At 71.8% G+C, this 112,180-nt stretch carries 111 protein-coding genes and 1 tRNA gene (2 of these 112 cut by a window edge); 47 read left to right on the top strand and 65 right to left on the bottom strand.

What is annotated here, in order from left to right:
* On the top strand, positions 1-507 hold the 3' end of the coding sequence (locus AB0M80_RS26780; RefSeq protein ID WP_364570264.1) for an ABC transporter ATP-binding protein. It extends 1,272 nt beyond the left edge of the window; 507 of the gene's 1,779 nt are visible here — the last part of the coding sequence; its start codon lies beyond the left edge, outside the window; its stop codon occupies positions 505-507.
* 9 nt (positions 508-516) lie between these two features.
* Positions 517-996 carry a MarR family transcriptional regulator gene (locus AB0M80_RS26785; protein ID WP_364570267.1) on the top strand — a complete coding sequence of 160 codons (480 nt, stop codon included), beginning with the start codon at positions 517-519 and terminating at the stop codon, positions 994-996.
* Positions 997-1,270: 274 nt separating this feature from the next.
* Here the strand turns inward: AB0M80_RS26785 and AB0M80_RS26790 are convergent, their stop codons facing one another.
* Both AB0M80_RS26790 and AB0M80_RS26795 read right to left on the bottom strand, forming a co-directional pair.
* Positions 1,271-2,152: a Ku protein gene (locus tag AB0M80_RS26790; RefSeq protein WP_364570270.1), complete on the bottom strand. Its 882-nt coding sequence runs from the start codon at positions 2,150-2,152 to the stop codon at positions 1,271-1,273.
* A 53-nt stretch (positions 2,153-2,205) separates the two neighbouring features.
* Positions 2,206-2,568, bottom strand: a complete 363-nt coding sequence (locus tag AB0M80_RS26795; RefSeq protein WP_364570273.1) for a hypothetical protein — start codon at positions 2,566-2,568, stop codon at positions 2,206-2,208.
* A 120-nt stretch (positions 2,569-2,688) separates the two neighbouring features.
* Here AB0M80_RS26795 and AB0M80_RS26800 point away from each other — a divergent pair, with 120 nt between their 5' ends.
* From AB0M80_RS26800 to AB0M80_RS26810, 3 genes are all read left to right on the top strand, one after another.
* Positions 2,689-3,336, top strand: a complete 648-nt coding sequence (locus AB0M80_RS26800) for a TetR/AcrR family transcriptional regulator (RefSeq protein ID WP_364570276.1) — start codon at positions 2,689-2,691, stop codon at positions 3,334-3,336.
* Complete coding sequence (locus AB0M80_RS26805; RefSeq protein WP_364570279.1) at positions 3,300-4,052, top strand: glucose 1-dehydrogenase; 753 nt, start codon at positions 3,300-3,302, stop codon at positions 4,050-4,052. Before AB0M80_RS26800 ends, AB0M80_RS26805 begins: the two co-directional genes overlap by 37 nt.
* 509 nt (positions 4,053-4,561) lie before the next feature.
* Positions 4,562-5,866: a GGDEF domain-containing protein gene (locus tag AB0M80_RS26810; protein WP_364570282.1), complete on the top strand. Its 1,305-nt coding sequence runs from the start codon at positions 4,562-4,564 to the stop codon at positions 5,864-5,866.
* On the opposite strand, the gene AB0M80_RS26815 is transcribed toward AB0M80_RS26810, so the two are convergent.
* From AB0M80_RS26815 to AB0M80_RS26830, 4 genes are all read right to left on the bottom strand, one after another.
* Positions 5,863-7,557, bottom strand: a complete 1,695-nt coding sequence (locus tag AB0M80_RS26815) for a DUF262 domain-containing HNH endonuclease family protein (RefSeq protein WP_364570285.1) — start codon at positions 7,555-7,557, stop codon at positions 5,863-5,865. The genes AB0M80_RS26810 and AB0M80_RS26815 overlap by 4 nt on opposite strands.
* A gap of 90 nt (positions 7,558-7,647) precedes the next feature.
* Entirely contained in the window at positions 7,648-9,963 is a 2,316-nt protein-coding gene (locus AB0M80_RS26820) for a [protein-PII] uridylyltransferase (RefSeq protein WP_364570287.1), read from the bottom strand.
* A gap of 10 nt (positions 9,964-9,973) precedes the next feature.
* Entirely contained in the window at positions 9,974-10,312 is a 339-nt protein-coding gene (locus tag AB0M80_RS26825; protein WP_091306756.1) for a P-II family nitrogen regulator, read from the bottom strand.
* Positions 10,309-11,697 (bottom strand): ammonium transporter, encoded by a 1,389-nt coding sequence (locus tag AB0M80_RS26830; protein ID WP_364570289.1) that lies wholly within the window; start codon positions 11,695-11,697, stop codon positions 10,309-10,311. The genes AB0M80_RS26825 and AB0M80_RS26830 overlap by 4 nt, the downstream gene beginning before the upstream one ends.
* A gap of 173 nt (positions 11,698-11,870) precedes the next feature.
* On the opposite strand from AB0M80_RS26830, the gene AB0M80_RS26835 reads away from it, so the two are divergent.
* Both AB0M80_RS26835 and AB0M80_RS26840 read left to right on the top strand, forming a co-directional pair.
* Positions 11,871-12,719, top strand: coding sequence for a putative RNA methyltransferase (locus AB0M80_RS26835; RefSeq protein ID WP_364570291.1), 849 nt, complete (start codon positions 11,871-11,873; stop codon positions 12,717-12,719).
* 18 nt (positions 12,720-12,737) lie between these two features.
* The gene (locus AB0M80_RS26840; protein WP_364570292.1) at positions 12,738-13,364 is read left to right on the top strand and encodes a (2Fe-2S)-binding protein; all 627 of its coding nucleotides are present in this window, start codon (positions 12,738-12,740) and stop codon (positions 13,362-13,364) included.
* Here AB0M80_RS26840 and AB0M80_RS26845 read toward each other — a convergent pair.
* Positions 13,361-14,215 (bottom strand): sigma-70 family RNA polymerase sigma factor, encoded by an 855-nt coding sequence (locus AB0M80_RS26845; protein ID WP_364570294.1) that lies wholly within the window; start codon positions 14,213-14,215, stop codon positions 13,361-13,363. The two genes, AB0M80_RS26840 and AB0M80_RS26845, sit on opposite strands and share 4 nt — an antisense overlap.
* An 83-nt stretch (positions 14,216-14,298) precedes the next feature.
* Positions 14,299-15,225 (bottom strand): LysR family transcriptional regulator, encoded by a 927-nt coding sequence (locus AB0M80_RS26850; RefSeq protein WP_364570609.1) that lies wholly within the window; start codon positions 15,223-15,225, stop codon positions 14,299-14,301.
* A 70-nt stretch (positions 15,226-15,295) separates the two neighbouring features.
* Between AB0M80_RS26850 and AB0M80_RS26855 the strand changes: the two genes are divergently transcribed.
* The gene (locus tag AB0M80_RS26855; protein WP_364570296.1) at positions 15,296-16,147 is read left to right on the top strand and encodes an SDR family NAD(P)-dependent oxidoreductase; all 852 of its coding nucleotides are present in this window, start codon (positions 15,296-15,298) and stop codon (positions 16,145-16,147) included.
* Positions 16,148-16,150: 3 nt separating this feature from the next.
* Here the strand turns inward: AB0M80_RS26855 and AB0M80_RS26860 are convergent, their stop codons facing one another.
* Positions 16,151-16,588 (bottom strand): VOC family protein, encoded by a 438-nt coding sequence (locus tag AB0M80_RS26860; RefSeq protein ID WP_364570297.1) that lies wholly within the window; start codon positions 16,586-16,588, stop codon positions 16,151-16,153.
* Between the two features lie 75 nt (positions 16,589-16,663).
* Between AB0M80_RS26860 and AB0M80_RS26865 the strand changes: the two genes are divergently transcribed.
* From AB0M80_RS26865 to AB0M80_RS26875, 3 genes are all read left to right on the top strand, one after another.
* Positions 16,664-17,950, top strand: coding sequence for an O-acetylhomoserine aminocarboxypropyltransferase/cysteine synthase family protein (locus AB0M80_RS26865; RefSeq protein ID WP_364570298.1), 1,287 nt, complete (start codon positions 16,664-16,666; stop codon positions 17,948-17,950).
* Positions 17,947-18,423 (top strand): CoA-binding protein, encoded by a 477-nt coding sequence (locus AB0M80_RS26870; RefSeq protein WP_364570301.1) that lies wholly within the window; start codon positions 17,947-17,949, stop codon positions 18,421-18,423. Before AB0M80_RS26865 ends, AB0M80_RS26870 begins: the two co-directional genes overlap by 4 nt.
* Positions 18,424-18,592: 169 nt before the next feature.
* Entirely contained in the window at positions 18,593-18,766 is a 174-nt protein-coding gene (locus AB0M80_RS26875) for a hypothetical protein (protein WP_364570304.1), read from the top strand.
* On the opposite strand, the gene alc is transcribed toward AB0M80_RS26875, so the two are convergent.
* Both alc and allB read right to left on the bottom strand, forming a co-directional pair.
* A complete protein-coding gene (alc, locus tag AB0M80_RS26880; protein WP_364570307.1) occupies positions 18,763-19,776 on the bottom strand; it encodes an allantoicase in 1,014 nt (337 codons plus the stop codon). The genes AB0M80_RS26875 and alc overlap by 4 nt on opposite strands.
* A gap of 1 nt (position 19,777) precedes the next feature.
* Positions 19,778-21,106, bottom strand: a complete 1,329-nt coding sequence (allB, locus tag AB0M80_RS26885) for an allantoinase AllB (RefSeq protein ID WP_364570310.1) — start codon at positions 21,104-21,106, stop codon at positions 19,778-19,780.
* Positions 21,107-21,235: 129 nt separating this feature from the next.
* On the opposite strand from allB, the gene AB0M80_RS26890 reads away from it, so the two are divergent.
* From AB0M80_RS26890 to AB0M80_RS26915, 6 genes are all read left to right on the top strand, one after another.
* Complete coding sequence (locus AB0M80_RS26890; protein ID WP_364570313.1) at positions 21,236-21,712, top strand: helix-turn-helix domain-containing protein; 477 nt, start codon at positions 21,236-21,238, stop codon at positions 21,710-21,712.
* 79 nt (positions 21,713-21,791) lie between these two features.
* On the top strand, positions 21,792-22,250 hold the full coding sequence (gene uraD / locus AB0M80_RS26895; RefSeq protein ID WP_364570316.1) for a 2-oxo-4-hydroxy-4-carboxy-5-ureidoimidazoline decarboxylase: 459 nt from the start codon (positions 21,792-21,794) through the stop codon (positions 22,248-22,250).
* Positions 22,247-22,564: a hydroxyisourate hydrolase gene (gene uraH, locus AB0M80_RS26900; RefSeq protein WP_364570319.1), complete on the top strand. Its 318-nt coding sequence runs from the start codon at positions 22,247-22,249 to the stop codon at positions 22,562-22,564. The genes uraD and uraH overlap by 4 nt, the downstream gene beginning before the upstream one ends.
* A gap of 2 nt (positions 22,565-22,566) precedes the next feature.
* Positions 22,567-23,448, top strand: a complete 882-nt coding sequence (gene pucL / locus AB0M80_RS26905; protein ID WP_364570322.1) for a factor-independent urate hydroxylase — start codon at positions 22,567-22,569, stop codon at positions 23,446-23,448.
* 52 nt (positions 23,449-23,500) lie between these two features.
* Complete coding sequence (locus AB0M80_RS26910) at positions 23,501-24,061, top strand: TetR/AcrR family transcriptional regulator (RefSeq protein WP_364570612.1); 561 nt, start codon at positions 23,501-23,503, stop codon at positions 24,059-24,061.
* A 113-nt stretch (positions 24,062-24,174) separates the two neighbouring features.
* The gene (locus AB0M80_RS26915) at positions 24,175-25,761 is read left to right on the top strand and encodes a ricin-type beta-trefoil lectin domain protein (RefSeq protein ID WP_364570325.1); all 1,587 of its coding nucleotides are present in this window, start codon (positions 24,175-24,177) and stop codon (positions 25,759-25,761) included.
* On the opposite strand, the gene pucD is transcribed toward AB0M80_RS26915, so the two are convergent.
* Genes pucD through AB0M80_RS26935 form a run of 4 tightly spaced genes read right to left on the bottom strand, consistent with a single transcriptional unit; the run spans position 25,748 to position 30,688 of the window.
* On the bottom strand, positions 25,748-28,018 hold the full coding sequence (pucD, locus tag AB0M80_RS26920; protein ID WP_364570327.1) for a xanthine dehydrogenase subunit D: 2,271 nt from the start codon (positions 28,016-28,018) through the stop codon (positions 25,748-25,750). The two genes, AB0M80_RS26915 and pucD, sit on opposite strands and share 14 nt — an antisense overlap.
* Complete coding sequence (locus tag AB0M80_RS26925) at positions 28,015-29,355, bottom strand: 8-oxoguanine deaminase (protein WP_364570330.1); 1,341 nt, start codon at positions 29,353-29,355, stop codon at positions 28,015-28,017. The genes pucD and AB0M80_RS26925 overlap by 4 nt, the downstream gene beginning before the upstream one ends.
* On the bottom strand, positions 29,352-29,834 hold the full coding sequence (locus tag AB0M80_RS26930) for a (2Fe-2S)-binding protein (RefSeq protein ID WP_364570333.1): 483 nt from the start codon (positions 29,832-29,834) through the stop codon (positions 29,352-29,354). Before AB0M80_RS26930 ends, AB0M80_RS26925 begins: the two co-directional genes overlap by 4 nt.
* The gene (locus AB0M80_RS26935; protein WP_364570336.1) at positions 29,825-30,688 is read right to left on the bottom strand and encodes a xanthine dehydrogenase family protein subunit M; all 864 of its coding nucleotides are present in this window, start codon (positions 30,686-30,688) and stop codon (positions 29,825-29,827) included. The genes AB0M80_RS26930 and AB0M80_RS26935 overlap by 10 nt, the downstream gene beginning before the upstream one ends.
* Positions 30,689-30,809: 121 nt before the next feature.
* Here AB0M80_RS26935 and AB0M80_RS26940 point away from each other — a divergent pair, with 121 nt between their 5' ends.
* Complete coding sequence (locus AB0M80_RS26940; RefSeq protein ID WP_364570339.1) at positions 30,810-32,150, top strand: PucR family transcriptional regulator ligand-binding domain-containing protein; 1,341 nt, start codon at positions 30,810-30,812, stop codon at positions 32,148-32,150.
* A gap of 4 nt (positions 32,151-32,154) precedes the next feature.
* A complete protein-coding gene (locus tag AB0M80_RS26945; RefSeq protein WP_364570342.1) occupies positions 32,155-32,643 on the top strand; it encodes a MarR family transcriptional regulator in 489 nt (162 codons plus the stop codon).
* Here AB0M80_RS26945 and AB0M80_RS26950 read toward each other — a convergent pair.
* Positions 32,640-32,972, bottom strand: coding sequence for a DoxX family protein (locus AB0M80_RS26950; RefSeq protein WP_364570345.1), 333 nt, complete (start codon positions 32,970-32,972; stop codon positions 32,640-32,642). The two genes, AB0M80_RS26945 and AB0M80_RS26950, sit on opposite strands and share 4 nt — an antisense overlap.
* Before the next feature lie 75 nt (positions 32,973-33,047).
* On the opposite strand from AB0M80_RS26950, the gene AB0M80_RS26955 reads away from it, so the two are divergent.
* Positions 33,048-34,280, top strand: coding sequence for a DUF2786 domain-containing protein (locus AB0M80_RS26955; protein ID WP_364570348.1), 1,233 nt, complete (start codon positions 33,048-33,050; stop codon positions 34,278-34,280).
* 10 nt (positions 34,281-34,290) lie between these two features.
* Here AB0M80_RS26955 and AB0M80_RS26960 read toward each other — a convergent pair whose 3' ends face one another.
* Both AB0M80_RS26960 and aceB read right to left on the bottom strand, forming a co-directional pair.
* Positions 34,291-35,478, bottom strand: coding sequence for an aldolase (locus AB0M80_RS26960; RefSeq protein WP_364570351.1), 1,188 nt, complete (start codon positions 35,476-35,478; stop codon positions 34,291-34,293).
* Positions 35,478-37,064, bottom strand: a complete 1,587-nt coding sequence (gene aceB, locus AB0M80_RS26965) for a malate synthase A (protein ID WP_364570354.1) — start codon at positions 37,062-37,064, stop codon at positions 35,478-35,480. The genes AB0M80_RS26960 and aceB overlap by 1 nt, the downstream gene beginning before the upstream one ends.
* A 112-nt stretch (positions 37,065-37,176) precedes the next feature.
* Between aceB and AB0M80_RS26970 the strand changes: the two genes are divergently transcribed.
* Both AB0M80_RS26970 and AB0M80_RS26975 read left to right on the top strand, forming a co-directional pair.
* Positions 37,177-37,953: an IclR family transcriptional regulator gene (locus tag AB0M80_RS26970; RefSeq protein ID WP_364570355.1), complete on the top strand. Its 777-nt coding sequence runs from the start codon at positions 37,177-37,179 to the stop codon at positions 37,951-37,953.
* Between the two features lie 26 nt (positions 37,954-37,979).
* Positions 37,980-38,348: a hypothetical protein gene (locus tag AB0M80_RS26975; protein ID WP_364570358.1), complete on the top strand. Its 369-nt coding sequence runs from the start codon at positions 37,980-37,982 to the stop codon at positions 38,346-38,348.
* Positions 38,349-38,352: 4 nt separating this feature from the next.
* Here the strand turns inward: AB0M80_RS26975 and AB0M80_RS26980 are convergent, their stop codons facing one another.
* Positions 38,353-38,853 (bottom strand): GNAT family protein, encoded by a 501-nt coding sequence (locus AB0M80_RS26980; RefSeq protein WP_364570361.1) that lies wholly within the window; start codon positions 38,851-38,853, stop codon positions 38,353-38,355.
* A gap of 146 nt (positions 38,854-38,999) precedes the next feature.
* Here AB0M80_RS26980 and AB0M80_RS26985 point away from each other — a divergent pair, with 146 nt between their 5' ends.
* A complete protein-coding gene (locus AB0M80_RS26985) occupies positions 39,000-39,461 on the top strand; it encodes a hypothetical protein (protein WP_364570364.1) in 462 nt (153 codons plus the stop codon).
* On the opposite strand, the gene ftsY is transcribed toward AB0M80_RS26985, so the two are convergent.
* Positions 39,458-40,741 carry a signal recognition particle-docking protein FtsY gene (ftsY, locus tag AB0M80_RS26990; RefSeq protein ID WP_364570367.1) on the bottom strand — a complete coding sequence of 428 codons (1,284 nt, stop codon included), beginning with the start codon at positions 40,739-40,741 and terminating at the stop codon, positions 39,458-39,460. The genes AB0M80_RS26985 and ftsY overlap by 4 nt on opposite strands.
* A gap of 140 nt (positions 40,742-40,881) precedes the next feature.
* Here ftsY and AB0M80_RS26995 point away from each other — a divergent pair, with 140 nt between their 5' ends.
* From AB0M80_RS26995 to AB0M80_RS27010, 4 genes are all read left to right on the top strand, one after another.
* Complete coding sequence (locus tag AB0M80_RS26995) at positions 40,882-42,099, top strand: anhydro-N-acetylmuramic acid kinase (protein ID WP_364570370.1); 1,218 nt, start codon at positions 40,882-40,884, stop codon at positions 42,097-42,099.
* A 15-nt stretch (positions 42,100-42,114) separates the two neighbouring features.
* Positions 42,115-43,680 (top strand): sodium:solute symporter, encoded by a 1,566-nt coding sequence (locus AB0M80_RS27000; RefSeq protein ID WP_364570373.1) that lies wholly within the window; start codon positions 42,115-42,117, stop codon positions 43,678-43,680.
* A gap of 86 nt (positions 43,681-43,766) precedes the next feature.
* Positions 43,767-44,267 (top strand): DUF3455 domain-containing protein, encoded by a 501-nt coding sequence (locus AB0M80_RS27005; RefSeq protein ID WP_364570376.1) that lies wholly within the window; start codon positions 43,767-43,769, stop codon positions 44,265-44,267.
* A gap of 62 nt (positions 44,268-44,329) precedes the next feature.
* Positions 44,330-44,554: a hypothetical protein gene (locus tag AB0M80_RS27010; RefSeq protein ID WP_364570379.1), complete on the top strand. Its 225-nt coding sequence runs from the start codon at positions 44,330-44,332 to the stop codon at positions 44,552-44,554.
* A 4-nt stretch (positions 44,555-44,558) separates the two neighbouring features.
* On the opposite strand, the gene smc is transcribed toward AB0M80_RS27010, so the two are convergent.
* Both smc and AB0M80_RS27020 read right to left on the bottom strand, forming a co-directional pair.
* Positions 44,559-48,161, bottom strand: coding sequence for a chromosome segregation protein SMC (gene smc / locus AB0M80_RS27015; RefSeq protein ID WP_364570382.1), 3,603 nt, complete (start codon positions 48,159-48,161; stop codon positions 44,559-44,561).
* Between the two features lie 166 nt (positions 48,162-48,327).
* Positions 48,328-48,615: an acylphosphatase gene (locus tag AB0M80_RS27020; protein ID WP_364570385.1), complete on the bottom strand. Its 288-nt coding sequence runs from the start codon at positions 48,613-48,615 to the stop codon at positions 48,328-48,330.
* Between the two features lie 191 nt (positions 48,616-48,806).
* Here AB0M80_RS27020 and AB0M80_RS27025 point away from each other — a divergent pair, with 191 nt between their 5' ends.
* A complete protein-coding gene (locus tag AB0M80_RS27025) occupies positions 48,807-49,427 on the top strand; it encodes a hypothetical protein (protein WP_364570388.1) in 621 nt (206 codons plus the stop codon).
* Between the two features lie 18 nt (positions 49,428-49,445).
* Here the strand turns inward: AB0M80_RS27025 and AB0M80_RS27030 are convergent, their stop codons facing one another.
* The 7 genes from AB0M80_RS27030 to kdpF are packed head-to-tail and all read right to left on the bottom strand — an operon-like array spanning position 49,446 to position 57,400.
* Complete coding sequence (locus tag AB0M80_RS27030; protein ID WP_364570391.1) at positions 49,446-49,712, bottom strand: hypothetical protein; 267 nt, start codon at positions 49,710-49,712, stop codon at positions 49,446-49,448.
* A 30-nt stretch (positions 49,713-49,742) separates the two neighbouring features.
* Entirely contained in the window at positions 49,743-50,441 is a 699-nt protein-coding gene (locus AB0M80_RS27035; RefSeq protein WP_364570394.1) for a response regulator, read from the bottom strand.
* Positions 50,438-52,993 (bottom strand): DUF4118 domain-containing protein, encoded by a 2,556-nt coding sequence (locus AB0M80_RS27040; RefSeq protein ID WP_364570397.1) that lies wholly within the window; start codon positions 52,991-52,993, stop codon positions 50,438-50,440. Before AB0M80_RS27040 ends, AB0M80_RS27035 begins: the two co-directional genes overlap by 4 nt.
* Positions 52,994-52,997: 4 nt before the next feature.
* Entirely contained in the window at positions 52,998-53,588 is a 591-nt protein-coding gene (locus AB0M80_RS27045; protein ID WP_364570399.1) for a potassium-transporting ATPase subunit C, read from the bottom strand.
* A 4-nt stretch (positions 53,589-53,592) separates the two neighbouring features.
* Positions 53,593-55,641 carry a potassium-transporting ATPase subunit KdpB gene (gene kdpB, locus AB0M80_RS27050; RefSeq protein WP_364570402.1) on the bottom strand — a complete coding sequence of 683 codons (2,049 nt, stop codon included), beginning with the start codon at positions 55,639-55,641 and terminating at the stop codon, positions 53,593-53,595.
* Positions 55,638-57,299: a potassium-transporting ATPase subunit KdpA gene (gene kdpA / locus AB0M80_RS27055; RefSeq protein WP_364570404.1), complete on the bottom strand. Its 1,662-nt coding sequence runs from the start codon at positions 57,297-57,299 to the stop codon at positions 55,638-55,640. Before kdpA ends, kdpB begins: the two co-directional genes overlap by 4 nt.
* Positions 57,299-57,400, bottom strand: coding sequence for a K(+)-transporting ATPase subunit F (gene kdpF / locus AB0M80_RS27060; RefSeq protein WP_364570407.1), 102 nt, complete (start codon positions 57,398-57,400; stop codon positions 57,299-57,301). Before kdpF ends, kdpA begins: the two co-directional genes overlap by 1 nt.
* A gap of 402 nt (positions 57,401-57,802) precedes the next feature.
* On the opposite strand from kdpF, the gene asnB reads away from it, so the two are divergent.
* Entirely contained in the window at positions 57,803-59,644 is a 1,842-nt protein-coding gene (gene asnB, locus AB0M80_RS27065) for an asparagine synthase (glutamine-hydrolyzing) (RefSeq protein ID WP_364570410.1), read from the top strand.
* Between the two features lie 31 nt (positions 59,645-59,675).
* On the opposite strand, the gene AB0M80_RS27070 is transcribed toward asnB, so the two are convergent.
* Positions 59,676-60,530, bottom strand: a complete 855-nt coding sequence (locus AB0M80_RS27070; protein ID WP_364570413.1) for a LysR family transcriptional regulator — start codon at positions 60,528-60,530, stop codon at positions 59,676-59,678.
* Between the two features lie 70 nt (positions 60,531-60,600).
* Between AB0M80_RS27070 and AB0M80_RS27075 the strand changes: the two genes are divergently transcribed.
* The gene (locus tag AB0M80_RS27075) at positions 60,601-60,933 is read left to right on the top strand and encodes a nuclear transport factor 2 family protein (protein WP_364570416.1); all 333 of its coding nucleotides are present in this window, start codon (positions 60,601-60,603) and stop codon (positions 60,931-60,933) included.
* Here AB0M80_RS27075 and AB0M80_RS27080 read toward each other — a convergent pair.
* The 3 genes from AB0M80_RS27080 to AB0M80_RS27090 form a co-directional block, all read right to left on the bottom strand.
* Positions 60,923-61,399, bottom strand: a complete 477-nt coding sequence (locus AB0M80_RS27080) for a GNAT family N-acetyltransferase (protein WP_364570419.1) — start codon at positions 61,397-61,399, stop codon at positions 60,923-60,925. The two genes, AB0M80_RS27075 and AB0M80_RS27080, sit on opposite strands and share 11 nt — an antisense overlap.
* A 112-nt stretch (positions 61,400-61,511) precedes the next feature.
* Complete coding sequence (locus AB0M80_RS27085; RefSeq protein WP_364570422.1) at positions 61,512-62,513, bottom strand: Gfo/Idh/MocA family oxidoreductase; 1,002 nt, start codon at positions 62,511-62,513, stop codon at positions 61,512-61,514.
* Complete coding sequence (locus tag AB0M80_RS27090) at positions 62,510-63,529, bottom strand: LacI family DNA-binding transcriptional regulator (RefSeq protein WP_364570425.1); 1,020 nt, start codon at positions 63,527-63,529, stop codon at positions 62,510-62,512. The genes AB0M80_RS27085 and AB0M80_RS27090 overlap by 4 nt, the downstream gene beginning before the upstream one ends.
* Before the next feature lie 114 nt (positions 63,530-63,643).
* Here AB0M80_RS27090 and AB0M80_RS27095 point away from each other — a divergent pair, with 114 nt between their 5' ends.
* From AB0M80_RS27095 to iolD, 8 genes are all read left to right on the top strand, one after another.
* Positions 63,644-64,522 (top strand): TIM barrel protein, encoded by an 879-nt coding sequence (locus AB0M80_RS27095; protein ID WP_364570428.1) that lies wholly within the window; start codon positions 63,644-63,646, stop codon positions 64,520-64,522.
* A 24-nt stretch (positions 64,523-64,546) separates the two neighbouring features.
* Positions 64,547-65,542 (top strand): sugar ABC transporter substrate-binding protein, encoded by a 996-nt coding sequence (locus AB0M80_RS27100; protein WP_364570431.1) that lies wholly within the window; start codon positions 64,547-64,549, stop codon positions 65,540-65,542.
* A gap of 77 nt (positions 65,543-65,619) precedes the next feature.
* Entirely contained in the window at positions 65,620-66,651 is a 1,032-nt protein-coding gene (locus tag AB0M80_RS27105) for an ABC transporter permease (RefSeq protein WP_364570615.1), read from the top strand.
* The gene (locus tag AB0M80_RS27110; protein WP_364570434.1) at positions 66,648-67,427 is read left to right on the top strand and encodes an ATP-binding cassette domain-containing protein; all 780 of its coding nucleotides are present in this window, start codon (positions 66,648-66,650) and stop codon (positions 67,425-67,427) included. Before AB0M80_RS27105 ends, AB0M80_RS27110 begins: the two co-directional genes overlap by 4 nt.
* A 34-nt stretch (positions 67,428-67,461) precedes the next feature.
* Positions 67,462-68,391, top strand: a complete 930-nt coding sequence (gene iolC / locus AB0M80_RS27115) for a 5-dehydro-2-deoxygluconokinase (protein WP_364570437.1) — start codon at positions 67,462-67,464, stop codon at positions 68,389-68,391.
* On the top strand, positions 68,388-69,317 hold the full coding sequence (locus AB0M80_RS27120) for an aldolase (RefSeq protein ID WP_364570439.1): 930 nt from the start codon (positions 68,388-68,390) through the stop codon (positions 69,315-69,317). The genes iolC and AB0M80_RS27120 overlap by 4 nt, the downstream gene beginning before the upstream one ends.
* Positions 69,314-70,204, top strand: a complete 891-nt coding sequence (gene iolB, locus AB0M80_RS27125) for a 5-deoxy-glucuronate isomerase (protein WP_364570441.1) — start codon at positions 69,314-69,316, stop codon at positions 70,202-70,204. The genes AB0M80_RS27120 and iolB overlap by 4 nt, the downstream gene beginning before the upstream one ends.
* A 71-nt stretch (positions 70,205-70,275) precedes the next feature.
* On the top strand, positions 70,276-72,105 hold the full coding sequence (gene iolD, locus AB0M80_RS27130) for a 3D-(3,5/4)-trihydroxycyclohexane-1,2-dione acylhydrolase (decyclizing) (RefSeq protein WP_364570618.1): 1,830 nt from the start codon (positions 70,276-70,278) through the stop codon (positions 72,103-72,105).
* A gap of 104 nt (positions 72,106-72,209) precedes the next feature.
* Here the strand turns inward: iolD and AB0M80_RS27135 are convergent, their stop codons facing one another.
* The 3 genes from AB0M80_RS27135 to AB0M80_RS27145 are packed head-to-tail and all read right to left on the bottom strand — an operon-like array spanning position 72,210 to position 75,954.
* The gene (locus AB0M80_RS27135) at positions 72,210-73,154 is read right to left on the bottom strand and encodes a hypothetical protein (RefSeq protein ID WP_364570444.1); all 945 of its coding nucleotides are present in this window, start codon (positions 73,152-73,154) and stop codon (positions 72,210-72,212) included.
* Positions 73,151-74,383 (bottom strand): MFS transporter, encoded by a 1,233-nt coding sequence (locus tag AB0M80_RS27140; protein WP_364570447.1) that lies wholly within the window; start codon positions 74,381-74,383, stop codon positions 73,151-73,153. Before AB0M80_RS27140 ends, AB0M80_RS27135 begins: the two co-directional genes overlap by 4 nt.
* Positions 74,384-74,394: 11 nt before the next feature.
* Complete coding sequence (locus AB0M80_RS27145; RefSeq protein WP_364570621.1) at positions 74,395-75,954, bottom strand: discoidin domain-containing protein; 1,560 nt, start codon at positions 75,952-75,954, stop codon at positions 74,395-74,397.
* 442 nt (positions 75,955-76,396) lie between these two features.
* Here AB0M80_RS27145 and rox point away from each other — a divergent pair, with 442 nt between their 5' ends.
* The gene (gene rox / locus AB0M80_RS27150) at positions 76,397-77,824 is read left to right on the top strand and encodes a rifampin monooxygenase (protein ID WP_364570450.1); all 1,428 of its coding nucleotides are present in this window, start codon (positions 76,397-76,399) and stop codon (positions 77,822-77,824) included.
* Positions 77,825-77,910: 86 nt separating this feature from the next.
* On the opposite strand, the gene AB0M80_RS27155 is transcribed toward rox, so the two are convergent.
* The 20 genes from AB0M80_RS27155 to AB0M80_RS27250 form a co-directional block, all read right to left on the bottom strand.
* On the bottom strand, positions 77,911-78,978 hold the full coding sequence (locus AB0M80_RS27155) for an NAD(P)-binding domain-containing protein (RefSeq protein WP_364570452.1): 1,068 nt from the start codon (positions 78,976-78,978) through the stop codon (positions 77,911-77,913).
* A gap of 44 nt (positions 78,979-79,022) precedes the next feature.
* A complete protein-coding gene (locus tag AB0M80_RS27160) occupies positions 79,023-80,246 on the bottom strand; it encodes a GGDEF domain-containing protein (RefSeq protein ID WP_364570624.1) in 1,224 nt (407 codons plus the stop codon).
* Between the two features lie 300 nt (positions 80,247-80,546).
* Positions 80,547-81,374 (bottom strand): SRPBCC domain-containing protein, encoded by an 828-nt coding sequence (locus tag AB0M80_RS27165; protein ID WP_364570455.1) that lies wholly within the window; start codon positions 81,372-81,374, stop codon positions 80,547-80,549.
* Between the two features lie 100 nt (positions 81,375-81,474).
* Positions 81,475-82,329, bottom strand: coding sequence for a xanthine dehydrogenase family protein subunit M (locus tag AB0M80_RS27170; RefSeq protein ID WP_364570458.1), 855 nt, complete (start codon positions 82,327-82,329; stop codon positions 81,475-81,477).
* Complete coding sequence (locus AB0M80_RS27175; protein ID WP_364570461.1) at positions 82,326-84,767, bottom strand: molybdopterin cofactor-binding domain-containing protein; 2,442 nt, start codon at positions 84,765-84,767, stop codon at positions 82,326-82,328. The genes AB0M80_RS27170 and AB0M80_RS27175 overlap by 4 nt, the downstream gene beginning before the upstream one ends.
* A complete protein-coding gene (locus AB0M80_RS27180) occupies positions 84,767-85,291 on the bottom strand; it encodes a (2Fe-2S)-binding protein (protein ID WP_364570464.1) in 525 nt (174 codons plus the stop codon). Before AB0M80_RS27180 ends, AB0M80_RS27175 begins: the two co-directional genes overlap by 1 nt.
* A gap of 193 nt (positions 85,292-85,484) precedes the next feature.
* Positions 85,485-86,597 (bottom strand): XdhC/CoxI family protein, encoded by a 1,113-nt coding sequence (locus tag AB0M80_RS27185; protein ID WP_364570467.1) that lies wholly within the window; start codon positions 86,595-86,597, stop codon positions 85,485-85,487.
* Positions 86,590-87,702, bottom strand: coding sequence for a VWA domain-containing protein (locus tag AB0M80_RS27190; RefSeq protein ID WP_364570470.1), 1,113 nt, complete (start codon positions 87,700-87,702; stop codon positions 86,590-86,592). The genes AB0M80_RS27185 and AB0M80_RS27190 overlap by 8 nt, the downstream gene beginning before the upstream one ends.
* 37 nt (positions 87,703-87,739) lie before the next feature.
* Positions 87,740-87,874 (bottom strand) — tRNA-OTHER (locus AB0M80_RS27195).
* Positions 87,875-88,185: 311 nt separating this feature from the next.
* Positions 88,186-89,976, bottom strand: coding sequence for a hypothetical protein (locus tag AB0M80_RS27200; protein WP_364570472.1), 1,791 nt, complete (start codon positions 89,974-89,976; stop codon positions 88,186-88,188).
* 23 nt (positions 89,977-89,999) lie between these two features.
* Complete coding sequence (locus AB0M80_RS27205) at positions 90,000-90,869, bottom strand: MoxR family ATPase (RefSeq protein ID WP_364570475.1); 870 nt, start codon at positions 90,867-90,869, stop codon at positions 90,000-90,002.
* 28 nt (positions 90,870-90,897) lie between these two features.
* The gene (locus tag AB0M80_RS27210; protein ID WP_364570478.1) at positions 90,898-91,509 is read right to left on the bottom strand and encodes a nucleotidyltransferase family protein; all 612 of its coding nucleotides are present in this window, start codon (positions 91,507-91,509) and stop codon (positions 90,898-90,900) included.
* Between the two features lie 37 nt (positions 91,510-91,546).
* On the bottom strand, positions 91,547-92,380 hold the full coding sequence (locus tag AB0M80_RS27215) for an IclR family transcriptional regulator C-terminal domain-containing protein (RefSeq protein ID WP_364570481.1): 834 nt from the start codon (positions 92,378-92,380) through the stop codon (positions 91,547-91,549).
* Between the two features lie 10 nt (positions 92,381-92,390).
* The gene (gene pcaC / locus AB0M80_RS27220) at positions 92,391-92,792 is read right to left on the bottom strand and encodes a 4-carboxymuconolactone decarboxylase (RefSeq protein ID WP_364570484.1); all 402 of its coding nucleotides are present in this window, start codon (positions 92,790-92,792) and stop codon (positions 92,391-92,393) included.
* Positions 92,789-93,565 carry a 3-oxoadipate enol-lactonase gene (gene pcaD, locus AB0M80_RS27225; RefSeq protein WP_364570486.1) on the bottom strand — a complete coding sequence of 259 codons (777 nt, stop codon included), beginning with the start codon at positions 93,563-93,565 and terminating at the stop codon, positions 92,789-92,791. The genes pcaC and pcaD overlap by 4 nt, the downstream gene beginning before the upstream one ends.
* Positions 93,566-93,570: 5 nt before the next feature.
* The gene (gene pcaG, locus AB0M80_RS27230) at positions 93,571-94,125 is read right to left on the bottom strand and encodes a protocatechuate 3,4-dioxygenase subunit alpha (protein ID WP_364570489.1); all 555 of its coding nucleotides are present in this window, start codon (positions 94,123-94,125) and stop codon (positions 93,571-93,573) included.
* Positions 94,125-94,859, bottom strand: coding sequence for a protocatechuate 3,4-dioxygenase subunit beta (gene pcaH / locus AB0M80_RS27235; RefSeq protein ID WP_364570492.1), 735 nt, complete (start codon positions 94,857-94,859; stop codon positions 94,125-94,127). Before pcaH ends, pcaG begins: the two co-directional genes overlap by 1 nt.
* A 157-nt stretch (positions 94,860-95,016) precedes the next feature.
* A complete protein-coding gene (locus tag AB0M80_RS27240; RefSeq protein ID WP_364570494.1) occupies positions 95,017-96,198 on the bottom strand; it encodes a thiolase family protein in 1,182 nt (393 codons plus the stop codon).
* Entirely contained in the window at positions 96,195-96,953 is a 759-nt protein-coding gene (locus tag AB0M80_RS27245; RefSeq protein WP_364570497.1) for a CoA-transferase subunit beta, read from the bottom strand. Before AB0M80_RS27245 ends, AB0M80_RS27240 begins: the two co-directional genes overlap by 4 nt.
* Entirely contained in the window at positions 96,950-97,759 is an 810-nt protein-coding gene (locus tag AB0M80_RS27250; protein ID WP_364570499.1) for a CoA-transferase, read from the bottom strand. The genes AB0M80_RS27245 and AB0M80_RS27250 overlap by 4 nt, the downstream gene beginning before the upstream one ends.
* A gap of 170 nt (positions 97,760-97,929) precedes the next feature.
* Here AB0M80_RS27250 and AB0M80_RS27255 point away from each other — a divergent pair, with 170 nt between their 5' ends.
* From AB0M80_RS27255 to AB0M80_RS27265, 3 genes are read left to right on the top strand one after another with little or no spacing between them, the layout of a single operon-like run.
* Entirely contained in the window at positions 97,930-100,044 is a 2,115-nt protein-coding gene (locus AB0M80_RS27255) for an alpha-galactosidase (RefSeq protein WP_364570502.1), read from the top strand.
* Between the two features lie 9 nt (positions 100,045-100,053).
* Positions 100,054-100,998 (top strand): D-glycerate dehydrogenase, encoded by a 945-nt coding sequence (locus tag AB0M80_RS27260; protein WP_364570505.1) that lies wholly within the window; start codon positions 100,054-100,056, stop codon positions 100,996-100,998.
* The gene (locus tag AB0M80_RS27265; RefSeq protein ID WP_364570508.1) at positions 100,995-102,119 is read left to right on the top strand and encodes a glycerate kinase; all 1,125 of its coding nucleotides are present in this window, start codon (positions 100,995-100,997) and stop codon (positions 102,117-102,119) included. The genes AB0M80_RS27260 and AB0M80_RS27265 overlap by 4 nt, the downstream gene beginning before the upstream one ends.
* A 94-nt stretch (positions 102,120-102,213) precedes the next feature.
* Here the strand turns inward: AB0M80_RS27265 and AB0M80_RS27270 are convergent, their stop codons facing one another.
* Both AB0M80_RS27270 and AB0M80_RS27275 read right to left on the bottom strand, forming a co-directional pair.
* On the bottom strand, positions 102,214-102,507 hold the full coding sequence (locus AB0M80_RS27270) for an iron-sulfur cluster biosynthesis family protein (protein WP_364570511.1): 294 nt from the start codon (positions 102,505-102,507) through the stop codon (positions 102,214-102,216).
* 81 nt (positions 102,508-102,588) lie between these two features.
* Positions 102,589-102,999 (bottom strand): hypothetical protein, encoded by a 411-nt coding sequence (locus AB0M80_RS27275; protein WP_364570513.1) that lies wholly within the window; start codon positions 102,997-102,999, stop codon positions 102,589-102,591.
* 149 nt (positions 103,000-103,148) lie between these two features.
* Here AB0M80_RS27275 and AB0M80_RS27280 point away from each other — a divergent pair, with 149 nt between their 5' ends.
* From AB0M80_RS27280 to shbA, 4 genes are all read left to right on the top strand, one after another.
* Complete coding sequence (locus AB0M80_RS27280) at positions 103,149-103,628, top strand: GtrA family protein (RefSeq protein ID WP_364570516.1); 480 nt, start codon at positions 103,149-103,151, stop codon at positions 103,626-103,628.
* Between the two features lie 11 nt (positions 103,629-103,639).
* Entirely contained in the window at positions 103,640-103,993 is a 354-nt protein-coding gene (locus AB0M80_RS27285; protein ID WP_364570519.1) for a DUF202 domain-containing protein, read from the top strand.
* A 172-nt stretch (positions 103,994-104,165) separates the two neighbouring features.
* Complete coding sequence (locus tag AB0M80_RS27290) at positions 104,166-104,462, top strand: DUF202 domain-containing protein (protein WP_364570522.1); 297 nt, start codon at positions 104,166-104,168, stop codon at positions 104,460-104,462.
* Between the two features lie 322 nt (positions 104,463-104,784).
* Positions 104,785-105,375, top strand: a complete 591-nt coding sequence (gene shbA, locus AB0M80_RS27295; protein ID WP_364570525.1) for an RNA polymerase sigma factor ShbA — start codon at positions 104,785-104,787, stop codon at positions 105,373-105,375.
* Between the two features lie 34 nt (positions 105,376-105,409).
* Here shbA and AB0M80_RS27300 read toward each other — a convergent pair whose 3' ends face one another.
* The 3 genes from AB0M80_RS27300 to AB0M80_RS27310 are packed head-to-tail and all read right to left on the bottom strand — an operon-like array spanning position 105,410 to position 107,537.
* A complete protein-coding gene (locus tag AB0M80_RS27300; RefSeq protein WP_364570527.1) occupies positions 105,410-106,261 on the bottom strand; it encodes an amidohydrolase family protein in 852 nt (283 codons plus the stop codon).
* Positions 106,258-107,220, bottom strand: a complete 963-nt coding sequence (locus tag AB0M80_RS27305) for an aldo/keto reductase (protein ID WP_364570530.1) — start codon at positions 107,218-107,220, stop codon at positions 106,258-106,260. Before AB0M80_RS27305 ends, AB0M80_RS27300 begins: the two co-directional genes overlap by 4 nt.
* Before the next feature lie 5 nt (positions 107,221-107,225).
* Positions 107,226-107,537: an L-rhamnose mutarotase gene (locus tag AB0M80_RS27310; protein WP_364570533.1), complete on the bottom strand. Its 312-nt coding sequence runs from the start codon at positions 107,535-107,537 to the stop codon at positions 107,226-107,228.
* Positions 107,538-107,687: 150 nt separating this feature from the next.
* Here AB0M80_RS27310 and AB0M80_RS27315 point away from each other — a divergent pair, with 150 nt between their 5' ends.
* On the top strand, positions 107,688-108,410 hold the full coding sequence (locus tag AB0M80_RS27315) for a FadR/GntR family transcriptional regulator (protein ID WP_364570536.1): 723 nt from the start codon (positions 107,688-107,690) through the stop codon (positions 108,408-108,410).
* A 57-nt stretch (positions 108,411-108,467) separates the two neighbouring features.
* On the opposite strand, the gene AB0M80_RS27320 is transcribed toward AB0M80_RS27315, so the two are convergent.
* The 4 genes from AB0M80_RS27320 to AB0M80_RS27335 all read right to left on the bottom strand — a co-directional run.
* Positions 108,468-109,481, bottom strand: a complete 1,014-nt coding sequence (locus AB0M80_RS27320; RefSeq protein ID WP_364570539.1) for an ABC transporter permease — start codon at positions 109,479-109,481, stop codon at positions 108,468-108,470.
* Positions 109,478-111,001: a sugar ABC transporter ATP-binding protein gene (locus AB0M80_RS27325; protein WP_364570542.1), complete on the bottom strand. Its 1,524-nt coding sequence runs from the start codon at positions 110,999-111,001 to the stop codon at positions 109,478-109,480. The genes AB0M80_RS27320 and AB0M80_RS27325 overlap by 4 nt, the downstream gene beginning before the upstream one ends.
* On the bottom strand, positions 110,998-112,029 hold the full coding sequence (locus AB0M80_RS27330; RefSeq protein WP_364570627.1) for a sugar ABC transporter substrate-binding protein: 1,032 nt from the start codon (positions 112,027-112,029) through the stop codon (positions 110,998-111,000). Before AB0M80_RS27330 ends, AB0M80_RS27325 begins: the two co-directional genes overlap by 4 nt.
* Before the next feature lie 62 nt (positions 112,030-112,091).
* Positions 112,092-112,180, bottom strand: partial view of an SDR family oxidoreductase gene (locus AB0M80_RS27335; protein WP_364570545.1) — the 3' end only. The gene runs 667 nt beyond the window's last position; 89 of the gene's 756 nt are visible here — the last part of the coding sequence; its start codon lies off the right edge, out of view; the stop codon is at positions 112,092-112,094.

Below are 112,180 nucleotides of genomic sequence, written 5' to 3' on the forward strand. Positions count from 1 at the left end.
CTCGCGTCGCTGGCCGCCGGGGTCGGGATGGTGTCGCAGGAGACCTACCTGTTCCACGACACCGTGCGGGAGAACCTGCGCTTCGCCCAGCCCGACGCGACGGACGACGAGATCGAGCGGGCGGCGAAGGCCGCGCACATCCACGACACGCTGGCCGGGCTGCCCGAGGGGTACGACACGGTCGTCGGCCAGCGCGGCTACCGCTTCTCCGGCGGCGAGAAGCAGCGGATGGCGATCGCCCGGATCCTGCTGCGCAACCCGCCGGTGCTCATCCTCGACGAGGCGACCAGCGCGCTCGACACCCGCACCGAACGCTCGGTGCAGGCCGAGCTCGACCGGCTCGCCGCGGGCCGCACGACGCTGACGATCGCGCACCGGCTGTCCACTGTGGAGCACGCGGACCAGATCGCGGTGCTGCACGAAGGCCGGATCGTGGAACGCGGAACGCACGACGAGCTGCTGACGCGCGATGGGCGTTATGCCCGGCTGGTACGGGGGACCACCTAATGTGGGGCCATGCACACCGAACCGGCCCGGACTCTCGACGAGACCGCCTCGCGGATCACCGCGGACGCCGAGCTCGCCGAGCTGTCCAGGCGGGTGCGCGAAGGCGTCGGACGGCTGAACTGGCGGATGCGTGCCGAGGCGGACCAGGGCAGCCCGGGGCCGGCGGTGCTCGCGGTGCTGAGCCGGCTCTACCGGGCGGGCACGCAGACGCCGACCGAGCTGGCCGAGGCGGAACGGCTGCAACCGCAGTCGCTCACCCGGATCCTGGCGGCGCTCACCATCCGCGGGCTGATCGAGCGGGAGCCGGATCCCGACGACGGGCGCCGCTCGCGAATCAGCATCAACGCGGACGGTTTGGCCGTGCTGCGCGAGTACAGCGCCCAACGCGAACGCTGGCTGGCCGCGGCGCTCGAATCGACGCTGTCGCCGACCGAGCGTCAGCTGCTCCGGCTGGCCGCCGACCTGCTGCTCCGGGTCGCGGACGCCTGAAAGCTGCCGTGGAGACCCCTCGATCTCTCCACGGCAGCCTTCGGACACCCCCTTGCCCGCGCCGCCTCCCCGCGGTGCGGGACGAGCTCCGGAACGGGCCGCTCCTCCTCCGGCCCGCCCCGGAACCCTGGCGCCAGGACGGCTCACCTCCCCAGGGGCCGTCCGGACTTCCCCCCTCGCCAGCGATCCGGTATCCGCTGACAGAACGAAGTCTGCCGCGCCGGGGGCCGCCGGTTCAGTGTGAGAACCCTCAATTACCCATGGGTAGTAATACTCAGCCGGACGTCTTCGTGCCTCCACGGCTGCGGGTCGCGGCCCGCTTCGCCGTCGTACGCGCCTTCGCGGCCCTCGACGCGGCCGCCTTGGCCTTCGTGACGGCCGCGTTGCGCACGTCCTCCGCTTCGGCGGCGCTCTCCTGCAACGCCGCCAGCAGCCGGGTGACACCCTCGGCCTGTTCGGCAGCCGTCGGCTGGACGACCTCGGCGCCGTCGATCTTCGCCTGGACCAACGCGTGGAAGGCTTCGCGGTAACGGTCAGGGTACCGGCCGGGGTCGAACTCGCCGGTCAGCTCCTCGACCAGGTTCACCGCGCGCCGCAGCTCGCCGGGCCGGATGTCGACGTCGGCGTGCTGGAACGGGAAGTCGGGGCTGCGCACCTCGTCCGGCCACCGCATCGTTTCGAGCACGATGACCTGGTCGCGCACGCGCAGTGCGCCGAGCGTCTCGCGGCGGCGCAGCGCGACCGTGACCAGCGCGAGCCGGCCCGACTGCTGGAGCGCCTCGCTGAACAGCACGTACGGCTTCGTGCCCGCCGGCTCGGGTTCGAGGTAATAGCTCTTCGCGAACCAGAGGGAATCGACGTCGGCGAGCGGGGCGAAGCCGCGGATGGCGATCGTGCGGCCCGGCATCGGGAGCGACGCCAGCTCGTGGTCGGAGAGCAGGACGACGTCGCCGCCGGGAACGGGGTAGCCGCGAACCATCTCTTCGGGCGGCACCTCGGCGCCGTCGACTTCGCACACGCGCTTGACCCGGACGCGGCCCCCGTCGGGCTCGTGCACCTGGTGCAGCGGGATCTCCCGCTCCTCGGTGGCGCTGTACGCCCTCACCGGAATGGCGTAACTACCGAACCCGATCGTGCCCGTCCACACTGCGCGCATCCGTGCCACCTCCGCAGCTCCCAGGCTAGACAGCGGCCGCGGCGGATCGACAGCTACAAACGGGTGTCAGGCGCGACGGATTCGCTCACACATTCGAACGAGGACGTGACCTCGTCGAGCGCCTCCGCCGAACAGCGGGAGGCGATGGCGGCCGCACGGAGGACCTCGGTGACGATCTCGACGTCCAGCGGCGGGGCCGCGGCCAGCGCGTTCGAACCGCCTTCGACGCGGGCGGCGAGGCCGGCGAGCGCGTGGGAGATGGCCTCCTGGCCGGCGACCAGGTGGGCGACGACGTCGGTGAGTTCGGCCGTCGTGGCACCCGGGCCGCCGCAGCGCAGACCGGCGGCGAGCTCCTCGGCGCAGGAGCGCAGGTGGGTGGCGACGACGGTCGGCGGCAGCGTCAGCCGATCTTGCATCACTCACCCCTCGGGCCGGTCAGAGCAGCCATAGTGCCACCGCACGCGCCGTCACCGGACGCGACACACCGCCGTCCGCATATTTGACCGATCGTTCTCGATGCGGCTAGGGTTTCGATCATGTCCCGGGTCAAGGAGTTCGACGTCGACGAAGCGTGCGACGGCGCACTCACGCTCTTCCGGCGCCAGGGTTACGAGGCGACGTCGGTCAGCGACCTCGTCACGCACCTCGGGGTCGCCAAGGCCAGCCTGTACGCCACCTTCGGCACGAAGCACGACCTCTACGTGACGGCGTTGAAGCGCTACGCGGAACGGACCGACGCGCGGGTGATGGCCCAGTTGTCGGAGCCGGGCTCCGGCGTGGCCGCCGTGCGCCGGCTGTTCGACGGCTATGCGGCGGAAATCCTCGGCGACGAAACGAGAATGGGCTGCTTCGTCGTCAACGCGGCGATCGAGCTGCTCCCCCGCGACCCCGAAGTCGCCCGGCTGGTGGAACGCAGCTGGGACACCCTCGAGGTCGCCCTCACCATGGCACTGGAACGCGCCAGAGCCCAGGGCGAACTCCCCGGCGGCAGCGACCCGGCGACGCTGGCGCGGTTCCTGCTCACCGTGCTTCAAGGGCTGCGCGTCCTGGGCAAGGGCACCGATGCGGCGGGCCGCGTGGACGCGGCCGTCTCCCAGGCCATGCGCATCCTCATTCAAGAATCATCAGACCAGAAAGAAGGCACACGATGGGGGCACGTTTCGCAGGCAAGGTCGTCCTGGTGACGGGCGGCGGCTCGGGCATCGGGCGGGCGACGGCGCGGGCGTTCGCGGCCGAAGGCGCGACCGTGGTCGTCGCCGGGCGCGACGAGCAGCGGCTCGCGTCGGCGGTGGGGGAAATCGGCGGGGACGCGAGCGCGGTGACCGTCGACGTGACCGACTCCGCGGACGTGGCGCGGATGGTGGAGACGGTCGTCGCGCGGCACGGCGGGCTCGACGTCGCGTTCAACAACGCGGGCATCCTCGGGTCGCCGGCGGCGGCCGCGGACCTCGGCGAGGAGGACTTCGACGCGGTGCTCGGCACGAACGTCACCGGGACGTGGCTGTGCCTGAAGCACGAGGTCGCGCACATGCGGGCGCACGGCGGCGGGGCGATCGTCAACATGGCGTCGAACATCGGCGCGCACGGCAGGCTGCCGCGCATGGCGGCCTACGCGGCGTCGAAAGCCGCGGTGAGCGCGCTGACCAGGACGGCGGCGCGCGACCACATCGCCGATGGCGTCCGCATCAACGCGGTCAGCCCGGGTGCGACCGACACGGACATGTCCCGGCGCCCCGGCGAGACGGACGCCGACCGCGCCGCGCGGCTGAAAGACGCGATCCCGCTGGGCCGGGTGGGCGCCACCGCCGAGGTGGCCGCCGCGGTGCTGTGGCTGGCTTCGGACGAAGCCGCCTTCACCGTGGGGCACGACCTGGTGGTCGACGGCGGCGCGACCGCCTGAGCGGTCCCACCCGGACCCGCGGACGTTCACGACTCACGGTTACGCATGGTGACGTTCCCCTCTCCTGCTGGGTTACTGGGACGGACGAGGTGCGGGTGGGTTCAGGACTCGCGGTTACGCACGGCGGCTCTCCTTCCGGGCGCGGGGACGGCAGACATCGGCTCAGGACTCGCGATTACGCACAGCAGCCCTCCTTCCGGACGCAGGAACGGCAGACATCGGCTCAGGACTCGCGATTACGCACAGCAGCCCTCCTTCCAGGCGTGACGACAGAATCGCGGCGGCTCAGGACTCGCGGTTGCGCATGACGGCCTCCCTCCGGCGGTTCGAGCGGGACATCGGGCTGACATCGGGCTCGGGGGCTTCGGGGCCTCAGGATTCGCGGTTGCGCATGACGGCGGCCTCCCTTCACTGCTCCGATCGTGTGGCAATCATCGATCGCGGCCGTCCGGTGTGGTGGGGTGAACGCGGATCGTCGGATCACCCAGGGGAGTTGCACCGCCTTGAGTATGGACGGCGCCCGTCCGGCCGAACCCCGCGCGGGCCGGATCCGTGGGGTGCTTTCGCCTGCTCACTGGACCCTCTGGCGGCAGCGCGGGTCGCTGATCTTCTACTGCTTTCTCGTCGAGTCGGTCGCGCTCGTCGCCACCGTCTGGACGGCCTGGGCGGTGCCCGTGCGGGCCTGGGACCTGGCCGTCTTCGGCGTCCTCGCCGGGCTCGGTGTGCTGCAGGCCGAGCTGGGCCGGCAGATCGAGCGCGTCCGGCGGCTGATGTCGGACACCCCGCACATCAACCTGACGTCGGTCTGGACGTTCGCCGGGGTGCTGCTTCTCCCGCCCGCGCTGGGCGCCGCCCTCGTCGCCGTCCTGTACGTGCACCTCGCGACGCGCAGCCTGGCGCGGATCAAGCGCGTCCCGCCGTTCCGGACCACGCTGAACGCGACGCTGGTCGTCGTCACCTGCTACTCGGCCGACTTCGTGCTCGCGCGGCTCGGGGTCGGCGACATGTCCGCCGCGCTGACGGCGGGCTGGCGCGGTGTCCTCGCGATCGCGCTCGCGGCGGTGACGTACTTCCTGGTCGCGGCGATCACGATCGTCCCGGCGCTGACGATCACGACACGCTCGGTGAAGGCGTTCTTCGGCGGCCTCGGCGACAACCTCCTCGAAGTCGCGACGCTCTGCCTGGGCATGCTCACGGCGCTGACGTTGGCGACGCTGCCCGCGCTCGCCGCCGCGATCGTGCCGCCGTTGCTGGTGCTGCACCGGGCGGTGCTGATCAAACAGCTGGAGATCGCCGCGACGACCGACGAAAAGACGGGCCTGTTCAACACGACCGGGTGGCACCTGCTCGCCTCGCGCGAACTGGCCAGGGCGCAGCGCCACACGCGGAGCACGTTCGGCGTGCTGATGATCGACCTGGACCACTTCAAGCTGATCAACGACCGGCACGGTCACCTGGCGGGCGACAAGGTGCTGCGCGCGATCGCCTCGACGATCAAGAGCGCGGTCCGCGACTACGACTCGGTCGGCCGGTTCGGCGGCGAGGAGTTCGTCGTCCTCCTCCCGGACATCGGCCCGGCGGCGGTCCTGGCGGTGGCCGAGCGCATCCGGTCGGCGATCGAGGCGCTGAAGGTCGAGTACGAGGACGGCAGCCAGGTCCGGGTGATCGCGAACCTGTCGGCGTCCATCGGCGTGGCGACCTACCCGGACGGCGGAACGGCCGTCGACCGCCTGCTGCAGGCCGCGGACAAGGCCCTGTACCGGGCCAAGGACGCGGGCCGCAACCGGGTGGTCGACGGCACGGCGCCCGCCTAGGAGGCCGCCGCTTCCAGCCGCCAGAGGTCGCTGAGCACCTTCAGCTGGATCCCTTGGCGCTCCTCCAGCACTGCCGGGGTCCAGACGTCGCTCGCGAGTACCTGGGAAGTCAGCACGAACGGCGGCCAGCTCGTCTTCTCGAAGTACTTGGTCTTTTTCACCTCGAACTCGAAATTGCTCGCCTGGGAGTTCTTCCTCTTCGAGAGCAGGACCAGGTTCGCGAGGCGATGCACCCAGTAGGCCCGCTCCTGTGCGGTGAACGCAGTGGTCCACCCACTGCCGACGGCAGGGTTTTGCGGCAAAACGTGTTCCACGCTGATCAACGGGTAGTGGTCGTAGCTCGTCCCGCCGTCCGACAAGGCGGAGTCCAAACGCTCCAACACGTAAAGGCGGACCCGCAGGACGGTGTAGACCTCGGCGTCCAGTTTGCCGAGGGTCTCAGTCTGCTCCGCCGCGGACAGCTGGAGCGGCGACTCAGCCGAGTAGAGATCGCGACCGTGCTCCATCCAGTCGAGAACGCGCCCGTAGCGTTCGACCCGCCGGGTGATGTCCACGCGACGGATGAGCATGCTCGCGGCGAGCCTCTCGAGATCGCCGAGAAAGCGGAGAAGGATCGCGGAATCGGCGGTCGGACGGCTGAAGCAGCTGATCGCCGGCGGGATCCAGTCGGTGTTGTCCAGCTGGTTCAGCCAGCCGAGCAACCGGTTGATCGCTTCGGCATCCGGTCCGCCGACGTAACTTGCCCGCGTGACCACCTCGAACGCGTTGGAAAACGGTACTAGCACATCGTCGATGAACGTCTTGCTGTCCGGGACCCTCTGCAAGACGGAAGTCCGGAATTCCTTGAGGATCGACCCCCGCGCTTTCGTCTTCGCGTACACCATCCGGATGTGTGAAAAGAGGTCACCGAATGCGTTGCGTCCGAGGTCATTCTCCTCCTTCACCCATCTGTTCGTGTAGGCGTCCTGGTCGATATCCGGGATCGTGCCGATAATCTCCGATTTCAAGATGTCGGTGTGAGTGAGGTCCAAGCCACGCTCGTTCAGCACCGTGAAGATCCGGTAGGCGGACTCGAAGTCGGCGGTCGACACGACTACGAGATAGGTGTGCTGGTCGATGAACGAGACGAGGCGCTCGCGTTCCGTCGTCTCCAGGTCATTCACCTGGGCTTTGAGCAGTAGCGCGTTTTCGACCAGCCGTAGTCGGCTGTCAGGAGTTACGTCTGCGAGGGAAGGAAGCAGTCCGATTCCCGACGGCTCTTGGATGTACTTCTCGAAGAACCACTGGTCTTCGTCCCGAAGCCGGAGGCGCGGCTGATCAGCGGTCTGCTTGATCGGGTCGCCCTTCTGGAAGATACGGGTCTCGAGAGACGCTGCGAACCCCGGGGAGACGCAGTCGCGGAGAACGCTGATCAGCACCGTCAAGGTGGTGAGGCGCTGTTGCCCGTCGATGACGGCGGCAGGCGCCGCCTTCTCGTCCTTGACCAGGACGATGCTGCCGAGGAAGTAAGGATCGGCCTCGGTGAGCGAATCCTTGGCGCGGGAGGCGGCCAGGAGGTCGTCGAACATCTCCCCCGCCTGCTCCGTCGTCCACGCGTACGGTCGCTGATAACGAGGGATCGTGAAGTGGTAGGCATCGGTGAAGATCTCGCCGACGGTGTGCTCCGCTGCTTGGATTTTGGTCCCGGCCATGCGAGAGATCTCGGTGAAAGGCCGGCCGCCGTTACAGGAGTTACCGCATTGTTCGAAGCTGCGGAGACCCCGCAGCTTCGAACAACGGGCCTAGGAGGCCGCCGCCAGGACGGCCTGCTCCACCTCGCGCCGCCACCCCGGCTCGATGCGGCCGCTGCGGGGCGTCACCGCGAACGAGTCCACCACCGCGCCGCCCAGGGTCGATGCCTTGGCCCAGCGGACCTCCGCGTTGCAGCGGCGCAGCGCGCCCGCCACCCGGAACAGCAGGCCGATCCGGTCGGCCGCGCGCAGCTCCAGGACCACCGTGTCGGGGCCGGTCGTCTCGTCGTCGAACCAGACGATCTTCGGCGCCACCGTGGGCGCCGCCGGTGAGCCGTAGTCGCGTTCCTTCGCCGCCAGGCGCTGGGTGAGCGGCAACGTTCCCGCGACCGCCCGGGCGAACTGCTCGCGCAGCAGCGTCGGGTCCGGCAGCGAGCCGAACTTCGGTGAGGCCGTGAACACCCCCGCGCGGCCGCCGTCGTGGCCGCGCAGGACCGCCGAGTGCACTTCCAGGGAGTTCAGCGCCAGTACGCCGGCCGCCGGGGCCAGCAGTTCCGCGCGGGCCGGCACGGCCAGCAGGACCGTGACCACCTTGCCGTGCGAGGTGATGCGGATCTCGCCGTTGCCCGACGCCACCGCTGCCGCGATGAGCTCGCGCTGTTCGGCGTCCATCGGCTCCGGCGCGGTGAACCCCTTGCCGTGCAACACTTCCTCACAGCCGGACACGAGCTCGGCCAGCAGCCGCGCCTTCCAGTCCGTCCAGACGCCGGGGCCGGTGGCCAGCGAGTCGGCCTGGGTGAGGGCGTGCAGCAGCTCGATCAGGACCAGGTCGCTGTCCAGCGTCTTCACCACCCGCGCCACCGTGGCCGGTTCGCTGATGTCGCGCCGCGTCGCCGTGTGCGGCAGCAGCAGGTGGTGGCGGACCATCGCCGACACCTTCGCGGCGTCGGCCGGGGCGAGGCCCAGCCGGGTCGCGACCTGGGCGGAGATCTTGGCGCCCAGCTCCGAGTGGTCGGCGTCGCGGCCCTTGCCGATGTCGTGCAGCAAGGCGCCGATCAGCAGCAGGTCCGGGCGCGACACCGTGGTGGTCAGCTTGGCCGCCTCGACGCAGGTGCGCACGAGGTGCCGGTCGACCGTCCACTGGTGCACCGGCGAGCGCGGCGGCAGGTCGCGGACCGCGCCCCACTCCGGGAACAGCCGGGACCACAGGCCGGTCCGGTCGAGCGACTCGACCGCGTCGACCAGGCCTTCGCCCGCGCCCAGCAGTTCCACCAGCGCGTTCAGCGCCTCGGCCGGCCACGGCGCGCGCAGCTCCGGCGCCGACTCGGCCAGCGCCTTGAGCGTGCCGAGCGCGATCGGCTTGCCGGTGCGCGCCGACGCGGCGGCGACCCGCAGCAGCAGCGCCGGGTCCTTCGCCGGGACGGCGTCGCGGGCCAGCGCGACTTCGTTCCCGTGCAGGACCACGTTTTCGGCCAGCGGCGTCCGCGAAGGACGCCGTCCGAACCGGGTCTTCGGTGGCTCCACAGTGGACCGGAGTGCGACGTCCAGCGCGTACGCGATCGTCCGGCCCGCGCCGGAAAGCTTGCGGGCCAGGGTGAACCGGTCGCCGAAGCCGAGCTCGGCGGCGACCAGCTCGGCCTCCGGCGCGGACAGGACGTCCCGTTCGCGCCGGATCTCGCGCCGCAGCTCGGTGCGGACGTCGAGCAGGAGCCCCTTCGCTTCCAGGAGTTCCTCACCCGGCCGCGCGGTGAGCTGCGCCGCCGCCAGCGCTTCCAGGACGGCGAAGTCCCGCAGCCCGCCCCGGCCGTGCTTGAGGTCCGGTTCGGCGGACTGCGCGATCTCCCCGCTGCGGGCCCAGCGCTGCCGGACCGACGCCGTCATGTCGGGGATCTGCTTGCGCGCGGTGCGCCGCCACTGGTCCCGCGCCGCGGAAACCAGCCGGCCGGTCAGCTCGGCGTCCCCGGCGAGGTGCCGGGCGTCGAGCAGACCCATGGCCGTGCGAAGGTCCTCCGAAGCGACCTTCAGCGCCTCACCGGGTGTCCGGACCGAGTGGTCGAGCCCGATTTTGGCGTCCCACAAGGGATACCAGAGCGCGTCCGCGATCTCGCCGACGCCGCTGTTGCCGTTGTGCACCAGCAGCAGGTCGAGATCGGAGAACGGCACCAGCTCCCGGCGGCCGAGCCCGCCCACGGCGACCAGCGCGACACCCGGTTCCGCGGTGTCGACGCCGGCCGCCGAGGCTCCCCTGCCCAGCCAGAACTCGTAGAGGTCGACCAGGGCCGCCCGCAGTGCGGACGCCCCCAGCCTCCCGTGCCTGCCCTCGAGCAAGCGCTCGGTGGCCTTGACCAGTTCGCCCCCGTCGGCCATCCCAGACGCCTTATAGAGCGTCCGTGCCGCGCTCGCCGGTCCGTACCCGGATGACGGTCTCCACGGGCGTCACCCACAGCTTGCCGTCGCCGATCTTGCCGGTGTGCGCGGCCGTGGTGATGGCCTCGAGGACCTTCTCCACGTTGGTGTCGTCGGTGACGACCTCGACCTTCAGCTTGGCCACGAAGTCCACCGAGTACTCGGCGCCGCGGTAGACCTCGGTGTGGCCCTTCTGCCGCCCGTAGCCCTGGACCTCGCTGACCGTCATGCCCAGCACGCCCAGCTGCTCCAGCGCGGAGCGGACGTCGTCCAGCGTGAACGGCTTGACAATCGCCGTGATGAGCTTCATGCCTTGCTCTCCTCGAGTTTCGCGTTGCCGGTGGCGGACTTGACCGGGATCGTCGTCGGCTGGCCGATGCCGCCGCTGGACCCGGTGAAGTCATACGCGCTCTCCGCGTGCTGGGCCTCGTCGATGCCGGTGATCTCGTCTTCGGTGCTGACGCGGAAGCCGCCGGCCTTCTTGATCACGAAGCCGATGATGAAGGACAGCACGAAGGAGTACGCGAGCACCGCACCGGCGGCCGCGGCCTGGCGACCCAGCTGGGTGAACCCACCGCCGTAGAACAGGCCGTCCGCACCGAGCGCGTTGACGCTCGTGGTGCCGAAGAAGCCGATCAGCAGGGTGCCGACGATGCCGCCGACCAGGTGGACGCCGACGACGTCGAGGGAGTCGTCGAAGCCGAACTTGAACTTGAGCGAGATGGCCAGCGCGCAGAGGACACCGGCGATGAGGCCGATCGCGATGGCCCCGAGCGGGCTGACGAACCCGCACGCCGGGGTGACGGCGACCAGGCCGGCGACCGCGCCGGAAGCCGCGCCGAGGGTGGTCGGCTTACCGAACTTGAGCTGCTCGACCACCAGCCAGCCGAGGACCGCGGCGGCGGTGGCGACGGTGGTGTTGGTGAACGCGACGGCGGCGAGGTCGTTGGCGGCCAGCGCCGAACCGGCGTTGAAGCCGTACCAGCCGAACCACAGCAGCGAGGCACCGAGCAAGACGAACGGCACGTTGTGCGGCCGGCCGGTGTCCTTCGGCCAGCCCTTGCGCTTGCCGAGCACGATCGCCAGCGCCAGGCCCGCGGCACCGGCGTTGATGTGGACCGCGGTGCCACCGGCGAAGTCGAGCGCCTTGAGGTTGTTGGCGATCCAGCCGCCGACCGAGTTCTCGCCGATGAAGCCGTTGAAGGAGAATACCCAGTGCGCGACCGGGAAGTACACGACCGTCACCCAGACGACGACGAACAGCGTCCAGCCCCAGAACTTCGCGCGGTCCGCGATGGCGCCGGAGATCAGCGCGGGCGTGATGATCGCGAACATCAGCTGGAACATCACGAACGCGAGGACGGGCAGGCCGTCCGAACCGGGCCAGGCGACCGCCGGCGTCGTGTCGGTGGCGGCGACCGCGAACCCGGCGAGCTTGCCGAAGGTGTTCTCGAGGCCGGCGAAGTGGAAGTTACCGAGCAATCCGCCGAAGGCGTCGTCGCCGAAGGACATCGTGAACCCGTAGAGGGCCCACAGCACCCCCACGACGGCCAGCGCGATGAAGTTCATCATCAGCATGTTCAGGACGCTCTTCGCGCGGACCATGCCGCCATAGAAGAACGCCAGTCCTGGGGTCATGAGCATGACCAGCGCGGCGCTGGCCAATACCCATGCGGTGTCTCCTGCGTTCAGCACATCGTCCTCCCGTGCCCTGGGTTGGTGCGATGGCAGTTTTGGCGCGCGGTGTTTCACGGGGCGGCTCGCGAGGTTTCGCCCGCGTGAACTGTCCGCGCCCGGTTGTTACGGCCAGGTTTCCCAGGACCGGTGGTGGAGTGTCCGGTTGCGAAACGTCGTGGTCGAATACCCCCATGACACCGGCCGACCACGGGAATGACCCACTGCCACCTCCGGTGGTCGCAGCGCTGCGATGTTCGGTGTGCGGTAACCCGATCGGGGCAGCCGGGCGCACGCTGCGTTGCGGGAACCACCACTCTTTCGATCTAGCACGCCAGGGTTACGTCAACCTGTTGCACGCGCGAATCCCGGCCGGAACGGCGGACACCGCGCCGATGGTCGCGGCGCGCGCGGACTTCCTGGCGTCGGGCGCCTACGGACCGCTGGCGGATGAACTGGCCCGCGTGTGCGCGGAAGCCGACGGCCTGGTCATCGACGCGGGCGCGGGCACGGGGTACTACCTCGCGCGGGTGCTCGAAGCAGCGGACGCTTTCGGCCTCGCGCTGGACGTCTCGGCGGTCGCGCTGCGGCGGGCGGCGCGGGCCCACCCGCGGCTGGGCGCGGCGGTGTGGAACCTGTGGGAGCCGTGGCCGGTGGGCGACGAGGTGGCGTCGGTCGTGCTGAACGTCTTCGCGCCGCGCAACGGGCCGGAGTTCCACCGCGTGCTGCGTCCCGGTGGCCTGCTGGTCGTGGCCGCTCCGGCCCCGGACCACCTGCGCGAGCTGGGCGACCTGGTCCTGGCCGTCGACGAGCGCAAGGACGAGCGCCTCGACAGCACCCTCGGCGCGTACTTCACGCGCACGGACCGCACGGAAGTCCGGCGCGAGGTGGAGCTGACGCCGCGGCAGGTACGCCAAGCGGTCGAGATGGGCCCGGCGGCGTTCCACCTGGACCGCGGCGGGCGCCGGGAGCGCCTCGACGCGCTTCACGAACCGCAGGTCGTCACGGTGTCGTTCACGGTCTCCACCTACCGGCGGCGCTGAGTCTGGAAGGCTGGGGCGGTGAAGCCCGACTGGACCGCCCCCGCGACCCGGCTCGCGGACGCGGAGTGGGTGCGGGCCCGCATCGGCGGCGCGGCGAAGCTGTACGGCTGCGCGCGGCCGGAGGTGCTCGGCACCATCTGGTGGTACTCGCTGTCGTCGGTGCTGGTGGCGCCGGCGATCGACGGCCTGGTCGCCGGGGCACCCGCGGATCCGTCGCTGGACGCCGTGGAACTCGACCTCCTCGCCGACGGGCGGTTCCTCGGGGCGCGGTCCACCCGTCCGCTCGACGGCGGCCTCCCCGAGCTGGGCGCCGCACTCGCCACCGCCCTCGGCACCGCCATCACCACCATCGCCACCGTCAGCGGGGCCCGGGAGCGCGCGCTCGGCGCGATCGCCACCGACTCGATCGGCAACCGCCTGCTCTGGACCCCGGATCCGGAGCGGGCGATGGCGCTCGCCGAACCCTTGGTCGCCGCGATCGGCCTGGGGCTGCCGAAGCCGCGTTTCGTGCGCGTCGGCCGGAACCCCGCCGTACGACGTGCTTCGTGCTGCCTGATCTACGAAGCCGGCAACCCCAAGTGCGCGAGCTGCCCGCGTCAGACGCCCGCCGAGCGCGGAGCTCGCCTTCGCGCCGCCCTGGGCTAGAGAACCGCCAGCTCCAACGCGGCGAGCCGCTCCGGGTCGGCGATCACGTCGATGCCCGTGATCCGGTCGGCGTCGACGCGGAACGCCAGGACGACCGCCAGCCGCCCGTCGCGCACCATGAGCAGGCCGGGAGCGCCGTCGACCAGGGCGAGCTCGCTGGCGCGGGCCCGTTCGGACGCCAGCACCGCACCCCGGCGGACGCTCTCGACGCCGCGCAGCACGATCGGCGCCGGGGTCGGGCCGGCGAACCGGTCGGCGTGCAGCACCACGTCCGGGTCCAGCAGCGCGAGCAGCGCTTCGAAGTCGCCGCCGCGGGACGCCGCCAGGAAGGCTTCGACGACCTTGCGCCGCCGGGGCAGGTCCGCGTCCGCCGCGGCACCGCCCTTCACCCGGCGGCGGGCGCGGCTCGCGAGCTGCCGGGTGGCGGCCGGGGTCTTGCCGATCACCGGCGCGATCTCGTCGAACGGCACCGCGAACATGTCGTGCAGCACGAACGCCACCCGCTCGGCCGGCCCCAGCGCGTCGAGGACCACCAGCAGCGCCAGCCCGACCGAGTCGGCCAGTTCCGCCTCCTGCCCGGGGTCGCGGCGGTCGTCGTCCGGCTCCGGCTGCCCGTCCAGGGGCTCCTCGCGGTGGTTGCGGCGCGTGCGCAGCAGGGACAGGCACACCCGGGCGACCACGGTCGTCAGCCAGGCGGGGATGTTGCCGATCTCGCCGGCGCCGGTGCGGTGGAACCGCAGCCACGCCTCCTGGACGGCGTCGTCGGCTTCGGCCGCCGAGCCCAGCATCCGGTAGGCGACCGCCCGCAGCCGCGGCCGCTCCCGTTCGAACCGCTCGGTCAGTGCGTCCACCGTGTCCTGTTCCTTCCGCCCGCCAGTCGTAGGAGTAGACCCCGTGGCGGCAGGCGATGTGACCGGAACGGAAGTGATCTGGGTCATCCCGGCGGATCCGGCACGGCCGCGGCCGCCCGGCGCAGGGCTCCGGCCAGCAGCGCCGCGGGTTCGGCCACCGGCCCCGGGAGCCGGGCCAGCACCACCCGCCGCCGCTCCGACGGGCCACCGCGCACCGCCAGCACCCGCACGCCCGGCGGAACCGCCCCGGCCAGCGAAGCGGGCAACGTCGTCACCCCGCAGCCCGCGGCGACCAGGTTCAGCTTGGCCAGCCAGTCGCGGGCGGTGTGGGCGATCTCGGGCCGCTCGTCGAGCCCGGGCCACACCCCCATCAGCGTGGCTTCCCCCGCCGACGGCCCGGCGATCCAGCGCTGTCCGCGCAGGTCCGCGACGTCGGCCACGCCGGCACCGGCCAGCGGGTGCCCCGCGGGCACCGCGAGGCAGAGGCTGCGCTCGGCGAGCGTCTCCAGCCGCAGCGCCGGCGTCTCGGCGTCCGGTGGCCGGAACGGCGGGGCCGAGCCGAGCACGGCCAGGTCGACCGTGCCCGCGCGCAGCGCCCGGACGAGGACCGGCGTCGTACCTTCCCGGGTGACGACGGTAACCGCGGGGTGTGTGCGCCGCAGCTCGGCGACGGCGCCCGGCACCAGCACCGCGCCCGCGCTGGGGAACCAGCCCAAGCGCACCGTCCCGGCGTCGGCGGGCAGCCCGGCCAGTTCGCGCCCGGCGGCGTCGATCTCGCCGAGCACCGCGATCGCCCGCCGGAGCACGACGTTCCCGGCCGGGGTGAGGCGCACGCCGTCGGGCCGCCGGTCCAGCACCGGCGTGCCGGCCACCCGTTCGAGTGACGCGATCTGCCGCGACACCGCGGACTGCGTGTAGCCCAGCGCCGCGGCGGCCGCGGTGAGGGTGCCACGTTCGGCGACCTCGCGGAACACGCGCAGGGCGACCAGGGAGACAGCACCGAAGTCCATGAGGTTCACGCATACCAGGGTTGCCGTATTCTCGCTTTTCGCATGAGCACGGTGGACCTAGCGTGCAGGTATGACCCGCATCGCCGTGGTGACCGGGGCCAACCAAGGCCTCGGCTTCGCCCTCGTCCGCGGCCTCGCCGCCCGGCTCGCTCCCGAAGACCTCGTCCTGCTCACCGGCCGCGACGCCGGGCGGGTGGCCGACGCCGCCGCCCGCGTCACCGCCGACCCGGCGACGCGCAGCCGGATCGAGGGCCGGGTCCTCGACGTCTCCGACTTCGCTGCCGTCGCTCGCTTCGCCGAGCCGGTCGACATCGTGCTGTCCAACGCCATCGGCCCGCTCGACCCCGGCCGCTCGCAGGCCGAGCAGGCCGACGTCTTCCTCGACGTCGCGAACGGCGGCACCCACGCCGTGCTCCGGTCGTTCGGGCCGGTCCTGCGCCCGGGTGGCCGGCTGCTCGTCGTCGCCAGCTCGCTGGGCACCCTGGGCCACCTGCCCGAGCCGCTGCGGCCGCGCTTCGACGGCGTCTCGCTGGACGACGTCGAAAAGGCCGTCGAGGACTGGCGCTCGGCGATCCACGACGGCACTGCGCGGGAGCAGGGCTGGCCGGACTGGATCAACGTGCCGTCGAAGGTCGCGCAGGTCGCGGCGGTGCGCGCGGTGGCGGCCGGCCGCCGGGCCGCCGACCTCGCCGACGGCACCCTGGTGGCGGCGGTCTGCCCGGGCCTGGTCGACACGCGCGCGTCACGCCCCTGGTTCAGCGACTTCAGCCAGGCCCAGACCCCGGACGAGGCGGCGCGGGCGGTGCTGGACCTGGTGTTCGCGGACCTGAACCCGGCGACCTACGGCGAGCTGGTCCGGTTCGGGCAGGTCCTGCCCTGGACCGGCGGCAGCCCGAGCCGCCACGAGGGCTTGCTCCGCTGACGCTCAGAGCACGCAGAATTCGTTGCCCTCCGGATCGGCCATCACGACGTGGTCGGGGCGGCCGTCCAGGGCGTACTCCCGGCTCACCGTGGCGCCCGCGGCGGTGAGCCGGGCGACCGCTTCGGCGACCCGCTCCCAGCGCGTCTCCCACGGCACCTCGCGGCCGCCCCCGGCCTGGACGTCCAGGTGGAGGCGGTTCTTCGCGACCTTCGGCTCGGGGACCTTGAGGAAGCTCAGGCTCGGCAGGACGCCTTCCGGATCGCTCAGGTAGGCGCCGTCGTCCCATTCGTCCTCGGGCACGCCGTGCTGGCTGAACCACGCCTCCCAGCTCGCGAACCCCGCCGGGGGCGGCCGTTCGATGTAGCCGAGGGCGACCGCCCAGAACCTCGCCAGCGCGCGGGGATCCGCGCAGTCGATCGTCACGCTCCACCGCACCGTCACGGACTGGAGCGTAGCCGCGCCCACGCCCCGGGAGACGTGGCCAATCGGTGGATGGTGCGGTTACCGTGAGCTCCGATGAGTGAACGCAGCTGGGGCTTCCGCACCCGCGCCCTGCACGCGGGCGGTACGCCCGATCCCGCGACCGGGGCGCGAGCCGTGCCGATCTACCAGACCACGAGCTTCGTCTTCGAAGACGCCGCCGATGCCGCGAACCTCTTCGCGCTGCAGAAGTACGGCAACATCTACAGCCGGATCGGGAACCCGACCGTGGCCGCGTTCGAGGAGCGGATCGCCAGTCTCGAAGGCGCCATCGGGGGCGTCGCCGCCGCCAGCGGGCAGGCCGCCGAGTTCCTCACCTTCAGCGCGCTCACCGAAGCCGGCGATCACATCGTGTCGGCGAGCGGTCTCTACGGCGGCACCGTCACCCAGCTCACCGGCACGCTTCGCCGCTTCGGCGTCGAGACGACCTTCGTCAGCGGCGGCATCGACGACTACGCCGCCGCCATCACCGACCGGACCCGGCTGCTCTACACCGAGGTGATCGGCAACCCCGGCGGGGGCATCGCCGACCTCGCCGCGCTCGCGGACCTCGCGCACGCGCACGACCTCCCCCTGGTCGTCGACGCGACGCTGGCGACGCCGTACCTGTGCCGCCCGATCGAGCACGGCGCCGACATCGTGCTGCACTCGGCGACGAAGTTCCTCGGCGGCCACGGGACGACGCTCGGCGGGATCGTCGTCGAGTCCGGGAAGTTCGACTGGGGCAACGGCAAGTTCCCGCGGATGACCGAGCCCGTCGACAGCTACGGCGGCCTGAAGTACTGGGAGAACTTCGGCGAGTACGCGTTCTGCACCCGGCTGCGCGCGGAGCAGCTGCGGGACATCGGCGCGGTCCTGTCGCCCCACTCGGCTTTCCTGTTGCTGCAAGGGGTCGAGACGCTCCCCCAGCGGATGGACGCGCACGTGGCGAACGCCCGCGCGGTCGCCGAGCACCTCGAGGCGGACCCGCGCGTGGCCTGGGTGTCCTACGCCGGGCTGCCCGCGCACCCGCACCACGACCTGGCTCAGCGGTACCTGCCGGCCGGACCGGGCGCGGTGTTCTCCTTCGGCATCGACGGCGGCCGGGCGGCCGGCGAGAGGTTCGTCGAATCGGTGGAACTGCTGTCGCACCTGGCGAACGTCGGGGACGCGCGGACGCTCGTCATCCACCCGGCGTCGACCACGCACGCGCAGCTGTCGGAGGAGCAGCTCGCCGCCGCGGGGGTCGGGCCCGACCTGATCCGGCTGTCGGTCGGGCTGGAGGACGTCGACGACATCCTGTGGGACATCGACCAGGCGCTGGGCAAGGCGGTGGCGGGATGACGCACGACGTCGGAGCCGTCGAGCGGCGCGCGATCCTGCACCGGACGAAGTCGGTGACGCTGGTCGGCGCGTCCGCCAACCCGGCGCGGCCCAGCTACTTCGTCGCGACCTACCTGCTCTCGTCGACGCGCTACGAGGTCAACCTCGTCAACCCGCGCGTGGACACGCTGTTCGGGAAGCCGGTGTACGCCTCGCTCGAGGACGTCCCGGGCGAACCGGACCTGGTCAGCGTGTTCCGCAAGCACGACGACCTGCCCCAGGTCGCCGAGGAAGTGATCGACGCCGGCGCGCGGACGCTGTGGCTGCAGCTCGGGTTGTGGCACGAACCGGTGGCCGACCGGGCGCGCGAGGCCGGACTGGACGTGGTGATGAACCGGTGCGTGAAGATCGAGCACGCGCGCTTCGCCGGCGGGCTGCACCTCGCCGGGTTCAACACCGGCGTGATCAGCTCGCGGCGGCAGTCGGCACCCTAGTCACGGGAACGCTCTCGGGACGCTGACCAGCGTGAACGGCGGCAAAGGCGGGCGGTCGGCAGCACTTCAGCAAGGCCTGGACGCGCTGCGGGAGTCCGCCGGTCCGACCGAGCGCTCGAACCCGGGGAGCGCGCGGAGGTCCGAGGCGGGGCCGTGAGAGGCTGGCGGCATGGCCAAGCCGACCCCGCTGCAGTTCCGGAACATCCTCGTCGCCGTCCTCGCGGCCGCGGGCTTCGTCTGGAGCTTCGTGGCCGGCCTGCCGTGGTGGGTGAGCGCGATCGTCGGCTGCGCTTGCGTCCTGTCGCTGGCCTCGGCCTACCTCAACCGCCCCGGTGCGAGCTAACGCGTCTTCGCGAACCGCGCCTTGAGGTTCGCCCGGCCCGCTTCGGTGAGCCGGCCGAACAGCCTCAGCCGGGCCAGGCCGCCGTCCGGGTAGATGTCCAGCCGGGCCTCCGTGATCTCCGGGCCCTCCTCCAGGGCGAAGCGGTGGCGGGTGTCCGGCTGCAACCGGGTCTTCGGCAGCAACTCGGCCCACTCGCCGTACGTGGCGCGGCCGCTGATCGAGGCCCAGCCCGGCGCGTTGCCCTTCAGGTTGCTCGTGTCCAGCTCCGCGAACCGGACGATGCCCGCGCCCGCCAGGCGGAGCGTCACCCAGTCGTTGCCGTCGTCGCGGCGGCGGGCCGTCTCCCAGCCCTCCGCCTGGTGCGCCGCCAGGCCCGGCGAAAGAATGTTGTTCGGCGAGGAATAGAACCGGTTGCTGCACCCGGTGACGATCGCGCCGTTTTCCAGCGCCGCCAGGTCGAGCGCGTCCAGGTCCAGCAGCGCCGGGTCCGGGATCGGGGCGCCGTGCACGCGCAGGCGCGCCACGCCGCCGTCCGGGTGCTGCGTCAACCGGACGTGCGTGTAGCGCCGCGAGCCGTTGACCGCGTAGAAGTTCTCGGTGTGGCCCGCCGCCGGGGCGCGGTCGACCAGCACGTCCCAGTCCGCTTCGGACACCTCCGCCGCCGGTGGGTAGCCCGGGAGCGACGTCGCCTCGACCGAGACGAACGGCGGGTAGTTGCCCTTGAAGAACGCCGTGTCGACGATGACGCCGGTGATCGTGCCGGCCAGGCCGAGCCGCAGGATCGCCTGGTCGTCGCCCGGTTCGCGGTGGCGGCGGGTCTCCCAGCCGTCGTAGACCTGGCCCTTCGGCCCGAACGTCTCCGCGCGGTGCGCCGGCACCCAGGGGTTGACCAGGTTCTCCTTCTCGGCGAACAGCTCGTCGCTCGCCCACATCACCGTCCCGCCGAAGCGGCGGGACGCGAGGTCGGGCAGTTCTGTCCACTCCGGACGGTCGGACAAGGCGGCCTCCATTTCAGCAGTTCCCCCGGGTCAGCAACGCGCCGCGCGGCTCGTCGCCGGTGATTTCGGTGCCCCGCAGCCAGGTCGAGCGCACGACGCCGGCGAGCGGACGCCGGTCGTAGGCGCTGACCGGGTTGCGGTGCTTCAGTTTCGCGACGTCGACCACGAAGGCCTCGTCCGGCGCGAACACGCAGAAGTCGGCGTCGTGGCCGACCGCCAGCCGGCCCTTGCGGCGCATCCCGGCCTGTGCGGCCGGGCGCTCGGCCATCCAGCGGACGACGTCGGTGAGCGCGAACCCGCGCTGCCGCGCCTGCGTCCAGATCGCCGGGAGCCCCAGCTGCAAGCTGGAAATCCCACCCCAGGCCGCGCCGAAATCGCCGCTGTCGAAGCGTTTCAGCTCCGGCGTGCACGGTGAGTGGTCGCTGACGACGCAGTCGATCACGCCGTCGGCGAGCCCCTGCCAGAGCAGCTCGCGGTTGGCCGCCTCCCGGATCGGCGGGCAGCACTTGAACTGCGTCGCGCCGTCGCGGATTTCCTCGGCGACGAAGCTGAGGTAGTGCGGGCAGGTCTCCGCCGACAGGGCCACGCCGTCGCGCCGCGCCGAAGCGATCAGCGGGAGAGCGTCCGAAGAGGACAGGTGCAGGATGTGCGCCCGCGCGGAGTGGCGGCGGGCCGCTTCGATGACGTGGGAGATCGCGAGGTTCTCCGCCTGCCGCGGCCGCGAGCGCAGAAAGTCGACATAGCGACCTCCGTGTGGCTCGGGCGCTTCGCCGATCTCGTGCGCGTCCTCGGCGTGGACGATCATCAGCGCGCCGAAGGAACTCAGCTCCCGCAACGCTTCGTCGAGCCCGGCCGGGTCGAGCGGCGGGAACTCGTCGACGCCGGAGTGCAGCAGGAAGCACTTGAAGCCGAACACGCCGGCTTCGTGCAGGCCTCGCAGATCGGCGACGTTCCCGGGGATCGCGCCGCCCCAGAAGCCGACGTCGACGTGCACCCGGCCGGTCGCCGCCTTGCGCTTGACTTCCAGGGCCGCGACGTCGACCGTCGGCGGCAGGCTGTTCAGCGGCATGTCCACGATCGTGGTCACCCCGCCCGCCGCGGCCGCGCGGGTCGCCGTCTCGAAGCCCTCCCACTCGGCGCGGCCGGGGTCGTTGACGTGGACGTGCGTGTCGACCAGCCCCGGCAGCAGCACGACGTCGTCCCCGAGGTCGAGGACGCGGTCCCCGCTCAGCAGGGCACCGCCGGGTTCGACCGCGACGATCCGCCCGCCTTCGACCCCGACGGTCGCCGGGACCTCGCCCTCGGACGTCACGGCCCGGGCGGCGCGCACCACAAGATCCATCCGAAAGCCCTTCGCCGGGAGGATGATCACCGCCGATTTCACAGAACGGAAAGGCGGTTTCGCACAACGACAGTAACCACGGCGCGCGCCGCTCGTCAACGACGGACGCCGCACGTTACGGTCATCTTCGTGCGGCTTGAAGCGGAGTTCACCAGCGAACCGTTCCACGGCGAGGGTTCGCCGCCCGAACACGCCGTCGCCGCTCGCGACGCCGCCACGGAAGCCGGACTGGACACCGAGTTCGGCCCGCTCGGCACCCTCGCCCGCGGCGAGGCGGAGGACTTGCTCGAAGCCCTTCCGGCGATCGCGAAGGCCGCCTTGGCGGGCGGCGCCACCCGGGTCACGCTGCAACTGCGCCGGGCCGACGATCCGGGGAGCCCGCCGGTCGTCGAACTCAACGACGCGCTGGCCCGGCTCATCGCCGATGTCGAGCGGGAACTGGGCGCCGAACTGGGCGAACTCGACCGGGCGGGCAAGCAGCGCGCGGTGCGGCTGCTGCGCGAACGCGGCGCCTTCGGCCTGCGGAAATCCGTCTCGTCGGTGGCCGACGCGCTGGGGGTCACGCGGTTCACCGTCTACAACTACCTCAACCGGGAAGCGGACTGACCAGCGCGTTCAACAAAATGTTGACGGAACTCCGGCGCCGACGTACGGTCAGCGGGACGCCACCCGCGAGGAGTTTCCCGTGCTGCTCACCGACTTCAACTCCGCCGACGCCGGCGAAGTCCGTCCGGTATTGACCGCCTGCCTCGCCGTCCCCCGCTGGGTGGACACGATCCTCGGCCACCGGCCCTACGAAGACCTCGACGCGCTGCGGGCCGCCGCCGACCTGCCGCTGAGCAGTGAAGAAATCCGCCAGGCGATGGCCGCGCACCCCCGGATCGGGGAAAAGCCGGCGAGCGGCTGGGCGCGCTCCGAACAGTCCGGTGTGGACAATGCGGACGCGTTCGCCGCGGCGAACGCCGAGTACGAAGCCAAGTTCGGCCACGTCTACCTCGTCTGCGCGAGCGGCCGCAGCGGCGAAGAACTGCTGAAGATCCTGCGCGAGCGGCTGGACAACGACCCCGCGACCGAATTGGCCGTCGCCGGGCGCGAGCTGCTGAAGATCGCCGAACTGCGACTGGCCAAGGCGGTGACCGCGTGAGCCTCGTGACCACCCACGTCCTCGACACGGCCAAGGGACGCCCGGCGGCCGGGATCGCCGTCCGGTTCGAAACCGCCGACGGGACGCCGATCGCCGACGGCCGCACCGACGCCGACGGCCGCATCCGCGACCTCGGTCCGGAAACCCTGGCCCCGGGCGGCTACCGCCTGGTCTTCGACACCGGTGCCTACCTGGGCCCGGACGCCTTCTTCCCCGAGGTCGCGCTGACCTTCCGGATCGCCGACGGGACCGCGCACCACCACGTGCCGCTCCTGCTCAGCCCGTTCGCCTATTCGACCTACCGAGGGAGCTGACCGTGGCCATCACCCTGGGCCCCAACCAGTACGGCAAGGCGGAGGTCCGCCTGGTGACGGTGCGCCGCGAAGGCTCCGTGCACCACCTGAAGGACCTCACCGTGTCGACGTCGCTGCGCGGCGAGCTGGCCGCAACGCACCTGACCGGCGACAACGCCGGGGTGCTGGCGACCGACACGCAGAAGAACACCGTGTACGCCTTCGCGAAGGAGGCGCCGGTCGGCGAGATCGAGGACTTCGGCCTGCGCCTGGCCCGGCACTTCGTCGGCACGCAGGACAACATCACCGGCGCGCGGATCAAGATCGACGAGCACGGCTGGGACCGGATCCCGGTCGGCGGCGAGCCGCACGACCACGCGTTCAGCCGTGCCGGCGACGAGCGGCGCACCACGGCCGTGACGATCGGGGACGGCCGCGCGTGGGTCGTGTCCGGCATCGACGGCCTGACCCTGCTCAAGTCGACCGGTTCCGAATTCCACGGTTTCCCCCGCGACCAGTACACGACCCTCGCCGAGACCGGCGACCGGATCCTCGCGACCGCCGTCACGGCGCGGTGGCGTTACCAGGGCGAGGACGTCGACTGGGCGCGCAGCCACGGCGAGATCCGGCGGCTGATGCTGGAGACGTTCGCGACGAAGCACAGCCTTTCGCTGCAGCAGACGCTGTACGCGATGGGCTCGGCGGTGCTGGAAGCGCGGCCGGAGGTCGCGGAGGTCCGGCTGTCGCTGCCGAACAAGCACCACTTCCTGGTGGACCTGAGCCCGTTCGGGCTGAAGAACGACAACGAGGTGTTCTACGCCGCGGACCGGCCGTACGGGCTGATCGAAGGCACGATCCTGCGCGACGACGCCGAGGACCCGGGTCCGGCCTGGGACATCCATTGAGTTGATAGAACGCTCTATCATCGAGGGGGTGACAGGGACCAAGGACCGCATCATGGCCGCCGGCGCCGAGCTGTTCCGGCGCAACGGCTACGCCGGCACCGGGCTGAAGCAGATCGTGTCGGAGGCGAGCGCGCCCTTCGGGTCGCTCTACCACTTCTTCCCCGGCGGGAAGGAGCAGCTCGGCGAAGAGGTCATCCGCAGCTCGGGGCTGGCCTACATCGAGCTGTTCGACCTCTTCATCGCGCCGGCCGCAGACCTCGTCAGCGGCATCGAGGCCTTCTTCGCCGCCGGGATCGCCACCCTCGAAGCCACCGATTACGTCGAGGGCTGCCCGATCGCGACCGTCGCCCTCGAGGTCGCCGCCACCAACGAACCCCTCCGGAAAGCCACCGCCGACGTCTTCACCGCCTGGATCGACGCCGGCACCGAGAAGTTCGCGCGATTCGGCCTTGAACGGGCCGCCGCCCGGACCCTGACCATCACCGCCGTCAACAACCTCGAGGGCGCGTTCGTCCTCTGCCGCTCGCTGCGGGACACCGAAGCCATGGCCGTCGCGGGGGCCGCGACCGTCGACGTGGCACGGCGGCTCCTCCAGGAGAGCACACAACTTTAGTCGGGAATCCAACACAAGTCACCAAAATGGCGCTTGACCGCGCAGCAAGCGACACGGATGCTGCGCATTGGTCTAGTCCTCCTGCCTCACACCGTCGTCCGGTTGGAGCCGCCATGCGCCGAGTCCTCGCCGTCCTCGCCACCGCAGTCGCCGCAGCCGCCGCCATCGGCATCACGAGCCCGCCCGCCGGCGCCCTCGAAAACGGCCTCGCCCGCACCCCGCCGATGGGCTGGAACACCTGGAACACCTTCGAGTGCAACATCAACGAAACCCTCGTCAAGCAGACCACCGATCTGATGGTCAGCTCCGGGATGCGCGACCGCGGCTACACCTACGTCAACCTCGACGACTGCTGGATGACCCGGTCGCGCGACGCGGCCGGCAACCTCGTCGCCGATCCCGCGAAGTTCCCGAGCGGCCTCAAGGCGCTCGGCGACTACATCCACGCCCGCGGCATGAAGTTCGGCATCTACGAGAGCGCCGGCACGATGACGTGCCAGAGCTACCCCGGCAGCCTCGGCCACGAACAGGCCGACGCGAACCTCTTCGCGAGCTGGGGCGTCGACTACCTGAAGTACGACAACTGCTTCAACAACGGCAGCAACACCCAGCAGGACTACATCCGGCGCTACTCCGCGATGCGCGACGCCCTGAAGGCCACCGCCCGCCCGATCGTCTACAGCATCTGCGAATGGGGCGACTTCGCTCCCGCGACCTGGGCCCCGGACGTCGGCAACCTGTGGCGCACCACCGGCGACATCACCAACAACTGGGGCAGCATCGACTCGATCTACCGCCAGAACGTCGGGCTCGCCTCCGCCGCGAAGCCGGGCGCCTGGAACGACCCGGACATGCTCGAGGTCGGCGACGGCATGGACTTCCAGGAGGACCGCGCGCACTTCACGCTGTGGGCGGCGATGGCCGCGCCGCTGATCGCGGGCGCCGACCTGCGCACGGCGAGCGTCGCGACGTTCTCGACCTACCTCAACGGTGACGTCATCGCCGTCGACCAGGACCCGCTCGGCAAGCAGGCCCGGCGCATCGCGACCGGCAACGGCCTGGACGTCCTCGCGAAACCCCTCCAGGACGGCGACGTCGCCGTGGTGCTGTTCAACGAGAACAGCACCACGAAGACCATCTCGACGACGGCCGCCGCGGCCGGGCTGCCCGCCGCCGGGAGCTACCGGCTGACCAACCTGTGGTCGAAGGAACTCACCACGAGCACCGGCGCGATCAGCGCGAGCGTCCCGTCGCACAGCACGGTGATCTACCGGGTCAAGGCGAACTCGTCCGGCACCAGCATCGGCACCACCCAGGCGGTGCAGGGCGCGTCGTCGTCGAGGTGCCTCGACATCAGCGGCACCGCGACGGCCGGTGCCAAGGCCGACATCCTGGACTGCGACGGCCGCGTCAACCAGGCCTGGACGTTCACCGGTGCCGGTGAGCTCAAGGCCGCCGGCCTCTGCCTGGACGCCAGCGGCGGCACCAGCGCGGCCGGCACGAAGCTCGTCGCCTGGACCTGCCACGGCGGCGCGAACCAGAAGTTCAAGCTCGAGGCCGACGGGTCGATCACGCAGGCCGGCCTGTGCGTCGACGTCACCGGCGGCGACAAGCCCGCCGGCAACGTCAACGGCACCCCGCTCGAACTGTGGAACTGCAACGACGACGCGAACCAGAACTGGTCCCTCAAGTCCCGGTGAGGTGCTCCGGCCGCACCGGGACGCGCGGGAGCGGGAGCCCGGTCGCGGCGCGGATCGCGGCCACGATGGCGGGCGTCGACGAGATCGTCGGCGGCTCGCCGACCCCGCGCAGCCCGTACGGCGCGTGCGGGTCCGGGCGTTCGAGGACGTCGATGGTCATCGGCGGCACGTCCAGCACCGTCGGGATGAGGTAGTCGGTGAAGGAGGGGTTCCGGATCTTCCCACCGGAGGTCTGGATCTCCTCCATCACCGCGAGCCCGAGGCCCTGCGCCGAGCCGCCCTGGATCTGGCCCAGCACGGCTTGGGGGTTCAGGGCCTTGCCGACGTCCTGGGCGCAGTCCAAGGCGACCACCTTGACCAGGCCGAGTTCGGTGTCGACGTCGACGACCGCCCGGTGTGCGGCGAACGCGTACTGCACGTGCGCGGTGCCTTGACCGGTTTCCGGATCGATCGGGGTGGTCGGCCGGTGCCGCCACTCCACGGTCTCGTCGTAGCTCTCGTCGCCGAGGACGTCCACGAGGTCGGCGAGCACCCGGCCGTCGCCCGCGACGAGCTTGCCGCCGACCACCCGGACGTCGCCGCCGAACCGGGTGGACGCGTGCTCCAGCAGCCGGGCCCGCACCGCCGCGCACGCGGCCTGCACGGCCCCGCCGGTGACGTAGGTCTGGCGCGACGCCGACGTCGAGCCGCCGTTGCCGATCGAGGTGTCCATCGGCAGGACCGTCACCTGGTCGACGCCGAGTTCGGTCCGCACGATCTGCTGCATGATCGTCACCAGGCCCTGGCCGACCTCGCAGGCCGCGGTGTGCACGGTCGCGGCCGGTTCCCCGCCGACCAGCTGCAGGCGCACGCGGGCCGTCGAGTAGTCGTCGAAGCCTTCGGAGAAGCAGACGTTCTTGATCCCGACGGCGTACCCGACGCCGCGGACGACGCCCTCGCCGTGCGTCGTGTTCGACACCCCGCCCGGCATGTGCCGCAGGTCGAACGGCCGGTCCGGGGGCATCGGCATGGCCCGCACGCGCTCCAGGAGCTCGGCGACCGGCGCTTCCGCGTCGACGACCTGGCCGGTCGGCATCAGGTCGCCCTCGCTCATCGCGTTGCGGACGCGGATCTCCACCGGGTCGAGGCCGCAGGCGGCGGCCAGCTTGTCCATCTGGGATTCGTAGCCGAACGCGGCCTGCACCGCACCGAACCCGCGCATCGCCCCGCACGGCGGGTTGTTGGTGTACACGCCCCAGCAGTCCACCGACACACTGTCCACTGTGTACGGTCCGACGCCGAGCGTCCCGGCGTTCGCGACCACCGCCCCGGTCGAGGACGCGTACGCGCCGCCGTCCAGGTAGAGCCGCGTCTTCACGTACACCAGGTGCCCGTCGCGCGTGGCGCCGTGCTCGTAGTACATCTTCGCCGGGTGGCGGTGGACGTGGCCGTAGAAGGACTCTTCGCGGTTGTAGACCATCTTCACCGGCTTGCCGGTGTGCAACGCCAGCAGGCACGCGTGCACCTGCATCGACAGGTCTTCGCGGCCGCCGAACGCACCGCCGACGCCACCGAGGGTCAGCCGCACCTTCTCGACCGGCAACCCCAGAGCGGCGACGATCTGCTGCTGGTCGACGTGCAGCCACTGCGTCGCGACGTACAGGTCGACGCCGCCTTCGGTGTCCGGCACGGCGAGCCCGGACTCCGGGCCGAGGAAGGCCTGGTCCTGCATGCCGACCTCGTAGACACCGGAGACGACGACGTCGGCGGTGACGTCCTGCGGGCCGCGGCGGATCTTCACGTGCCGGACGACGTTGCCGCCTTCGTGCAGCGAACGGCCTTCGCCCGCGACGGCTGCTTCGGAGTCCGTCACCGGCTCCAGTTCTTCGTAGGAAACGACGATCCGCTTCATCGCCCGGCGCGCGGTTTCCGGGTGGTCGGCGGCGACCAGCGCCACCGGCTCGCCCTGGTACCGCACGACGTCGGGCGCGAGCACCGGCTGGTCGGCGTGTTCGAGGCCGTAGCGGTTGACGCCGGGGACGTCCTCGTGCGTCAGCACCGCGTGGACACCGGGCACGGCCAGGGCTTCCGCGATGTCGATGCCGGTGATCCGGGCGTACGGGTGCGGGCTGCGCAGCGTCGCGCCCCACAGCATGTCCTCGTGCCACAGGTCGGAGGAGTAGGCGAACTCGCCGCGGACCTTCACCGTGCCGTCGGGACGCCGGGCTGAAGCGCCGACGCCGTTCGTGGTCCGGGCGGTGGTGACCGAAGTGGTCATCGACCCTCCCTCAACCGGGCGCTCGCGGAGGCCAGCTCGCGGGCGATCGCGGACTCGTCGGCTTCGCGCAGGGCGCCGTCCTCGACGACGGCCTTGCCGCCGACGAACAGCCGGCGCAGCGGCGGGGTGGTGCCGAGGACCAGCGCCGCGACCGGATCGGTGATGCCCGCGTGGTTGAGCCCGGTCAGGTCCCAGACGGCGAGGTCGGCGAGCTTGCCGGGTTCGAGCGAGCCGAGGTCGTCGGCCCGGCCCAGGCAGCGAGCGCCGCCCATCGTGCCCATCCAGAGCGCTTCGCGCGTGGTCAGCCCGCGTGGCCCGCTGCGCTGGCGGGCCTGCAGCAGTGCCTGGTGCAGCTCTTCGGCGAGGCCGCCGGACTCGCTGGACGCGGCGCCGTCGACACCGAGGCCGACGGCCACCCCGGCGTCCAGCAGGTCGCGGACCGGTGCGATGCCGCTGCCGAGGCGGCCGTTGGACGTCGGGCAGTGCGCCGAGCCGGTACCGGTGGCGCCGAAGCGGCGGATCGCCTCGGGCGCCAGGTGGACGGTGTGCGCGAGCCAGACGTCGCCGGCGAGCCAGCCGAGCTTGTCGGCGTACTCGGCGGGCGTGCACCCGACCTCGGCGAGGCACTGCTGCTCCTCGTCGAGGGTCTCGGCGAGGTGGGTGTGCAGCCGGACGCCCTTGCGGCGGGCCAGCTCGGCCGCGCCCGACATCAGCCGCTCGGTGACCGAGAACGGCGAGCACGGGCCGACGGCGATCTGCAGGTGGGCGCCCGGCGAGTCGTCGTGGAAGCGACCGATCGCCGCTTCGGTGCCGGTCAGGGCGTCCTCGGTGGACTCGACCAGGTTGTCCGGCGGCAGACCGCCGTCGGACTCGCCGCGGTCCATCGACCCGCGCACGACGTGCAGCCGGACGCCGATCCGCTGACGGGCCGCGGCCAGCGCCGCGACCTGGTCACCGCCGTCGCGCGGGAAGACGTAGTGGTGGTCGGCGACGGTGGTGCAGCCGGTCAGCGCCAGCCGCGCCATCCCGGCGGTGCCGGCGGCGTGGGTGATTTCGTCGTCGAGGCGGCCCCAGACCGGGTAGAGCGCGACCAGCCACTCGAAGAGCGTGTGGTCGGCGGCCATCCCGCGGGTGGCCCACTGGTACAGGTGGTGGTGGGTGTTGATCAGGCCGGGCGTGACCAGGCAGCCTTCGGCTTCGACGCGTTCGTCGAACTCGCCCGTGTACACGCCTTCGCCGACCTCGGCGATCCGGTCGTTCTCGACGACGACGTGCCCGCTCGCGTACTCCTCACCGGTGACGGTGGCGATCGCGGCGTTCGCGATGAGCGTCCTCACGCGACTGTGTCCTTTCCGAGAGTCCCTTTCGCCGCCGCGCGCACCGCGTCGAGGATCTTCTCGTAGCCGGTGCAGCGGCAGAGGTTGCCGGCCAGTGCTTCGCGGATCTCCTCGTCGCTCGGATCCGGGACGCGGTTCAGCAGGTCGTGCGCGGCGACGACCAGGCCGGGCGTGCAGAACCCGCACTGCACCGCTCCGTAGTCCACAAAGGACTGCTGGACCGGGTCGAGGGTGTCGCCGTCGGCCAGGCCCTCGACCGTGCGCACCGCGCGGCCCTCGGCCTGCCCGGCCGCGACCAGGCAGGCGCACACCGGGACGTCGTCGAGGTAGACCGTGCAGGAGCCGCATTCGCCCTGCTCACAGGCGTTCTTCGAGCCCGGCAGGCCCAGCCGCTCGCGCAACACGTAGAGCAGGCTTTCCCCTTCCCAGACGTCGTCCGCCTGCCGCGGCTGCCCGTTGATCGTGACATTCAGGCGCATGCGCGCTCTCCCGTCCGGTGTTCGTCCCAGGCCCAAGTCAACGTACGCCGCGCTAGTACCCCCAACGCGTGCTTCCGATACGCGGCGCTGCCCCGGACGTCGTCGATCGGGGACGCCGCTTCGGCCACCAGGTCGCCGAAGCGGCGTTTCAGCGAGTCCGGCAGCGGCTCCGGTGACGTCCACGGCAGCTCGGCGGCCAGGAAGTCTTCGGCGGCACGGGCGCGGCGCGGGGTCGGGGCCGCGGAGCCGATCGCGGCACCCACCCGGCCGTCGCGCAGCGCCAGCGCGAAGGAGCACACCGCGATGACCATGGCGTTGCGCGTGCCGACCTTGGCGAACTGCTGCGGCCCGGCGTGCGCGGGCAGGTGGACGGCGGTGATCAGCTCGTCCGGCTCGAGGGCGTGCCGCTTCACGCCGACGTAGAACTCCTCCGCCGCCAGGAGGCGGGTCCCCCGGACGGAGGCCACCTCGACCCGCGCGTCCAGGGCGAGCAGCACCGGGTGGGTGTCGCCGGCGGGCGAGGCGGCGCCGAGGTTGCCGCCGACCGTGCCGCGGTTGCGGATCTGCGGCGACCCGACCGTGCGCGAGGCCATGGCCAGCGCGGGGACCGCTTCACCCAGCTCGGTGATGACACGGCTGTAGGGCACGCCGGCGCCGAGCCGGACCATGCCGTCCGATGTGGACCACTCCGTCAGCTCGGGGACCCGGGTCAGGTCGATCAGGGCTTCGGGGCGGCGGTGGTCGAAGTTCAGCTCGACCATGACGTCGGTGCCACCGGCGATCGGCACCGCACCGGGCCGCTCGGCTTTGTCCGCGAGAGCCTCGGCGAGCGTCGTGGGACGCAGGAACTCCACTGGCTGCTCCTTCGTGGGGCGATAGACCAGTAGACGACGGACCGGGGGTGGGCGGCAACGGCACCGAGCATGAAACGCACAGGAGCGAACCCCGGCACGTTTGTGCTTTCCTACAAGCCTGATGACGACCGTGAGAACTCTGCTCGACCTGCCGGGGCTGCGGCTGCGGCCGCGGGCCGGGAACGACCTGCTCGACCGGCCGGTGACGCGCATCTACGTCACGGAGCTGTCCGACCCCGGACGGTACCTGTCGGCCGGTGAGCTGGTGCTTTCCGGCCTGCTCTGGTGGCGCTCGCCGGGGGACGCCGAGCCGTTCGTGGCCGCGCTCGCCCGGTCGGGCGCGGCGGCGCTGGCCGCGTCCGGCGCCGACTCGGGCGGGATCCCGGACGACGTCGTCGACGCCTGCGTCCGGCACCGGATCCCGCTGCTGGAGGTGCCCGCCGACCTCTCGTTCTCGGTGATCACCGAGCAGGTGGTGCTGGCGCTGGCGGCCGCGTCCGACAGCGCACGCAAACGTTTGCAGGCGGCCGCGGGGGCCCCGGTCGAGACGCTCGTGGAGCGCGCGTCGACGGAACTCGGGCTGCCCTGCTGGGTGCTGTCCGGGCTGGGCCGGGTGGTCGCCGGGACGGCGCCGCTGCCGATGCCGGCCGACGACGTCGTCCGCCGGTACGCGGCGCGCGAGGCCGGGCCGCTGACGGTGCTCCCGGTCGAAGGGCGGCACGCGGTGCCGTGGCTGATCGCCGTCGGCGGGCCGCTGAGCACCGCGCAGGCCGAGCTGGCTGAGGAGGTCGCCGGGCTCGTCGGCGTCACGCGAGCGCGAGCCCCGCGGCCGGAACCCGAACTGCCCGAAGACGTGTGCGTGGTCGCGCTGCGGACCGAAGGCAGCGACGAGAGCCGGGAACTTCTCCAGGAGTTGCTGCCGGACGGAGTCGTCCTCGAGTCCGCCGGGGACACGTCGTACGCGGCGATCGGGCGGTGGCCGGAATCCGCGGCCGGGTCGCTGTCCATTGTGGAACCGCTGCTCCGGGCGAAGCGGATTCTCGGCGGCGTAAGCGAGTCCGGCCCGCGCGAGGAGGCCATCGAGACAGCGCGGTACGCCCTGAGGGTGGCGGCACGGCACGCCGGGCGCGTCGCGGTGGTGCCGGCCGGCGAGGTCGGCGTGCACCAGCTGCTGCTGGCCGGCGCGCCGGACGGGCTGCGCGCGGCGCTGCGGCGCCGGGTGCTCGGACCGCTGCTGGCCTACGACGCCGAGCAGCACACCGACCTGGTGCACACGGTCCGGGTGTTCCTGGAGTGCTCGGGCTCGCCGACGCGCGCGGCGAAGGCCCTGCACGTCCACGTCAACACGCTGCGCTACCGCATCGGCCGGGCGGGCGAGCTGCTCGGCGCCGACCTGACCGAGTTCACCGACCAGCTCGACGTCTACCTCGCGTTGCGCGCCGGCGACCAGGCCGGAGGATGAGGGCGTGGACCCCGAAATCACTTCGGCCCGGCAGGCGGCGGACGACGCCCGCGTGCAGGCCTTCGGGCGGCTGCAGGGCGCCGCGAACCGGCTCGGCTACCTGCTCGGCCGGGCGCTGGAGCGCGAATGCGGGATCACGCACCTGATGTACGAGGTGCTGCTGATCGTGGGCCGCACGGGCTCCGGCGGGCTGACGATGCGTTCGATCGCCCAGGAGCAGGTGCTCACGACCGGCGGCGCGACCCGGCTGGTCGACCGGATGGAGGCGCTCGGCCTGGTGACCCGCACGGCCTCCCCGAGCGACCGGCGGGGCCGGCTGGTGCGGCTGACGCCGCTCGGCGAGGAGACGACCGTGCGGGCCAGCCGGCTGCACGTGGAGAACATCGAGCAGTTCTTCTTCCGGCCGCTGCCCGAGGGGCACCGCGAACGGTTCGCCGAAGACCTGCGGACGTTGAGCCACTTCGCGCGCGACGCCCTTCCCCGGCTGCGTTAGACCGCGAGCAGCGACGCCACCGCCAGCCCGAGGAAGGCGAGCGGCGCCGCGCCGGTCGCGAACTTGCCGGCGCGGACGTGCGCGATGATCGCCCCGGCGAAGAACAGGACGAGCCCGGCCGCCGCGGCCAGGCCGATCGGCCGGACACCCAGCAGACCGAGCAGCAGCCCCGCGGCGCCGGCCAGCTTCAGCGTGCCCAGCAGGGGCAGCCAGCTCGGCGGGACGTCGACGGCGGCCGAAGTGGCGAGGACGAACGGGGCTTTGACCAGGTCGGCGAAGCCGATACCGGCGTTCAGCGCGATCGTGGTGAGGAGGATGGCGGTGTTCATACCCGGTCGACGGGCCCGCCGTCCGGAAGGTGACCACCGCTGCGGCACACTCGAGAGCCGGAGGAGGTGATCGACATGGGCAAGCAGAAGCGCGCGCCGCGTCCGGCTCACGTCGACGAGCGGCCGGCGACCGCCGAGGGCTTCGCCGACGCGATGCTCGCCGCCGCCTACGACACCGCGCGGGGCGTTCCCGGCGCCGCTGGGAAGGGCGCGAGCCGGCTCGCGCCGGACTTCGACCTGCCCGCCGAACTGGCCCACGGCGCGGAGCTGGCCGGGCAGCGGCTGATCGGCCGGGCCTGCCGGGGCGGCTGGCTGCCCGAGGACCTCCACCAGGCGATCCGGCGCCGCGTCGACGAGTTCGCCGGCTCCTACGTGCTCGACACGCTCGCCGCCTACGCCGGGCAGTTCGCGCCCGCGGCCGTGCACCCGGAATGGCGGGACCAGCTCGGCGAAGCAGGCGCCGTCCGCTGGTGGGCGAAGTCCGGACCGCACCTGCCGCAGTGGGCGGCGAAACACATCCTCACGCCGGCCGAAGCGGTGACGGCGGTGATCGAAGCACTGGCTCTGCTGACGACCCTGCCGGAGATCACCACCGTCCTCCCGGCGCCGGGGACCGTGCTCCGGCCACGTCCGGCGGGGCACCACGCCGTCGACGAAAAGAAGCTGAGCCGGGTCCGCGCGCTGCTGGCGAAGGCCGAGTCGAGCTCCTTCCCGGAGGAGGCCGAGACCCTTTCGGCGAAGGCGCAGGAGCTGATGACCCGCCACGCGCTCGACCGGGTGCTGGTCGAGGCCGGCGCGGCGGTGCCGGACGCACCGGCCGCTCGCCGGCTCTGGCTGGACACGCCGTACCTCGACGCGAAGTCGCTGCTGGTCCACGTGGTCGCGAAGGCGAACCGCTGCCCAGCCGTCTTCGACCCGCGCTGGGGCTTCGCCACCGTCGTCGGCGACGAAGCCGACCTGGACTCCGTCGCGCTGCTGACGACGTCCCTGCTCGTCCAGGCCACGCGCGCCATGATCGCCGGCGGCCAGGCCGACCGCGGGCGCCGGTCCCGGGAGTTCCGGCAGTCCTTCCTCGTCTCCTACGCCACCCGGATCGGCGAGCGGCTCGAAAAGGCGGCGGAGACGACGCTCGCCGAGTCACCCGACCAGGCGAACCTGCTGCCGGTGCTGGCTTCGCACGAGAAGAAAGTGGCGACGACCTTCGCGACGCTCTTCCCGGAGGTGGTGACCAAGTCGGTGACCGTCCGCAGCCACGACGGCTGGGGTGCGGGCCGGGCCGCCGCCGACCGCGCCCGGCTGCCCGGCTGACGGCCGCGGCTCAGGCGAGCCGCTGCGCGTACTTCTCCAGCTCCGGCCGTCCGAATCCCGCCTCGCCCTCGTCCAGCGCCCCGCAGTCCAGGCCCCGCAGCAGGTACACCGCCAGCGCCTGCGCCGTCGCCGGCTCGTCCAGGACACCTCCGGCCGTCTTGTCCGCGTACGCGCGCAACCGCTCCACCGCCGCCGGGAAGCCTTCGCGGTAGAACTTGTACGTCGCCGCGAAGCGGGTCGGCAGCTGGTGGGGGTGCAGGTCCCAGCCCTGGTAGAAGCCCCGCTCCAACGACCGGCGGACCAGCCGGAGGTGTTCGGCCCACGCCGCGGGCAGCGCGTCGCCGACCGGGAGGCGGTTCGTCGAGCCGTCCGAGAGGCGGACGCCGGTGCCCGCCGCCGCGACCTGCATCAGGCCCTTGGCCAGGTCGGCCGCCGGGTGCTCCATGCTCTGGTACGCCGCCGCGATGCCGAGACCCGCGCTGTAGTCGTACGTCCCGTAGTGCAGCCCCGAGCAGCGGCCCGAAGCGGCTTGCAGGATCCGCGCCACCGCGAGCGTGCCATCGAGATCCACAATGGACTGTGCCGTCTCGATCTGGACCTCGAACCGCAGCGCGCCCGGCGCGAGCCCGTAGGCGGATTCCAAGCGCTCCAGCACTTCCGCGGCCACCGCGACCTGCTCGACCGCCGTCACCTTCGGCAGCGTGACGACGAACCCGGGCGGCAGCGGACCGTGGTCCAGCAAGCCCGTGAGGAACAGGTCCAGGGTGCGGATGCCGCGCCGGCGCGTCGCCGCCTCGAAGCTCTTGAAGCGGATGCCGGTGAACGGGGTCCCGCCGGTCGTCGCCAGGGTCTGCCCGGCCGCCAGCGCGGCGGCGTCCTCGACGTCGTCCGGCACCCGGCCGTAGCCGTCCTCGAAGTCGATCCGGAGGTCTTCGATCGGCTCGGTGAGCAGCTTGGCGCGCACGCGTTCGTACACGTCGGCGTCGACGCCGAGGAGTTCTCCGTGCTCGATGAAGACCCGCATCGCCTGCTTGCCCCAGTCGGCCACCAGGCGCGTCTTGTACCGCGACGCCGGGACGTACACCGTGTGCACGGGCTGCCGTCCCGGCCGCTCCCCCGGGTACGACGCCGCGACGCGCGCGTCGGCCGCAGCCAGGCGCGCGTCGGCGGCGTCGTAGACGTCCTCGGGCAGCCGCACTACTTGATCCGCTCGTAGGCGGGCAGCGTCAGGAAGTCCGGGAACTCGTCGGCCAGCGCGACCTGCTCGAACAGCTCCACGGCCGGCTCCAGCTGCTCCGGCTTGAGCTCGGCCGCCAGCTCGCCGCGGACGTCCGCCAGCACGCCGCGCACCAGCGCCGCCGTCACGACGTCCCCGCTGTCCAACGTGGTCCCGTTCTGGACCCACTGCCAGATCTGGGAGCGCGAGATTTCGGCGGTGGCGGCGTCCTCCATCAGGTTGTGGATGGCCGCCGCGCCGTTGCCGCCCAGCCAGGACGCGATGTAGCGGACGCCGACGTCCACCGCGGCGCGCAGGCCGGCCGCCGTCGCGCCACCCGGCGTCGAAGCGACGTCGAGCAGCTGGTCGGCGGTGGCAGAGAGATCCCAGTCCTCGTCGCGCCTGCGCTCGAGCTGGTTCGGCTTGTCGCCGAGGACCTTGTCGAACTCCTCCTTGCACAGCTCGACCATGCCCGGGTGCGCGACCCAGGAGCCGTCGAAGCCGTCGCCGGCCTCGCGCGACTTGTCCGCGTGGACCTTCTCGAAGGCGCCCTTGTTGACCTCGGGGTCCTTGCTCGGGATGAACGCGGCCATGCCGCCGATCGCGAACGCGCCGCGCTTGTGGCAGGTGCGCACCAGCAGCTCGGTGTAGGCGCGCATGAACGGCGCGGTCATGGTGACGGAGTTGCGGTCCGGCAGCACGAACTTCTCACCCGCGTCGCGGAAGTACTTGATGACGCTGAACAGGTAGTCCCAGCGGCCGGCGTTGAGGCCCGACGCGTGCTCGCGCAGCTCGTAGAGGATCTCTTCCATCTCGAACGCGGCCGGGATGGTCTCGATCAGCACGGTCGCGCGGACGGTGCCGTGCTCGATGCCGAGGGTCTTCTCGGCGTGGGTGAAGACGTCGTTCCAGAGCCGCGCTTCGAGGTGGCTCTCCATCTTCGGCAGGTAGTAGTACGGGCCCTTGCCGCGCTCGATCAGCTCCGCCGCGTTGTGGAAGAAGTGCAGGCCGAAGTCGACGAGCGCGCCGACGCCCTCGCGGCCACCGAAAGTCAGGTGGCTCTCGGGCAGGTGCCAGCCGCGCGGCCGGACCACGATCGTCGCGTGCTCGACGTCGTCCTTCAGCGCGTAGCTCTTGCCGCCGCTCTCCAGCGTGATCGTCTCGCGGACGGCGTCGTAGAGGTTGACCTGGCCGGACACCACGTTCGCCCAGTGCGGGGTGTTGGCGTCCTCGAGGTCGGCGAGCCAGACCTTGGCGCCGGAGTTGAGCGCGTTGATGGTCATCTTGCGGTCGGTCGGCCCGGTGATCTCGACGCGGCGGTCCCGCAGCGCGGCCGGCGCGCCGGCGACCTGCCAGTCGCCTTCGCGGATCTCCTTGGTCTCCGGCAGGAAGTCGAGCCTGCCGGTGGTCCGGGCCTGCTCACGACGCTTGCCGCGCGCTTGGAGCAGCTCGTCGCGGCGGCCGGCGAAGGCGTCGTGCAGGCCGGCGAGGAAGGCGAGCGCCTCCGGCGTGAGGATCTCGTCGCCGCGTTCGACCGGGTCGCCCAGCACCTGGACTTCAGAAGACATGGGGAAACACCTCGAGGGTTCGGATCTTTGGATAACGGCCCTACGGTTTTCTACCAGCCGGACTATAGTTTCTGCATAGCGGAAGCTCAACGCCGACGTAAGGAGGGCCACCGTGCCGGCGGAGAAGAACGGTCGCGACGGCGGCGTCCAGTCCCTGCAGCGCGCCTTCGAGCTGCTGGAACACCTCGCGGACACCGGCGGCGAAGCCAGCCTGTCCGAGCTGGCGACGCTGTCCGGGCTGCCGATGCCGACGATCCACCGGCTCATCCGCACCCTGGTCGACCTCGGGTACGTCCGGCAGAACACGAACCGCCGCTACGCGCTGGGCGCCCGGCTGATCCGGCTCGGCGAGAACGCGAGCATGCAGTTCGGCGCGTGGGCGCGGCCGTTGCTGGCGGAGCTGGTCGAGGAGGTCGGCGAGACGGCGAACCTGGCGGTCCTGGAGCGCGACGAAGTCGTGTACGTGGCCCAGGTGCCGTCGAAGCATTCGATGCGCATGTTCACCGAGGTCGGGCGACGGCTGTTGCCGCACGGGACCGGCGTGGGCAAGGCGATGCTGGCGCACCTGCCGCCCTCCGAGGTGCGTGAACTGCTCGGCCGCACCGGAATGCCGGCCTACACCGAGCACACGTTCACCGACCCGGACGCGCTGGCGGCCGAACTCTCCCGCATCTCCGCCCAGGGTTTCGCACTGGACGAAGCGGAGCAGGAGCTGGGGGTGCGGTGCGTCGCGGTGGCGGTGCCGGGTGCGCCGGTGCCGGCGGCGGTGTCGGTGTCGGGCCCGTCGGGGCGGCTGACCGCCGAGGCGGTGGCGCACATCGCCCCGGCGGTACAGCGGGTGGCGGACGCCCTGGGCGCGAGCCTCTCCCGGGCGCCCCTATCAGTGTGACTAAGGGTGATAGTAAACTACTGAAAGTGACCACCAGTGCTCTCGCCTCGTCCGGCGCCGGTAAAGTAAGCACCATGGCCAGCCTCGAAGATCTCGAAGCCCGCGTGACCGCGTTGGAGGAACAGGTGCGTCAGTCTCGGCAGGACGCCACAGCGGCTCGCGTACTCGCCGGTGCGGCGGACCGCGACGTCTCCGAGTTCAAACAGCTCCTGAACGCCTTGGTCAGGACCACGGGCGCCCTGCGCGAGACCCAAGTCGAAGACCACCGGGACATCGCGACCCTCAAGACCGAGGTCACCGATCTCAAGGCTGAGATGCGCAGCGGGTTCACCAAGGTGAACATCGGCATGGAGCGGATGACTCAGCTCATCCAGCAGGTCATCGACAAAGACTGATCACTCAGGTCAGCTCCCCCGCCAGCAGGTCCATCAGCAGCCCGTCGTGCCAGGTGCCGTCCGGGCCGCGCTCGTAATCCCGCAGCACGCCCACCGGCCTGAATCCCACTTTCGTGTAGGCCCGGATCGCGGCTTCGTTCGCCGCCGCCGGGTCGATCGTCAACCGGTGGTGGCCCTGGGCGAACAGGTGGCGGGCCAGTGCGCGGATCGCGTCCGTGCCGACGCCGCGGCCGTGGAAGCCCGGGTGCACCGCGATGTCGATGCCCGCGTGGCGGTACTGCGGATCCGGCTCCTCGGCACCTTGGATGAACCCGACGACGGATCCGTCCAGCTCGATCAGGTAGACGGAACGGCCCTCTTCGACCTCGTACAGGCCTTCGGCCTCCTGCTCCGGGTCGCCCCACCAGCGGGCGACCTCCGGGGTGGCCAGGATTTCGCGCACCCGGGCGCGATCCGCTGCGCCGATCGGGCGCAGCCGCACCCGATCTCCGTGAATGGCGGTCATGATGGTTCCTCTCTCGTAGCGAACGACGGCTTCGGGGCGTCTGTTACGAGGAGGGGCACGAGCGGACGTGCGTCAACCGGGCATGCCCGGATTCTGCGCCGGCGCCCACCCGCCCGTCATCCGAATATCGCCGGAGGGACGAGCCGATGGATTCGCACACCGGCGCCTTGGCCTGGCTCGCGCAGGGCGCCGCTTCGAAACTGGTCGACCGCGCGCTCGACGGGCTGCCGCTGTTCCCCGCTTGGCCGCGCCCGGGCAGCGGACCCTCGGGGACCGTCGAGATCAGCGTGCGGTACCACTGCGCCACGAAGGTCCGCACGCCGGTGATCCTCACGCTGCAGGAGGACGGCAGCCGCACGGGGACGGCGTTCTCGATCGTCCTCGGGCACACCACCCGCGTGGCCCTGCCGGGTGGCCGCTACTTCGGCGCGGCCATGGTCGTCGACCCGCTCCGGCGCGAAGTCCTGCAGGGCATCGGCTGGTCCCGGCTGACGGTCGCCGCGCACCGCACCTCACCGCTGGTCATCCCGGCCCAGCGCGCCTCGGCGCCGGTGATGCTGCAGCTGGGTCTGCGGAAAACCGACGGGACGCCGCTGTTCCGCGTCTAGCCCAGCAGGGCGTCCACGAAGGCACCCGGCTCGAACGGCGCCAGGTCGTCCCGGCCTTCGCCGAGGCCGACCAGCTTCACCGGAACCCCCAGCTCGCGCTGGACCTGGAACACGATGCCGCCCTTCGCGGTGCCGTCCAGCTTCGTCAGCACGATACCCGTCACGTCGATGACCTCGGCGAACACGCGGGCCTGCATGAGCCCGTTCTGGCCCGTCGTCGCGTCGAGGACCAGCAGCACCTCGTCGACCTTCGCCTGCTTCTCGACGACGCGCTTGACCTTGCCCAGCTCGTCCATCAGGCCCGTCTTCGTGTGGAGGCGGCCCGCCGTGTCGATCAGGACCGCGTCCACGCCCGTGTCCACGCCGCGCTTGACCGCGTCGAACGCCACCGCCGCCGGGTCCGCGCCTTCCTTGCCGCGGACGACCTCCGCGCCCACGCGCTCGCCCCACGTCTGCAGCTGGTCGGCCGCCGCCGCGCGGAACGTGTCCGCCGCGCCCAGCAGCACCGTCCCGCCCTGCGCCACGAGGACCCGGGCGAGCTTGCCCGTGGTCGTCGTCTTGCCGGTGCCGTTGACCCCCGCCACCAGCACCACGGCGGGCTGCTTCTTGCCGTCGACCATGTGCGGCAGCGCGCGGACCGCGCGGTGGCTGTCGGTGGACAGCTGCGCCGTGAGGACTTCGTGCAGCACTTCGCGCGCCTCGGCCGAGGACCGCACCGCGCGCCGGGAGAGCTCGTCGCGCAGCCGCTCGACGATCTGGTTCGTGGTGGCCGCGCCCAGGTCGGCCATCAGCAGCGTGTCCTCGACGTCCTGCCAGGAGTCCTCGTCGAGGTCGCCGGCCCCGAGCAGGCCCAGCAGGCTCGTGCCGAACACCGAGCGCGACTTCACCAGCCGGCCGCGCAGCCGCTCCAGGCGGCCGGTCGCGGGGTCGATCTCCTCGGTGACGGGCTCGGGTTCTTCGGCCTCGGGCAGCTTGACGTCGCGGACCGTGCGCTGCGGCGAGTCGCGCGGCACCGCCGCGTCGTCGCCCACCGCCGGCTGGCCGTCGACCTCCGGCCGGTCCTCGACCGGGTGCTCGACCTCGGGCGCTTCCGCCGCGCCGCCGGGGGCGAGCGCGATGCCCCCGCTGGCCGCGTACGAACCGCCCTTCGGTTTCTCCTCGACCTGACGCTGGGCGTCCAGGCTGATCCGCCGCCTGCGGGCGATCAGCAGGCCGGTCACCAGCAGGGCGACCAGCACGACGACGGCGACGACTACGAACAGAAACCAGGTGCTCGACACGGGCCCCATCCTTTCATCCGCGCTCCCCGGCCCCGGACACCCCGTCCACCCAGGCAATTCGTCACAACCTGGGTCCCGATTGGGCCAAGACTTCACCACGTGGGTTGCATCACACGGGAGGCTCCACTAAACCCCTCCGGATGGGGATGCGCACCAGCCACGGCTTCCGGGTGGTCGGCCTGATTTCGGGCACGTCGATCGACGGTATCGACGTGGCCGCCGCCGACCTGCACGCCGAAGACGACACGGTCGTGCTGACCCCGCTCGGCGAGCTCGACGTCCCTTACCCGGAACCGCTGCGTGAAGGCCTGCTCGCCGCGCTGCCGCCGAACCCGTGCACCGCCGGCGAGCTGACGCGGCTGGACACCGGCGTCGGCCGGGCGTTCGCCGACGCGGCCCGGCGCGGGGCCGCGGAACTCGCCGGCGGCTCCGCGGACCTCGTCGCGTCGCTGGGCCAGACGGTGTTCCACTGGGTCGAGGGCGGCACGGTGCGCGGCACCCTCCAGCTCGGCCAGCCCGCCTGGATCGCCGAACGCACCGGGCTGCCGGTGTGCGCCGATCTGCGGGCCCGCGACGTCGCCGCGGGCGGCCACGGCGCGCCCCTGGCCAGCACGCTCGACCAGCTGTGGCTGCGCGGCCTCGCCGAGGACACCGGCCACCCGGTCGCCGCGCTGAACCTCGGCGGCATCGCGAACATCACCGTCGTCGCCGCGGGTGAACCGGTGATCGCCTACGACACCGGGCCCGCCAACGCCCTGCTCGACCTCGCGGCCCACCGTGTCACGGGACGGCGCAGCGACGTCGACGGCCGGCTCGCGCTCGCCGGCTCGGTGCGCGGGGACTTGCTCGTCCGGCTGCTCGCGGACCCGTACTTCGCCGCCTCGCCGCCGAAGTCCACCGGCAAGGAGCACTTCAACGCGGCCTACCTCGACACGGCCACCGCCGGTCTCGAGCCGATCGAGCCCGCCGACCTGCTCGCGACGCTGACCGAGCTGACCGCCGTCACCGTGGCCGACCAGTGCCGCCGCCACGGCGTCACGACCGTCATCGCCTCCGGTGGCGGCGTGGCGAACCCGGCGCTGATGACGGCGCTGGCCCGGAACCTGCCGGCAGTGCCCAATACGGTGCTCAAGACCAGCGACGACCTCGGGCTGCCCGGTGCCGGCAAGGAGGCGTACCTGACGGCGTTGCTGGGCTGGCTCACCTGGTGCGGCGTGCCCGGTACGGTGCCGTCGGCGACCGGCGCCCGGGGGCCGCGCCTGCTCGGCGCGCTGGTCCCGGGCGCCGGCCCACTGACCCTTCCCGCCCCACTGGGGGGCGCCGTGACGCGGTTGCGAGTCGCGGTGAAGGCCGGATGACAGTAGGAGTAATCCATGCGCGGTGTTGACCTCGCCATCATCGTGATCTACCTGGCGGCGATGCCGCTGATAGGCGTGCTCGTCGGCCGGAAGCAACGGTCGGCGGCCGACTACTTCGTCGGCGAGCGCAGCCTCCCGTGGGGTGCGGTGATGCTGTCGGTGGTGGCCACGGAGACCTCGACGCTCACCGTGATCAGCACGCCCGGGCTGGTTTTCGGCAACGCGTTCCTGTTCCTGCAGCTGGCCTTCGGCTACATCATCGGCCGCACGGTCGCCGCGTTCGTCCTGCTGCCGCGGTACTTCCGGGGCAACCTCGTCAGCGCCTACGCGTTCCTCGGCAAGCGGTTCGGCTCCGGGCTGCAGGGCACCGCGTCGGTGACGTTCGTGATCACGCGGCTGCTCGCCGAAGGCGTGCGCCTCTTCGCCGGCGCGATCCCGATCAAGGTGATCCTGGGGCACTACGGCGTCCACGTGGACTACTGGGTGATCGTCGTCATCCTCACCGGGCTGACGCTGATCTACGCCTACATCGGCGGCATCAAGGCGGTCGTCTGGGTCGACGTCATCCAGCTGTCGCTGTACCTGGGCGGCGCCGCGGTGGCCGCGATCGTGCTGCTGAACAAGCTGCCGGCCGACTGGGCCGCGCAGGCGTCCGCGGACGGCAAGTTCATGCTCTTCGACTTCACGAAGAACCTGCTGACCAGCCCGTACGCGTTCGTCACGGCGGTGCTCGGCGGCGCGGCGCTGTCGATGGCCTCGCACGGCGCCGACCAGCTCATCGCGCAGCGGCTGCTGGCCACGCGGAGCCTGCGCGACGGCCAGAAGGCGCTCATCGGCAGCGGGATCATCGTCACCGTGCAGTTCGCACTGTTCCTGCTGGTCGGGGCGATGCTGTGGGTGTTCAACGGGCGCAAGCCGGTCGCGCAGCTCGGCCTGCAGAGCCCGGACGACGTGTTCTCGCGGTTCATCATCGACGACCTGCCGGTCGGCGTGTCGGGCCTGCTCATCGCCGGGGTGCTCGCCTCGACGATGGGCGCGCTCGCCTCGGCGCTCAACGCGCTTTCGACGTCCACCGTGGCCGACCTCTACCAGCGGTTCACCAAGCGCGCGCCGGAGGACTCGAAGATGCTGCGGCACGGCCGCATGTGGACCCTGATCTGGGCCGTCGTGTTCGCGGTGTTCGCTTCGCTGTTCTCCACCACGAAGAACTCGGTGATCGAGCTCGGCCTGGCCATCACCGGCTACACCTACGGCGCGCTGCTGGGGTCGTTCCTGCTCGGCCTGCTGGTCAAGAAGGCGCGGCAGGTGGACGCGATCATCGCGTTCGTCGTCACGGTCGTGGTGATGGCGTTCGTCATCCTCGGGGTGAAGTTCAGCGCGAAGACCGGCGGCCTGATCGGCGTCGACTTCAGCAAGGCGGCCGGGGACAAGGTCGCGCTCGCCTACCCGTGGTACACGCTGATGGGCGTGGTGATCACGCTGGTCGTCGGTGGCCTGCTGGCGCTGCGGCACCGCACGCCGGACCCGAAGGCGGCCGAGGCCGAAGCCACCGGCGAGCCGGAAAAAGAGGTCGCCGCCTGATCCTTTTGAACCGTTCCCGGCGGGCGCCCGTGTCGGTTTGCGGGAGCCCGCCGAGAAGCGGCGGGAGGATTTCGAAGGTGGATCTCATGAAGCGGATGACGGTGGCGCTCGCGGTGGGCGCACTGGTGCTCGGCGGCGCGGCGACGGCTTCGGCCTCCCCGGCGGGCCCGAAGGTGCCGGACACGATCAAGGTCCCGGCGGGCAACCGGCCGGTCGCCACCTACCCCGCGGAGGGCGTGCAGATCTACGGGTGCACCAACGGCGCGTGGGCGCTGCTCCAGCCCGCGGCGGTGCTCTCCCGGCACGGGAAGCCGGTGGCCCTGCACAGCAAGGGTCCGGTGTGGACGTCCATTGTGGACGGCAGCACGGTCGGCGCGGCGGCGGCGGCTTCGTCGCCGCGGACGGACGCGATCCCCGAGCTGCTGCTCAAGGCGAACCTGAACACCGGGGACGGGATCTTCGGCGAGGTGACCTACATCCAGCGCCTGAACACCCGCGGCGGCGTGGCCCCGGCCGGGACCTGCGTGGCCGGGGCGCAGACCGCGGTCCGGTACTCGGCGGACTACGCCTTCTGGGTGGCGGAGTAGCAAGCACGTGCCCATCCCCCGTGCTGCCGCCGTAGCCTGACCTCGGGAGCACGGGGGTTCGCATGGGGTTCTTCATCGGTATCGGCGTGGTGCTCGCCGTGGTACTCGTCGTCGCGCTGGTCGTGGACCGGTCCGACCGCGGACGCGGGGTCAAGCACGGCATGCTCCGGCCCCGCGGCCGACGGCCACAGATGGGCGACGTCGGCCACATCGGCAACGACCTGAGCACCTACGAGCCCCGCGTGCGGCCGGAAGACCGCCGCGCGCCGCGCGAAGACGAGATGTGACGCCTCAGCCGACCGCGACCGGTTCGTCCTCGGCGGTGCGGAGGCGCTGCGAGATCACCTTGGTGATGCCGTCGCCCTGCATGCTCACGCCGTAGAGCGCGTCGGCGATCTCCATGGTCGGCTTCTGGTGGGTGATGATGATCAGCTGCGACGAGTCGCGCAGCTGCTCCAGCAGCCCGATCAGCCGGCGCATGTTGGTGTCGTCGAGCGCCGCCTCGACCTCGTCCATGACGTAGAACGGTGACGGCCGGGCGCGGAAGATCGCGACCAGCATGCCCACCGCGACCAGCGACTTCTCGCCACCGGACAGCAGCGACAGGCGCTTCACCTTCTTGCCCGGCGGGCGGGCTTCGACGTCGACGCCGGTGCTCAGCAGGTCGTCCGGCTGGGTGAGCACCATCCGGCCTTCGCCGCCGGGGAAGAGCACGCTGAAGACCGTCTCGAACTCGCGGGCCACGTCCGCGTAGGCCCCGGCGAAGACCTCGAGGATCTTCTCGTCGACCTGCTTGATCACCGACTCGAGGTCCTTGCGGGTGTCCTTGAGGTCTTCCAGCTGCGTGGAGAGGAACTTGTACCGCTCCTCCAGCGCCGCGAACTCCTCCAGGGCCAGCGGATTCACCTTGCCCAGCAGGGAAAGGTCCTTCTCGGCGCGCTTGGCGCGGCGGGCCTGGGTGTCGCGGTCGTAGGGCATCGGGGGCGGCGGGGTGACGTCTTCGCCGCGCGCCTTGGCCGCCTCGTACTCGGCCATTTCGCCCGCGCTGGGCGGGACCGGGACGTCCGGGCCGTACTCGCGGACGAGGTCCTCGAGGCCGATGCCGAAGTCCTCGGCGATCTTGGCTTCCAAGGTCTCCAGCCGCAGCCGCTGCTCGGCGCGCAGCACCTCGTCGCGGTGCACGGCGTCGGTCAGCTTCTCCAGCTCGCCGGTGAGCTCGCGGACCTTGGCGCGGACGCCGGTCAATGCCTGCTCGCGGCTCTGGCGGCGGGCCTGGACCTGGTCGCGTTCGGCGGCGGCGCGCTGCACCGAGTGCTCGATGCGCTCCAGCGCGAGCTCGCCGGCGTCGACGACGGCGTCGGCGATCTCGGCGCCGCGCTTGCGGGCCGCGGCGGCGCGCTCGGCGCGCTCGCGGGCCTGCTGCTCGGCGTGCGCGGCGCGGCGGAGGCCTTCGGCCTTGCCGGCGATGCTGCGCGCGCGTTCCTCGGCGGTGCGCTGCGCGAGCCGCGCTTCCATTTCTTCCTGCCGGACGACAGCCAGCTCTTCGACGGCCTGGTCGCGCTCGGCGGTGTCCGGGTCGTCCTCGACGGGCTGCTCGGCGACGGCGGCGAGCCGTTCCTCCAGCTCGGCGAGCTGGGCCAGCGCCTGCACGCGGCTCTGCTCGACCTTCGCGCGCTGCCCGGTGAGCCGCTCGACCTCGGCCTGCGCCTGCCGGGCCGCCTGCTGCAGCCGGCTGAGCCGCTCCGACGACCGCGCCTTGCGGACCTTGGCCTCGCCCAGGGCGTCCTTGGCCTGCGAGACCTCTTCGCGCCGCGCCTGCTGCTCGGCACGGGCGCCCTCCAGCTCGGCCGCGTACTGCTCCAGCTGGCGTTCGGCCGTGCGCAGCCGCGCCCCGGCTTCGTCGACGGCGGCCTGGACCTCGATCACGCTCTCGCGCTTGCCGGAACCGCCGATCGCCCAGCGGGCGCCGAAGACGTCGCCCTCGACGGTGACCGCCCGGACGTCCGGGTGCGCGGCCACCAGGTGCCGCGCCGACTCGAGGTCGCGGACCAGGGCCAGCTTGTCGAGGGCCTGTTCGACGGCGGCCCGCAGCTGCGCCGGCGCCGCGACGACCTCACGCGCCCACCGCGCGCCGTCCGGCAGCGACGGCCACGAGGAGGTGTCCACAGTGGACTCCGGACCGCCGAGCAGGATGCCTGCCCGGCCGGAATCGGTGTCCTTCAGATACTTCAGCGCGCGCAAGGCGTCTTCGCCGCCCGAGACGGCGACCGCGTCCGCCACCGGGCCGAGCGCCGCCGCCAGCGCGACTTCGTGCCCCGGCTCGACGGTCAGCAGCGCGGCGACCGAGCCGAGCAGGCCCGGCAGCTCGTGGGACGCGCCGAGCAGCGCGCCCGCGCCGTCCTTGCGCCGCAGGCCCATCGACAGCGCTTCGACGCGGGCCTTTTCGGAAGCGATCTCGCGCTCGGCGGCGCGTTCGGCCTTGACCAGCTCTTCGACGCGTGCCTTGGCGGCGTTGTTGGCCTCGACCGCACGGTCGTGGCGGTCCATCAGCCCCGAGTCGTCGGACTCCTCGACACCGCCCTCGGCCTTGGCGATCTCGAGTTCCTCGACGGCGAGCTCGGCCCGCTCGGCGGACTCCTCGATCGAGACGCTGAGGCGGTCGATCTCGTCGGAGGTGGCGCCGTTCTTGCTGCGCAGCGCCTCGACCTGGCCGGTCAGCTTGGCCATGCCCTCGCGCCGGTCGGCGATGGCGCGGACGGCGGCCCAGTGCGCCCGCTCGGCGGCCTGGACGCGCTGTTCGAGGTCCTCGCGCCGCAGCACGGTCTGGGCGAGCAGCTCCCGGGCCTCCATGACGGCCTCGTTGAGCTCCTCTTCCTGCTCGGCGACGCGCTCGGCCTCTTCGAGCAGCTCCTCCGGATCGCGGCCGCCGGTGTTCGTCGAGACGTCGGCGGAGAGGTGCCGCTGCCGCTCGATCGCGACGCGGACGGTGCCGCGCAGCCGCTCGGCCAGCGCCGACAGCTTGTACCAGGTCTCCTGGGCGCTCTGCAGCAGCGGCGCGTCCTCGGCCAGCGAGGCTTCCAGCTCGGTCTCCTCGGCGGAGACGATCTCCAGGTGCTGCTCGACCTCGGCGCGGCGCTGGCGGGCGGTGCGCTCGTCGGCCTCTTCGCGCGCGATCGCGTCGCGCTGGGTCACCAGGTCGTCGGCGAGCAGCCGCAGCCGGGAGTCGCGCAGCTCGGACTGCACCGACTGGGCCTTGCGGGCGATCTCGGCCTGCTTGCCCAGCGGCTTGAGCTGGCGGCGCAGCTCGGTGGTGAGGTCGCCGAGCCGGTCGAGGTTGCCCTGCATGTTGGCCAGCTTGCGCAGGGTCTGTTCCTTGCGCTTGCGGTGCTTGAGGACGCCGGCGGCCTCTTCGATGAAGGCGCGGCGCTCTTCGGGCTTGGACTCGAGGATCGCCGACAGCTGGCCCTGCCCGACGATGACGTGCATCTCGCGGCCGATGCCGGAGTCCGACAGCAGTTCCTGGACGTCCATCAGGCGGCAGCGGTCGCCGTTGATCTCGTACTCGCTCGCGCCGTCGCGGAACATCCGGCGGGTGATCGAGACCTCGGAGTACTCGATGGGGAGTGCGCCGTCGGCGTTGTCGATGGTGAGGGTGACCTCGGCGCGGCCGAGCGGGGCGCGGCCCGCGGTGCCGGCGAAGATGACGTCCTCCATCTTGCCGCCGCGCAGGTCCTTGGCGCCCTGGGTGCCCATGACCCAGCGCAGCGCGTCCAGCACGTTCGACTTGCCGGAGCCGTTCGGCCCGACCACGCAGGTGATCCCCGGTTCGAAGCGCAGCGTGGTGGCCGAGGCGAAGGACTTGAAGCCCTTGAGCGTCAGGCTTTTCAGGTGCACGTGGTGCTGACCCCTCTGGCCGCGGGTACTGGCGGTTCAATCGGCCCAGGCTACCTGGGGGCGCCCGCGGACCGCCGGACGCGCCCCCTTCTCGGCGCGGCTAGCACACCCGGGCGGGCCCCAGCAACATCACGAGCCACACCGGCCCCGGAAGGACCAAGGTGCGCTACCGCTCGACGAAGCCGGCGAGTCCCCCTTTCGGGTCGGACCAGCGCTCGGCCACGTGCTCCACACTTCCGGGTGATTCTCCCGACCGCAACGCGGACAACAGCCGCTGACAGTGGTCCCGGCTACCCTCCGCTATGACCTCGACACGGCCGTCGGCGAGGTTGCTCGCGCTCCCGACCAGCCCGAGTTCCAGCGCGCGGCTGCGCGTCCACCAGCGGAAACCGACGCCCTGCACCCGGCCGCGCACCCACGCCGTCAGCCGGGTGTGGGTTTCTTCCTCACTCACGTTGTTCCTCACTTCGGGGTCAACCGACCGCGCACAGTAACTGATCAAGGCCACTACCTGCGCGAATACCCGCACGCCGGTGATAATCTCCCGCCGAGGTCGCTCCCCCGCCGTGGGCGCCGTGCCCCGATCCACGACCTCGCCGTGCTACCTCAAGACCTGCGCCTCCCCGCACTCCCCTAGGAGCCTGTATGCCCCGCCCCGCCGGGTCGGATTCGAGCTCTCGGATCACCAGGATCGACACCGCGCCGCCCAAGAGCAGCAAACCGAACCGCACCGGGTACGTCGTGCTCGGGGTGGCCGGGCTGGTCGTCGCGACCGCGTTCGCCGCCGTGGCCGAGCTCGCCGGGCCGGCCCCCGCCACCACCGCGGGCGGCACGGGCGGCCCCGGCGGCCAAGGCACCATCCCGGCCGGCGTGCAGACGCTGCCGAACACGCCGTCGGCCAGCGGCCCGTCGACGGTCGGCGGGGAGCCGACCAGCCCGAGCCCCACGTCCTCGAGCACGCCGACGACGGTCGTGTCGGTGAGCCCCGACGGCAAGACCACCACGACGGTCGTCACCCAGTCGGCGCCGCCCCCGCCGCGCAGCGACACGGGCGGCAACCCGCCGCCGGTGACACCCTCGAAGCCGACGCCGACGCCCACCCCGACGCCGACCCCCACCCCGACGCCGACCCCCACGCCGTCGCCGACCCCGACCCCGACGTCGACGCCGCCGAGCGGAGGCGGCCCGAGCTCCGGTGGCGCGCCGACGGCCACCACCGGCGGAACGCCCAGCGGCTCGACCGGAAGCCCCACGCACGCTCAGTGAGGCCGTCGAAGGCCACCATCAGGGCGCTGGCTGCCCGGATGGTGGCCTTCGGCTCGGCATCGGGCCGCCGACCTCCCGGTGCCAGCCGCCGCGCACCCGGCGTCCCAGGGTGTCCGCGTAGAAGCCGCCGATGGCCGGGCCGATTCCGATGAGGCCGAAGGTCCAGGGGTTCGCGCTGCCGACGGCGGCCGCGACCCCCACGCCGGCGAAGTACCCGATGGCCACCAGCACCAGCAGGCCGGCGATCTTCGCGCCGGCCGTCCGCTTCTTCCCCAGAGTCGTCATGGACGGCGGTTTACCCCGCAGGGCACGGTGCTAGACCTCGAAGCGGTAGCCCATTCCCGGCTCCGTCAGCAGGTGCCGTGGCCGGGAGGGCTCCCGTTCCAGCTTGCGCCGCAGCTGGGCCAGGTACACCCGCAGATAATGGGACTCCGTTTCGTACGACGGGCCCCACACCTCGTGCAGCAGCTGCTTCTGCGCCACCAGCCGGCCGCGGTTGCGGACCAGCAGCTCCAGCACCCCCCACTCCGTCTTCGTCAGGTGGACTTCCTCGCCGTCGCGGCGGCGGACCCTCTTCGCCGCCAAATCGACGGTGAACGACTCGGTGTCCACCACCGCGTCCGCGTCGTCCGGGCCCGCCACCGCCGAGCGGCGGACCGCCGCCCGCAACCTCGCCAGCAGCTCGTCCATGCCGAACGGCTTCGTCACGTAGTCGTCGGCGCCCGCGTCGAGAGCCTCGACCTTGTCCGCCGAGTCGCCGCGGGCGGACAGCACGATGATCGGGACCGTCGTCCAGCCGCGCAGGCCGGCGATCACCTCGGTGCCGTCGAGGTCGGGCAGCCCGAGGTCGAGCACCACGACGTCGGGCTTGGTTTCGGCGACCGCCTTGAGCGCGGCCGTGCCGTCGTGCGCGGTGATCACCTTGTAGCCGCGGGCGGTCAGGTTGATCCGCAGGGCCCGCACGATCTGCGGCTCGTCGTCCACCACCAGCACGGTGGCTCCCGGGTCGGTCATCGCACCTCCTCGCACTCGACGCTCTCGAACTCGACGCTGTGCGCGGGCAGGGACACCACGACCGTGAGCCCGCCGCCCGGGGTGTCCTCGGCGCGGATCGTGCCGCCCATCGCTTCGGTGAACCCCTTCGCCACCGACAGCCCGAGCCCGATCCCCGGCGTCGTGTCCCGGTCGCCGCCGAGCCGCTGGAACGGCGCGAACGCCGAGTCCGCGGCCCCCTTGCGCAGCCCCTTGCCGTGGTCGACGATCCGCAGTTCGACCTGGCCGGAGTGGGTGCTCGCCCGCGCGGACACCGGGGCCCCGCCGTGCCGCAGGGCGTTGTCCAGCACGTTCGCCACCACCCGTTCCAGCAGGCCGGGGTCGGCCAGTACCGACGGCAGCCGGTCGTCGATCGCCACCTGCACCGCGTCCGAGTCGTCCACTGTGGACAAGGCGTGCGCGACGACCTCGTCGTAGCCGACGGGACGCAGGTGCGGGCGAACCGCGCCGGTCGCCAGCCGCGACGAATCGAGGAGGTTGTCGATCAGCCCGGCGAGCCGGTCGGCGGACAGCTCGATCGCCTCCATCAGCTCCGCGGTGTCCTCTTCGGACAAATCCAGGTCGGCCGCGCGCAGGCTGCCGATCGACGCCTTGATCGACGTCAGCGGCGTCCGCAGGTCGTGCCCGACGGCCGAGAGCAACGTCGTGCGCAGCTCGGTCGCCTCGGCCTTGCGCTCGGCGCGCGCCGCCGCGGCCGCCGTCCGCTGCTGGCGCAGGGCCAGCAGCGCCTGCCCGGCCGCAGCTTCCAGGACCCGCCGGTCGGCCGCGGGCAGCGCCCGCCCGCGCAGGGTCAGGTGCACGTCGGCGGTGACGGCGATATCGGCGTCAGCTTCGTCGGGGTCGGCGCACGGGTGCTCCCCCGCGGCCGCCGCGCAACGCCACTCGCCGTCCTGCTTCTCCAGCAGGGTCACCGACGTCAGCGCGAAGTTCTCGCGGACCTTCTCCAGCAGCCGCTCGATCGGGTTCGCGTGGGTCAGCACGGTCCGGGCGTAGGAGGCCAGCAGCGCCGCCTCGGTCCGCGCTCGCGCCGCCTGCGTGGCCCGGCGCGCGGCCTGGTCGACGACGAGCGCGACGAGGACCGCGACCACGACCATCGCGATCAGCGTCACGAGGTTCTGCGGGGTGTGCACGGTCAGCGTGTACAGCGGCGGGGTGAAGAAGAAGTTGAGCAGCCCGGCGCCGAGCACCGCCGCGACGAGCGCCGGGCCGAGGCCGCCGACCAGCGCCACGACCACGGTGGCCAGCACGTAGGAGATGACGTCGGTGGCGAAGTCGAGCCCGGCCGGGATGAAGAACCCGGCCACGGTGACCAGCACCGGCAGGACGACGCCGAGCACCCAGCCCGCGACCAGCCTCGAGAGACCCAGCGGGCTCGCACCGAGCCGGGCCCGCAGGCGCCCGCCCGCCTCGGCGTGGGTGACCATGTGCACGTCGATCGACCCGGACTGCCGCACGACGCCGGCGCCGATGCCCTCGTCGAACAGCCGCGCCACGCGCGACCGCCGCGAGGTGCCGATCACCAGCTGGGTCGCGTTGACCCCGCGGGCGAAATCCAGCAGGGCGGTCGGCACGTCGTCGCCGACGACGGTGTGGAAGGTCGCGCCGACCTCTTCGGCCAGCGTCCGGCAGCGGGCGATCGCGGCGGGCCCGGGCCCGGCGAGACCGTCGCCGCGCAGGATGTGCACCACCTGCAGCTCGGCGCCGGCGCGGGTGGCGATCCGGCTGGCGCGGCGGATGAGCGTCTCGCTCTCGGCGCCGCCGGTGACGGAGACGACGACGCGTTCGCGCGCCTCCCAGGTGTCGGTGATCCGCTGTTCGGCGCGGTAGCGCTGCAGGGCGACGTCGACCTGGTCGGCCACCCAGAGCAGCGCCAGTTCCCGCAGCGCGGTGAGGTTGCCGGGCCGGAAGTAGTTGCCGAGCGCGGCGTCGATCCGTTCGGCCGGGTAGACGTTGCCGTGGGCGAGCCGCCGCCGCAGGGCCTCGGGGGTGAGGTCGACCAGTTCCAGCTGCTCGGCGCGGCGGACGACCTCGTCGGGCACGGTCTCCTGCTGGGGGACGCCGGTGATCCGCTCGACGACGTCGTTGAGGCTCTGCAGGTGCTGCACGTTGACCGTGGACAGCACGTCGATGCCCGCATCGCGCAGTGTTTCGATGTCCTGCCAGCGCTTGGCGTTGCGCGACCCCGGCACGTTGGTGTGCGCGAGCTCGTCGACCACGGCGACCTCGGGGGCGCGGGCGAGGATGGCGTCGACGTCCATCTCGTCGAACTCGCGGCCGCGGTGCCCGGCGTGCCGCCGCGGGACGATTTCGAGGCCGTCCAGCAGGTCCGCGGTCTTCCGGCGGCCGTGCGTCTCCACCAGGCCGACGACGACGTCGGTGCCGCGGTCGAGGCGGCGCCGCGCTTCGCCGAGCATGGCGAAGGTCTTGCCGACGCCCGGAGCCGCGCCGAGGTAGATCCGCAGTTCACCCCGGCGCGGCTTCCCGGCTTCTTGATCGGACACTGCCGTGGTCACGGTGTCAGTGTGCCCCTCCGGCCGCGGCGCGCACGGCCAAGTTGAGCGGGAGCACATGCACCCCGGGCACCCCGATCCCCGCACCAGAGGTGTTCTGCTCGATGAGCTGGTTCACCCGGTCGAGGGACAGCCCGGTGTTCCGCGCGACCCGCGCGGCCTGAAGGTCCGCGTAGGCCACGCTGATCGCCGGGTCGAGGCCCGAGCCCGACGCCGTCACCGCGTCCGGCGGCACCTCGCCGGGTGACACGCCTTCGCGCCCGGCGATCAACGCCTTGCGCTGTTCGATCGCCTTGACCAGATCTTCGTTGTCCGGGCCCTGGTTGGACGCACCGGACGGCATGCCGGGGCCGGCCGCCGAGGGCCGGGTGTGGAACCACGGGTCGTGCGCGGGATCGGCGGGCACCGGGTCGACGCCGATGAGCGACGACCCGACGGCCTGGCCGTTCCGCGTGACGACCGAGCCTTCGGCGTTCGCCTCCAGACCGGGGATGCGGGCGATGGCCCACACGGCCAGGGGGTAGAGGATTCCGAGCAGGACCGTCATGACGAGCAGGACGCGCAGCCCGGCCCAGGTCTGTTTGACGAGAGTGTTCACTTTTTCACCCGATTCCGGGGATGAGGCGCACGAGCAGGTCGATCAGCCAGATCCCGAGGAAAGGGCTGACGATCCCGCCGAGGCCGTAGACGAGCAGGTTGCGGCGCAGCAGGGCGGACGCCGACGACGGCTTGTACCGCACGCCGCGCAGGGCCAGCGGGATCAGCACGACGATGATCAGCGCGTTGAAGATGACGGCGGAGAGGATCGCCGACTTCGGCGTGGCCAGGTGCATGATGTTCAGTCCGCCCAGCTGGGCGTAGATGCCGGTGAACATCGCGGGCAGGATCGCGAAGTACTTCGCGAGGTCGTTGGCGACGCTGAACGTCGTCAGCGCGCCGCGGGTGATCAGCAGCTGCTTGCCGATCCCGACGATCTCGATCAGCTTCGTCGGGTCGCTGTCGAGGTCGACCATGTTCCCGGCCTCCTTCGCGGCCGACGTGCCGGTGTTCATCGCGACCCCGACGTCGGCCTGCGCGAGGGCGGGGGCGTCGTTGGTGCCGTCGCCGGTCATCGCGACCAGCCGCCCGCCTTCCTGCTCCTGCCTGATGAGCGCCATCTTGTCCTCGGGCTTGGCCTCGGCGAGGTAGTCGTCGACGCCGGCGTCCGCGGCGATGGCCTTCGCGGTGAGCGGGTTGTCGCCGGTGATCATCACCGTCTTGATGCCCATCGAGCGCAGCTCGGCGAAGCGCTCCTTCATGCCCGGTTTGACCACGTCGGACAGCCGGATCACGCCACGCACGACGGTGTCTTCGGCGACGACCAGCGGGGTGCCGCCCTGGGCGCTGATCCCGTCGACGACGCGCTCGGTCTCGCCGGGGAACTCGCCGCCGTGGTCGCGCACCCACGCGCGCACGGCGGACGCGGCGCCCTTGCGGATCCGCCGGCCGCCGAGGTCGATCCCGCTCATCCGGGTCTGCGCGGTGAAGGGGACGAACTCGCCCGGCTCGTCCCGGCCCGCGTGGGCCTGGGTCAGTGCGACGACGCTGCGGCCCTCGGGGGTTTCGTCGGCCAGGCTGGCCAGCCTGGCGGCGCGGGCGAGTTCGTCCGGAGTGGACGAGCCCACCGGGATCAGCTCGGTGGCCCGGCGGTTGCCGAAGGTGATGGTGCCGGTCTTGTCGAGCAGCAGCGTCGAGACGTCGCCCGCGGCTTCCACCGCGCGGCCGCTGGTCGCCAGGACGTTGCGCTGCACCAGACGGTCCATGCCGGCGATGCCGATGGCGCTCAGCAGCGCGCCGATCGTCGTCGGGATCAGGCAGACCAGCAACGCGGTCAGCACGATGACCGACTGCTCGCGGCCGGAGTAGCGGGCCATCGGCTGCAGGGCCACGACGGCGAGCAGGAAGATGATCGTCAGCGTCGAGAGCAGGATGGTCAGCGCGATCTCGTTCGGCGTCTTCTGCCGCGAAGCGCCTTCCACCAAGGCGATCATCCGGTCCACGAAGGACTCGCCGGGCCTGGTGGTGATCTTGACGACGATCCGGTCGCTCAGCACCGTCGTGCCGCCGGTGACGGCGCTGCGGTCGCCGCCGGACTCGCGGATGACCGGGGCCGACTCGCCGGTGATGGCCGACTCGTCGACGGTCGCGATGCCCTCGACGACGTCGCCGTCACCCGGGATCACCTGGCCCGCCTCGACCACGACCAGGTCGCCGATCTTCAGCTCGGCCCCGGGCACCTGTTCTTCTTCGCCGGCTTCGGTGAGCCGGCGGGCGACGGTCTCCTTCTTCGACCGCCGCAGGCTCTCGGCCTGCGCTTTGCCGCGTCCTTCGGCGACGGCCTCGGCGAGGTTCGCGAAGAGGACCGTGACCCACAGCCACCCGGCGATCAGGGTCGTGAACACGCTCGGGTCGGTGACGGCGAAGACGGTGGTGAGCGCGGACCCCGCCCACACCACGAACAGCACCGGGTTGCCGAGCTGGTGCTTCGGGTTCAGTTTCCGCAGCGCCTCCGGCAGCGACGTCCAGAGCCCGCGCGGGCTGAAGACCCCCGCGCCGACCCGGCCCGCGGCTTCGGCGGTCCTCGCCTGCGGTCGTTCGTCGGTGACGGTCATGCGAGTGCCTCCGCGATGGGCCCGAGCGCCAGCGCCGGGATGAACGTGAGGGCCGCGACGAGCACCACCGTGCCGGTGAGCAGGGTGGCGAACAGCGGCCCGGTGGTGGGCAGGGTGCCCGCGGTTTCCGGCACCTTGCGCTGCGCGGCCAGGGAACCGGCCAGGCAGAGCACGGCGAGGATCGGCACGAACCGGCCGAACGCCATGGCGACGGCGAACGACGACTGGAACCAGCCGCTCGTCGCGGTCAGCCCGCCGAACGCGCTGCCGTTGTTGTTGCCGGTCGACGCGTAGCCGTAGAGGATCTCGGACAGCCCGTGCGCGCCGGTGTTGCCCAGCGCACCCGGCGTGCCCGGCAACAGCAGGGCGGTCCCGGAGCCGAGGAGCACGACGGCCGGCATCGCCAGCATCGCGATCGCCGCGCAGGTGACTTCGCGCCGGCCGAGCTTCTTGCCCAGGTACTCCGGCGTGCGCCCGACCATCAGGCCGGCCAGGAACATCGCGATGATCGCCAGCACCAGGATCCCGTAGAGACCGGTGCCGACGCCGCCGGGCGAGATCTCGCCGTAGAGCATGTTCAGCAGCGGGCCGCCGCCGCCGAGGCCGGACAGGCTGTCGTGTGCGCCGTTGACGGCGCCCGTCGACGTCCCGGTGGTGGTGTCGGCGAACAGCGACGTCAGCCCGATGCCGAACCGCTGCTCCTTGCCTTCCATGCTCGCCCCTGCGGCCAGCGCGGCCGGGTTGCTCGCGTGCGCTTCGGAGAACCAGATGAGCGCCAGCGACGCCGCCCACAGCAGACCCATCACGCCGAGCAGGACGTAACCCTGGCGGCGGTGGCCGACGAGGGTGCCGAACGCGCGGGTCAGGCTGACCGGGAGCACCAGGATCAGGAACAGCTGGACGAGGTTGCTCCACGCGTTCGGGTTTTCGAAGGGGTGCGCGGAGTTGGCGTTGAAGACGCCGCCGCCGTTGGTGCCCAGTTCCTTGATCGCCTCCTGGCTCGCCGCCGGGGCGAGCGCGATGGTGCTTCCGCTGCCGTCGGGGCCGGTGACGGCGACGCCCGCCTTCAGGCTCTGCACCACGCCGAGCGCGACCAGGACGAGCGCGAACACGAACGCCATCGGCAGCAGCACGCGGATCGTGCCGCGCGTGAGGTCCACCCAGAAGTTGCCGAGCCGGTCGGTCTTCGCCCGGACGAAGCCCCGCGTCACCGCCATCGCCACGGCCAGGCCGACGCCCGCGGACAGGAAGTTCTGCACGGTCAGCCCGGCCATCTGCACGAAGTGGCCCATCGTCGTCTCGGGGACGTAGGACTGCCAGTTCGTGTTGGTGACGAACGAAACCGCGGTGTTGAACGCGACGCCGGGGCTCACCGGGCCGCGGCCGAGGTCCCACGGCAGGAGCGGTTGCAGCCGCTGCAGCAGGTAGAGCAGGACGACCGAGACGAACGAGAAACCGAGCACGCCCGCGGCGTAGGTCGGCCACCGCTGCTCGGCGTCCGGGTTGACGCGGAAGAGCCGGTAGAGGCCCTTCTCGAGCTTGAAGTGCTTCTCGGCGGAGAAGACGCGCGCCAGGTAGTCGCCGAGCGGTCGGTAGACCGCGGCGAGGGCGGCGAGGAGCAGGCCGAGCTGGATGAGCCCGGCCGTGGTGTCGGACATCAGAATTTCTCCGGCCTGATCAGCGCGACGAAGAGGTACCCGAGCAGACCCAGCGCCACCAGCCCGCCGACGACGTTGGCCACGGTTCCGGCGCCGCTCACAGCTTTTCCAGCCCGCGCAGCGCCAGCGCGAGCACCACGAACACGCCGATCAGCAGGACGGCGTAGAGCAAGTCGGCCACAGGCACCTCTCACGACGGGTCACCGGGTTCGGTGACCGGACGTCGTTCACTCTGCGGTCACGAGCGGCGGTTCCGGCCGGGGCTGACGGCTCCTTGACGCGTTCCCGACCGCCGTTTACGCCGTCTTGACGGCCGGTGGCGACGGTCACGCAAGCGTTTGCCCGGTTCTCACCGTATGCAGTTGGTCAGTGACGCGCGACACAACGTGTGACCGAACAAGTGCGGAAAGCGCAATTCGGGCAGACAAGATCTTCGGGTCGTGTTACACCTGTGTTACCGATAGTTGTATCAGCTAAGCAAATCTTGGGAGAGGGGTTTCCCCATGTGCGGTATCGCCGGCTGGGTTTCCTACGACGCCGACCTCACCCGCCGTCAGGACGTGGTCGACGCCATGACGGGGACCATGGCCTGCCGCGGGCCGGACGACGAGGGCACCTGGGTGCGCCGCCACGTCGCCCTCGGCCACCGGCGGCTGGCGATCATCGACCTGCCCGGCGGCCGTCAGCCGATGGCGGTCCACACGCCGAACGGCGACGTCGCGATGGTCTACAGCGGTGAGGCGTACAACTTCACCGAGCTGAAGGAAGAGCTGACCAAGCTGGGCCACACCTGGGAAACCGACAGCGACACCGAAGTGGTGCTGCACGGCTACCTGCAGTGGGGCGACGAGGTCGTCGACCACCTCAACGGCATGTACGCCTTCGCGATCTGGGACGAGCGCGGCGACCGGCTCGTCATGATCCGCGACCGGATGGGCATCAAGCCGTTCTACTACTACCCGACGGCCGACGGCGTCCTGTTCGGCTCGGAGCCGAAGGCGATCCTCGCCAACCCGCTGGCGAAGAAGGTCGTCGACACCGACGGCCTGCGCGAGCTGATGGCGTTCACTAAGCGGCCCGGCTGGTCGCTGTGGAAGGGGATGGAGGAGGTCCGGCCGGGCACCATCGTCACCGTCTCGCGCGAGGGCGTCCGCACCCGCACGTACTGGAAGCTGGACGCCAAGCAGCACACCGACGACCAGGAGACCACGGTCGCCCGCGTCCGCGAGCTGATGACCGACATCGTCAACCGGCAGCTCGTCGCCGACGTCCCCCGCTGCGTCCTGCTCTCGGGCGGGCTCGACTCGAGCGCCGTGACCGGGCTCGCGGCCGCACGGTTGGCCGAGCAGGGCGAACAGCTGCGGACGTTCTCCGTCGACTTCTTCGGCCAGGAGGAGAACTTCAAGCCGGACGAGATGCGCGACACCGCGGACTCGCCGTTCGTCCGGGACGTCGCTTCGCTCGTGGGCTCCGCGCACCAGGACGTCGTGCTGAACCCGGGCGAGCTGACCGACCCCGAGGTGCGGCGCGCGGTGCTGCGGGCGCGGGACATCCCGGCCGGGCTCGGCGACATGGACACGTCGCTGTACCTGCTGTTCAAGGCGATCCGCGGCGAGTCGACGGTGGCGCTGTCGGGCGAGTCGGCCGACGAGGTGTTCGGCGGCTACCGCTGGTTCTTCGACGAGACCGCGGTCAACGCGGACATGTTCCCGTGGATCGCCTTCCGCAGCGCGATGATGACCGACCGGACGTCGATCTACACCCCCGAGCTGATGGGGAAGATGGATCTGGAGTCCTACGTCCGCGACCAGTACCGCTCGGCGGTCGCCGAGGTCGAGCACCTCGACGGCGAGTCCGCGCAGGAGGCCCGGATGCGGACGATCTGCCACCTGCACCTGACCCGGTTCGTGCGGATGCTGCTCGACCGCAAGGACCGCGCGTCGATGGCGGTGGGCCTGGAGGTCCGGGTGCCGTTCTGCGACCACCGGCTGGTCGAGTACGTGTACAACACGCCGTGGTCGCTGAAGACGTTCGACGGCCGGGAGAAGAGCCTGCTGCGGCACGCCACTTCGCACGTCCTGCCGGAGTCGGTGGCTCGGCGGGTGAAGAGCCCGTACCCGTCGACGCAGGACCCGGGCTACGCGGCAGCGCTGCAGCAGCAGGCCAAGGAGGTGCTGGCCGAGCCGGGGCACCAGGTGTTCGGGCTGGTCGACCGGTCCTGGGCGCACCGGGTGTCCGAAGTGGACCCGGCGACCATGGACCCGGCGTCCCGGATCGGCCTGGACCGGCTGCTCGACTTGTACCACTGGATCGAGATGTACTCCCCGGAGCTGCAGCTCGACTGAGTCATGGCGTGCGGGTGTGATTGCGTACGGGTCATCGCGGGCGCGTGGCCGTCCGGACGAAGGCGGCCACGCGCGGCGATCGGGACGTCGCCGGCCAGGCCACGTGCAACCGCACCCCGCTGAGCCCCTCGATCTCGCGGTAGACGACGCCTTCGCGGGGGTAGCGGTGGGCCACCGACCGCGGCAGGAACGTCACCGCCTGCCCGAGTTCGACCCAGCGCAGCGCCTCGGCGAGGTCCTTCGCCGCCGGGCCGGCGGTGACAGGCGGCGGCTCGGCCAGCCGGGCGAGGGTTCCGGGGTCACGGGCGCGGTAGTAGGCGTCGAGACGCTCGTCCACGCCCGGCCACGCGACCGCCGGGCGGGCGAGGACTTCGGCCAGCGTCGCCGCTTCGCGGCCGCACGGCTGGGCGGCGACGCGCGGCTCGGCGTGGACCTGCTCGACATCCAGCCCGGTGCGGTCGAACGGCGCCGGGACCAGCGCGACGTCCCCGCGACCGTCGCGGAGCATGCGGGCCGCCTCGTCACCGGTCGTCGCGAAGAGCAAGTCCGCGGGTTCGCCCAAGGCCGCGAGGATGCCGGGCAGGAGCCCGAGATCACCGTCCGGTTTGGACACGACGACCAGGCGGCCCGCTCGTTGCGCCCGGCGCCGGGCGGCCTCCGCGGCCTCGAGGGCGGTGCGGGCATCGGGCAGCATCGCCGCGCCGGCCGGGGTCAGCGCGACGCTGCGAGTGGTGCGGTCGAGCAGCGGCACGCCGAGTTCGCGTTCGAGCGCACCCACCGCGCGCGACAGGGACGGCTGGGTGCGGCCGAGCCGTTCGGCGGCCCGCCCGAAGTGGAGTTCCTCGGCGACCGCGACGAACGCCGCCAGCCGGAGCAGGTCATTCATACGTGTTCAGCATAAGTGGTGCCGTCCAGCGCATTTCCGTTCCGCTTCCGGCGCTGGTTGCCTGGGCACCATGACCAACATCGACGTCATCCGCCGCTACCTGGCCGCGTTCAACCGGGGCGACCTCGAAGCGTTCGACGAGCTGATCGACCCGGACTACGTCAACCACAGCCCGAGCCTGCCGGACCTGCCGCGCGGTCCCGCAGGGCTCAAGCCGATCGTCGAGGACCTGCGGCGGCAGGCACCCGGCTTGCGGTTCGAGGAGGTCCACCTGCTGGCGGACGGCGACTTCGTCGCGGCGCACCTGCTGGTCCACGGCTTCGGGCCGGAACCCGCACGGCAGATGCAGATCGAACGCCTCCGGGACGGCCGGATCGTCGAGCACTGGCGGGTCACGGCCTGAGCGGCACCACGGCGGCCACCTCGTCCCCGTCCGCGGTGAGCGCCGCACCGATCCCGCCCAGCAGCGACCGGGCGCCGTGGTTGCCCGCGGTCGTCGAGGCGACGAACCGCGCCGCGCCGCTCGCCCGGGCCTCGGCCAGCAGCAAGGCCGTCACCTGCTTGCCGATTCCGCGGCCTCGCACGGCGCGGCTCAGCCAGATGCCCGCCTCCACCGCGTCGCCGTGTGGTTCCAGCCGAGCCGCGCCGACCGCCGCGCCGTCGACGTCGATCACCCACGTGCGTTCCACCGCCGTCGCGGGGTCCAGCGATCGGGCGCGGTGGAACGCCAGGAACGCCTCGCGGCACGCGGGCGTCCAGCCGGGCGGGCCGTCGACCGGGGGCATGACCTCCAGGGGATCGGCTCCGGCTTCGGCGGCTTCGAGCAGCCGTGCCAAGGCGGGCTCGTCCAACGGCGTCAGGCTCGTCACGCCGGCAGTTTCGCGTCCGGTCGCGTGCGGCGCGAGCGCTTTTTGCCCAGCGCACACAGGGAGCGGCGGTCCGCGGCCGCCACCCTGGTGGAACGCGCGGTCCGCCAGCTCCTCAGCGGCGCACCTCGGTCAGCTTCACCGGACGGCGTTCCCTCCGCGACACTTCGCACGCCTCGGCGATGTAGAACGCTTCGAGCGCGTCCGCCGCGACGCACGGGGAAGGCGCCCGGCCCTCGACGACGTCCAGAAACGCTCGCAGCTCCGTCGTGTACGCGCGGCGGAACCGCTCCATGAACCCCGGGTACGGCGGGCCGGGCAACGGGGCCACGCCCGGCTCCACCGAGCGCAGCGGCGCCCGGTCGTCCAAGCCGACCACCACGCCGGAGCGCGAGCCCAGCACGTCGAGGCGCACGTCGTAGCCGGCGCCGTTGTAGCGGGTCATCGACACCGTGGCGAGCGTGCCGTCGTCGAGGGTCAGCGTGGCCGCCGCCGTGTCGACGTCGCCCGCCTCCGTGAAGAACCGCTCGCCGCGGTTGGCGCCGATCGCGTAGACCTCCTCGACCTCGCGGCCGGTGACCCAGCGGATGATGTCGAAGTCGTGGACGCCGCAGTCGCGGAACAACCCACCCGAGTGGGCGACGTACTCCGCCGGCGGGGGCGCCGGGTCGAACGTCGTCGCGCGCAGCGTGTGCAGCCAGCCCAGCTCGCCGGACGCGACCGCCGCCCGTGCCGCCGCGTAACCCGCGTCGAAGCGGCGCTGGAAACCGATCTGGACCGGGACGTCGGACGCGCCGATCCGGTCGATCACGGCCAGGGTGCCGGGGATGTCCGCGGCGACCGGCTTCTCGCAGAACACCGGGAGGCCCGCGTCGACCGCGGCGATGATCAGGCCCGGGTGCGCGTCGGTGGCCGCCGTGACGACCAGTCCGTCGAGCCCGGACGCGAAGAGCGACTCCAGGCTGTCGGCCGCCTCGACACCGAGTTTCGCGGCGGCCGCGGCGGCGCGCGCGGTGTCGACGTCGGCCACGACGACCGACTCGACCTCCTCGAAGCCCTTCAGCGTCTCCGCGTGCGCGGTGCCGATCCGGCCGGTGCCCGCCAGTCCCAACCTCATCGTGATGACCCTCCTGTCGCAGAAACCTCGGCGGTGGTCGCGCGGACCACCAGGGACGGGTGCAGCAGGTGCCGGACCGGCTCCGTGCGCTCCCCGCGGACGCGCTCGATCAGCGCTTCGAAGGCCAGCCGCGCCATGTCCTTGCGTGGCTGGTCCACTGTGGTCAGTGAGAGGTGCCGCAGCGCCGCCAGCGACGTGTTGTCGTAGCCGACGACCGACACGTCCTCGGGTACGCGCAGGCCGGCCTCTTCGAGCGCCGAGATCGCCCCCACGGCGTTGAAGTCGTTGCCGGAGACCAGCCCCGTCGGCAGGTCCGGGCGCGAGTACGCGGCCAGCAGCTGCCGCACGGCGGTCTCACCACCGATGTCGGTGTGCTCGCTGCGCACGACGATCGGCTCGAGTCCGTGCCGCCGCATGGCGGCCTCGAAGCCCCGCCGCCGCTGGGCCGCTCCGGCCGCGCCGCCGCCGTCGAGATGCGCGATGCGCCGGTGCCCGAGACCGACCAGGTGGTCGACCGCCAGCGCGGAGCCCGCCTCGCCGTCGTCGTTCACCGTGTCCACTGTGGACGACCGGGCGGTCCGCGAGACCAGCACGACCGGGCACTGCCGGGCCGCGACCTGGATCGCCGACGCCGGGACGACCGGCGACAGCAGGATGATCCCCGCCGGGCGGAAGGAAAGGAGGTTGTGCAAGGCGTTCCACTCGCGCGTGGGACTGCGGCCGCCGGTGTTGAGGATCAGGTCGAAGCCCGCCGCCTGCGCGGCGCTGTCCAGCTCTTCGACGATGTCGGCGAAGAACGCGTTGCGCAGGTCGTTGACCATCACGCCGAGCACCGTGGACGTGCGGCTGGCCAGCGACCGCGCCATGACGTGCGGCTGGTAGCCGAGTTCTTCCGCGGCACGCAGCACGGCCGCGCGGCGAGTGTCGGAGACCTTCGGTGAATTCCTCATCACCAGGGAGACCAGTGCGCGGGAAACTCCCGCCCGCGCGGCGACGTCCTCCATGGTCGGACGCATGGCCGCACCTCCCCTGAGCACCGGAAACCGGCCCTTGACTTTGCTGTGACGGACGCTACAAGATTAGAGCGCTCTAATCAATAGAGCGCTCCAACGGACCGACGGAGGCCCCTTGTGACAGCGACGATCCGAGTAGCCGCCGCGCCGATCTCCTGGGGTGTCTGCGAAGTCCCGGGGTGGGGCCGGGTGCTCGACGCGGCGACCGTGCTCGGCGAGATGGCGGAGCTGGGTGTCCAGGCGACCGAACTGGGCCCGCCCGGCTACCTCCCGCGTGACCCGGCCGCGTTGCGGGAGCTGCTCGGGCAGTACGGCTTGACGCTCGTCGGCGGCTTCCTCGCCGTCGTGCTCCACACCGATCAGGAGAACGCGCTCAAGGAAGCCGAAGAGTCCGCCGCGTTGTTCGCCGCGTGCGGAGGTGACGTCCTCGTGCTCGCCGCGGCGACCGGCCTCGACGGCTACGACGACCGCCCCCGGCTCACCGACGCCGAATGGGCGACGCTCGTCGAGACCGCCGGGAAGATCCGGGACATCGCGACCGCCCACGGCCTGCGCACGGTGCTGCACCCGCACGTCGGGACGCACGTGGAGCAGCAGGCCGAGGTCGAACGCTTCCTCGCCGATTCCGATCTCGGGTTGTGCCTCGACACCGGGCACCTGATGATCGGCGGGACGGATCCGGTCGAGCTGGCGAAGCGGTATCCCGAACGGGTGGGGCACGTGCATCTGAAGGACGTCCGAGAAGACCTGGCGGCCGAAGTCCGCGGCGGCCGGCTGGCCTACACCGACGCGGTCGGGCGGGGCATGTACACCCCGCTCGGCGAGGGCGACGTGGACGTGGCGTCGATGGTGCGCTCCGTCCAGGCCGCGGGCTACGACGGCTGGTACGTCCTGGAACAGGACACCGCCCTGGGCGAGGACAGCCCCGGCGACCTGCCCCGGCGGGACACCGAGCGCAGCCTGGCCCACCTCGCGAAGATCACCGACTCCCTCTGAAACCCTGGTCCCAAAGGAGTGACTGTGTTCTCTTTGAAGAAGCTGGCCGGTGTCGCGGCGATCGCCGCCACCGGGCTGGTGCTGGCCGCCTGCAGCGGCCCGAGCGCCGACAACTCGAACAGCAGCTCCAGCCCTTCGTCCGCCGCGGCGCCGAGCACGGGCGGCCCGCTGAAGGTCGCCGTGGTCACCCACGGCTCCGCCGGTGACGCCTTCTGGAACGTCGTGAAGAACGGCGCCGAGCAAGCGGGCAAGGACCTGAACGTCGGCGTCGACTACTTCTCCGACGGCGACCCGGGCAACCAGGCCCGGCTGATCGACAACGCCGTCGCGCAGAAGGTCGGCGGCCTGGTCGTGTCGATGGCGAACCCGCAGGCCCTGCAGACGTCGATCCAGAACGCGGTCAAGGCCGGCATCCCGGTCATCACGATCAACTCCGGCGAGGACTCCAGCGCGGCGTTCGGCGCGATCGCGCACGTCGGGCAGAGCGAGGGCCTCGCGGGCCAGGGCGCCGGGCAACGGCTCAAGGCGGCCGGCAAGACGAAGCTGCTGTGCGTCATCCACGAGGCCGGCAACATCGGCCAGAACCAGCGCTGCGACGGCGCGAAGCAGACCTTCGGCAACGTCACGACGCTGCAGGTCGACATCTCCAACCCGACCGACGCGCAGGCGCGGATCCGCGGCGCACTGCAGTCCGACCCGTCGATCGACGCGGTGCTGGCGCTGAACTCGCAGGTCGCGGCCCGCGCGGTGAGCGCGGCGAAGGAGGCGAGCTCCAAGGCGCAGGTCGCCACGTTCGACCTGAACACCGACGTCGTCGCGGCCATCAAGGACGGCAGCATCCTCTTCGCCGTCGACCAGCAGCAGTACGAGCAGGGCTACCTGCCGATCGTGTTCCTCAAGCTGTACAAGGAAAACGGCAACACCATCGGCGGCGGCCACCCGGTGCAGACCGGCCCCGGCTTCGTCGACAAGACGAACATCGACACCATCGCCCCGTTCGCGCAGCGCGGCACGCGATGACCGCAGCGTCTTCTGGGGCCGAGCCCCAGACCCCAGCCGGGGGGCGAGCCCCCCTGGACCCCCCGAAAACGAGTGGGATCCAAGCAGAACCCGACGAGCGCGTAGCGAAGAAGAGCCTGGCCGACCGCCTGGTCGTCCGGCCCGAGATCGGCGCGCTCCTCGGCGCCGTGCTCGTGTTCGTGTTCTTCTCCGTCGTCACCAGCCAGTTCCTCAGCCCGCTGGGCGTCGCGACCTGGCTCGACGACTCCTCGACCCTGGGCATCATGGCCGTCGTGGTCGCGCTGCTCATGGTCGGCGGCGAGTTCGACCTCTCCGCGGGCGTGATGACGGCGTCGACGTCGCTGGTCACGGCGATCCTGGCGACACAGGCGGGCTGGAACGTCTGGCTCGCGCTGCTGGCCTCGCTGGCGTTCGCGCTCGGCGTCGGCGCGTTCAACGGCTGGCTGGTGATGAAGACCGGGCTGCCCAGCTTCATCGTCACGCTGGGGTCGTTCCTGGCCCTGCAGGGCCTCAACCTCGGCGTGACGCGGCTGGTCACCAACACCGTCCAGGTGTCGGGCATGCGCTCGACCAGCGGCTACGAGTCGGCCGGCGGGCTGTTCGCGTCCACGTTCGACGTCGGCGGCACCGAGTTCCAGTCGTCGATCATCTGGTGGATCGTCGTCACCGCGATCGCCGCGTGGCTGCTGGTGCGGACCCGGTTCGGCAACTGGATCTTCGCGGTCGGCGGGTCGCAGGTGTCGGCCCGCTCGGTCGGCGTTCCGGTGGTGCGCACGAAGATCCTGCTGTTCATGGGCACCGCGCTGGGTGCGTGGCTGGTCGGCTCGATCAACATCCTGCGCTTCGCCAGCGTGCAGGCGAACCAGGGCATCGGGCTGGAGTTCCAGTACATCATCGCCGCGGTGATCGGCGGCTGCCTGCTCACCGGCGGGTTCGGCTCGGCGGTGGGCGCGGCGATCGGCGCGCTGATCTTCGGCATGGCCCGCCAGGGCATCGTGTTCGCGCAGTGGAACAGCGACTGGTTCATGCTGTTCCTCGGCGTCATGCTGCTGGCCGCGGTCCTGGTCAACAACGCCTTCCGGCGCCGCGCGGAAAGGGTACGCCGATGAGCTTGCTGGAAGTGCGCGAAATCGGGAAGACCTACGGCAGCGTGATCGCGCTGCGCGAGGTGTCCACGGTGGTCAACGCGGGCGAGGTCACCTGCGTGCTCGGCGACAACGGCGCCGGGAAGTCGACGCTGATCAAGATCCTGGCCGGCGTGCACCAGCACGACCGCGGCGAGTTCCTCGTGGAAGGCGAGCCGGTGCGGTTCTCCTCGCCGCGCGAGGCCCTGGACCGCGGCATCGCGACCGTCTACCAGGACCTCGCGGTGGTGCCGCTGATGAGCGTCTGGCGGAACTTCTTCCTCGGCTCGGAGCCGACGACCGGGTTCGGCCCGTTCCGGATGCTCGACCGGCGCAAAGGACGGGAGACGACGAAGCAGGCGCTGTCCGACATGGGCATCGACCTGCGGGACGTCGAGCAGCCGGTCGGGACGCTCTCCGGTGGTGAACGCCAGTGCGTCGCGATCGCGCGCGCGGTGTACTTCGGCGCGAAGGTGCTGATCCTCGACGAGCCGACCGCCGCGCTCGGCGTCAAGCAGGCCGGAGTGGTGCTGAAGTACGTCGCCCAAGCGCGTGATCGCGGGCTCGGCGTCGTCCTGATCACGCACAACCCGCACCACGCCTACCCCGTCGCCGACCGGTTCCTGCTGCTCAAGCGAGGTGCCGCGCTCGGGCACTACGAGAAGTCCGAGATCGACATCGGCGAACTGACCCGGCAGATGGCCGGCGGTGCGGAGCTGGAAGCCCTGGAACACGAGCTGCGGCAGGTGGAAAAGACGTGAGTCCCGCCGACGCACTCTTTCCCGCGGAGGCGGCATGACCATCGAAGCACTGACGGTCGGCCGGGTCGGCGTGGATCTGTACCCGGAGCAGAGCGGTGTGCCCCTGTCCGGGGTCAGCACGTTCGCCAAGTCGCTCGGCGGGACCGCGACCAACGTCGCGGTCGCCGCCGCGCGGCTCGGCCGGTCGACGGCGGTGCTGACCAAGGTCGGGCCGGACGGCTTCGGCGACTACGTCCGCCAAGCCCTCGAAGGCTTCGGCGTGTCCCCGGCGCACGTGGGCACCGCGGCAGACCTCCAGACGCCGGTCGTGTTCTGCGAGCTCAACCCACCCGCGGACCCGCCGCTGCTGTTCTACCGCTCCCCCATCGCCCCCGACCTCACGCTCACCGACGAGGACGTGCCCTGGGACGTCGTCGAGTCGGTGCCGCTGCTGTGGGTCACCGGCACCGGCGTCTCCGCCGAACCCGCCCGGGCCACCCAGCGGAAGATCCTGGAAGCCCGCGGGCGGCGCGAGCACACCGTCCTGGACCTGGACTACCGGCCGATGTTCTGGCCGTCGGTGGACCAAGCCCGGGAAGAGATCGGCGCGCTGCTCGACCACGTCACGGTCGCGGTCGGCAACCGCACCGAGGCCGAGGTCGCCGTCGGCACGGCGGACCCGGACGCCGCCGCGGACCGGCTGCTCGAGCGCGGACTGCGGCTGGCGGTGATCAAGAAGGGCGCCGAAGGCGTGCTGGTGGCGACACCCGACGGCCGCTGGACGGTCCCGCCGCAGCGCGTCGAGGTGGTCTGCGGGCTCGGCGCCGGTGACGGCTTCGGCGGGGCGCTGATCCACGGGCTGCTCTCCGGCTGGGACCCGGTGCGTATCGCGGAGTACGCCAACGCGGCCGGCGCGCTGGTCGCGTCCCGGCTGGCCTGCGCCGACGCGATGCCGACCGCCGCGGAGATCGAGGAGCTGCTGTGACTGTGCCGAACGGCGCCTCGGCGGGCAAGAGCGCTTCGCCGCTTTCCGACGAGCGGTGGCGCGAACTGCTGCACACCCGCGCCACCGACCCGGGCGCGATCCGGCAGGCCTACGCCACCCGCAAACGCCGGTCCACCCTGCTGTCCGACCACGGGACCCTCTTCCTCGTCGCGGCCGACCACCCGGCCCGCGGGGCCTTGTCCGTCGGCGAGGACCCGCTCGCCATGGCCGACCGGCGGACCCTCCTCGAACGGCTGCTCGTCGCCCTCGCCAACCCCGCGGTCGACGGCATCCTCGGCACCCCCGACATCGTCGAGGAACTGCTGCTGCTCGACGCGCTGCACGACAAGGTCGTGCTCGGCTCGATGAACCGCGGCGGCCTGGCCGGCGCGGACTGGGAGATCGACGACCGGTTCACCGGCTACGACGCCCGGACGCTGGTCGACTGCGGCCTCGACGGCGGCAAGATGCTGTTGCGGCTCGTCGGCTCCGACCCGGGCACCGTCCCCACGCTGCAGGCCTGCGCCGACGCCGTCACCGAGCTGGCGGCGTACGGGCTGATCGCGATGGTCGAGCCGCTGCCCTACACCCGTTCGGAGGGAAAACTGCTGCTGCAGAAGGATCCCGTGTCGCTGGCCCGGGCCGTCACGGTGGCGTCCGGCCTCGGCACGACCTCGGCGCACACCTGGCTGAAGCTGCCGTCCACCGACTCGGCGGCCGTGCTGGGCGCCACGACGCTGCCGGTGGTCGTGCTCGGCGGCGTGCCCTCCGGCGATCCGGCCGCCGACCTGGCCTCCTGGGGCCGGACCCTGCGCCACGACGTCGTCCGCGGCCTGGTCGTCGGCCGCACCCTGCTCTACCCGCCCGACGGCGACGTCGGCGCCGCCGTGGAAGCCGCCGCGAAGGTACTGGAGGCCGCGAAATGAGCAAGCTGCACCGTCCACTCGGGACACTGTCCGACAACGCCGATCCGGTCCGGCTCACCCCGGACACGGCCGGCTGGACCTACAGCGGGCTGCGGGTGCTCTCGCTGGCCCCCGGCGAGACGCGGATCGTGCACACCGGCGAGTTCGAGGCCTTCGTGCTGCCCCTGGCGGGCTCCGCGACGGTCCGGGTCGACGGCCGGGTCTTCGAGCTGCACGGCCGCGAGTCGGTGTTCACCCGCGTGACGGACTTCGCCTACGTGCCCCGCGAGGCCGAAGTCGAGTTGTCGACAACGGACGGGCTCGAAGTCGCGTTGCCGATGGCGCGCTGCACCCGCCGTCTGGAACCGAAGTACGGTCCCGCCGAGGACGTGCCGGTCGAGGTCCGCGGCGGCGGGCAAGCGACCCGGCAGGTGACCAACTTCGGCGTGCCCGGGGTGTGGGACCACGCCGACAAGCTCAACGCGTGCGAGCTGATCACGCCGGGCGGAAACTGGTCGTCGTACCCGCCGCACAAGCACGACGAAGCGTCCGAGTGCGAAGTCGTCAACGAGGAGATCTACTACTTCCGCATCGCCGGCCGCGACGGCGTGACCCCGTCCCGCGAAGGCTTCGGCCTGCACCGGACGTACACCGCCGACGGCGAGCTCGACGAGGACGTCGCGGTGCGCGACCACGACGTCTTCCTCATCCCGCGCGGCTACCACGGGCCCTGCGTGGCCGCGCCGGGTTACCCGATGTACTACCTGAACGTCCTGGCCGGGCCGGCCGACGAGCGGTCCATGGCGTTCTGCGACGACCCGGCGCACGGCTGGGTCCGCGACACGTGGGCGGCGCAAGAGCTTGATCCCCGCTGCCCGGTGACGAGCCACGAAGGGCGTGTGCAGTGAACAACTTCAGGGGTCCGGGGGCAGAGCCCCCGGCCGGGGAGCGGGGGCCGGGCCCCCGCAGAACACAGAAGCTGACGACGGCGCAGGCACTGGTCCGCTGGATCCTCGCGCAGCGGTCGGAAACCCTGGACGGCGCGGAAGTCCCGCTCTTCCCGGGCGTGTTCGCGATCTTCGGGCACGGCAACGTGCTCGGCCTCGGCACGGCGCTGGAGGAGCACCGCGGGGACATCCCGGTCTGGCGCGGGCACACCGAGCAGGGCATGGCGCTCGCCGCGGTCGGGTACGCGAAGGCCACGCACCGGCGGCAGGTCGGCGTCGTGACGTCGTCGATCGGGCCGGGCGCGCTGAACATGGTCACCGCGGCCGGCGTCGCCCACGCGAACCGGCTGCCGGTGCTGCTGCTGCCGGGCGACACGTTCACCACCCGGGCGCCGGACCCGGTGCTGCAGCAGATCGAGCCGTTCGGCGACGCGACCGCGACGGTGAACGACGCGTTCCGCGCGGTCTCCCGCTACTTCGACCGGATCACCCGGCCCGAGCAGCTGCTCTCGACGTTGCCACAGGTCGCGCGGGTGCTGACGGACCCGGCCGAGGCCGGGCCGGTGACCCTCGCGCTGCCGCAGGACGTCCAGGGCGAGACGTACGACTTCCCGGACGCGCTGTTCGAACCGGTGACGCACCGGCCGCTGCGCCCGCGCCCGGACCGGCGTTCGGTCACCGAGGCGGCCGGGGTTTTGCGCGCTTCCCGCCGTCCCCTGATGGTGCTCGGCGGGGGTGTCCGGTATTCGGGGGCCACGCGGCGGGCGCTGGACTTCGCGGAGCGGCACGGGATCCCGGTCGTGGAAACGACCGCGGGCCGGACGCTGGTGCCGCACTCGCACGAACTGCACGCCGGACCGCTGGGCATCACCGGCTCGACGTCGGCGAACGTCGTCGCGGCCGCCGCGGACGTCGTGCTGGCGGTCGGGACGCGGCTGCAGGACTTCACGACGGCGTCGTGGACGGTGTTCGCCCCCGACGTCCGGCTGGTGGCCCTCAACGCGGCCCGCTTCGACGCCGTCAAGCACGGCGCCCTGTCGGTGGTCGGGGACGCCGACGCCGGCCTGGCGGACCTCGGCGCGCAGCTGGAGAGCTGGCGGGTCGACCCGGCGTGGACCTCGCGGGCCGCGACCGAGCGGGCGTCCTGGGACGCGCACATCGACTCGCTGCGCTCGGCTTCCGGCTCCCTCCCGTCGTATGCGCAGGTCGTCGGCGTGGTGAACGAACTCTCGGCGGCCGGCGACTACGTCATGACGGCGTCGGGCGGGTTGCCGGGCGAGCTGATCGGCGGCTGGCGTGGGTCCGGTTCGGTCTCGATGGACGTCGAGTACGGGTTTTCGTGCATGGGGTACGAGCTGTCCGGCGCCTGGGGCGCGGCGATCGCGCACCCCGGCCTGGTGACGACGCTGCTGGGCGACGGTTCGTACCTGATGCTCAACTCGGAGCTGTTCTCCGCCGCTTTCGCGGGTCATCCCTTCGTCGCGGTCGTGTGCGACAACGACGGGTACGCCGTGATCGCGCGGCTTCAGCAGGGGCAAGGCGGGAAGCCGTTCAACAACTTCTACGCCGACTGCACGACTTCGCACGCTTCGCCGCCCCGGGTCGACTTCGCGCGTCACGCGGAGTCCCTGGGCTGCCTGGTGTTCCCCGCGTCCACTGTGGATGACCTGCACACGGCTTATGCCCAGGCGCGGGAGGCGGCCGTCTCGGAACGGCGCCCGGCGGTGGTCGTGGTCAAGACGCAGCCGTCGGCGTGGACCGAGGCCGGGGCCTGGTGGGAGGTCGGCGTGCCGGAGCACTTGGCCGGGCGGGAGGAGTACGAGCGCGGCAAGGGCAGCCAGGTGCGTTACCTCACGTCCTGAGTGGGCCGAGGTTTTGAGGCCGTAAGCCGGGTCGGTCCCGGAGCCGGGGTCGCGGTGCCCGAGCGGCAGCCGTTACGTCCGGACGCTGTTCGCCGCGGTGGACGTCACCCCGTGACGGCCGGTGACGCGGCGTCGGCGACCAGCTTCCGCGGCGTGCCGGAGCCGTCCGCCGGGACCGCCCAGACCGCGTTGTCCAGCCCGTAGAGGATGGTGCCGTCGTCCTGCCAGAGCGCTTGGTCGTCGACGCTGCGGGACTCGGCGAGTGCGGTCTCCTCTAGCGTCCCGAGCTCCAGGACGGCCAGCCGCCAGACGCCGTCGGCGACCTTCTTCTTGAACGCCACCCGCTTGCCGTCCGGGGACAGCGACGGGCACTCGACGTTCTCGCGGAGGGTCTTGCCCCGGTAGCGCGCGTAGTCGGCTTCGACGAGGTACGTCGTGCCCTTGCTGCCCAGGGTGGCGTAGAAGCGGTTGCCGTCGGGAGCGAAGGTGATGCCCCAGTAATTGGCGTCGGCCGCGAAGTAGCGGTTGCCGCCGACGAACACCGGGAGCTCCTCGATCGTCTTGACGAGCTGGCCGGTGTCGGCCTCGTAGAGCCCGGCGCGGGTCGAGAAGCCGGTCTGCGCGTACGAATCGCCGGTGACGAACAGGGTCCAGTAGACGCGCTTGCCGTCCGGCGAGACGCGGGCGCGGCTCGGCGTGCCGGGCAGGGTTTCGGTGTGGCGGACGGCGAGGTGGTCGTCGAGGACGCGGACCTCGGTCACCGCCGGGAGCGTGCCCGGCTTCACGGCCAGGCACGCCGCGGTCTGCTTCGCCACCGCGAACCGGTCGCACTTCAGGTCGCCGAGCTGCCGTTTCGCCTGCGGATCGCCCAGCGGGACGGCGCCGACGCGGCCGGTGGCGGTGTCGCGGAACAGCAGCCGGCCGGGCGCGAGGGTCAGCTGCGCGGCCGGTTCGGCGTCCGCGGCGCCGTGGCGGGCGCTGACCGTGTACGTGACGGCGGCGGCGACCAGGAGCGCCGTGCCGGTGAGGGCGAGGACGAGTTTCTTCACGGGCGCACCGGTTTCACGAAGGCGGCGGCGAGGACGACGGCGGCCAGGCAGACCGCGGCGACGAGCACCGCGGGCCGCAGGTCCCACAGCGTCCACGCCAGTCCGAAGAGGACGGAGGAGAGCATCCGGGCCACGGCCTGTCCCGTCTGCACCACGGCCATTCCGGTGGCGCGCAGGCCGGCCGGGATGAGCGGGCCGGCGGCGGCCATCAGGACGCCGTCGGTGGCCGCGTAGAACACGCCGTGCAGGCCGAGCGCGACGACGGCGAGCCACAGCCCCGCCTGCGGACCGCAGAGCAGAACCAGGGCCACGACCAGCGCCGCGTGCCCGCCGAGGAACACCGGCCAGCGGCCGGCGCGGTCGGCGAGCTTGCCCAGCGGCACGGCCAGCACGAGGTAGACCCCGGCGGTGCCCAGCGGGAGCAGCGGGAAGTACGTCGCCGCGATTTCCCAGCGCCGCTGCAGGACGAGGTAGACGAACGAGTCGCCGACCGTCACCAGGCCCAGCAGCGCCGCCCAGAGCGCGACGCGTCGGAAATCCCTGGTCCGCAGGAGGCCGGCCGCGGCCCGGAACGAGACGGCCGCGCGGTCCACCGCGCCCGGGCGGTCGCGGACGAACAGGGCGAGCAGCAGCACGGCGATCGCCGCGACGCAGAAGCTGGTGACGAACACGCTGGGGTAGCTGCCGAGGCTCAAGGCGAGGACCGCCATCGCCACCAGCGGGCCGAGGAACGCCCCGACGGTGTCCATGGCCCGGTGCACCCCGAACGAGCGGCCGAGGGTCTCCGGCTCGCTGCTGAGCGAGATCAGCGCGTCACGCGGGCCGGTGCGCAGCCCCTTGCCGGTGCGGTCGGCGGCGAGGACGACGCCGATCGCCGCGACCGACGAACCGGCCGCGACCAGGCCGAGCTTGCACACCGCGGACAAGCCGTACCCGAACCCGGCGACGGCCTTGAGCCGCCGCCACCGGTCGGCGAGGTGCCCGCCGAGCACCCGCACGACCGCGGTGGCGCCCGCGTAGAGCCCGTCGAGCAGGCCGAACTGCAGCGGGTTCAGGCCGAGGCCGAGCACCAGGTAGAGCGGGAGGACGGCGGTGACCATCTCCGACGAGACGTCGGTGACCAGGCTGACCGCGCCGAGCGCCACCACGTTCGCGGATACCCGCTTCAGCGCGGGTGCGCGGTCGGTCCCGGCCGCCAGGTCCGAGGTACGGCCGGCCGCGATGTACATGCCCGTGCCTCCTAGTGGCAGGTGTAGGTCGGGCTGCTGTCGAGGACCTTGCCGTCGACGCCGATGAGCTGCGTCTGGAACGACGTGTCGGTCATCGACAGCTTGAGGACGCCGTAGGTCTTCAGCAGCTTGGCGGTCGTCGCGTGGGCGGGGCTCAGGTCGTAGAGATCGGCGCCCCCGGAACCGCCCACGATCTCGACGGGCCCGTTCGCGTCGGCCTTTCCGTCGGCGTTCTGCGGCACGAACCGCTCGTAGTCGTGGTCATGACCGTTGAGGACGAGGTCGACCTTGTCGGCCACCATCAGGTTCCACAGTTCGATGCTGTCCTTGTTGTCGCCGTGGTCACCGGAGCTCCACCGCGGGTGGTGGAAGTACGCGGCGACGCAGCCCTTCGTGTTCTTGGCCAGGTCCTGCTTCAGCCAGGTGATCTGGGGCGGCTCGGCGAACTCGTCGTGGGTGACGAAGTCGTTGGAGTCGAGGGCGACGAAGTGCCAGTTGCCCATTTCCCAGCTGTAGTACCGCTGGCCCTGCGGCTTGGCGATGGCACCGAAGTAGTCCTCGTAGCTCTTGAACTTCGGCGAGCTGTAGGACTCGTGGTTGCCCGGGGTCGGGTGGGTGATGCTCTTGAACTTGCCCCAGGTCTTGTCGTAGTAGTTCTTGAAGTCGGCCAGCGTGGGTTCGTCGTACTGGTTGTCGCCCATGGTGAGCACGGCGGCCGGGTTGATCTGCTCGACGAGCTTCGCGGTCTTCACGTGGGCGCAGCTCGAGCTGCTCGCGGTGCAGTGTTCGGCGATGTCGCCGGCCGCGGCGAGGACGAATCCCGGGCTTCCGGCCGCGGTCTTCACCGTGATCGGCGTGCTCGCGGGCGAAGCGTTGCCCGCGGTGTCACGAGCGCGGACAGCGTAGGTGTAGGGGGTGTCCGGGGTGAGCCCGGTGTCGGTGTAGGACGTCGTCGCGCTGGTGGCGACGGCCGTGCCGTTGCGGAGGACGTCGTAGCCGGCGACGCCGACGTCGTCGGTGGCGGCACCCCACGTCAGCGCGACGCTCGTGGCGGTCGTCGTGCCCGCGGTGAGGCCGGCCGGCGTGGTCGGGGCCTGGGTGTCGCCGGAGGAGTCCGTGGTGCCGAAGACCTGCATCTCCCAGAAGGAGTAGCCGTAGCTCGTGGCGCGGGTGAGGCCGACGAAGCGCACGAAGCGGCCGCGGGCGGTGAGGCCGCCGAGGTCGTCGACCTTGCCGTCGCCGGCGTCGACGGTGGCGGCCGTGGTGAACGACGTGCCGTCGTCGGAGACCTCGATCCGGTACTTCTTCGCGTAGGCGGCTTCCCAATCGAGAACGACCCGGTGGATGCTCGCGGACTGCCCGAGGTCGATCCGCAGCCATTGCGGGTCGGCGCCTTCGGCGCTGGCCCAGCGGGTGGTGGTGCTGCCGTCGACGGCCTTGGCGCCGGGGTACGACGAGCTCTCGGTGGTCGAGGTGGCGACGGTCTTTCCCTGCGACAGCAGGACATCGGCGGTCTGTGTGGTGGCGGCCGCGGCGATCGCGGACGGCAACAGCACCACGGCGGCGAGCACCGGGGTGAGTCGGGCTAGGGGACGTAGGCGGGTTGACGGCACGTCGCGCTCCTTACGGGCCTGGCGGTGGCTGGTGGGCTGCGGCGTCGGTTGACTGCGGATGACAGTTAGTAAAGTTTCCTAACTAATCGACCTGTTCGGACTGTAACGAGCGGGTGTTCCGGCTGACAAGACTCGTCTCGTCCTTGAATCGGTCAAGAGGGTGAGTTTTTCACGGTTTCCGCTGCTCAGGGCCGGTCCCGGTGAGCGGGACACTGCTCCGCACCCTGGGACCGGTATCCGGGGCCGTACCGGGCAACGGAAATCGCTTTTGCGGGGCGGTCCGGCTCGTCTTGGCGCGCCGGTCAACCGTATATCGCTTGCCCCCAGCACCGGGGTGCCGCACAATCGGCGGCCGGACACACGGCCACTGGGTCGGCAGAATTGAGCGAACGGGTGGTTCATGTTCGATGTGATCATTGCCGGGTGCGGACCGACCGGGGCGATGCTGGCCGCGGAACTGCGGCTGCACGATGTGCGGGTACTCGTTCTGGAAAAGGAAACCGAGCCCGCGTCGTTCGTCCGCGTGGTCGGTCTGCACATCCGCAGCATCGAACTGATGGCCATGCGCGGCCTGCTCGAGCCCGTTCTCGAACGCAGCAGAAAGCGGCCCGCCGGCGGTTTCTTCGCCGCCATCGCCAAACCCGCGCCCGAGGGCCTGGATTCCGCGCACGCCTATCTGCTGGGCATCCCGCAGCCGGTCCTCGATCAGCTGCTCGAAAACCATGCGGTCGAGCAGGGTGCGCAGGTCCGGCGCGGGTGTGCGGTGACCGGGTTCGAGCAGGACGACGAAGGGGTGACCGTCGAACTGGCCGGCGGGGAGCGGCTGCGGTCGCGTTACCTCGTCGGCTGTGACGGCGGGCGCAGTACGGTGCGCAAACTGCTCGGCGTCGGCTTTCCCGGCGTGCCCTCGCGGACCGAGACGCTGATGGGCGAGATGGCCGTGGGGGTGCCGCAGGAGGAGATCGCCGCCAAGGTCGCCGAAATCCGCGAGACGAACAAGGTGTTCAGTCTCGGGCCCTTCGGCGACGGGATTTACCGCGTCGTGGTCCCCGCCGCGGGAGTCAGCGAGGATCGTGCGGAACCGCCCACCCTCGACGATTTCCGGCAGCAGTTGCGCGCCATCGCCGGAACCGACTTCGGCGTGCACTCGCCGCGCTGGTTGTCCCGCTTCGGCGACGCCACCCGGCTGGCCGACCGGTACCGGGTCGGGCGGGTGCTGCTGGCCGGCGACGCGGCGCACATCCACCCCCCGGCCGGCGGCCAGGGCTTGAACCTGGGCGTGCAGGACGCGGTCAACCTCGGCTGGAAGCTGGCCGCGCAGATCCGCGGGTGGGCACCGGAACCACTGCTGGACACCTACCAGGCCGAACGTCATCCGGTCGCCGCGGACGTCCTGGACAACACCCGCGCCCAGATGGAGCTGCACTCCACCGAGCCGGGCCCGCAGGCCCTGCGCAGGCTCCTCACCGAACTGATGGACTTCGACGAGGTCAACCGGTACCTGATCGAGAAGATCACCGCGATCGGCATCCGCTACGACTTCGGCGCGGGCCCCGACCTGCTCGGCCGCCGCCTGCGCGACCTCGACCTGAAGCAGGGCCGCCTCTACGACCGGCTGCACGGGGGCCGCGGCCTGGTGCTCGACCGCACCGAACGGCTGACCGCCGGGGGCTGGTCGGACCGGGTCGACCTCATCGCGGATCCCACCGCGGCACTGGATGCCCCGGCCATCCTGCTGCGCCCCGACGGATACGTCGCCTGGATCGGCGAGCACCAGCAGGACCTGGACGAGCACCTCGCCCGCTGGTTCGGCGAGCCCGCCGGCTGATTCCGCCCGAGCGACCGGCGAAAACCCTCACCGAGCCGGAAAGGCGCCGTGCCGGGGGCGCCGGGACGGCCTGCCGGCGAAGATCCTCACCGGTCCGGGCGCAGCAGCTTCCGGATCTCCGTCACCGCGGCGCGGCCCGCGCGGTTGGCCCCGACCGTGCTCGCCGACGGCCCGTACCCCACCAGGTGCAGGCGCGGTTCGAGCACCACCCGGCTGCCGTCCATGCGGATCCCGCCACCGGGTTCGCGGACGTGCAGCGGCGCGAGGTGGTCGATCGCCGCGCGGAAGCCGGTGGCCCAGAGGATCACGTCGGCGGCGAAGCGCGTGCCGTCCGCCCAGACGACCCCCTCGGGCGTGATGCGCTCGAACATCGGCCGGCGGTCGAGGATCCCGGCGGCGCGGGCGACGCGCACCTCCGGCGTCACGGCCAGGTCGGTGACGCTCACGACGCTCTCCGGCGGCAGCCCGGCCCGCACCCGCTCGTCGACCTTGGCGACGGCGTTGCGTCCCCAGTTCTCGCTGAAGGGCTCGTCACGCCACACGGGCGGCCGGCGCGTGACCCAAGCCGTCGCGCGGGCGAGCGGAGCGAACTCCATCAGCAGCTGAACGGCCGACGCCCCACCGCCGACCACGACCACGCGCCGGCCGCGGAAGGCCTCGGGCCCGGTGTAGCCGGCGGTGTGCAGCTGACGGCCGGCGAACGTCTCCTGGCCGGGGTAGCGCGGCCAGAAGGGCCGGTCCCAGGTTCCGGTCGCGCTGATGACCGCGCGTGCGGCCCACGACTCCGCCGGGCTCGAAACCACCAGCCGCTCCCCCGCCCGCGTCACCGACCGGACGTCGACGGGCCGGAGCACAGGGAGGTCGTAAACGCTTTCGAAGCGCGCGAAGTATTCGGAGACCACTTCGGAGGCGGGGCGCGTCACGTCCGGAGTGCCGAAGGCCAGGCCCGGCAGGTCGTGGATGCCGTGCACCTTCCCGAGGACCAGCGACGGCCACCGGTACTGCCAGGCACCCCCGGCCCGCTTGCCGTGATCGAGCACGACGAACCCGGTCCGGTTCGCGAACCCGGCCCGCCGCAGGTGGTAGGCCGCGGACAACCCGGCTTGCCCGGCCCCGATCACCACCACGTCCGTCTCGTGATCCGCGCCGCTCATATCCGGTTCAACGGTGGCCGCGGCGCGGTATTTCGCGCGGTTCATCACACGGCGACGCGGTTGCGACCGGCCTCCTTGGCCCGATAAAGCGCCGCATCGGCCGCACGGAGGATGTCGTCGAGCGTCGGGCCCGCGTCGGGATGGCGCGCGACCCCGATCGACACCGACAGGCCGCTCACCCGGACCGTGCCGGCGCCGGTCGAGATCACGACGTTCAGCTCGCCCACCGCCACCCGCACCCGTTCGGCGATGGCGAGCACGTCCGCGTGGCCGGTGCCCGGCAGCAGCACGACGAACTCCTCACCGCCGAACCGGCCGACCGTGTCGCCCTGGCGCACCGCACCGGAGATCGCCACCGCGACGGCCGCCAGCACGTCGTCACCGGTCAGGTGGCCGTAGGTGTCGTTGATCCGCTTGAAGTGGTCGAGGTCGATCATCAGCACCGCGAAGCCCCCGGCGGCGCCGCGGCGCTGCGCGCGGGCGTGCTCGCGCACCGCGGATTCGTGCCAGCCCGCGGTGTTGAGCAGGCCCGTCTTCTCGTCGGTGACGGCGGCGACCTGCAGCTGCTGTTTCAGCAGGAGATAGCGGTGCAGCAACAGCAACGGCGCCACGACGAACACCACCAGCACCGGCTGCTCGACCAGCGCCAGTGCGGCGAGCCCGCCGAGGCAGAGGGTCGCCAGCTCGAACGCGTTGTCCTCCCACGTGCCGATCAGGTCGGCCGCCGAGCGCTGGCTGGTGTAGAGGTAGATGCCGGCCGCCACGAGGGCGACGTTCACCAGCTCGAACACCGCCGCCGCCAGGCAGAGCGCGAGCAACCCGCGCGGCGACTGCAGCGGCGTCCCGTGCAACCCCAAAATCGCGAGAACGGAAGAAGCAGCGAAGCAGGAGAGCATCGCCCAGGCCGTGCTCGCGACGAAACGGTGGGCAGGCCGCGTCCGGACCGGGCGCCACACCCGCACCCACAAGTGCGTGTAGAGCACGACGGCCAGCAGCGCCACCCAGGCCGGCGGGAGCAGGACGACGGCGGCGAGGTACCAGACGGACGTGACGTTGATGTGCGTCTGCCCGCTCATCCACCGGCGCAACCGCTCGATGCGGCGCGACATCTCGGCCTGGGCCACCCCGAGGGCCACCAGCACGGCGAACCACACCGGCCGCACCGGGCCGCCGAACCCGGTGGCCAGCGCGGCCCCGGTCGCGACGACGGCGAGCAGTTCGCAGCCGAGGGCGTAGGCGATCCAGCGGGTCTTCGCGTCGCCCCACATCGCCCATCGCGCGGGCCAGCCCGGCCAGGTGGAAAGCGTTTCCCGGCGCACGGCGGCCCGGGCTCTCAAGAGCCGAGGCCACAGACGTGACGGACCGGCATCGTGACGTACCCCTTGCGCGAAGTTCGGCCGACCAGGTAGCCCAGCGTAGCCGTTCCGGCGAGCCGCGTCGCCAGTCCGGGGGAATTGCGGGCAACTCGCCTCTTCGAAGACCCGCCGTGGGTAGATCGGCGCCGCTCAGCGGCGCACCGGCGAATCACCGATGGGGTACGTCCGAGCCGAACCTCGACGCCGGTCAGCTCACTTGCGCAGCGCCCGGACGATCGCCACCAGACCGGCCACCGCGGCGAGGGCGGCCAGCACGGGGGCCACCCGCTTGAGCACCGACGGCCCCGCGTAGTCGAGCAGGTCGATCGCTTCGGTCTCCGGCGGCGCCGGGACGCTGTGCAACGGCGGCCGGTCCGCCGGCTTGGCCTTCGGCTCCGTGGGGATTTCCGGCGTGGCCGGGGCCGGCCTGACCGCCGGCTGGGGCTTGGCCACCGGCTCGGCCGTGGCCGTCGGGTCGGCCGCCGGTCCGGCCGGATCCGGCACCGGCTTGAGCGCCGGCTCGGCGACCGGCTGCGCCGTCGCGGCCTCCTGCGCGGGCCGCTGCCCACGCGGAGCCTGCTGCGCCGCCGCCCCCTCGGCCGGGGCCAGTTTGCCCGACAGGCAGCCCGCGAACGTGTCGAGGATCTTGCCGCCCACCTCGTTGATCAGGCCGCGGCCGAACTGGGCCGGCTTGCCCGTGATCGCCAGGTCGGTCGCCACCGTGCCGTGCGTTCCGCCGTCGGTCTCCGTCAACGTCAGAGTCACCGTCGCGGCCGCCGTGCCCGCTCCGCGGGCATCCTTGCCCGACGCCTTGATCGTCACCTTGTGCGCGGCGTCGTCCTTCTCCAGGAACTCGCCGTTGCCCTTGTACAGCAGGGAAATCGGCCCCAGCTTGACCTTCACCGTGCCGCTGAACCTGTCCCCCTCGACCTTGGTCAACGTCGCGCCGGGCATGCACGGGGCCACGCGCTCGGGGTCGACGACCGCCTGCCAGACCTCGCCGATCGGAGCCGGGACGGTGAATTCGTGGTCGAGCCGCACGGGCCGACCTCCTTTCTGCCGAACCTGGGGTGTCCGCACCCCACCCTAGCCGCCCCGGGGGCCGCGGCCCGGCGAACGAGCCGCGGCCCCCGGGCGGGCGTCAGGCTCCGGCCGCCGCCGCGATCGCGCGGCCCGTCAGCACCTTCGCGAGGTGACGGCGGTATTCGACGTCGGCGTTGCTGTCGACCGGCGGATTCGTCCCTTCCGCCGCGTGTTCGGCCGCCGCGCGGATCGAGTCGGCCGAGGCCTGGACCCCGACCAGCGCCGCCTCGACGCCCGCGGCGCGGACGGGCGTCGAACCCATGTTCGTCAGCGCGACCTTGGCCTCCTCGATCACGCCGGCCTCGGTGCGGACGGTGACCGCGACCGCGACCATCGACCACGCCTGGGCGACGCGGTTGAACTTCTCGTAGTGCGCCCGCCACCCCGTGTGCTTGGGCACGCGGATCTCGACCAGCAGCTCGTCCGGGGCCAGCGCGGTGGTGAACAGGTCGCGGAAGAACTCCGCGGCCGCGACCGTCCGGCGCCCGGACGGCCCGGCCACCACCAGTTCCGCGTCGAGCGCCAGCACCGGCGCGAGCAGATCGCCTGCCGGGTCGGCGTGGGCGAGTGCGCCGCCGAACGTGCCGCGGTGGCGGATCTGCGGGTCGGCGACCGTGTCGGTCGCCTCCTTGAGCAACGTCGCGTGCTCGGCGACCAGGGGGTCGCGCTGGACGTCGTAGTGCGTCGTCATCGCGCCGATCACCAGCGCGTCGCCCTCCTCGCGGACCCCGCGCAGTTCGGCGACGCGCCCGAGGTCGACCAGTGTGGTCGGCGTCGCGAGCCGCATCCGCAGCACCGGCAGCAGGCTCTGCCCGCCGGCCAGCACCTTGGCGTCCTCGCCCGCCGCCGCCAGCGCCTGCACCGCCTCGTCCACGGTGGACGGACGGACGTAGTCGAAGGGAGCCGGGATCACTGCGCACCTCCGGTGGCGTCGATCGAACCGAGCCCGCCGCCGGCTTCGTCGCGGCCAGGGCCGCCGGCGTCGGTGGTGCCGTGCTGGATGGCGTGCCAGACCCGCATCGGCGTCAACGGCATCTCGATGTCGTCGACCCCGAACGGCCGTACGGCGTCGATCACCGCGTTGACCACCGCCGGGGTGGACGCGATGGTGCCCGCCTCGCCGACGCCCTTGGCGCCGAGCGGGTTCGTCGTCGACGGCGTTTCCGTGCGGTCGGTGGTGAACGACGGCAGGTCGGCCGCCGACGGCAGCAGGTAGTCGGCGAACGTGCCGGTGGTGAGTGTGCCGCTTTCGTCGTGCTCGGTGCCCTCGAACAGCGCCTGCGCGATGCCTTGGGCGAGCCCGCCGTGCACCTGGCCCTCGACGATCAGCGGGTTCACCGCGACCCCGACGTCGTCGACGCAGACGTACGAACGCAGCTTGATCCGGCCGGTCTCGGTGTCCACTTCGGCGGCGCACAGGTGCGTGCCGTGCGGGAACGAGAAGTTCTCCGGGTCGAACGTCGCGTCCGAGTCGAGCGACGGCTCGACCCCGTCGGGCAGGTTGTGCGCCGCGAACACGGCGAGCGCGATGTCGCCCATCGTGGTGGACGTGCCGGTGCCCTTCACGGTGAACTTGCCGCCGGCGAACTCCAGGTCGTCCTCGGCGCACTCGAGCAGGTGGGCCGCGATCGGCTTGGCCTTCGCGACCACCTTCTCCGCGGCCTTGACGACGGCGATCCCGCCGACCACCAGCGACCGGGAGCCGTAGGTGTCCATGCCCTTGTGCGAGGACTGCGTGTCGCCGTGCAGGATCTCGACGTCCTCGAACGCGACGCCCAGCTGGTCGGCGACGATCTGGCTCCACGCCGTCTCGTGGCCCTGGCCGTGCGCGGACGCCCCGGTGATGACCTCGACCTTGCCGGTCGGCAGCATCCGGATCGAGGCGTGCTCCCAGCCGCCCGCGCCGTAGTCCAGCGAGCCGAGCACCCGCGACGGCGCGAGGCCGCACATCTCGGTGAACGTCGAGATGCCGATGCCGAGCTGCACCTTGTCCTTCGAGGCGCGGCGCTTGTCCTGTTCGGCGCGCAGGCCGTCGTAGTCGAAGAGCTGCTTGGCCTTCCGGGTGGCGGCTTCGTAGTTGCCGGAGTCGTAGGTCAGCCCGCACACCGTGGTGAACGGGAACTCTTCGTGCTTGATCCAGTTCTTCTCGCGCAGGTCCATCGGGTCCATGCCGAGTTCGACGGCGAGCTCGTCCATCATCCGCTCGATCGCGAACGTCGCCTCCGGACGGCCGGCGCCGCGGTAGGCGTCGGTCAGCGTCGTCGTCGTGTACACGTTGGTGCACGCGAAGTGGTACGCCGGGAACTTGTAGATCGCGTTGAACATGAACGCGCCGAGGATCGGCACGCCGGGCCCGACCAGGCCGTTGTACGCGCCGAGGTTGGCGAGCAGCTCGACCTTGAGGCCGGTGACCCGGCCGTCGCGGGTCGCGGAGATGGTGATGTCCTGGATCTGGTCGCGGCCGTGGTGCGCGGCGAGCATCGTCTCCGACCGCGTCTCGTTCCACTTGACCGGCTTGCCGAGCTTCTGCGCGACCAGCAGCGACATCATCTCTTCCGGCAGGACGCCGATCTTGCCGCCGAAGCCGCCGCCGACGTCCGGGGCGATCACGCGCAGCTTGTGCTCGGGGATGCCGAGCGTCAGCGCCGACATCACGCGCAGGATGTGCGGCACCTGCGTGGCCGACCACATGGTGATCTGCGTGCTGGTCGGGTCGACGACACAGGCGCGCGGCTCCATGAAGGCGGGAATCAGGCGCTGCTGGCGGAAGCGCCGCTTGAGCACGACCTCCGACGAGCTGATCGCGTCCTCGACGTTGCCGCCGGTGCCGGCCTCGGCGGAGTCGAACTTCCAGACCGCGCTCGTGTTGGTGCCGAGTTCCTCGTGGACCAGCGGGGCGCCGTCGGCGATCGCGGCTTCCATGTCCAGGACCACCGGGAGCTCGTCGTACTCGACGTCGATCTCCTCGAGCGCGTCGTGCGCTTCGGCCGACGACCGCGCGACGACGACCGCGACGCCCTCACCGGCGAAGTTGACCCGGTCGGCGGCGAGCACCGGGCGGCGCGGCGCCTTCATGTCCGGGGTGATCGGCCACGCGCACGGCATGCCGATCGCGCCGTCCGGGTCGAGGTCCTGGCCGGTGTACACGGCGATGACGCCGGGCGCGCTTTTCGCCGCCGACGTGTCGATCGAGACGATCTTGGCGTGCGCGTACGGGCTGCGCAGGACCGCCATGTGCAGCAGGCCCGGCAGGGTGAGGTTGTCGGTCCAGCGGGTGCGGCCGGTGATCAGCCGCTCGTCCTCCTTGCGGCGGCGGGACTTCCCGACCTCCGGTTCGATCGTGGCGGTCATCAGTCACCACCCACGCCGACGTGCTTGTTCTCGGCGATCCGCTCCGCTTCGGGCCCGGCGCCGGGACTCATGTGCTGCGCGGCGTCGCGGACCGCGCGGACGATGTTCTGGTAGCCGGTGCAGCGGCAGAGGTTGCCTTCGAGGCCTTCGCGGACGGCCTCTTCGTCCGGGTCGGGGTTGTCGGCCAGCAGGTCGATCGACTGCATGATCATCCCCGGCGTGCAGAACCCGCACTGCAGCGCGTGGTTGTCGTGGAAGGCTTTCTGCACCGGGTGCAGCTGCCCGTCGCGGGCGAGGCCTTCGATGGTGGTGACCTCGCAGCCGTCGGCCTGCACGGCCAGCACGGAGCAGGACTTCACGCTGTGCCCGTCCAGGTGGACGGTGCAGGCGCCGCAGTTGCTGGTGTCGCAGCCGACGACGGTGCCGACCTTGCCGAGCCGCTCTCGCAGGTGGTGCACGAGGAGGGTGCGGGGTTCGACTTCGTCGGTGTACTTCGTCCCGTCGACGGTGACGGTGATGCGCATCAGGCCTCCAAAAGCCGGTTCGGGAACGGCCCGCCCGACAGTGATCGGGCTCACAGACCCGAGCGTGCTACGCGACCTTCGCGTCGACAAGACCTGATGTCACACGTTCAACTACCCGTTCCGCAGATGCGTGGCAATCCGCGAGGCAACTCCGTAGGTGCGGAATTCCGGACGGGTGAACTTTTGTGGCCGGTCAGCCGTGGATCCGGCCGGACAGCTCCGCCAAGCGCTGTCCGCCGCCGCCCCAGCGCAGCGCGATGATCTCCGCCGCGATGGACACCGCCGTCTCCTCCGGCGTGCGCGCGCCCAGGTCGAGGCCGATCGGCGAGGACAGCCGGGCCAGCTCCGCGTCGGTGATCCCGGCTTCGCGCAGGCGGGCGAAGCGGTCGTCGTGGGTCTTGCGGGAGCCCATCGCGCCGACGTAGCCGACGTCCAGGCGCAGGGCGACTTCCAGCAGCGGCACGTCGAACTTGGGGTCGTGGGTGAGCACCGCGATCGCCGTCCGCCGGTCGATCCGGCCGGCGTCCGCCTCCGCCTTCAGGTAGCGGTGCGGCCAGTCGACGACGACCTCGTGCGCGTCCGGGAACCGGCTGGCGGTGGCGAACACCGGCCGCGCGTCGCACACCGTGACCTGGTAGCCGAGGTAGGCGCCCATGCGCGCCATCGCGGCGGCGAAGTCGATCGCGCCGAACACCAGCAGCCGGGGCGGCGGCTCGAAGGAGTTGACGAACACCGCCATCCCCTCGCCGCGGCGCTGCCCGTCCGGGCCGTAGTGCAGGGTGCCGGTGCGGCCGCTGGCCAGCAGGCCGCGCGCGTCGTCGGCCACCGCGTCGTCCATCCGCGACGACCCCAGCGAACCGGCGATGCGGTCCGGCCACACGATCATGTGCTCGCCGACCAGGCCTTCGCGCTCGTGCTCGATGATCGTGACGACCGCGACCGGCTCACCGCCGCGCACGGATTCGACGACGTCGCCGAGCTCCGGCATCGACTCGCGGTCGACCGCCTCGACGTAGATGTCGATGATCCCGCCGCAGGTCAGGCCGACCGCGAACGCGTCGTCATCGGTGACGCCGTAGCGCTGCAGCACCGGCCTGCGCTCGGCGACGACCTCCTGCGCCAGCTCGTAAACCGCGCCTTCGACGCAGCCGCCGGACACGCTGCCGGCGACGGTGCCGTCCGGGGCGACGACCATCGCGGCGCCCGGCGCGCGCGGGGCCGAGGAGAAGGTGGCGACCACGGTGCCGAGCCCGACCGTCTCACCCGCCGACCAGCGGCGGAACACGTCGTCCAGTACGTCACGCATCGGAAATCTCCCCGAGCAGTCGTTCCAAAGTGGCCAGGGTGTGCCCGGCCAGGAGCCGGTCGATGTGGGGCAGCGCGGCCACGATGCCCGACTGGACCGGAGCGTACCCCGCGCGGCCGGCGTGCGGATTCACCCAGAATACGGCGTGCGCGAGCCGGCGCAGCCGCGCGAGCTGCTCCCCGAGCAGGCCGGTGTCGCCGCGTTCCCAGCCGTCGGAGAACACCGTGACCACCGCGCGGCGCGCCACCCCGCGCCGGCCCCAGCGGTCGAGGAACGCCTGGAGCGTCTCGCCGAGCCGGGTCCCGCCGGCGAAGTCCGGCACCGCCGAGCCCGCCGCGAGCATCGCGCGTTCCGGGTCGCGCAGCCGCAATTGGCGCGACACCCGGGTCAGCCGCGTGCCGAGCGTGAACACCTCCACGGACTGGGGCGCGGACCGCGTCAGGACGTGGGCGAACCGCAGCAAGGCATCGGCGTACGGGCTCATCGAGCCGGAGACGTCGATGAGCAGCACCACCCGCCGTGGCCTGCTGCCCCGCCGGGTGTGCACGAGCTTGAGCGGTTCGCCGCCGCCGGCCAGCATCGCGCGCAGCGTGCGCGACGGGTCGAGCCGGCCGCGCCGGGACGGCGTCCGCCGTGCGGCCGCACGCTTCGGGAACGCGGGCTTCAGGGTGGCGAGCAGTTCGCGGAGGTGTTCGCGCTCGGCGGTCGTCAGCTCGGCGAGGTCGCGATGGCGCAGCACCTCCTGGGCGCTCGCGGCGACTTTCAGCCGGTCCTGGCCCTCCTCGCCTTCGGCGTCCCCGCCTTCGGCGTCGCCGAGCGGGGCGATGCGGGCCTGCTTGGGCACGGCCGACGTCGCACGCCGCGGAGTGGTGGTCTCGATCGAAAACCACTGGCTGAACGCCTCCTCGTAGCACGGGAGGTCGTCGGGACTCGAGCACAGCGTCAGCCGCCCGGCCCAGTACAGCTGCGTGGGTTCGGCGACGTCGATCTCGGCGACGGCGGCGAGGTAGGCCTGCACGCGGTGCGCGTCGCACGCGACACCGGCTTCGCGCAGCGCGGCGGCGAACCCGGCGTACCCGGCGACGGGATCGGCGGCGGTGGTCATGGTTCCATTGTGCGCTCGTTTTCGCATGTGCACTGCGTGTCCCGGCGAGGAGTCGAACCTCGGACCTCGGCGTGCTCGTCTCGCTGGGGCCCAGCCCCAGACCCCGGCCAGGGGGCAAGCCCCCTGAACCCCCCGTGCAAAGCCGCGCTCTATCCTGCTGAGCTACCGGGACGGGGGTCTGCGCACACGCCCCTCCCCGGACGGGCGCGCAGACCGCGCTCTTCGCCGCGGCCGACCCGAGGTAGCGGCGGGTGGGCGCGAAGAGCTATTCGGAAAGAAAAGGAATTCAGCGAACGGCACGGGAGATCGCGCCGCATCGATTCCGGTCTTGCCGTGGGGTCACGATCTCCTCCTCTCGGTGGTGTTGCCTGCTGTGCTGGGAAAAGAATGCCGCACCGCGCCGGGACTGGCAACGCAATTAAGAACGCCCGCCTCGCGGGTCCTTTGTGGACCAGCGAGGCGGGCGTTCCCGGGTGTTTCGGGTCAGGCGGCCTTGATGCCGGGCTGGACGTTCGCGCAGCCCCGGCGGCCCGCCGTCTTGTTCTGCTCCAGGATCGGCGGCAGCGTCTTCTGGCCGTAGGCCTCGAGTTCGGCGAGTTTCGCGCTGTCGACGAGGTCGCGCCGCACGTGGTAGCTGACCCAGTTGCGCGAGTCGACGGTGCTGTTGCCGATCGGCGGGTTGAGGAAGACCAGCGCGTAGTCCTGCTTGAACCGCGGGTCCTGGTCGAACTGCAGCGTCGTGACCCACGAGCCGACGAACGTGATCAACTCCGGCTTGGCCTTGCCGAACACGTAGTCGCGCAGGCCGGCCAGGTCGTCGCGGTGCAGGTAGTCGGCGACCGGCTTGTCGCCGAGGCCGGCCAGGTCCAGTATCCGGAGCCGGCTGCCCAGCGACGTCCCGCCGAGGTCGATCAAGCCCACCTGGGCGGTGTCGGGCAGCTTCAGGATGTCCGCGAAGCCGTTGATGGCCTGGGCGTCGCGCTCGGCCACGATGCAGAACGCGGTCTTGACGTTGGCGCGGTAGGTCGTGCCCTGGGTGTAGAGCCCGCTCACCGAGCTGACCAGGGCCACCACCAGCAGGCACGCCAGCGCGATCCGGCCGCGCAGCCGGGCCGCGGCCAGTGCCTCGACGACCACCACCGCGCCGCCGAACGCGCCGAGCGTCCAGATCGGGGTGGCAAAGCGCAGCTGCCCCATCCAGTCGTACTCGAGCACCATGTACGCGACCACGGTGAGACCGAACGGGACCAGCAGCGCGACCAGGCCGGTGCGCAGCCGCGAGGGCCGGACCAGCAGCGTGACCAGGCACGCGACGGCGACCGCGACGACCAGCCAGCCCGCGTAGGAGATGATCTCGCCGGGCCGGGCGAGGTCGTCGAGGTTCGGCGGGTCCTGCCCCTTCGCGACGGCGGTGTTGGGCACCAGCCGGCCGAACTCGAACCAGCGGAAGACGACGTAAGCGCCGTACGGCACCGCGAAGCCGGCGACGGAGACGACGACCGCGCGGACGCTGCGGCCGAGCAGGTCCCGCTTGAGGAACAGCAGGACGACGATCGGGTAGGCGCCGGCGTAGATGATCCCGTCGGGCCGGGTCAGCGCGGCGAGCACCGCGATCAGCCCGGTGCCGACGGCGACCTGGGTGTCGAGGAGCCGGCCGCCCTGCACGGCGCGCAGGATCAGCACCGCGAGCGCGGCGACGGTCAGCGCGTAGAAGGAGTTCTCCAGCCCGGAGAAGCACCAGATCACGAACGACGGGATCGCGGCGAGCGCGGCTCCCGCGATGAAGGTGACCAGGGCCGGGCGGCGGGTGAGCGTCTTCGCGCCGAAGTAGAACGAGACGAGGATGCCGGCGCAGCAGGCGAGCGCGAGCGCCTTCGGGAAGAGGATCTGGTCGTTGACGCCGAAGAGCGTCCCGTGGTCGAACAGGCCGACGAGCTTGCCGAGGGCGAGCAGCACCATCCAGGTCGGGTTGGAGTACCCCTCGACCGGCGCGGCACCGGGCTGGAGCACCGGCCCGAAGCCGTCGGCCACGTTGCGGGAGTAGGCGAACGTGATGGCCGCGTCGTCGATCAGCCAGTGGCCGTAGAAGGAGGCGTGCGCGGCGATCAGCGCGGTGCCGCCGAGCACCGCGGCCACGGCGGCGAGCTTGCCCCGCCACCCCCGGCGGGCGGTCGTCCCGGCCGGCCCCGGCCGATCCGGCTCCGCCTCCGACGGCGGTCTCGTCTCCGTCGTCTCCGCCACGCTCATCCGCAGGTCCTCCCCCGCTTCGACCACACCCGGCACCCCGACCCGGGCGGTCAGGCGAACAGGGCGTCGAGTTTCGCCCGGACCCGGTCGAGGTCTTCGCTGTATTTCAGGACGGCTCCGAGCGTTCGCGCCGCCGTTGCCGCGTCCAGCTCGTCACGCCGCAGAGTAAGCAAAGCCCTCGCCCAATCGAGTGACTCCGCTACCCCTGGTGGTTTCAGCAGGTCCATTTCACGGAGCCGATGCACCGCTTCAGCGATCTGCCGAGCCAGAACTTCACCTATTTGCGGAATCCTACGGCGCAGGATCGTGACCTCCCGAACCAGGTCCGGGTGTTCCAGCCAGTGGTAGAGGCACCGCCGCTTGAGGGCGTCGTGCACTTCGCGGGTCCGGTTCGAGGTCAGCACCACCAACGGGGGCTGCTCGGCGCGGATCTCACCGTACTCGGGGATGGTCACGGCGTGTTCGTCGAGCAGTTGCAGGAGGAAGGCTTCGAACTCGTCGTCGGCGCGGTCGATCTCGTCGATGAGCAGGACGCACGGGGCGCTGATCAGGGCCTGCAGCAGCGGCCGGGCCAGCAGGAACCGCTCGGTGTAGAGCGAGCGCTCCGCGGCCTCGACGTCGATGTGCCCGTCCCCGGCCGCCTCCAGCGCGCGCAGGTGCAGGAGCTGACGCGGGAAGTCCCACTCGTAGAGAGCTTGGGCGGCGTCGATGCCTTCGTGGCACTGGAGGCGGATGAGCGGCCGGTCCAGCGCGGCGGCCAATGCGAGGGCGAGTGACGTCTTGCCGGTACCGGGCTCGCCTTCGCAGAACAGCGGGCGGCCCATCCGCAGGGCGAGGAAGGCGGCGGTCGCGAGCCCGTCATCGGCGAGGTAACCGGTCGCGTCGAGCGCGGCGGCGAGTTCTTCGGGCGAGTCCGTCACGCTGTCGATCGTAGGCGGCGAAGAGGGCTCACGCCGGTCCCGGCAGATCGGCGGGGCGGTCGACGTCCCGGCCGCTGCCGAGGTCACCGCACTCGACGAGCTTCAGGTCCTCGCGCGTGGCGAGCCAGTCCCGGGCGCCACGGTCGCCTCGGGCGCTCCCGGCGATCTCGGCCCACCACCGCCGGCCGAGCAGCACGGGATGGCCGGGCACCCCGTCGTAGGCGGCGCGGGCGACGGTGTCGGCGGTGGCGTGGGCGGCGACGCGGGCGAGGATGCCGGAGCCGACCCACGGGAGATCGACGAGGTGAACGAGCGCGGCGACCGGTTCGCCGGTCTCCGCGAGGGCGGCCAGCCCGGCGCGCAGGGAGGCGCCCATGCCCGTCGCCCAGTCCTCGGCCGGCACGGCTTGGGCGGGATCGGGCAGGAGCGCACGCACCTCGTCGGCGGCCGCCCCGACGACGACCCGGACGGGCGCACACCCGGCGGCGGTCAGCGTCCGCAGGGCGCGCAGGACGAGTGGTTCGCCGTCGATCAGGACAAGGGCTTTCGGGCCACCGAACCGACGACCCGCCCCGGCGGCGAGCAGGAGACCGGCGACCGGCGGAGTGCCCGCGGCCCGCGAAAGCGGGGTGTCGGCCACTTGCGGCGCCGAGGCTGCCGGAGCCGGAAGAGCGCGGTCAGCCACGGGCGCGGCTCGGGGCGCTGACCGCCAGATCCGCTTCGATGGCGCGGGCCGTCTCCAGCAGTGGGGGGACCAGGTCTTTCTCGACCGACTCCGCCGTGGTGCGGCTGGCGTGCGTCGACAGGTTGACCGCCGCCGTCACCCGGCCGTCGGGGCCGCGGATCGGGGCCGCCACCGAGCGGAGGCCTTCCTCCAGCTCCTGGTCCACCATGGCCCAGCCCTGGTCGGCGACCTTGGCCAGCTCCGCGCGCAGGCGGTCGGGGGCCGTGACCGTGTGTTCCGTCAGGCGGTCCAGGCTCACCACCACGAAGTACGCCTCCAGCTCCGCCTCGCTGAGCCCGGCGAGCAGGACGTGGCCCATCGACGTCGCGTGCGCCGGGAAGCGGGTGCCCACGTTGATGCTGACCGTCATGATGCGCGAGACCGCCACCCGCGCCACGTAGACGATGTCGGTGCCCTCCAGCACCGAGACCGAGCTCGACTCGTGTACACGTGCGGACAGGTGCTCCAGGTGCGGCTGCGCCACCTCCGGCAGCGTCATGCTCGACAGGTACGAGTACCCCAGCTCCAGCACCCGGGCCGTGAGCGAGAAGTACTTGCCGTCGGTGCGGACGTAACCGAGGTCGGTCAGCGTCAGGAGGAACCGCCGCGCCGCCGCGCGGGTGAGGCCCGTTGCGCGGGCGACGTCGCTCAGGGTCAGCTCGGCCGCGCCGGCGTGGAACGCCTTGATCACGGCCAGCCCGCGCTCCAGCGACTGCACGTGGTGGGCACCACGGTGCGCCGGTTCACCGTCCAGCCGGACCTCGAACGACGGCCTCGCTGCGTCCATGCCCGGCACCCTATCCGGCGTCGGCCGGCAGGGCGCTCGGCTCACCGAGCTCGGCCAGGGTGCGCTGGGCGATGGCGAACGCCGCGTTCGCCGCCGGCGCACCGGCGTAGACCGCCGTGTGCAGCAGGACCTCGCCGATCTCCGCCGCCGTCAGGCCGTTGCGGATCGCCGCGCGGACGTGCATCGCCAGCTCGTTGTGCGCCTGCAGCGCGGTGAGCGCCGCCAGCGTCACGCAGCTGCGCGTGCGGCGGTCGAGGCCGTCGCGGGCCCACACCGAACCCCACGCGCCCTCGGTGATGTAGTCCTGGAACGGGCGGCTGAAGTCCGTGGTGCCCGCGACCGCGCGGTCGACGTGGTCGTCGCCGAGCACCTCGCGCCGCACCTTCATGCCCTGCTCGTGGCGCTCCGTCATGCTCGCTCCAAGTGGTCCAGGATCAGCCGGGTGAACTCCGCCGGCTGCTCGTAGTTGCCCAGGTGCGCGGCGTTCGCCACGACCTCCAGCCGCGCGCCGGGGATGCCCTCGGCGATCGGCCGGGCGTGCTCGTCCGGCGAGGTGGCCGGATCGTCCGCGCCCGCGATGACCAGGGTGGGTGCGCTGATCTTCGGCAGGGTGCCGAGCTGGTCCATCCGCTCGATCACCCCGCAGCAGGCCGCGTAGCCCTCGGCCGGGACCGCCGCGATCATCGCCCGGAGGAACTCGGCGCGGTCCGGGTGACGCTCGATGTACCCCGGGGTCAGCCAGCGGCTCACCCCGGCCCCGGCCACCGCCGCGGTGCCTTCGGCGCGGACCGTGCGGGCCCGTTCCGCCCACATCGACGGCGGGCCGAGCTTCGCGGACGTGCAGCAGAGCACCAGGCTCGCGATCCGGTCCGGCGCGTGGACGCCGAGCCACATCCCCGTCATGCCGCCGAGCGACAGGCCCACCAGGTGCGCCCGCGCGACGCCGAGTTCGTCGAGCAGCGCGAGGACGTCGGCGCCCAGATCACCGAGCTCGTAGGGACCCGGCGGGACCGGCGACGCGCCGTGCCCGCGCGCGTCGTACCGGACCACCCGGAAACCGCGCTCCACCAGCGGCGCGACCTGCGGTTCCCACATCCGCAGGTCGCTGCCCAGCGACCCGCCGAACACGACCACCGGCCCGTCGGCGGGTCCTGCCACGACCCGGTGCAGCCTCACGGCGCTCATGCCCGTCACACCCGGAAGAAGACGGTCTCGCCGTCCCCCTGCAGCCGCACGTCGAAGCGGTAGCCGTCCTCGGTCTTCGCCGCGATCAGCGTGCCGCGCCGCTCCTGCGGGACCGTCGCCAGCACCGGATCCGCGGAGTTGTCCTGGTCCTCGAAGTAGATCCGCGTGACGACCCGGTTGAGCAGGCCGCGCGCGAACACCGACACGTCGATGTGCCGCGCCTGCGTGCTGCCGCCCTCGCCGGGCACCACGCCCGGGAGCAGGGTGAGGATGCCGTAGGTGCCGTCGGGGTTCGTCGGGCAGCGGCCGAAGCCGCGGAACTCGCCGGTCGTCGCGCCGCGCGGGTCGTCGGGGTGGCAGAACCCGCCGGCCGGGTCGGCCTGCCAGGTCTCGATCATGGCGTCCGGGACCGGGTCGCCGTTGCCGTCGCGGACGATCCCGCGGATCCAGAAAGCGCCGGACGTGCCCTCCGGGACGACGTGCGGGCCGTCCGGCCAGGGCAGCCCGATCGACAGGTACGGGCCGACGGTCTGCGAAGGGGTGGGCAGCAGCCTGGTCATCAGTCTTCGTCCTCTTCCTCTTCGAACACCGACGCGTCGCGCCCGCGCAGCACGATGTCGAACTGGAACCCGAGCGCCCACTCGGCCTGCGTGATCTCGTGGTCGTAGCGCGAAACCATCCGCTGCCGGGCCTTCTCGTCCGGGATCGAGTTGAAGATCGGGTCCTGGGAGAACAGCGGGTCGTCCGGGAAGTACATCTGGGTGACCAGCCGCTGGGTGAACGCCGAGCCGAACACCGAGAAGTGGATGTGCGCCGGGCGCCAGGCGTTGTCGTGGTTCTTCCACGGGTACGCGCCGGGTTTGATGGTGGTGAAGGTGTACCGGCCGTCGCTGTCGGTCAGGGTGCGCCCGACCCCGTCGAAGTTCGGGTCGAGCGGGGACGGCCAGCGGTCGCCGGTGTGCCGGTAGCGGCCGCCCGCGTTCGCCTGCCAGATCTCGACGAGGGAGTCGCGCACGGGGCGGCCGTCGCCGTCGAGGAGCCGTCCGGTGACGATGATCCGCTGCCCCTGCGGTTCACCGGCGTGCCGGCGGGTGAGGTCGTTGTCGTGCTCGCCGAGGCGGCCGGGCCCGAGCAGCGGTCCGGTGACCTCGGTCAGCATCTGCGGGAGCAGGACGAGGTCCTGCTTCGGGTACCGCAGCGCCGTGGAGCGGTAGCCGCTGGAGTCGAGGGGCGGGTGGGTGCCTTCGGGGTCTTCCCCGTAGCGCGGCAGCCTGAGTTCAGCCGGTGCAGCCATAGTGCACTCCTTCCTGTCTGCGCTCCGCTTCGCGATCATCCACTGCGAAGCCGGGCCACGTGCGGGGGTTCGGGGGCTCGGCCCCCAGAAGACACGACGGGCAAGAACGGCGCGTGCTCTCCGCGGGCACACCCCTCCCCTTGCGGGATTTCTCCCGTTACCGGCCTTCGAGGACGACGGCCAGCCCTTGGCCGACGCCGATGCAGATGGCGGCCAGGCCCCAGCCTCCGCCGCGGCGGTGCAGGTCGTGCGCCAGGGTGCCGAGGATCCGGCCGCCGGACGCGCCGAGCGGGTGCCCGATGGCGATCGCGCCGCCGTGGGTGTTGACGATCTCCGGGTCCAGCTTCTGCCAGTCGCGCAGGCAGGCCAGCGACTGCGCGGCGAAGGCTTCGTTGAGCTCCACCGCGGCCAGGTCGTCCCAGCCGATGCCGGCCCGCTCCAGCGCGATCTCCGCCGCGCGCACCGGGCCGATGCCGAACACGTCCGGGTCGACCCCCGCCGCACCGCGGCCGGCGATCCGGGCGAGCGGTGCCTTGCCCAGGCGGCTCGCGGCCGTCTCGTCGCCGAGGAGGAGGGCCGAGGCGCCGTCGTTCAGCGGGGAGGCGTTGCCCGCGGTGACCGTGCCGTTCTCCTTGCGGAAGACCGGCTTGAGCTTGGCCAGCTTCTCGGGGCTGGAATCGGGCCGGATGCCCTCGTCCCGGGCCAGGTCCACGCCGTCGACCGGGACCACCAGCTCGTCGTAGAAGCCCTCGTCCCACGCCTTGGCCGCGTTGACGTGGCTGCGCGCGGCGAAGGCGTCCTGCTCGTCGCGGCCGATGCCGTAGCGCTCGGCGAGCTGCTCGGTGGACTCGCCGAGGGAGATCGTCCACTGCGCCGGCATCGCCGGGTTCACCATGCGCCAGCCGAGCGCGGTGTTGTACAGGGTCTGGTTGCCCGTCGGGAACGCCTTCTCCGGTTTCGGCATGACCAGCGGCGAGCGGGTCATCGACTCGACACCGCCCGCGACGACCAGCGAGGCGTCGCCGACCTGGATCGCCCGGCTGGCCTGCACCACCGCGTCGAGCCCGGAGCCGCAGAGGCGGTTGACCGTGCTGCCGGGGACGCTGGTGGGCCAGCCGGCGAGCAGGGCGGCCATGCGGGCGACGTTGCGGTTGTCCTCGCCCGCACCGTTGGCGTCGCCGAGGGTGACCTCGTCCACTGTGGACGGATCGAGGTCGTTCCGCCGCTGGAGCGCCTTGAGGACCCCGGCGGCGAGGTCGTCCGGGCGGACCCCGGCCAGTGCGCCGCCGTAGCGGCCGAACGGGGTTCGGATCGCGTCGAGGACGTAGACGTCGGTCATGCGCTCGCCTTCTCGAGGTCTCGCAGGAGGGTCAGCTCCTGCTCCGTGGGGGCCGGGGTGGTCTTGAGGTCGGCCGACACCTTCAGTTTCCACCCCGTCGCCGCGATCGCCTGGTCGAGGTCCACGCCGGGGTGCAGCTCCGTCAGGGTCAGCTCCGCCGTCTCCGGGTCCGGGCGCAGGAGACCCAGGTCGGTCACGACGAGGGTCGGCCCCTGGCCCGGCAGCCCCAGGCGTTCGCGGTCGCCCCGGCCCGTCCCGTGGCCGAACGACGTCACGAAGTCGACCTTCTCCACGAAGGCCCGGGGGTTCTGGCGCAGCACGACGAACACCTCGCCGCACGAGGCCGCGATCTCCGGGGCGCCACCCGCGCCCGGGAGCCGCACCTTCGGGTCGCGGTAGTCCGAGCCGATCACCGTCGTGTTGATGTTGCCGAACTTGTCCAGCTGGGCGGCGCCGAGGAAGCCCACGTCGATGCGGCCGGGCTGGAGCCAGTAGTTGAACACCTCCGGCACGCTGATCACCGCGTCCGCCGTGTCGGCCAGCTCGCCGTCGCCGATGGACAGGGGCAGGCGCGACGGCTTCGCGCCCAGGCAGCCGGATTCGTAGATCAGCGTCAGGTTCGGCGCGTGCGCGCGGCGGGCGAGGTTCGCCGCCTTGCTCGGCAGGCCGATCCCGACGAAGCAGGACATGCCGTCGCCGAGCGCCCGGGCGGCCGCGACGCTCATCATCTCGTCGGAGGAGTACTGGGCGCTCATGCCTTCACCCCGGTCAGCTCGTCGAGCCACTTCGTGAACTCTTCCCGGTCCCGGCCCACCTTGTCCCACGCCTGGTAGGCCGCGTTGTCCCGCTCGTAGTAGCCGGCCGCGTAGGACGGCTTGGCACCACCCGGGACCGCGGCCACCGCCGTGACCACCCACGCCGGGAGCACGACCGCGCCCGGACGGGGCTCCAGCTCGTCGACGATCTCCTCGACCGTCACCAACGACCGCTTCGCCGCCAGCACCGCTTCCTTCTGGACGCCGGTGATGCCCCACATCTGGACGTTGCCGGCCCGGTCGGCGCGCTGGGCGTGAACGATGGAGACGTCCGGGTTCAGCGCCGGCACCGCGGTGAGCTGTTCGCCGGTGAACGGGCAGGTGATCGGCTTGATCGTGGCGGTCTGCGCCGGGAGGTCCGTGCCCGTGTAGCCGCGCAGCACCGCGAACGGCAGGCCGGACGCGCCGGCGACGTACCGGTTCGCCATGCCGGCGTGGCTGTGTTCCTCGATTTCCAGCGGTACCGGCCACTCGTGCTGGACGGCGTCGCGGAAGCGGTGCAGGGAACCGACTCCCGGGTTGCCACCCCAGGAGAAGATCAGCTTGCGCGCGCAGCCCGCGCCGATGAGCTGGTCGTACACGATGTCGGGGGTCATCCGCACCAGCGTGAGATCCCGGCGGCGCTGCCGGATGATCTCCTGCCCGGCCGCGACCGGGATGAGGTGCGTGAAGCCCTCGAGCGCGACGGTGTCGCCGTCGTGCACCAGCCGGCCCACGGCCTCCTCCAGCGACAGCAGCTCCGCCATCACACCCTCCGCATTGTTCGCATCACGCACACTCGTTCTGCCACCGAACATAGCACGGCGACCGGCGAGCCGACCAGACGTCTTCCACCCAATGGATGACGCGCCGTGAATGCCACCTTGCGGGACGTCAAGGCCGTGAAGGTGGCATTCACGGCTCTACGCTGGCGGCCATGTCGCTCGTCGAACACGACCCCGCGCACCGGCTCTGGCTGCTGCGCACCCCCGAGAGCTCGTACGCCTTCCGGCTCGACGCCGACGACCGGCCGCGGCACGTCCACTGGGGTCCGCCCCTGACGCTCGCCCAGGCCACGCAGGTCGCCGCGCGCCGCAACCCGGCCGGCAGCAGCTTCGACGAGCCGGGGGACGAGCGGCAGGAACTGCCGGCCGAAGGCGGTGCCTACTTCGGCGTCGCGGCGCTGGCCGTGCGGTACGAGGACGGGACGTCGGCGCTCGAGTGGCGTTACGACGGCTTCGCGCTCGAAGACGACACGCTCGTCGTCCGCCTCGCCGACCGGCACTACCCCCTCGAACTCGCGCTGCACTACCGCGTCCGCGGTGACGTCGTCGAGCGCCGGACGTCGCTGCGCAACACCGGCGAAGCCCCGATTTCCCTGCTGCGCACGGATTCCGCGTCTTGGACACTCCCCCGGCGCGACGGCGCCCGGCTCACCCGGACGTCCGGTGCGTGGAGCGCCGAGTACGGCGTGCTGCGCGAACCGCTGCCGGTCGGCGAAACCACGCTCACCAGCCGCCGCGGCGTATCCAGCCACCAGGTCGACCCCTGGGTGATGCTCGACGCGGGCGACGCGACCGAGACCTCCGGCGAGGTGTGGTCGACGGCGCTGGCGTGGAGCGGCAGCTGGCGGATCACGGTGGAGCGCACGCACACCGGCCGTGTCACGTGGACCGGCGGGTTCGGGCACGAGCACGTCGGCTGGCGGCTGCTGCCCGGCGAAACCTGGGAGACACCGGTGTTCGCCGGGCTCTACACGGCCGGCGGCTTCGGCGGCACCAGCCGCCGGTGGCACGCCTACGTCCGCGAGTTCGTCCAGCCGCACCCCGGAGAGCTGCGCCCGATCGTCTACAACTCCTGGGAAGCGACCGGCTGGGACGTCGACGAGCAGACCGAAACGGAGCTGGCCGCGGCCGCGGCGAAACTCGGGACCGAGCTGTTCGTCATGGACGACGGCTGGTTCGGCGCCCGCGCCGGCGACACCGCCGGGCTCGGCGACTGGACCGCCAACGAACAGCGCTTCCCGGCCGGGCTGCGGCCCCTGGCCGACGCGGTCCACGCGCACGGGATGCAGTTCGGGCTGTGGGTCGAGCCGGAGATGGTCAACCCGGACAGCGACCTCTACCGCGCGCACCCGGACTGGGTGCTGCACATGGCCAACCGCTCCCGAACCACGCTGCGGAACCAGCTCGTGCTGAACTTCGCGCGCCCGGACGTCGCGGACTGGGCGCACGAGTGGCTCGACCGCCTGGTCGGCGAGCACGGCGTCGACTACCTCAAGTGGGACATGAACCGCGCGTTCACCGAGGCCGGGTGGCCGGCGGCCGGCGAGGACGCCGGCCGGCTCTGGGTCGAGCACGTCCGCGCGGTGCACCGGATCCTGGACCGGCTGCGCGCCGATCACCCCGGGCTGCGGATCCAGGGGTGCGCGGGCGGCGGCGGGCGCACCGACCTCGGGATCCTCGCGCGCACCGACGAAATCTGGGCGTCGGACAACACCGACGCCGCCGACCGGATCACCATCCAGCACGGTTACGGCCAGCTTTACCCCGCCGGCACGATGTCGGCGTGGGTCACCGACAGCCCGAACCCGGCAACGGGCCGCGAGGCGCCGCTGAGCTTCCGGTTCCACGTCGCGATGGCGGGCGTGCTCGGCCTGGGCGGCGACCTGCCGCGGTGGAGCGCCGCCGAACTCGACGAAGCGGCGTCGCTCGTCGCGCTGTACAAGGAGATCCGGCCGGTGGTGCAGCACGGCGAGCTGTACCGGCTGGCGGATCCGGCCACCTCGGCGCTGACGGCGGTCCAGTACGTGCTGGGTGACGAAGTGGTCGTGTTCTTCTGGCGGCGGCCCACGGAGTTCGGGCGGCCGTTCACCCCGCCGCGGCTCGCGGGGCTCGAGCCTTCCGCGCGGTACCGCGACCAGGACGGTGCCGTGCACGACGGCGCGGTGCTGCTGAGCCACGGCCTCGGTGTCGAGTTCCCGGGGAGCGGCTACGCGAGCGCGGTGGTGCGGCTGACGCGCGTGGGCCGAAATGCCGGAGGGGTGGCTTAGGCTGTGGGGGTGCCCAAGATCACGGTGACCCGATGGATTCCCGACGACGCGGTGAAGCTGCTGGCCGAGGCGGGCGACGTGGTCGTGTCGCCCGCCGACCGCCCGTTGACCGCCGAGGAACTGCACGGGTTCGTGGCCGGCGCGGACGCCGTGGTCGGCATGCTGCACGACCGGCTCGACGGCGCGCTGGCCGACGCCGCGGGCCCGGGGCTGAAGGTGGTCGCGAACGTCGCCGTCGGGTACGACAACGTCGACGTGCCGGCGCTGGCCGAGCGTGGCGTCGTGGTCACCAACACCCCGGGCGTGCTCACCGACGCCACCGCCGATCTCGCCTTCGGCCTGCTGCTCGCCGTCACGCGGCGGCTCGGCGAGGGCGAACGGCTGCTGCGCTCGCGCACACCGTGGTCGTTCCACCTCGGCTTCCTGCTCGGCTCGGGTCTCCAGGGCAAGACGCTGGGCATCGTGGGGTTCGGGCAGATCGGCCGGGCGATGGCAAAACGCGCTTCGGCGTTCGGGATGTCGATCGTCTACACCGGACGGTCGAAACAGGACACCGCCGCGGAATTCGTTGCGTTCGAGGACCTTCTGGCGCGCGCGGACGTCGTTTCCCTGCACTGCCCGCTGACGCCCGAGACGCGGCACCTCATCGACGCCGCCGCGTTGCGCGCCATGAAGCCCGGCGCGTACCTGGTGAACACGACCCGCGGCCCGGTCGTCGACGAAGCCGCGCTGGCCGATGCGCTGGAGGCCGGGGAGATCGCCGGCGCCGCGCTCGACGTGTTCGAGAAGGAGCCGGAGGTCGAACCGCGGCTGCTCGGCCGGGACGACGTCGTGCTCAGCCCGCACCTGGGATCGGCGACGGTCGAGACCCGCACCGCGATGGCCGTGCTGGCCGCCCGCAACGTCGCGGCGGTCCTCGCCGGGCGTCCCCCGCTGACGGAGGTGAAGCCGTGACCCGGGTCGTCGTCGCGCCCGACAAGTTCAAGGGCAGTCTCACGGCGGTCGAAGCCGCGGAGGCGATCGCACTCGGCGTGCGAGACGCCTTGCCGGACGCCGAAATCCTCTCCTGCCCGGTCGCCGACGGCGGCGAAGGCACCCTCGACGTGCTGGAGGCCGCCGGCGCCCGGATCGTGCGGCTGACGGTTCGCGGGCCGCTCGAGGAACCGGTCAAGGCGCGGTACGCCGTGCTGGACGGCACCGCGTACGTCGAATCGGCGCGCGCGTGCGGCATCGAATTCGTCGAGCCGAGCCCCGCGACGGCACTGGCCGCGCACACCTGGGGCGTCGGCGAACTCCTGGCGGATGCGCTGGTGCACGGCGCGAAGCGGCTGGTGCTCACGGTCGGCGGCACGGCCAGCACCGACGGCGGCGCCGGGATGCTGAGCGCGCTGGGTGCCGGCGTGCTCGACGCGTTCGGCGCACCGGTCGGCCTGGGCGGCGGAACCCTGGCGCGGGTGGCGTCGACCGAGCTGAACCCGGTGCGCGAACGGCTGGGCGGCGTGCCCGTGGCGGTCGCGACCGACGTGACGAACCCGTTGCTGGGCCCGTCGGGCGCCGCGGCCGTGTTCGGGCCGCAGAAGGGCGCGGGGCCGGCGGAAGTGGCGGCGCTCGACGAAGCACTGGGGCGGTGGGCGCACGCGCTGCAGGTGGGCGGTGCCCCGGACGTCACGAGGGTGCCGGGCGCGGGGGCCGGCGGCGGCGTGGCGGCCGGCGCGATCGCCGGGCTGGGCGCGACGGTCGAGTCCGGGTTCGACCTCATCGCCGGGCTGACCGGGGTCGACGACGCCTTGGCCGGCGCCGACCTCGTGATCACCGGCGAGGGCTCGTTGGACGAACAGAGCTTGCACGGCAAGGCCCCCGCCGGGATCGCGGACCGGGCCCGGCCGCGCGGGGTGCCGCTGATGGTGCTCGCCGGGCGGATCCAGCTCGACGAAGCCGGGCTGGCCCGGCTCGGCGTCATCGGGAGCAGTGCGTTGATCGACCACGCGCCGTCGCTCGACCACGCCCGGCTCCACGCGGCGGAACTCCTGCGGGTCCGCGCCGCGGTGCTGGTCAGCCGCTGGCGGTCCCGCTGACGAACTCGGCGCTCACGTCGCCCGGGTCCGAGAGAGCGGTCCCGCGAGCGAACGGACCTTCCGCACCCGACGGCGAAAGGCCCGTCCGCCGCGGTCAGCTGGTGTGCTGGGGCAGCACGGCGAACGCCACGCCGCCGGCTTCGTCCTCCTGGACGTCGAGCACCTTGTCGTCGAGCAGCGCCGCCGCCTGGGGTTCGAGGAACACCTTCGGGCCCTCTTCCGCACCCAGCACGCTGTCGCCTTCCGCCGGTTCGGGGGCCACCGACAGCGCCAGCTGGGCACTTTCGCCGTCGGCGTCCTGGACCGCCAGGCGGAGCCCGGCGTCACCCTCCCCCTGGCTGGTCAGCGCGGTGATCGCCTCGGCGGCGGCTTCGGTCACGGTCAGCATTTTCGGCCTTCCCTTCGTCGCGGTCCGATGCACTGAGGCCCCACGCTAGGGGCGTCCGAACGGACCTGCAGTCTGAGCGGATCAGCTCTGCCGGGCGGCGCGAATGGCGTCGGCCACCGATTCGCCCACGTAGTCCGGCGCGGCGGTCACGCCCGGGCTGGAGTGCCGGCGCGGCACGGTCTCCGCCGGAGCCACCTGCTCGAAGTCCGGTGGCGCGTCCTCGATCGTCTCGTCGAGCTCCGCCGCCGGCGTCGCCGCGAGCGGGCGCTCCGGGACCGGCTCCGGCTCCGCGTCGGGCACTTCTTCGGCCAGGCGCTGGTCCATCGGCTCGCCTTCGCGGATCTCCCGGGGCGTGGTGCCGTAGCGGTTCGCGGCACTCCAGTGCTCGGGTGGCTCGACGCCCTCTTCGAGCGGATCCACGCGCAGCTCGTCCTCGTCCAGCGCCTCGCTGGGGCTCAGGCTTTGCGGTTCGGCCGAGTCACGGTCACTCACTGGCTGTCTCCTGGCGCGTCGGGGAGTGTCGTCGCCGGTGACCTACCCCGGCCGGTGGGGCACCGAAACCCCGCGGTGTCACGGGGATCACAATTCTTCAACCGGTTTAACACATTCACAAGTTTGTGAATGGTAGGTAGTTTGGGATCATGGCCACCACCAGGTGCGCACCGGAGCACCGGCTGCTCACCACCGACCCGGACCGCCACCACGAGCTCGGTACGCACGCGGCGTGGTACGTCGTGGCCGGCGTGGTGACGACCGGCCTGCAGGCCGTTCTGTTCCTGCTGCTGCGCGACGAGCTCGGCTCCCAAGTCGCGAACCTGGTCGCGATCGCCCTCACCACGGTCGGGAACACCGAGTTCCACCGCCGCGTCACCTTCGCCGGCCGGGGCAGCAACGCCGGGAAACGGCACCTGCAGGACCTGCTCACGTTCGCCTTCTACGCCGGGTACGGCTCGGCCGTGCTGGCCGTCCTCGACGCCGTCGTCGAGCGGCCGACGTCGTGGGAAGAAACCGGGACACTGCTGCTGGCCAGCCTGGTCGGCGGGTTCGTGCGGTTCGCCGTGCTGCGCTGGTGGGTTTTCGGGCACCACACCGAACCGGCCGGGGTCGCGCACACCGGCTAGCGTCTGCGGACGTGGCGTCGGACGACATCAAGCCCCACGCGGGCGGCACCGAACCGGACTACCGCTTCACGCTGGCCAACGAACGCACCTTCCTCGCCTGGATCCGCACAGCCCTCGGCCTGCTCGCGGGCGGCGTGGCGGTGCACCAGCTGGTGCCGTCGCCGCCCGCGGCGAGCGCGGTGCTCGCCGGGCTGTGCGTCGCGCTGGCCGCGATCCTCGCCGCGACCGCGTACCCGCGCTGGCGGCGGGTGCAGGTCGCGATGCGGGCCGGGGAACCGCTGCCGCGGAGCTGGATGATCGTGGTGCTGACCGGCGGGCTGCTGCTGCTCATCGTCACCGCCGCCGTACTCCTGGCGCTCTCGTGAACAACACCGGCGGACAACGGACGGTGACGGCCGGAAAACCCGCCTCGACCACCGGCTATCCGCTTCACGACGGCCGGCCGGGACTGGGCGGGCGACGTCCCGGCTCGCGACTACCGCTGTTTCGCGATTATCGCGACGTCAAAAGTACCGTCATGGTGGAGAGGATTTCGCGGTGACCATCCCGGCCGGCGCCCAAGCGGAACGCACCGGGCTCGCCTGGCGGCGCACCGCCCTCGCGTCCGCCGCCTGCACAGTACTTCTCCTGCACGCCGCCGGACAGCGCCATTGGGGTCTCACCCTGGTCCCCGTTCTGCTCGCCGCCGGGACATCCGCCCTGCTCGCGGCCATCGGGATGCACCGCGAACGGGCCTTGCGCGCCGCCGAACCGGGCCCACCGAGCCGGGCCCTGCCCGCCATCGCCTCGCTGGCCGTGACGGTGACCGCCACTTCCGTGGCCGTCTTCCACTGACGAGTGAACTCGGCACATCCTGAAACCGATTAATCGCAATGTGCGGGGTCGGGTCGCGGGAACATCACGGTCGCTCCTGCTAACGGGGTATTGGTCGTTGAAATCTGGACTGACCCACCCGGAGGTGCTTACGATTACCCTGCGTCGCACGGAGCGCAGATGAGCCCGGGTCTACCGGAGCATCTGCGATGGATCAGTGACGGAGAGTTGAACCCCCGGCAGCGACGGTCGAGGGTCGGCCGGGGAGACGACCATGACAGCACCGCCGAGTACCACCGAAGAATCCGCTTCCACGCTTCACGATTATCGGAATCTCGAGGCATTGCCCCGCCCGGGCGGGCGGCTCACCAAGGAAGACCTCGACCCCGTCGTCAAGGACGCGGGCGCGGGCAACCCCGCCGCCATCCACTCCCTGCTCCGGATGATCGAGCCGGTGGTGGTCCGCTACTGCCGGGCCCGGATGGGCGGACGTGACCTCTCCTACCTGTCGGCCGACGACGTCGCCCAGGAAGTCTGCCTCGCCGTACTCAAGGCCCTGCCCGACTACCAGGACCGCGGCGGCTCCTTCCTCTACCTGGTCCACGCGATCGCCGCGAACAAGGTCGCCGACGCCTACCGCGCTGTCGCCCGCGACCGCTCCGAGCCCGTCCCCGAGCTCCCGGAACGTCCGCTGACCAGCGGCAACGAACCCGAGAGCCACGCGCTGCACCTCGACCTCGGCGCGCGCCTCGGCCGGCTGCTCGCCTCCCTGCCGCGCGTGCAGCAGGAAATCCTGACCCTGCGCATCGCGGTCGGCTTCTCGGCGACCGAAACCGCCGAAGCGCTCGGGATTTCGCCGGGCAACGTCCGCGTGACGCAGCACCGGGCCCTGACCCGGCTGCGCGGCATGATCGGCGGCGACGAAGAGTTCTGATCGACCCCTTTCCCGGCGGGCGGGGAAACCTCTTTCACCCCCTGGAGGAGGTGGCCCCGCCCGCATCCAACCGGTAGGTCGCGCGCGCGTTGTGCTCGAAGACCGCCAGGCGCTCCGCGTCCGACAGCGAGCCCGTCAGGGCGATCGCCGCGTCGAGGACCAGCTCGTAGGACGCCGCCAGTTCGCAGACCGGCCAGTCCGAGCCGAACAGCAGCCGCTCCGGGCCGAACACCTCGAGCACGTGGTCGACGTACCGGCGCAGGTGCCCGACCTCCCACCCCGGCCAGTCCGCCTCCGTGACCAGCCCGGACAGCTTGCACACCACGTTGTCGCGCGCCGCCAGCGCGGCCACGCCGGACGCCCACGGCTCCCACTCCCCCGCCGCGATCGGGGGCTTCGCCGCGTGGTCCAGGACCAGGCGCAGCTCCGGCAGCCGCAACGCCACTTCGGCCGCCGCGGGCAGCTGGGAGGGGCGGACCAGCAGGTCGAACGCCAAGCCCGCCGCCGCCACCGTGCTCAGCCCGGCCACCACCGCGGGACGCAGCAGCCAGTCGTCGTCCGGCTCGTTCTCCACCTGGTGCCGGATCCCGACCAGCGGGCCGGTCAGGGAAGCCAGCCGGTCGGCGACGTCCGGGGCCGTCAGGTCGGCCCAGCCGACCACGCCCGCGATCACCGGCTCCGCCGCCGCCGTGGCGAGGAACTCCGCCGTCTCCTCTTCCGAGGACACCGTCTGGACCAGGATCGTCGCGTGCACCCCCGCCGCCTTCGTCACCGCACGCAGGTCGTCGACCGTGTACGGGCGGCGGATCGGGTCCAGGGCCGCCCCCGCCATCCACGGGTATTCGCGCCGCGAGGGGTCCCACAGGTGGTGGTGCGCGTCGATCATGAGGCTCCCTCGGCGATGACGACGTCGGCGCGCAGCAATCCCGCGCCGGCCAGCTCGGTCCACAGTTCCGGCGGCACGACGGCCCGCGCCCGCCGCGCGTTGACGCCGACCTGCTCCGGATCATGCGCGCCGACGACCACCGACGCCACCGCGGGGTGCGCCATCGGCAGCGCCAGCGCCGCTTCCGGCAGCTCGACGCCGTGCCGCGCGCAGATCGCCGCGATCCGGCCGGCCCGCTCGACCAGCTCCGGCGGCGCCTCGGCGTAGTCGTAGACGCGGCCCGGCTCGGCCGTCGCCAGGATGCCGCCGTTGAACGCGCCGCCGACCACCACCCGGACGTCGCGCGCGACGCACAGCGGGAACAGCTCGTCCAACGCCGGCTGGTCGAGCAGCGTGTAGCGGCCGGCCACCAGCACGACGTCCAGGTCGGTGCGGCGGACGAACTCGGCCAGCATCGGCGCCTGGTTCATCCCGGCGCCGAACGCGCCGATCACGCCCTGCTCCCGGAGCTCCCGCAGCGCCGGGAACGCTCCGCGCAGGGCGTCTTCGAAGTGGTCGTCGGGGTCGTGGACGTACACGATGTCGACGCGGTCGAGGCCCAGCCTGGTCAAGCTTTCCTCGAGCGACCGCAGGACGCCGTCCCGGCTGAAGTCCCATCGGCGCTTGTACGCGGCCGGGACGGCGAAGCCCTGGTCGTCCCGGGCGCCGGCGCCGTCCGGATTCGGCTCCAGCACGCGGCCGACCTTCGTCGAGAGCACGTACTCCTCGCGCGGGAACTCCCGCAGGGCCGCGCCGAGCCGGGTCTCCGACAGGCCGAGGCCGTAGTGGGGTGCGGTGTCGAAGTAGCGGATGCCCTCGTCCCAGGCCCGCCGGACGGTCGCGGCCGCGGTCTCGTCGGTGATCGCGTGGTACAGGTTGCCCAGCTGCGCGCAGCCGAGCCCCAGCGGGGAGAGCTCCATCGCCGTCACTCCTCCACCGGCAGTTCCCAGACCAGCCCGAGGCCGGTGTCGCCGCCGGAGTAGTCGTCTTCGACGGCCAGCAGCTCGGCCATCCGGGCCTGCCACGGCACGTTGGCGGGGTGGTCCCGCAACGCCGCCCGCATCGCTGGGTAGTCGTCGACTTCGAGGACGTGGAACAGGTCGAGACCGTTACGCCAGATCCGCCAGGAGTGGACGCCGGCTTCGCGGAGCGCCGTGTCCAGCTCGGGCGGGATGACCGCGTGGACACGCTCGTACTCGGCCTCTTTACCCGGCTTCAGCCGGGTATGGAGCGCCACTCTTTTGGAGACCACTCTTTTGGAGACCACTCTTTTGGAGACACTGTGTGGTGCGGCACCGTGGGTCATGACCACTCCTTCGCCGGGACATGGCACGCTGGGGAGTACCACCGAAACATCCGAGGTCTGTTGCAGGGAAGGGCGGACACGATGCCCGTCACCGATGTCGCGATCGACAAGATCAAGGACATGATCATCTCCGGCGAGCTGGCGCCGGGCGACCGGCTGCCCAAGGAAGCCGAGCTGGCCCAGCGGCTCGGGCTTTCGCGCAGCTCGCTGCGGGAGGCCGTGAAGGCGTTGTGCCTGATCCGCGTGCTCGACGTCCGCCAGGGCGACGGCACGTACGTCACCAGCCTCGAACCCCACCTGCTGCTCGACGCCATGACGTTCGTGGTCGACTTCCACCGCGACGACACCGTCCTCGACTTCCTGGCCGTGCGCCGGATCCTGGAGCCCGCCGCGACCGGGCTGGCCGCGTTGCACATGAGCGACGAGGACATCGCGGAGCTGGGCGCGCTGCTCGGGGAACTGGAGGACTCCCCGACCGTCGAGGCGCTGGTCGCCAACGACCTGCAGTTCCACCGCAAGATCGCCGACGGCTCCGGCAACCCCGTGCTCTGTTCGCTGCTCGACAGCCTCTCCGGGCCGACCGCCCGCGCCCGGATCTGGCGCGGCCTCACCCAGGAGGGCGCGGTCGCGAAGACCCGCGAACAGCACACGGCGATCTACGAGGCCATCGCCGCGCGCGAGCCGGAACTGGCGCGCTCGTGGGCGACCGTGCACGTCGCGGGCGTGGAGCAGTGGCTGCGCAACGCCCTCGGCACCGCGGACGACCCGACCACGACCGACGAACCCGCCGCGGAAGCCTCGTAGCACCCCGCCCACCTCCTCGCAGTGGTCCGTGAACGTCGGATCTTCACGGGGTGAGGGTCAGGTTTGCGGCTTTCCGCCCGCGTACCGGGCGATGATCAGCGCGACCAGGATGATGGCGCCGTAGATCGCCCCCTGCCACTCCGCCGTGACGTGCGCGTAGTTGAGCAGGCTGGACACCGACGCCAGCAGCAGGACGCCGGTGAGGGCGCCGACCAGGGTGCCCTTGCCGCCGTCGAGCGAGACCCCGCCGATCACCGCCGCCGCGAACACCTGCAGGATCATGCCGGAACCCTGGTTCGCGCCCAAGGCCCCCACATAGCCCGTGTACGCGAGCCCGCCGATCGCGGCGAGGATCCCGGCGACGACGAACACCGCCCACGCGATCCGGTCGACGCGCACCCCGGCCGCCCGCGCGGCTTCGCGGTTGCCGCCGATCGCGTACAGCGCGCGGCCGACGCGGTGGTAGCGCAGCACCCAGCCGGCGACGGCGAACAGCAGAGCCGCCAGCCACACCGACATCGGCAGCCCGAGGAACGTCGTCGTCGCCAGGTCGGTGAACGAGTCGGGCAGGTTGAACAGCGTCTTGCCCTTGGTCGAGCCGACCTGCACGCCGCGGAGCACGGTGAGCATGGCGAGGGTGACGATGAAGGCGTTCAGCTTCAGCTTCACGATCAGGAAGCCGTTGACGAACCCGACGAGCGCGCCGCACAGCGGGATCACCAGCAGCCCGATCGCGGCGGGCAGCTCGACGCCGAAGCCTGCCGACGCCGCCGGGAGCACGACCATCGCCCCGAGGGCGGGTGCGAGGCCCATGGTGGATTCCAGCGACAGGTCGAACTTCCCGGTGATCAGCACCAGCGACTCGCCGAGCACGACCAGCGACAGCGCCGCCGACGCGGTGAGGATGCTGACGATGTTGCTCCAGCCGACGAAGGTGTCGTCGACCAGGCCGCCGATGAGGAACACCACGACCAGCGCGGGCAGCAGGGCCAGTTCACGCAGCCAGACGGCCTTGCGGCGCCGCGGTGGTGCGGGCAGCTCCGTCTGCGGAGAGGTCATCACGTCGGTCACGAAAGCTCGACTCCTTCGATGTCGGCCACGAGGTCGCCGTCGGACCACCCGGCCTGGTGCTCGGCGACCACGGCCCCGGCGCGCAGCACCAGGACCCGGTCGCTCAGGCGCAGGTCGTCGAGCTCGTCGCTGACGATCAGCACCGCCTTGCCTTCGGCGCGCACCCGGTCGACGACCGCGAGCAGCGCCTCCTTCGACTTCACGTCCACGCCCGCGGTCGGGTTGATCAGCACCACGACCCGCGGATCACGGATCAGCGCCCGCGCCAGCACGACCTTCTGCTGGTTGCCGCCGGACAGGTCCGACACCGGCTGCTCGGCGCTCGCGGCCACGATGTCGTAGTCGGAGAGGGCCTGCGCCGCTCTCGCGAACCGGGTCCGCGGTGCCGCGATCCCGCCGCGCCCCAGCTTGTCCAGAATGGACAGCGTGGCGTTGTCGGCGATCGAGTGCGCCAGCACCAGGCCTTCGTGGTGCCGGTCGCGCGGCACGCAGCCGATCCCCGCCTTCAGCGCGGCCGGGATGTCACCCGGCCGCAGCGGCGAGCCGTCGACGCGGATCGTGCCCGCGGACGGCGTCCGCAGGCCGTAGACCGTCTCGGCGACCTGGTGCTTGCCGCTGGCGTTGCTCCCGGCGAGCCCGACGACCTCGCCACGGCGGAGCCGGAACGAGACGCCGGAGAAGCCGTCGCCGGACAGTCCCTCGACCGCGAGGATCTCCGGTGCGTCCTCGCCGAGGGCCTCGCGCGTCGCGGCGTCACGGACCGACAGGCCGCCCGGCTCGCCGGTCATCGCGTCGACCAGCTCGGCCTTGCCGACGTCGGCGACCGGCGCGGTGAGCACGTGCTTCGCGTCGCGCAGGACCGTGACGGCCTGGCAGACCTCGTACACCTCGTGCAGGTGGTGCGAGATGAACAGGAACGTCACCCCGCCCGCCTGCATCTGGCGCATCCGCTCGAAGAGGCGCTCGATGGCCTGGCTGTCCAGCTGGGCGGTCGGCTCGTCGAGGACGATGAACCGGGCGCCGTAGGACAGCGCGCGGGCGATCTCGACGAACTGGCGGTCCTCGACCGACAGGTCACCGGCCGGGGTGTCGACGTCGACGTGCACGTCCCACGAGTCGAGCAGCTCGCGGGCCTTGCGCCGCAGCGACTTCCAGCCGATCGAAAACCCGCCGCCCGCCTGCCGGTTGAGGAACAGGTTCTCGGCGACCGTGAGCTGCGGGACGACCATCGCGTGCTGGTACACGCAGGCGACGCGCGCCTTCCAGTCGTCCTGTTTGGACAGGGGCGGGGCCGGCTCGCCGGCGAACTCGACGTGCCCGGTGTCCGTCGCGGACAGGCCGGTGAGGATGGAGACGAGCGTCGACTTGCCGGCCCCGTTGCGCCCGACGAGCGCGTGCGATTCGCCGGGGTGCACGGTGAGGCTGACGTCGTCCAGCGCCACGGTCGGGCCGTAACGCTTTCCCACGCCGACAGCGCTGACCACCGGGACGGCGGATTCGCCGGCGGGCAGCGCGGTCACAGGTTGTTCCCCCAGAGGGCCTTGTCGTCCACGTTGTCCTTGGTGATGACGGGCGCGGGCAGCTGGTCCTCGAGGATGCCGGGGCTGATCTCCACGATGGTGCTGCCGTGGTCGGTCGGGCCGGCCTTGAACGTCTCGCCCGCCATGGCCTTCTTCAGCCAGTACAGGCCGTACTTCGCGTAGGCGTCGGCCGGCTGGGACACGGTGGCGTCCAGCTCGCCGGCGCGGATCGCGGCCAGCTCCTGCGGGATGCCGTCGTTGGACACGAGCACGATGTGCTTCGGGTCCCCCACCGGGAAGTACAGGTTCTTGCGCTTGAGGGCCTGCTCGGTCGGGGCCAGGTAGACGCCGCCGGCCTGCATGTAGACGCCCTTGATGTCCGGGTTCGCGGTCAGCATGCTGTCCAGCCCGGAGGACGCCTTGTCGGCCTTCCACTCGGCCGGGATCTCCAGCACCTGGATGCCGGGGTACTTCTGCTTCATGCAGCCGCGGAAGGCTTCCGAGCGGTCGCGGCCGTTGACGGAAGAGAGGTCGCCCATGATCTGCACGACCTTGCCGGTCTTGACCTTCTCGCCGATCGCGTCGCAGGCCTTGGTGCCGTAGGCCTTGTTGTCGGCCCGCACCACCATCGCGACCTTGCCGCTTTCGGGGGCGACGTCGACCGCGACCACCGGCACGCCCTTGTTCTCCGCCTGCTTGAGCCCGGCGACGATGGCCGCCGAGTCCAGCGGCGTCACGACCAGGCCCTTGACGCCCTGGTTGAGGAAGGTGCCGATGTCGGTGATCAGCTTCGCGGGGTCGCTGTCGGCGTTGACCGTCGGGAGGACGTCGACGCCCTCTTCCTTGGCCATCTTCGGCACGTAGTTGTTGTAGGCCTGCCAGAACGGTGAGGTCAGCAGCGGCAGCGTCGCCCCGACCTTGCCGCCCGGGTTGCCGCCGCCCGTCGGCGCCGCGACATTGTCCTTTGTGGACCCACAGGCGGCCAGTACCAGGCCGCAGACGGTGGCCGTGGCGGCCACCTGGATCACCCTGTTTCCGAATGGCACAGTGCGCACCGCATCCTCCTTGATGACAGCGGAAATCAAGTCTTCTAGTCGTGGTGAACGGGGCCGCGAGGACGCAGGCCGTACATGCCGCCGTCGACCGCGAGCGCGGTGCCGGTGGTCGACGCGGACCGCG

Source organism: Amycolatopsis sp. NPDC051045 (genome assembly GCF_040682955.1).
Lineage (GTDB): Bacteria > Actinomycetota > Actinomycetes > Mycobacteriales > Pseudonocardiaceae > Amycolatopsis.

Coding starts and splice junctions, on each gene's coding strand:
- AB0M80_RS27005 (WP_364570376.1), top strand. CDS start 43,767: ATGAAGCGGATGACGGTGGCGCTCGCGGTGGGCGCACTGGTGCTCGGC.
- aceB (WP_364570354.1), bottom strand. CDS start 37,064: ATGTCTTCTGAAGTCCAGGTGCTGGGCGACCCGGTCGAACGCGGCGAC.
- AB0M80_RS26915 (WP_364570325.1), top strand. CDS start 24,175: ATGCGCCGAGTCCTCGCCGTCCTCGCCACCGCAGTCGCCGCAGCCGCC.
- AB0M80_RS27270 (WP_364570511.1), bottom strand. CDS start 102,507: ATGCTGACCGTGACCGAAGCCGCCGCCGAGGCGATCACCGCGCTGACC.
- AB0M80_RS27085 (WP_364570422.1), bottom strand. CDS start 62,513: ATGAGGTTGGGACTGGCGGGCACCGGCCGGATCGGCACCGCGCACGCG.
- AB0M80_RS27155 (WP_364570452.1), bottom strand. CDS start 78,978: ATGAGCGGCGCGGATCACGAGACGGACGTGGTGGTGATCGGGGCCGGG.
- AB0M80_RS26955 (WP_364570348.1), top strand. CDS start 33,048: ATGGGCAAGCAGAAGCGCGCGCCGCGTCCGGCTCACGTCGACGAGCGG.
- iolB (WP_364570441.1), top strand. CDS start 69,314: ATGAGCAAGCTGCACCGTCCACTCGGGACACTGTCCGACAACGCCGAT.
- AB0M80_RS27250 (WP_364570499.1), bottom strand. CDS start 97,759: ATGGCGGAGCTGCTGTCGCTGGAGGAGGCCGTGGGCCGGCTGGTGCAC.
- AB0M80_RS27300 (WP_364570527.1), bottom strand. CDS start 106,261: ATGATCGACGCGCACCACCACCTGTGGGACCCCTCGCGGCGCGAATAC.
- AB0M80_RS27160 (WP_364570624.1), bottom strand. CDS start 80,246: ATGTGGGGCGACGCGAAGACCCGCTGGATCGCCTACGCCCTCGGCTGC.
- AB0M80_RS26815 (WP_364570285.1), bottom strand. CDS start 7,557: ATGGCCGGGACCAAAATCCAAGCAGCGGAGCACACCGTCGGCGAGATC.
- AB0M80_RS27090 (WP_364570425.1), bottom strand. CDS start 63,529: ATGCGTCCGACCATGGAGGACGTCGCCGCGCGGGCGGGAGTTTCCCGC.
- pcaD (WP_364570486.1), bottom strand. CDS start 93,565: ATGAGCGCCGTGAGGCTGCACCGGGTCGTGGCAGGACCCGCCGACGGG.
- AB0M80_RS27255 (WP_364570502.1), top strand. CDS start 97,930: ATGTCGCTCGTCGAACACGACCCCGCGCACCGGCTCTGGCTGCTGCGC.
- AB0M80_RS26980 (WP_364570361.1), bottom strand. CDS start 38,853: ATGACCGCCATTCACGGAGATCGGGTGCGGCTGCGCCCGATCGGCGCA.
- alc (WP_364570307.1), bottom strand. CDS start 19,776: ATGGAGGCCGCCTTGTCCGACCGTCCGGAGTGGACAGAACTGCCCGAC.
- AB0M80_RS26805 (WP_364570279.1), top strand. CDS start 3,300: ATGGGGGCACGTTTCGCAGGCAAGGTCGTCCTGGTGACGGGCGGCGGC.
- kdpA (WP_364570404.1), bottom strand. CDS start 57,299: ATGTCCGACACCACGGCCGGGCTCATCCAGCTCGGCCTGCTCCTCGCC.
- AB0M80_RS27110 (WP_364570434.1), top strand. CDS start 66,648: ATGAGCTTGCTGGAAGTGCGCGAAATCGGGAAGACCTACGGCAGCGTG.
- AB0M80_RS26940 (WP_364570339.1), top strand. CDS start 30,810: ATGACGACCGTGAGAACTCTGCTCGACCTGCCGGGGCTGCGGCTGCGG.
- AB0M80_RS27075 (WP_364570416.1), top strand. CDS start 60,601: ATGACCAACATCGACGTCATCCGCCGCTACCTGGCCGCGTTCAACCGG.
- AB0M80_RS26910 (WP_364570612.1), top strand. CDS start 23,501: ATGGCCGCCGGCGCCGAGCTGTTCCGGCGCAACGGCTACGCCGGCACC.
- AB0M80_RS27140 (WP_364570447.1), bottom strand. CDS start 74,383: ATGTACATCGCGGCCGGCCGTACCTCGGACCTGGCGGCCGGGACCGAC.
- AB0M80_RS26835 (WP_364570291.1), top strand. CDS start 11,871: ATGACACCGGCCGACCACGGGAATGACCCACTGCCACCTCCGGTGGTC.
- AB0M80_RS26930 (WP_364570333.1), bottom strand. CDS start 29,834: ATGCGCCTGAATGTCACGATCAACGGGCAGCCGCGGCAGGCGGACGAC.
- rox (WP_364570450.1), top strand. CDS start 76,397: ATGTTCGATGTGATCATTGCCGGGTGCGGACCGACCGGGGCGATGCTG.
- AB0M80_RS27240 (WP_364570494.1), bottom strand. CDS start 96,198: ATGACCGACGTCTACGTCCTCGACGCGATCCGAACCCCGTTCGGCCGC.
- AB0M80_RS27070 (WP_364570413.1), bottom strand. CDS start 60,530: ATGAATGACCTGCTCCGGCTGGCGGCGTTCGTCGCGGTCGCCGAGGAA.
- AB0M80_RS26820 (WP_364570287.1), bottom strand. CDS start 9,963: ATGGCCGACGGGGGCGAACTGGTCAAGGCCACCGAGCGCTTGCTCGAG.
- kdpB (WP_364570402.1), bottom strand. CDS start 55,641: ATGACCGTCACCGACGAACGACCGCAGGCGAGGACCGCCGAAGCCGCG.
- AB0M80_RS26950 (WP_364570345.1), bottom strand. CDS start 32,972: ATGAACACCGCCATCCTCCTCACCACGATCGCGCTGAACGCCGGTATC.
- allB (WP_364570310.1), bottom strand. CDS start 21,106: ATGGATCTTGTGGTGCGCGCCGCCCGGGCCGTGACGTCCGAGGGCGAG.
- pcaC (WP_364570484.1), bottom strand. CDS start 92,792: ATGACGGAGCGCCACGAGCAGGGCATGAAGGTGCGGCGCGAGGTGCTC.
- AB0M80_RS27030 (WP_364570391.1), bottom strand. CDS start 49,712: ATGACGACTCTGGGGAAGAAGCGGACGGCCGGCGCGAAGATCGCCGGC.
- AB0M80_RS26825 (WP_091306756.1), bottom strand. CDS start 10,312: ATGAAGCTCATCACGGCGATTGTCAAGCCGTTCACGCTGGACGACGTC.
- pcaH (WP_364570492.1), bottom strand. CDS start 94,859: ATGGCTGCACCGGCTGAACTCAGGCTGCCGCGCTACGGGGAAGACCCC.
- AB0M80_RS27280 (WP_364570516.1), top strand. CDS start 103,149: ATGGCCACCACCAGGTGCGCACCGGAGCACCGGCTGCTCACCACCGAC.
- AB0M80_RS26795 (WP_364570273.1), bottom strand. CDS start 2,568: ATGCAAGATCGGCTGACGCTGCCGCCGACCGTCGTCGCCACCCACCTG.
- iolC (WP_364570437.1), top strand. CDS start 67,462: ATGACCATCGAAGCACTGACGGTCGGCCGGGTCGGCGTGGATCTGTAC.
- AB0M80_RS26855 (WP_364570296.1), top strand. CDS start 15,296: ATGACCCGCATCGCCGTGGTGACCGGGGCCAACCAAGGCCTCGGCTTC.
- asnB (WP_364570410.1), top strand. CDS start 57,803: ATGTGCGGTATCGCCGGCTGGGTTTCCTACGACGCCGACCTCACCCGC.
- AB0M80_RS26785 (WP_364570267.1), top strand. CDS start 517: ATGCACACCGAACCGGCCCGGACTCTCGACGAGACCGCCTCGCGGATC.
- AB0M80_RS27025 (WP_364570388.1), top strand. CDS start 48,807: ATGCCCCGCCCCGCCGGGTCGGATTCGAGCTCTCGGATCACCAGGATC.
- pcaG (WP_364570489.1), bottom strand. CDS start 94,125: ATGACCAGGCTGCTGCCCACCCCTTCGCAGACCGTCGGCCCGTACCTG.
- AB0M80_RS27190 (WP_364570470.1), bottom strand. CDS start 87,702: ATGACCACCGCCGCCGATCCCGTCGCCGGGTACGCCGGGTTCGCCGCC.
- AB0M80_RS26875 (WP_364570304.1), top strand. CDS start 18,593: ATGGCCAAGCCGACCCCGCTGCAGTTCCGGAACATCCTCGTCGCCGTC.
- AB0M80_RS26850 (WP_364570609.1), bottom strand. CDS start 15,225: ATGGACTTCGGTGCTGTCTCCCTGGTCGCCCTGCGCGTGTTCCGCGAG.
- AB0M80_RS26800 (WP_364570276.1), top strand. CDS start 2,689: ATGTCCCGGGTCAAGGAGTTCGACGTCGACGAAGCGTGCGACGGCGCA.
- AB0M80_RS27175 (WP_364570461.1), bottom strand. CDS start 84,767: ATGACCGCCACGATCGAACCGGAGGTCGGGAAGTCCCGCCGCCGCAAG.
- AB0M80_RS27315 (WP_364570536.1), top strand. CDS start 107,688: ATGCCCGTCACCGATGTCGCGATCGACAAGATCAAGGACATGATCATC.
- AB0M80_RS27010 (WP_364570379.1), top strand. CDS start 44,330: ATGGGGTTCTTCATCGGTATCGGCGTGGTGCTCGCCGTGGTACTCGTC.
- AB0M80_RS26995 (WP_364570370.1), top strand. CDS start 40,882: ATGGGGATGCGCACCAGCCACGGCTTCCGGGTGGTCGGCCTGATTTCG.
- AB0M80_RS27215 (WP_364570481.1), bottom strand. CDS start 92,380: ATGGACGCAGCGAGGCCGTCGTTCGAGGTCCGGCTGGACGGTGAACCG.
- AB0M80_RS26870 (WP_364570301.1), top strand. CDS start 17,947: ATGACGCACGACGTCGGAGCCGTCGAGCGGCGCGCGATCCTGCACCGG.
- AB0M80_RS26865 (WP_364570298.1), top strand. CDS start 16,664: ATGAGTGAACGCAGCTGGGGCTTCCGCACCCGCGCCCTGCACGCGGGC.
- pucD (WP_364570327.1), bottom strand. CDS start 28,018: ATGACCACTTCGGTCACCACCGCCCGGACCACGAACGGCGTCGGCGCT.
- AB0M80_RS26985 (WP_364570364.1), top strand. CDS start 39,000: ATGGATTCGCACACCGGCGCCTTGGCCTGGCTCGCGCAGGGCGCCGCT.
- AB0M80_RS27305 (WP_364570530.1), bottom strand. CDS start 107,220: ATGGAGCTCTCCCCGCTGGGGCTCGGCTGCGCGCAGCTGGGCAACCTG.
- AB0M80_RS27180 (WP_364570464.1), bottom strand. CDS start 85,291: ATGCGCATCACCGTCACCGTCGACGGGACGAAGTACACCGACGAAGTC.
- AB0M80_RS27035 (WP_364570394.1), bottom strand. CDS start 50,441: ATGACCGACCCGGGAGCCACCGTGCTGGTGGTGGACGACGAGCCGCAG.
- AB0M80_RS26790 (WP_364570270.1), bottom strand. CDS start 2,152: ATGCGCGCAGTGTGGACGGGCACGATCGGGTTCGGTAGTTACGCCATT.
- AB0M80_RS27000 (WP_364570373.1), top strand. CDS start 42,115: ATGCGCGGTGTTGACCTCGCCATCATCGTGATCTACCTGGCGGCGATG.
- AB0M80_RS27245 (WP_364570497.1), bottom strand. CDS start 96,953: ATGAGCGCCCAGTACTCCTCCGACGAGATGATGAGCGTCGCGGCCGCC.
- AB0M80_RS26810 (WP_364570282.1), top strand. CDS start 4,562: ATGGACGGCGCCCGTCCGGCCGAACCCCGCGCGGGCCGGATCCGTGGG.
- AB0M80_RS27185 (WP_364570467.1), bottom strand. CDS start 86,597: ATGCGTGACGTACTGGACGACGTGTTCCGCCGCTGGTCGGCGGGTGAG.